Origin of the sequence: Streptomyces sp. NRRL S-87, from assembly GCF_000719335.1 — a bacterium.
Classification (GTDB): domain Bacteria; phylum Actinomycetota; class Actinomycetes; order Streptomycetales; family Streptomycetaceae; genus Streptomyces.
On record NZ_JOGB01000025.1, the window covers coordinates 1 to 97,549 of the forward strand.

71 protein-coding genes, 1 tRNA gene and 1 other RNA gene are annotated in these 97,549 nt (G+C 74.2%); 29 read left to right on the plus strand and 44 right to left on the minus strand.

All coding sequences use genetic code 11. The features are described from left to right. The first annotated feature begins 69 nt into the window (after positions 1 to 69). From IF43_RS0117675 to IF43_RS0117695, 5 genes are all read left to right on the plus strand, one after another. Positions 70 to 1,293, plus strand: coding sequence for an ATP-binding cassette domain-containing protein (locus tag IF43_RS0117675; protein ID WP_078910264.1), 1,224 nt, complete (start codon positions 70 to 72; stop codon positions 1,291 to 1,293). Then, positions 1,290 to 2,549, plus strand: a complete 1,260-nt coding sequence (locus IF43_RS38135) for an ABC transporter permease (protein ID WP_051795575.1) — start codon at positions 1,290 to 1,292, stop codon at positions 2,547 to 2,549. The genes IF43_RS0117675 and IF43_RS38135 overlap by 4 nt, the downstream gene beginning before the upstream one ends. Positions 2,550 to 2,599: 50 nt before the next feature. Next, positions 2,600 to 3,214, plus strand: coding sequence for a transcriptional regulator (locus tag IF43_RS0117685; RefSeq protein WP_030201149.1), 615 nt, complete (start codon positions 2,600 to 2,602; stop codon positions 3,212 to 3,214). A gap of 315 nt (positions 3,215 to 3,529) precedes the next feature. Next, a complete protein-coding gene (locus IF43_RS0117690) occupies positions 3,530 to 3,763 on the plus strand; it encodes a hypothetical protein (RefSeq protein WP_030201151.1) in 234 nt (77 codons plus the stop codon). Beyond that, on the plus strand, positions 3,760 to 5,199 hold the full coding sequence (locus IF43_RS0117695; protein WP_078910256.1) for an MFS transporter: 1,440 nt from the start codon (positions 3,760 to 3,762) through the stop codon (positions 5,197 to 5,199). Before IF43_RS0117690 ends, IF43_RS0117695 begins: the two co-directional genes overlap by 4 nt. Here IF43_RS0117695 and IF43_RS0117700 read toward each other — a convergent pair. From IF43_RS0117700 to IF43_RS0117725, 6 genes are all read right to left on the minus strand, one after another. Beyond that, positions 5,168 to 5,965 carry a PDZ domain-containing protein gene (locus tag IF43_RS0117700; RefSeq protein ID WP_051795577.1) on the minus strand — a complete coding sequence of 266 codons (798 nt, stop codon included), beginning with the start codon at positions 5,963 to 5,965 and terminating at the stop codon, positions 5,168 to 5,170. The two genes, IF43_RS0117695 and IF43_RS0117700, sit on opposite strands and share 32 nt — an antisense overlap. Positions 5,966 to 6,022: 57 nt before the next feature. Beyond that, positions 6,023 to 6,664, minus strand: coding sequence for an IclR family transcriptional regulator (locus IF43_RS0117705; protein WP_030201159.1), 642 nt, complete (start codon positions 6,662 to 6,664; stop codon positions 6,023 to 6,025). Between the two features lie 277 nt (positions 6,665 to 6,941). Continuing rightward, positions 6,942 to 8,687 carry a DEAD/DEAH box helicase gene (locus IF43_RS0117710; RefSeq protein ID WP_324605116.1) on the minus strand — a complete coding sequence of 582 codons (1,746 nt, stop codon included), beginning with the start codon at positions 8,685 to 8,687 and terminating at the stop codon, positions 6,942 to 6,944. A gap of 314 nt (positions 8,688 to 9,001) precedes the next feature. Next, complete coding sequence (locus tag IF43_RS0117715) at positions 9,002 to 9,370, minus strand: type II toxin-antitoxin system death-on-curing family toxin (protein WP_030201165.1); 369 nt, start codon at positions 9,368 to 9,370, stop codon at positions 9,002 to 9,004. Beyond that, entirely contained in the window at positions 9,370 to 9,567 is a 198-nt protein-coding gene (locus IF43_RS0117720; RefSeq protein WP_030201167.1) for an Arc family DNA-binding protein, read from the minus strand. Before IF43_RS0117720 ends, IF43_RS0117715 begins: the two co-directional genes overlap by 1 nt. Before the next feature lie 41 nt (positions 9,568 to 9,608). Beyond that, on the minus strand, positions 9,609 to 11,204 hold the full coding sequence (locus IF43_RS0117725) for an MFS transporter (RefSeq protein WP_030201170.1): 1,596 nt from the start codon (positions 11,202 to 11,204) through the stop codon (positions 9,609 to 9,611). Between the two features lie 300 nt (positions 11,205 to 11,504). On the opposite strand from IF43_RS0117725, the gene IF43_RS0117730 reads away from it, so the two are divergent. After that, positions 11,505 to 11,576 (plus strand) — tRNA-Cys (locus IF43_RS0117730). A gap of 86 nt (positions 11,577 to 11,662) precedes the next feature. On the opposite strand, the gene IF43_RS0117735 is transcribed toward IF43_RS0117730, so the two are convergent. The 12 genes from IF43_RS0117735 to IF43_RS0117790 all read right to left on the minus strand — a co-directional run bounded on the left by IF43_RS0117735 (position 11,663) and on the right by IF43_RS0117790 (position 27,752). Continuing rightward, on the minus strand, positions 11,663 to 12,352 hold the full coding sequence (locus IF43_RS0117735) for a hypothetical protein (protein ID WP_030201173.1): 690 nt from the start codon (positions 12,350 to 12,352) through the stop codon (positions 11,663 to 11,665). Positions 12,353 to 12,373: 21 nt separating this feature from the next. Then, on the minus strand, positions 12,374 to 14,665 hold the full coding sequence (locus tag IF43_RS0117740) for a hypothetical protein (RefSeq protein ID WP_030201176.1): 2,292 nt from the start codon (positions 14,663 to 14,665) through the stop codon (positions 12,374 to 12,376). Between the two features lie 13 nt (positions 14,666 to 14,678). Then, entirely contained in the window at positions 14,679 to 15,080 is a 402-nt protein-coding gene (locus IF43_RS0117745; RefSeq protein WP_030201178.1) for a hypothetical protein, read from the minus strand. Between the two features lie 82 nt (positions 15,081 to 15,162). Next, entirely contained in the window at positions 15,163 to 16,245 is a 1,083-nt protein-coding gene (gene mycP / locus IF43_RS0117750; protein ID WP_324605117.1) for a type VII secretion-associated serine protease mycosin, read from the minus strand. 109 nt (positions 16,246 to 16,354) lie between these two features. Beyond that, positions 16,355 to 17,797, minus strand: coding sequence for a hypothetical protein (locus tag IF43_RS41680; RefSeq protein ID WP_158939388.1), 1,443 nt, complete (start codon positions 17,795 to 17,797; stop codon positions 16,355 to 16,357). Next, positions 17,797 to 18,396, minus strand: coding sequence for a hypothetical protein (locus IF43_RS38140; protein WP_051795578.1), 600 nt, complete (start codon positions 18,394 to 18,396; stop codon positions 17,797 to 17,799). The genes IF43_RS41680 and IF43_RS38140 overlap by 1 nt, the downstream gene beginning before the upstream one ends. 199 nt (positions 18,397 to 18,595) lie before the next feature. Beyond that, complete coding sequence (locus tag IF43_RS0117765) at positions 18,596 to 20,935, minus strand: xanthine dehydrogenase family protein molybdopterin-binding subunit (RefSeq protein WP_030201189.1); 2,340 nt, start codon at positions 20,933 to 20,935, stop codon at positions 18,596 to 18,598. Beyond that, complete coding sequence (locus tag IF43_RS42765; protein WP_234332285.1) at positions 20,932 to 22,986, minus strand: 2Fe-2S iron-sulfur cluster-binding protein; 2,055 nt, start codon at positions 22,984 to 22,986, stop codon at positions 20,932 to 20,934. Before IF43_RS42765 ends, IF43_RS0117765 begins: the two co-directional genes overlap by 4 nt. A 710-nt stretch (positions 22,987 to 23,696) precedes the next feature. Then, positions 23,697 to 24,575, minus strand: a complete 879-nt coding sequence (locus tag IF43_RS0117775; protein ID WP_030201194.1) for a xanthine dehydrogenase family protein subunit M — start codon at positions 24,573 to 24,575, stop codon at positions 23,697 to 23,699. 280 nt (positions 24,576 to 24,855) lie between these two features. Continuing rightward, positions 24,856 to 26,559 carry a beta-N-acetylhexosaminidase gene (locus IF43_RS0117780; protein ID WP_030201196.1) on the minus strand — a complete coding sequence of 568 codons (1,704 nt, stop codon included), beginning with the start codon at positions 26,557 to 26,559 and terminating at the stop codon, positions 24,856 to 24,858. A gap of 255 nt (positions 26,560 to 26,814) precedes the next feature. After that, entirely contained in the window at positions 26,815 to 27,102 is a 288-nt protein-coding gene (locus IF43_RS0117785; RefSeq protein ID WP_030201199.1) for a DUF3039 domain-containing protein, read from the minus strand. 89 nt (positions 27,103 to 27,191) lie between these two features. Continuing rightward, positions 27,192 to 27,752 carry a YqgE/AlgH family protein gene (locus IF43_RS0117790; RefSeq protein WP_030201201.1) on the minus strand — a complete coding sequence of 187 codons (561 nt, stop codon included), beginning with the start codon at positions 27,750 to 27,752 and terminating at the stop codon, positions 27,192 to 27,194. 264 nt (positions 27,753 to 28,016) lie between these two features. Here IF43_RS0117790 and murA point away from each other — a divergent pair, with 264 nt between their 5' ends. Continuing rightward, positions 28,017 to 29,357, plus strand: a complete 1,341-nt coding sequence (gene murA / locus IF43_RS0117795; protein ID WP_030201204.1) for a UDP-N-acetylglucosamine 1-carboxyvinyltransferase — start codon at positions 28,017 to 28,019, stop codon at positions 29,355 to 29,357. A gap of 278 nt (positions 29,358 to 29,635) precedes the next feature. Here the strand turns inward: murA and IF43_RS0117800 are convergent, their stop codons facing one another. From IF43_RS0117800 to IF43_RS0117830, 7 genes are all read right to left on the minus strand, one after another. Continuing rightward, a complete protein-coding gene (locus tag IF43_RS0117800) occupies positions 29,636 to 29,917 on the minus strand; it encodes an HU family DNA-binding protein (RefSeq protein WP_007382399.1) in 282 nt (93 codons plus the stop codon). A gap of 497 nt (positions 29,918 to 30,414) precedes the next feature. After that, complete coding sequence (locus IF43_RS0117805; protein WP_030201208.1) at positions 30,415 to 31,848, minus strand: NAD-dependent malic enzyme; 1,434 nt, start codon at positions 31,846 to 31,848, stop codon at positions 30,415 to 30,417. Positions 31,849 to 32,312: 464 nt separating this feature from the next. After that, a complete protein-coding gene (locus tag IF43_RS0117810; RefSeq protein ID WP_030201210.1) occupies positions 32,313 to 34,739 on the minus strand; it encodes a UvrD-helicase domain-containing protein in 2,427 nt (808 codons plus the stop codon). A 180-nt stretch (positions 34,740 to 34,919) separates the two neighbouring features. Continuing rightward, positions 34,920 to 35,510: an ABATE domain-containing protein gene (locus tag IF43_RS0117815; protein WP_030201213.1), complete on the minus strand. Its 591-nt coding sequence runs from the start codon at positions 35,508 to 35,510 to the stop codon at positions 34,920 to 34,922. A 251-nt stretch (positions 35,511 to 35,761) separates the two neighbouring features. Next, a complete protein-coding gene (locus tag IF43_RS0117820; protein WP_078910259.1) occupies positions 35,762 to 37,042 on the minus strand; it encodes a uroporphyrinogen-III synthase in 1,281 nt (426 codons plus the stop codon). Positions 37,043 to 37,181: 139 nt separating this feature from the next. Continuing rightward, positions 37,182 to 38,543, minus strand: coding sequence for a nitrate/nitrite transporter (locus IF43_RS0117825; RefSeq protein WP_030201219.1), 1,362 nt, complete (start codon positions 38,541 to 38,543; stop codon positions 37,182 to 37,184). Positions 38,544 to 38,708: 165 nt separating this feature from the next. After that, a complete protein-coding gene (locus tag IF43_RS0117830) occupies positions 38,709 to 39,680 on the minus strand; it encodes a LysR family transcriptional regulator (protein ID WP_030201221.1) in 972 nt (323 codons plus the stop codon). A 93-nt stretch (positions 39,681 to 39,773) separates the two neighbouring features. Here IF43_RS0117830 and IF43_RS0117835 point away from each other — a divergent pair, with 93 nt between their 5' ends. The 3 genes from IF43_RS0117835 to IF43_RS0117845 all read left to right on the plus strand — a co-directional run bounded on the left by IF43_RS0117835 (position 39,774) and on the right by IF43_RS0117845 (position 41,757). Continuing rightward, positions 39,774 to 41,195 carry an MFS transporter gene (locus tag IF43_RS0117835; RefSeq protein WP_234332269.1) on the plus strand — a complete coding sequence of 474 codons (1,422 nt, stop codon included), beginning with the start codon at positions 39,774 to 39,776 and terminating at the stop codon, positions 41,193 to 41,195. 28 nt (positions 41,196 to 41,223) lie between these two features. Continuing rightward, complete coding sequence (locus tag IF43_RS41685) at positions 41,224 to 41,391, plus strand: hypothetical protein (RefSeq protein ID WP_158939390.1); 168 nt, start codon at positions 41,224 to 41,226, stop codon at positions 41,389 to 41,391. Positions 41,392 to 41,484: 93 nt separating this feature from the next. Continuing rightward, positions 41,485 to 41,757: a type II toxin-antitoxin system Phd/YefM family antitoxin gene (locus IF43_RS0117845; protein ID WP_030201228.1), complete on the plus strand. Its 273-nt coding sequence runs from the start codon at positions 41,485 to 41,487 to the stop codon at positions 41,755 to 41,757. A gap of 138 nt (positions 41,758 to 41,895) precedes the next feature. Here the strand turns inward: IF43_RS0117845 and ssrA are convergent. The 5 genes from ssrA to ftsE form a co-directional block, all read right to left on the minus strand. Beyond that, positions 41,896 to 42,287: a transfer-messenger RNA gene (gene ssrA, locus IF43_RS38715) on the minus strand. A 154-nt stretch (positions 42,288 to 42,441) separates the two neighbouring features. Next, a complete protein-coding gene (gene smpB / locus IF43_RS0117850; RefSeq protein ID WP_030201231.1) occupies positions 42,442 to 42,927 on the minus strand; it encodes an SsrA-binding protein SmpB in 486 nt (161 codons plus the stop codon). Between the two features lie 18 nt (positions 42,928 to 42,945). Next, positions 42,946 to 44,160 (minus strand): S41 family peptidase, encoded by a 1,215-nt coding sequence (locus IF43_RS0117855; protein ID WP_030201235.1) that lies wholly within the window; start codon positions 44,158 to 44,160, stop codon positions 42,946 to 42,948. Between the two features lie 67 nt (positions 44,161 to 44,227). Then, positions 44,228 to 45,151, minus strand: coding sequence for a permease-like cell division protein FtsX (gene ftsX, locus IF43_RS0117860; RefSeq protein WP_030201237.1), 924 nt, complete (start codon positions 45,149 to 45,151; stop codon positions 44,228 to 44,230). Between the two features lie 36 nt (positions 45,152 to 45,187). Further along, positions 45,188 to 45,877 carry a cell division ATP-binding protein FtsE gene (ftsE, locus tag IF43_RS0117865; RefSeq protein ID WP_030201247.1) on the minus strand — a complete coding sequence of 230 codons (690 nt, stop codon included), beginning with the start codon at positions 45,875 to 45,877 and terminating at the stop codon, positions 45,188 to 45,190. A gap of 247 nt (positions 45,878 to 46,124) precedes the next feature. Here ftsE and IF43_RS0117870 point away from each other — a divergent pair, with 247 nt between their 5' ends. After that, positions 46,125 to 46,307, plus strand: coding sequence for a hypothetical protein (locus IF43_RS0117870; RefSeq protein WP_030201249.1), 183 nt, complete (start codon positions 46,125 to 46,127; stop codon positions 46,305 to 46,307). Positions 46,308 to 46,490: 183 nt separating this feature from the next. Here the strand turns inward: IF43_RS0117870 and prfB are convergent, their stop codons facing one another. Then, the gene (prfB, locus tag IF43_RS0117875) at positions 46,491 to 47,603 is read right to left on the minus strand and encodes a peptide chain release factor 2 (protein WP_030201252.1); all 1,113 of its coding nucleotides are present in this window, start codon (positions 47,601 to 47,603) and stop codon (positions 46,491 to 46,493) included. A gap of 564 nt (positions 47,604 to 48,167) precedes the next feature. On the opposite strand from prfB, the gene IF43_RS0117880 reads away from it, so the two are divergent. Then, positions 48,168 to 49,187, plus strand: a complete 1,020-nt coding sequence (locus IF43_RS0117880; RefSeq protein ID WP_030201255.1) for an isopenicillin N synthase family oxygenase — start codon at positions 48,168 to 48,170, stop codon at positions 49,185 to 49,187. A gap of 141 nt (positions 49,188 to 49,328) precedes the next feature. On the opposite strand, the gene IF43_RS0117885 is transcribed toward IF43_RS0117880, so the two are convergent. Further along, positions 49,329 to 50,603 carry a serine/threonine-protein kinase gene (locus IF43_RS0117885; RefSeq protein ID WP_030201257.1) on the minus strand — a complete coding sequence of 425 codons (1,275 nt, stop codon included), beginning with the start codon at positions 50,601 to 50,603 and terminating at the stop codon, positions 49,329 to 49,331. Between the two features lie 302 nt (positions 50,604 to 50,905). Further along, a complete protein-coding gene (locus IF43_RS0117890; RefSeq protein WP_030201258.1) occupies positions 50,906 to 52,741 on the minus strand; it encodes a serine/threonine-protein kinase in 1,836 nt (611 codons plus the stop codon). A 481-nt stretch (positions 52,742 to 53,222) separates the two neighbouring features. Here IF43_RS0117890 and IF43_RS0117895 point away from each other — a divergent pair, with 481 nt between their 5' ends. The 6 genes from IF43_RS0117895 (at position 53,223) to IF43_RS0117920 (ending at position 67,119) form a co-directional block, all read left to right on the plus strand. Further along, entirely contained in the window at positions 53,223 to 56,912 is a 3,690-nt protein-coding gene (locus IF43_RS0117895) for an FHA domain-containing protein (RefSeq protein ID WP_030201260.1), read from the plus strand. Positions 56,913 to 57,204: 292 nt separating this feature from the next. After that, positions 57,205 to 58,551 (plus strand): ABC transporter substrate-binding protein, encoded by a 1,347-nt coding sequence (locus IF43_RS0117900; protein WP_234332271.1) that lies wholly within the window; start codon positions 57,205 to 57,207, stop codon positions 58,549 to 58,551. A gap of 86 nt (positions 58,552 to 58,637) precedes the next feature. Continuing rightward, positions 58,638 to 59,906, plus strand: a complete 1,269-nt coding sequence (locus IF43_RS0117905) for an ABC transporter permease subunit (protein ID WP_234332289.1) — start codon at positions 58,638 to 58,640, stop codon at positions 59,904 to 59,906. Then, entirely contained in the window at positions 59,903 to 60,820 is a 918-nt protein-coding gene (locus IF43_RS0117910) for a carbohydrate ABC transporter permease (RefSeq protein ID WP_030201269.1), read from the plus strand. Before IF43_RS0117905 ends, IF43_RS0117910 begins: the two co-directional genes overlap by 4 nt. Positions 60,821 to 60,913: 93 nt before the next feature. Continuing rightward, on the plus strand, positions 60,914 to 63,220 hold the full coding sequence (locus IF43_RS0117915) for a bifunctional glycosyltransferase family 2 protein/CDP-glycerol:glycerophosphate glycerophosphotransferase (protein ID WP_051795584.1): 2,307 nt from the start codon (positions 60,914 to 60,916) through the stop codon (positions 63,218 to 63,220). 293 nt (positions 63,221 to 63,513) lie between these two features. Then, positions 63,514 to 67,119, plus strand: a complete 3,606-nt coding sequence (locus IF43_RS0117920; RefSeq protein WP_030201275.1) for a CDP-glycerol glycerophosphotransferase family protein — start codon at positions 63,514 to 63,516, stop codon at positions 67,117 to 67,119. 141 nt (positions 67,120 to 67,260) lie between these two features. On the opposite strand, the gene IF43_RS0117925 is transcribed toward IF43_RS0117920, so the two are convergent. Beyond that, complete coding sequence (locus IF43_RS0117925; protein ID WP_234332276.1) at positions 67,261 to 67,890, minus strand: TetR/AcrR family transcriptional regulator; 630 nt, start codon at positions 67,888 to 67,890, stop codon at positions 67,261 to 67,263. A 286-nt stretch (positions 67,891 to 68,176) separates the two neighbouring features. On the opposite strand from IF43_RS0117925, the gene IF43_RS0117930 reads away from it, so the two are divergent. After that, positions 68,177 to 69,070, plus strand: coding sequence for an ABC transporter permease (locus IF43_RS0117930; RefSeq protein ID WP_051795586.1), 894 nt, complete (start codon positions 68,177 to 68,179; stop codon positions 69,068 to 69,070). Further along, complete coding sequence (locus IF43_RS0117935) at positions 69,063 to 69,833, plus strand: ABC transporter ATP-binding protein (RefSeq protein WP_030201284.1); 771 nt, start codon at positions 69,063 to 69,065, stop codon at positions 69,831 to 69,833. The genes IF43_RS0117930 and IF43_RS0117935 overlap by 8 nt, the downstream gene beginning before the upstream one ends. A gap of 107 nt (positions 69,834 to 69,940) precedes the next feature. On the opposite strand, the gene IF43_RS0117940 is transcribed toward IF43_RS0117935, so the two are convergent. The 3 genes from IF43_RS0117940 to IF43_RS0117950 form a co-directional block, all read right to left on the minus strand. Further along, positions 69,941 to 74,884 carry an NAD-glutamate dehydrogenase gene (locus IF43_RS0117940; protein WP_030201289.1) on the minus strand — a complete coding sequence of 1,648 codons (4,944 nt, stop codon included), beginning with the start codon at positions 74,882 to 74,884 and terminating at the stop codon, positions 69,941 to 69,943. 358 nt (positions 74,885 to 75,242) lie between these two features. Then, positions 75,243 to 75,905 (minus strand): HAD family hydrolase, encoded by a 663-nt coding sequence (locus IF43_RS0117945; protein ID WP_030201291.1) that lies wholly within the window; start codon positions 75,903 to 75,905, stop codon positions 75,243 to 75,245. A gap of 68 nt (positions 75,906 to 75,973) precedes the next feature. Continuing rightward, entirely contained in the window at positions 75,974 to 76,474 is a 501-nt protein-coding gene (locus IF43_RS0117950; RefSeq protein ID WP_030201294.1) for a hypothetical protein, read from the minus strand. 445 nt (positions 76,475 to 76,919) lie between these two features. On the opposite strand from IF43_RS0117950, the gene IF43_RS0117955 reads away from it, so the two are divergent. Further along, positions 76,920 to 77,336: an Rv3235 family protein gene (locus tag IF43_RS0117955; protein WP_234332279.1), complete on the plus strand. Its 417-nt coding sequence runs from the start codon at positions 76,920 to 76,922 to the stop codon at positions 77,334 to 77,336. Positions 77,337 to 77,631: 295 nt separating this feature from the next. On the opposite strand, the gene secA is transcribed toward IF43_RS0117955, so the two are convergent. Continuing rightward, complete coding sequence (secA, locus tag IF43_RS0117960) at positions 77,632 to 80,433, minus strand: preprotein translocase subunit SecA (RefSeq protein WP_030201299.1); 2,802 nt, start codon at positions 80,431 to 80,433, stop codon at positions 77,632 to 77,634. A gap of 239 nt (positions 80,434 to 80,672) precedes the next feature. Between secA and IF43_RS0117965 the strand changes: the two genes are divergently transcribed. Next, positions 80,673 to 81,368 carry a GNAT family N-acetyltransferase gene (locus IF43_RS0117965; RefSeq protein ID WP_030201303.1) on the plus strand — a complete coding sequence of 232 codons (696 nt, stop codon included), beginning with the start codon at positions 80,673 to 80,675 and terminating at the stop codon, positions 81,366 to 81,368. A gap of 58 nt (positions 81,369 to 81,426) precedes the next feature. Next, positions 81,427 to 82,605, plus strand: coding sequence for a winged helix-turn-helix domain-containing protein (locus tag IF43_RS0117970; protein ID WP_030201306.1), 1,179 nt, complete (start codon positions 81,427 to 81,429; stop codon positions 82,603 to 82,605). Positions 82,606 to 82,659: 54 nt separating this feature from the next. On the opposite strand, the gene IF43_RS0117975 is transcribed toward IF43_RS0117970, so the two are convergent. From IF43_RS0117975 to IF43_RS42770, 3 genes are all read right to left on the minus strand, one after another. Further along, on the minus strand, positions 82,660 to 83,397 hold the full coding sequence (locus tag IF43_RS0117975; RefSeq protein WP_030201307.1) for a response regulator transcription factor: 738 nt from the start codon (positions 83,395 to 83,397) through the stop codon (positions 82,660 to 82,662). 238 nt (positions 83,398 to 83,635) lie between these two features. Further along, positions 83,636 to 84,385, minus strand: coding sequence for a ribosome-associated translation inhibitor RaiA (gene raiA / locus IF43_RS0117980; protein ID WP_078910262.1), 750 nt, complete (start codon positions 84,383 to 84,385; stop codon positions 83,636 to 83,638). Positions 84,386 to 84,655: 270 nt separating this feature from the next. Next, a complete protein-coding gene (locus IF43_RS42770) occupies positions 84,656 to 85,633 on the minus strand; it encodes a ComF family protein (RefSeq protein ID WP_063753358.1) in 978 nt (325 codons plus the stop codon). Positions 85,634 to 85,714: 81 nt separating this feature from the next. Here IF43_RS42770 and IF43_RS0117990 point away from each other — a divergent pair, with 81 nt between their 5' ends. Next, positions 85,715 to 86,293: a MarR family winged helix-turn-helix transcriptional regulator gene (locus tag IF43_RS0117990; protein ID WP_030201314.1), complete on the plus strand. Its 579-nt coding sequence runs from the start codon at positions 85,715 to 85,717 to the stop codon at positions 86,291 to 86,293. 168 nt (positions 86,294 to 86,461) lie between these two features. Here the strand turns inward: IF43_RS0117990 and IF43_RS0117995 are convergent, their stop codons facing one another. The 3 genes from IF43_RS0117995 to mtrA are packed head-to-tail and all read right to left on the minus strand — an operon-like array spanning position 86,462 to position 91,239. Continuing rightward, complete coding sequence (locus IF43_RS0117995; RefSeq protein WP_037889024.1) at positions 86,462 to 88,333, minus strand: LpqB family beta-propeller domain-containing protein; 1,872 nt, start codon at positions 88,331 to 88,333, stop codon at positions 86,462 to 86,464. After that, the gene (gene mtrB, locus IF43_RS0118000; protein WP_078910263.1) at positions 88,323 to 90,548 is read right to left on the minus strand and encodes an MtrAB system histidine kinase MtrB; all 2,226 of its coding nucleotides are present in this window, start codon (positions 90,546 to 90,548) and stop codon (positions 88,323 to 88,325) included. The genes IF43_RS0117995 and mtrB overlap by 11 nt, the downstream gene beginning before the upstream one ends. Position 90,549: 1 nt before the next feature. Continuing rightward, positions 90,550 to 91,239, minus strand: coding sequence for a two-component system response regulator MtrA (gene mtrA / locus IF43_RS0118005; protein ID WP_199922743.1), 690 nt, complete (start codon positions 91,237 to 91,239; stop codon positions 90,550 to 90,552). 339 nt (positions 91,240 to 91,578) lie between these two features. Between mtrA and IF43_RS0118015 the strand changes: the two genes are divergently transcribed. Genes IF43_RS0118015 through IF43_RS0118035 form a run of 5 tightly spaced genes read left to right on the plus strand, consistent with a single transcriptional unit; the run spans position 91,579 to position 97,363 of the window. Further along, complete coding sequence (locus IF43_RS0118015; RefSeq protein ID WP_030201323.1) at positions 91,579 to 93,018, plus strand: glycerophosphoryl diester phosphodiesterase membrane domain-containing protein; 1,440 nt, start codon at positions 91,579 to 91,581, stop codon at positions 93,016 to 93,018. A 4-nt stretch (positions 93,019 to 93,022) separates the two neighbouring features. Further along, complete coding sequence (locus tag IF43_RS0118020; RefSeq protein ID WP_030201324.1) at positions 93,023 to 93,739, plus strand: DUF4129 domain-containing protein; 717 nt, start codon at positions 93,023 to 93,025, stop codon at positions 93,737 to 93,739. Next, positions 93,736 to 95,082: a DUF4350 domain-containing protein gene (locus IF43_RS0118025; RefSeq protein ID WP_030201326.1), complete on the plus strand. Its 1,347-nt coding sequence runs from the start codon at positions 93,736 to 93,738 to the stop codon at positions 95,080 to 95,082. The genes IF43_RS0118020 and IF43_RS0118025 overlap by 4 nt, the downstream gene beginning before the upstream one ends. Continuing rightward, complete coding sequence (locus IF43_RS0118030) at positions 95,079 to 96,053, plus strand: MoxR family ATPase (protein ID WP_030201329.1); 975 nt, start codon at positions 95,079 to 95,081, stop codon at positions 96,051 to 96,053. The genes IF43_RS0118025 and IF43_RS0118030 overlap by 4 nt, the downstream gene beginning before the upstream one ends. Next, complete coding sequence (locus tag IF43_RS0118035; protein WP_030201331.1) at positions 96,053 to 97,363, plus strand: DUF58 domain-containing protein; 1,311 nt, start codon at positions 96,053 to 96,055, stop codon at positions 97,361 to 97,363. The genes IF43_RS0118030 and IF43_RS0118035 overlap by 1 nt, the downstream gene beginning before the upstream one ends. Positions 97,364 to 97,549: the final 186 nt, after the last annotated feature.

Sequence of the window (97,549 nt, forward strand, 5' to 3'; positions counted from 1 at the left end):
CCCCTCACCCCCGCCCTCCCCTCCACCCCCACTCCCGCCACCACCCCCGCCTCCGGGAGCCGGCCGGGCCTGCCGATCCGGCTGGAAGGGCTGACCAAACGGTTCCCCGGCGCCGACGCGCCCGCCGTCGAGGACGTCACCCTGGACATCCGGCCCGGCGAGACCGTGGTGCTGGTGGGACCGTCCGGCTGCGGGAAGTCGACCACCCTCCGGATGATCAACCGCCTGGTGGAGCCCAGCGCCGGCCGCATCCGGATCGGCGAACGGGACGTCCTCGGCATGTCGCCGGTCAAGCTGCGCCGCCGCATCGGGTACGTGGACGCCTCCGTGGGCCTGTTCCCGCACATGACGGTCGGCGAGAACGCCGCCCTGGTGCCGCGCATGTCGGGCTGGTCCGGCGCGCGGGTGCGCGACCGGGTCGAGGAGGTGCTCGACCTGGTCGGCCTGGACCCGCACGAGTTCCACGACCGCCGGCCCGACCGGCTCACGGCCGGACAGCGGCACCGGGCCGGCCTGGCCCGGGCGCTCGCCGCCGATCCCCCGGTCCTGCTGCTGGACGAACCGTTCCGCGGGGTGGACCCGATCACCCGGGACCACCTCCAGGACGAGCTGATCCGCATCCAGCGGGAGCTGCGCAAGACGATCGTCCTGGTCACCCACGACTTCGACGAGGCGGTCAAGCTGGGCGACCGGATCGCGGTACTGCGGGAGCGGTCGCAGATCGCCCAGTTCGACACCCCCGAGGCACTGCTGACCGATCCGGCCGACGACTTCGTGTCCGGGTTCGCGGGTGCGGGTGCGGCACTGAAACGGCTGGGCCTGACGCGCGTACGGGACGTGGAGGTGGCCGCCTTTCCGACGGCGACCGTGGACGACCCGCTGCAGGACATCTTCAACAAGCTGCGGCTGGGCCCGCACAACGAGCTGCTCATGCTCGACGGGCAGGGCCGTCCGTACAAGTGGCTCCGGCGCGCGGACCTGATGCGGGCCAAGGGCTCGCTGGCCCGGGCCGGGCAGCTGGTGCACGACACCGTGACGCGCGACGCGACCCTGCACGACGCGTTGGAGGCCGCGCTGACCGACAGCGGCGGCCGGGTGGCGGTGACCGGGCGGCGCGGCGAGTACGTCGGCGTCGTCGACCTGGAGACGCTGCTGGACTCGGTGCGGGAGCTGCTCGCCGCCGACCGGGCGGCCGCGCGCCGGCAGGCCGCGGACGAGCGGGCCGCGGGCGGGCAGGCGGCCGCCGAGACGGCCGCGGCCCTGGCGGCCGCCGAGGGGGCGGGTGCCGCATGACCGCGCCCGCGCACGGGGCCGGCCCCCGGCCGCCCGAACGGCCACCCGGCGAGCACGAGGTGAAGGGCCTGGCGTTCCTCGACGCGGACCGGCCCGAGCTGACCGCGCCGGCCGCAGCCGGCGCCCCCGCCGCCGTCGAGCCGGAGGTCCCGCCCGCGTCCCCGCCCCCGGCCGCGGCCGGGGGCGGGCCGGTGCGGCGGACCGTACTGCCGTCGCTGCTGCTGGCGGGCGCGGTCGTGGCGGCGTACCTGTGGAGCACGTGGACCGGACCGGACCCGGTCGCCGGGCCCGCGCTGGCCGACCCGGCCCTCGTCGGGCCGGCCCTGACCGATCCGGCGCTGACCGATCCGGGCCTGACCGATCCGGCGCTGACCGGTCCGGGCCTGGCCGTTCCAGGTCCGACCGACACCGGCCCGGCCGATCCGGGCTCCGCCGACCCCGCGGCGACCGGTCCGGCCGGCGCGGCCGGCGCCGCGCTGAGCGATCCCGCGCTGACCGGCGGGGCCGTGCGGCTGCTGCTGTGGGACCACCTGCGGCTGACCGCGGCCGCCGCCTGCTGGGCGCTGCTGTTCGGCCTCCCCCTCGGCATCGCGCTCTCCCGCCGGGCGCTGCGGCCGGCCGTGCCGGTGCTGGCGCGGCTGGCCGTGATCGGGCGGGCCGTTCCGGCCATCGGGCTGCTGGCGCTGCTGGTGGTCGTGGCCGGGCCCGGTCCGGCGACCGCGGTCGCGGCGATGGCCGCGTACGGGGCGCTGCCGGTGGTCGCGCGGACCGCGCGCGGGCTGCGCGCGGTGGATCCCGGCCTGGTACGGGCCGCCCGCGCGCTCGGGATGTCGGGACCCGCGACGCTGCGGCGGGTGGAACTGCCCCTGGCTGCCCCCGCCGTGCTCGCGGGGGTGCGCCAGACCCTGGTGATGTGCGCGGGGGCGGCGGCGCTCGCGGTCTTCGCCGGGGGCGGCGGGCTCGGCACGCTGATCGTCGCGGGGCTGCGGACCGGGCGGGCTCCGGTGCTGGTGCTCGGGGCCGTGCTGGCGGTGGCGGTGGCGCTGCTGGCGGACTGGCTGGGCGCGCTGGTGGCCGCGCTGCTCACGCCGCGGAGTGCCGCGGGCCGGGCCGCCGCGGGTCGCCCGGGTCCGGGCCGCGGGGTCCCGGACCGCGCGACGGAGGCCCGTAAGAAGGCTCTGAACAGGGAGAACACCGCGGTCCCGGCCCTGGCCGGCGGACTCGCGGCAACCGGAGGAGGCGATGCAAAGAAGTAGTTGCAAAGAAACCCTTGCATAGGAGTCTTTGCAACACCTAGGGTGAGGCCATGCCCGAGAACACCGAAGGCCCGCAGCCCGAGGCCGAAGAGACCGCACAGCCCGAGCGGAGCATCCAGGACCTCGACGCCCGGACCCTTCGCGGGCTGGCCCACCCGCTGCGCATGCACCTGCTGAAGGAGCTGCGCCTGACCGGCCCCGCCACGGCCTCCCAACTGGCCGACCGGCTCGGCGAGTCCAGCGGCGCCACCAGCTACCACCTGCGGCAGCTCGCCACGTACGGGTTCGTCGAGGACGCCCCCGGCCACGGCAAGGGGCGCGAGCGCTGGTGGCGCCCGAGCCACGACGGGATCCGGCTGCCCGACGACGTGGCCACCGACCCCAACCCCGAAGTGCGCGGCGCGGTGGACCTGTTCCGACACGAGGTCGCCACCAACCACGCCCAGGAGACCAGCACCTGGATCGGCAACCTGCACCGCGAGCCGGCCGAATGGCAACTCGCCTCGGACCTCAGCGACTTCAAGCTGAACCTGACGGCCGAGAAGACCGCGCGGCTGGTGCGCGAACTGCACGACCTGATCGAGTCCTACCACGCACACGAGGGCGGGGACGGCAGCCGCAAGGTGCGCTTCCACATCCACGCCCTCCCGCGCACCGGCGACTGACGCCGACAGGGGGCGGGGGCCGCCACCCGCTGAGCGACCCGCGGCCCGACCGCCCCCGCCCCACCTCCCCTTCCTCCTCGGCACCCCGCGCCCCGGCCACCGGCACGCACGGCGCCGCCGCCACGCGCGGCGCCCCACACGCACTCCGCCGCCCCCACGCACGGCGCCCCCACGCGCGCGCCGCCCCCACGCGCGCCGCCCCCACGCGCGGCACCACCTCGCGCCCCCGCGCCCCGCGGCCCCGCGCCACCCCGACACCCCTGCGCGCCCTGACACGCCAACACCTCCGCGCGCCCCCACAGAAGGAGTCTTGTCATGCACACCTTCATCGAGGCCCACCTCCCCACCCACCTGACCCGTTCCGCCGAGCTCCGCACCGCCGCCCGCGACTGGCGCCTGGCCCGCGAGGCCCGCACCGCGCGCGCCGGCCTCGCCCGCGCCGAGGACGCGGCTGCCGCCGCCTCCCCCGCGCACCGCCTGCGCCACCGCCTCGGCATGGCGCTGGTCCACGCCGGCACCCGCCTCGCCCACCCGGCGTCCGCCGCATGAGCGCCCGGCTGCCGGGCACCCGCCGCACGAGTGCCCGCGACTCCCCCGCCGCGGCCCGCTCCCGGGCCGCCCGCCGTCCCCTCACCGCCGTCCTGGTCGCCAACACCATCTCCATCGCGGGAAGTTCGCTCACCCTCATCGGCGTGCCCTGGTTCGTGCTGCAGACCACCGGAAGCGCCGGCCGGGCCGGGCTCGTCGCCTTCTGCGCGACCCTGCCCGTGGTCGTCGCCGCCCTCGTCGGCGGCCCGGTCATCGACCGGATCGGCCGCCGCCGCGTCTCCGTCGCCTCCGACCTGGTCTGCGGCCTGGCCGTCGGCGCGATCCCGCTGCTGCACTACGCGGGCGCGCTGGAGTTCTGGATGCTGTGCGCCCTCATGGCGCTCGGCGGACTGGTCCACACCCCGGGCCTGACCGCCCGCGGCGTCCTCCTGCCCAGCCTCGCGCAGCACGCCGGCACCACCGTCACCCGGGCCGCGAGCCTGTACGACGGGGTCTCGCGGGGCGCCCGGATGCTCGGCGCGGCCCTGGCGGGCGTCCTGATCGCGCTGGTCGGGGCGGAGTCCGTGCTGCTGCTCGACGGCGCCTCCTTCCTCGCCTCCGCGGCCCTCGTCCGGGCCGGGGTCCGCGGAGTGGCGGCGGCCGAGCCGGTCCGCGACGGCACCCCCGTCTCCCTGGCCTCGTACCGCGCGGACCTGCGCGAGGGGTACGCCTTCCTGCTGCGCACCCGGCTGCTGCTGGCCGTCACCGTCATGGTGATGACCACCAACGGGCTGGACCAGGCGTGGAGTTCGGTGCTGCTGCCCGTGCACGCCCGCGACGAGCTGGGCGGATCCGCTCAGCTGGGCCTGCTGGTCTCGCTGTTCGGCGGCTTCGCGCTGCTCGGTGCGCTGCTGTACGGCGCGTACGGCGAGCGGCTGCCGCGCCGGGCGGTGTTCGCGACCGCGTTCCTGGTCAGCGGCCCGACCCGGTGGCTGGTCGCGGCGACCACCGGTACGACGCTGCCGCTGGCCGTGACGATGGCCCTCGGCGGACTCGGCGCCGGGGTGCTCAACCCGGTGCTGACCACGGTGCTCTTCGAGCGGGTGCCGGAGGAGCTGCGCAGCCGCGTCACGGGAGTCACCACCGCGGGCTGCGAGCTGACCATGCCGCTGGGCGGACTCGCGGCGGGCCTGCTGGTCGACCGGATCGGCGTCACGGGGGCGCTGCTCGCCCTCGGCTCCGTCTACCTGCTGGCGACGCTGTCGCCGCTGGTCTTCCCGGCCTGGCGGACGATGGGCCCGGAGCACGCGACGGTGCCGGCGGCGGCCCGTACGGGCGGCCCGGGGACCGGCCCGCAGGCCGGCGCGGCGACCGACCCGGAGACCGGTGCGGCGACCGGCCCGGCGACCGACCCGGAGGCCGGCGTCAGCACGCCGGTACCTGCCCGCCCTTCTTGAGCTGCCGCAGCGAGTCCACGGCGTCCGAGAGGGTCGTGACGGGGACCAGCCGGAGCCCGGCCGGCAGGTCGGACTTCGCGTCGGAGCACTCGGCCTTCGGTACGAGGAACACCGTGGCCCCGTCGCGGCGCGCGGCCTGGGTCTTCAGCGCCACCCCGCCCACCGCGCCGACCGTGCCGGTGTCGGAGATGGTCCCGGTGCCCGCGATCTTCCGGCCGCCCGTGAGGTCGCCGCCGGCGCCGTCGCCGTCGAGCTTGTCGACGATGCCGAGCGAGAACAGCAGGCCTGCGCTCGGGCCGCCGACGTCGGCGAGCTCGAGGTCGACCTTCACCTTCTCGGGGTCCTCGTGCAGGTAGCCGAGGGCGGCGGTGGTCGCGCTGGACTGGGACTGCTCCATCTGCTCCAGGTTGTGCTGCTCGATCTGCTCGTCGTTCTTGCCCGACGGGTAGACCGCCTCCTTGGGCAGTACGGCCCGGTCCGTGCGGAACCAGCTGTCGACGACGTCGCCGAGGCCCACCTCCGCCGACGGCCCGGTGGCCACGATGGTGGTCATCCGCAGCTGCCCGGAGGTGTCGCGGGTGGGGGCGCCGCTGATCGTGATGACCGGCTTGCCCTTCTGGGAGCCCAGCACGTCCGCCGTCATGCCGGGGCGCGCGAGCGCGAAGGGCAGCGGGGCGAGGGCCACGACGGCGAACAGCGCGACCACGGGGGCGGCGCAGATCGCGAGCGCGGCGGGACGGGGCAGACGTGTGAGGCGAGAGAGCACCCGGCCAATCTACTGGCCGGGTGCCCGGAGCGCGGCAGTCGCCTCGTACGGTCGGGCTCAGCGCAGGGCGTCGGCGACCTCGCGGGCCGCGTCGACCACGCGGGGCCCCACCCGCTCGGGGATGGTGTCGGCGAGCATCACCACGCCGACGCTGCCCTCCAGGCCGGTGATGCCGACCAGCGGCGCCGCGGCCCCGGACGCCCCGGCTTCGAGCTCGCCGTGGGTGAGGGTGTACCCGGGGTCGGACAGGCCGCTCTGGCGGGCGGAGAGGATGGCCCGGCCGGCGGCCCCGCGGTCGAGCGGGTGGCGGAAGCCGGCCCGGTAGGCCACGTGGTAGTCGGTCCAGGTCGGTTCGACGACGGCGACCGCCAGGGCCTCCGTCCCGTCGACGAGGGTCAGGTGCGCGGTGGCGCCTATGTCCTCGGCGAGCGAGCGCAGGGCGGGCAGGGCCGCCTCGCGGACGAGCGGGTGGACCTGCCGGCCCAGCCGCAGGACCCCCAGGCCGACGCGGGCCCGGCCGCCGATGTCCCGGCGGACGAGGGCGTGCTGTTCCAGCGTGGCGAGGAGTCGGTAGACGACCGTGCGGTTGACACCGAGCCGGTTGGAGAGCTCGGTGACGGTCAGACCGTGGTCGGTGTCGGCTAGCAGCTTGAGGACGCGCAGCCCTCGGTCGAGCGTCTGGGAGGTTTCCGCGGTCACGACGCCTCTCCCTCTGTGGTGAGCGGCGGTGATCTCTCATCGGGCGGTAGCGCTGCCGGTCCCATCGGCGACGCACGGAGAGGCCGCCGGTAAAGGCTTTGAGCACCGGCTGCGCTCCGCGGCGGCGCTGCCACGGGGCGTTTCGTTGCGGGGAATGTAGCGACCGGGTCCCGCTGAGCGGAAGCCCTCGTCCAGAATCCGGGCGGTAGCAAGCAATTTGCGCCGTTTCAGGACCAAGGTCGGCAACACCGAGGACTTTATACGGCGCCGATCGGGCTTATGGATTAATTACCGTTAAGTACGACACCGGCCACGTCCGGGAAAAGGGGCGGGGCCCGTGCGTTCCTCCGCACCCGTGCGGCTTGCCGCTCTGGTGGACGTACGCGCCGACCATGGTGTTGAGGGACTTGCGCAGCTCCAGCAGCTCCTTGTGCGAGACGACGGGGCGGCGCTCGGCCGGCAGCTCGAGCAGGTCGGCCTCGGTGTCGGGCTTGCGGCGGCTGTGCGCGATCTGCCGGGCCTGCCGCTTCTGCAGCAGCAGCTGCACCTGGTCGGGCTCGAGCAGGCCGGGGATGCCGAGGTAGTCCTGCTCCTCCTCGCTGCCCGGGTGGGCCTGCATGCCGAACTCGGCGCCGTCGTAGAGCACGCGGTCGAAGACGGCGTCGGACTCCAGCGCCTCGAAGGGCAGCATGTCCTGCTCGCCGGTGTCCTCGTCCTGCTGCTTGTTCGCCTCGTCCATCTCCTTCTCGGACTCGGCGTACGGGTCCTCGTCCTCGCCCTGCTTCTTGGGCTTGTCGAGGACGTGGTCGCGCTCGACCTCCATCTCGTTGGCGAATCCGAGGAGGTAGGGAATCGTCGGAAGGAACACGGACGCGGTCTCGCCGCGGCGCCTCGAACGTACGAAACGCCCGACCGCCTGCGCGAAGAACAGCGGGGTGGAGATGGTGGTCGCGTACACCCCGACCGCGAGGCGGGGGACGTCGACGCCCTCGGACACCATGCGGACGGCGACCATCCACCGGTCGTCGCTTCCGCTGAATTCGTCGATCTTCTTCGAGGCGCCGGCGTCGTCGGACAGTACGAGCGTGGCCTTGCTGCCGGTGATCTCGCGGATGAGCTTGGCGTACGCGCGGGCCGAGTCCTGGTCGGAGGCGATGACCAGGGCGCCGGCGTCCGGAATGCCCTTGCGGACCTCGGTGAGCCGCTGGTCGGCGGCGCGCAGCACGTTCGGCATCCAGTCGCCGCGCGGGTCGAGCGCGGTGCGCCATGCCTGCGAGATCGCGTCCTTGGTCATCGGCTCGCCGAGTTTCGCGGCGATCTCGTCGCCTGCCTTCGTGCGCCAGCGCATATTTCCGCTGTACGACAGAAAGATGACCGGACGAACCACCCCGTCGCCGAGAGCATTTCCGTAGCCGTAGGTGTAATCGGCGGAGGACCGCCGGATTCCGTCGTTCCCTTCCTCGTACGTCACGAAGGGAATGGGATTCGTGTCGGACCGGAAGGGCGTGCCGGTGAGCGCGAGGCGGCGGGTCGCGGGGTCGAAGGCCTCCAGGCATGCCTCGCCCCAGGACTTCGAGTCACCGGCGTGGTGGATCTCGTCGAGGATGACGAGGGTCTTGCGCTGCTCGCAGCGGTTGCGGTGGAGCATCGGGCGCACGCCGACGCCGGCGTAGGTGACGGCGACGCCGTGGTACTCCTTGCTCAGCGGGCCGGCGGAGTACTCCGGGTCGAGCCGGATGCCTATCCGGGCGGCGGCCTCGGCCCACTGCTTCTTGAGGTGCTCGGTCGGGGCGACGACGGTCACCTGCTGCACGACGTGGTGGTGCAGCAGCCACGACGCGAGGGTCAGGGCGAAGGTGGTCTTGCCGGCGCCGGGCGTGGCGACCGCGAGGAAGTCGCGGGGCTGCGTCTGGACGTACTTGTCCAGCGCCCCCTGCTGCCAGGCGCGCAGCTTGCTGGCCGTGCCCCAGGGGGCACGGCCGGGGAAGGCGGGTGAGAGGTGGTGGGAGGCGGTAGTAGTCACGGTCTCCGGTTCGGGCTCTCGCGGGTACGGGCCGCGCCGGCGGGCGCGGCGGTACGGGGCGGTCGGGCGGTACGGGTGGTCGCGCCTTCGGACCTGCGGTCCGGGCGGTCGTACGTAGGACAACCGGGCCACCTTACCGGGGCCCTCCGCCTCGCCGGAGGCAGACGAGGCCGTGACCTCGCGCGGTGCGGCGAGCCTCACATTCCGACGGGGGCGACGCTTTCCGGTACCCGGCGTGCGGCTGGGGCGGGCATGGCGGTGCCCCGCACCCGGGGGGACCCTGTTGGGGTCCCGGGGGTGCGGGGCACGGGGGGTCAGGCAGCGAAGCGCGGGAGCTGCGCGGCGGTCTTCGGGACGTCGAGCGCGCCCTGGCACACGTCCAGCACGAACTGCTCGGCCTCGTCGACGTCGAACGGTCCGTCCAGGGGGTGGCCGTTCATATGAAGGAAGACCCAGGTCGCATACCAGGCGATCCGCTTGTTGCCGTCCACCAGTGCACGGTTCCGGGCCAGTGACTCCATCAGTGCGGCAGCCTTCTGCCACACGTCCGGGTAGGCGTCCTGGCCGAACACACTGGACTGCGGACGTGCCAGAGCGGAGTCCAGCAGCCCGTAGTCACGGACGTCGCCCGCTCCGAGCCTCTCCGCGAGGTTCAGCAGCTCCGGCAGAGTCAGGTAGTGCATCAGGCGAGCCTCCGGTTCAGCTCCTCACTCGCCTTCAGGACATGCTCGGCCGCTTCGTTGAAGAGCCGGCTGTGTTCGTTTACTGCTCTGATGACGGCATCGTGCGCGAAGGACTGCATGCTGCGCCCTTCCGCCTCGGCACGTTCGCGCAAGGCGTCGAGCTCTGCTTCGGTGAACCTGACGTTGAGACCAGCCATGATTGACGGCACCGCGCGGTACCGCGCGGTACCGCGCGGTGTCACCCGATTTCGGCACCCCGCACGGGTGACTCGGCCGGCGGGGTGATGCGGGCCGACACCCACACCCCCACGGCCGCGACCACCGCGATCGGGAGGAAGACCGCCGCGAAGGCGGCCGGGTGCGAGGCGCCTCCCGCGGTGGCCGCGTGGGCCGCGCCGACGGCCCCGCCGCCCAGGGCGGCGAAGGCCACGCCGCCACCGGCGAGCAGCACCACGTTCGAGAGGGCGTCGGAGATCTGCAGGGCGGCCGAGTTCGTGCCCGCCTCCTCCGGCGCCGACAGCTTCAACAGCAGCACGCTGCTCGCCGCGATCGCCAGCCCCATGCCGAAACAGCCCACGCCCCAGTAGACGGGCAGCAGCCACACCGGCACCGACTCGATCAGCACGGTCGGCACGGCCGCGATCGACAGCGCCACCAGCACCATGCCGCCGACCACGAGCCGCTCCCGGTACGGCTCGGCCCACGGCCGGGCCTGCACCCAGGAGCCCACCGCCCAGGTGAGGCCGGCGGGCGCGAGCGCGAAGCCGGCCATCGTGGGGCTCAGTCCGCGCTGCGTGACGAGCATGAGCGGGATGAAGCTCTCCGCGGCGATGAACGCCCCGCCCGCGACCCCGCGCAGCAGCACGACGGCGGGCAGGCCGCGGGCCGCCCGGTACGTACCGCGCGGCAGCAGCCCGAGCGAGGACGGCACGAGCAGCGCCAGGCCCGCCAGGGCGGGCGCCAGCGACAGCCAGCGCAGGTCCTGGGCGGCGTACTGGAGCAGCCCGGCCCCCACCGAGATCCCGCACGCGAGCCGGATCCGCCGCCCGTCGAAGACGGCGGGCGGGGCGTCGGGGTCGGCGGGCTCGGCGGGGCCGGAGGCGGTGCGGCGTATCGCGGGGAGCGCGATCAGCAGCGGGAACACCACGAGCACGGGGATGCCGACGAACACCCACCGCCAGCCGAGGTGCTCGGTGACCGTGCCGGCGGCCAGCGGGCCGATGATCGACGGCACCACCCAGCTCGCGGCGAAGGCGGCCATCATCGCCGGGCGCAGCCGTTCGTCGTAGGCGCGGCTGACGACCACGTACAGCGCGACGATCACCAACCCGCCGCCCAGGCCTTGCACCGCCCGACCCAACACGAACAACCACATCGCCCCGGCGGTGCCGGAGATCGCCAGGCCGGCGGCGAAGCCGGCGATGCCGGCGGTCAGGGGGCGCAGCGGGCCCTGGCGGTCGCACCACTGGCCGGCCCAGACCATGCCGAAGAGGCTCGTGGTGAAGTAGGAGGAGAAGGCGAAGGCGTACAGCCCGACGCCGTCGAGGTCGCGGGCGGCCACCGGCATGGCGGTGCCGACGGCGGTGGCCTCGAAGGCGATGAGCAGGACGACGGTGACCATGCCGAGGGTGAGCAGCCGGTGGTCGGGCCCGAGCACCCCGCCCGTGCCCGTGCCCGTGCCGGCGCCCGTGCCCGTGTCCGTGTCCGCGCCGCCACTGCCGTGCCGCTCGCCACGGGTGCCGACGGGGACCGTCCCCTCGGCGGGGGCGGGGGCAGGCGCGGTGTGCGGTGGTGCGGCGGTGTCGGACACGGCCTTCGGCTCCAGGGCGGTCATCGCCCCAGAGTAAGGGGCGTGGACGATTTTCGCCCCTGTCATTTCCCCCCGGCTTTCGGCGGATCCGCACTGGTCCCCGCGCCCTAGGCCGAAGGTCGGCGCGCGCGCCGGGACGGGTCGTCCGTGAACGCAGGATGGCAGTCGGATTGCAGGCCGCCCGATCCCCTTCCGACCCTTTCCCCGGCCCCCGTACGGTCTTCCCATCGAGGAACCCCGAGGCCCGCACCGGACTCCCGGAGGGGCGAGGACCGACGCGAACCGTGGCGCCGGGCGCAGGCCGAGGGGGACCCCGATGCACCCCGCCGTGTGCCCGAGTGGTTGAGGGAACCGCCTGCAAAGCGGTTTACACCGGTTCGATTCCGGTCACGGCGTCTGCGCCGCTGGGGTCTGTCTGATCGGCGTGCGAGTGGGACGGCGTCCGGAACCCCGAGGATCCGGACGCCGTCCGCGTGCCCGCCTCACTCCCCCGGCACCGGCAACCCCGCCGCGGTCCCCGGCAGCCCCCCGTTCCCCGCACACCCGAGCTCCTTGGCCACGGCCACGGCGGCGGAGTGGGCGAGGGTGAGGTTGTCGTGGCGCGTGGCGGCCGGCTCGCCTCGCTCCCGCACCGAGTTCTGCACCTCGGAGCGCAGCCTCAGCGGATGCTCCTCTGTCGTTCCCAGGCGACGGCTCTCGCAGTCGAAGTAGATCTTCGCGCCGTCTTCGGAGGCGCGGGCGAGCACGCCGGGCGTGGACATCTCGTTGGGTTCGTCGGTGGGTGTCCCGGCAGGCGCCTTCCCGAGCGCGATGAAGGCGACCACGATGGTCGGAAACGCGGAGGAGGAATCGACCGGGCTGATCTCGCACCCGTCCTCCGGAGCGTTCAGCACGCCGTCCCCGGACCGGAATGCGGCCTCCATGACGCGGGCGATCTCAGGCGCACCGTGGTCCTTCTTCACCGCCTCCGGGTCGAAGGCGGTGCTGTGTGTGAGGCGCTCCAAGGCCGAGACCGCAGCCGTGTCGAGCAGGGTGCCGCCGCACACCCGAGACGCCGGGACCTCCTCGACGCGGCGTGTCGGGAGGGTGTTCTCGGGTGTACCCGGCGAGGTACACCCGGCGGTCAGGACGCCGAGGGCCAGCAACCCGGCAGTGATCGTCCGTATGCGCACCCTCGTTCCCTCCATGGCGTCTCAGCTGGGCTCGGCCACCGGCGCGTGCCCCTGTTGCGCGGCACGGTCGTTGCCGACCCCGTAGCCGCCGCTCACAGCTTGCCGCAGCTCCACGCCCTGCGCGCTGTCCCACCCGATGCGGTGGCGTTTGATGAAGTGCTTCATGGGCGCTTCGGCGCTGTGCTCGCCAGCCCTGTAGACGGCACGGTTCTCGTCCTTGATCTGCGCCTCGATCTTCTCTTCGCTCTCGTCGACCGCGTGGTCCGACCAATCCCCCACCACGTCGCCGAAGACCTGCTCCAGCGCCCCGCTCCCGGTCTCGACCGCCAGGGGTACCAGAACCGCGCCGGCCGCCGCCTCGGGGAGAAGGGCCGCGCCGCCCGCTACCACTGCGGCGCCCCCGAACTCGACCCAGGCCGCGCGCTGCTCGTGCGCCCGCTCGAACTCCTTCTGCTTCTCGGCTCCGTCCTTCGCGACCTGGTCGGCACGCGACTGGTCGAGCACGCCCTGCACCTCCGAGCTGGTCAGGAGGGCGGACCGGGCCCGCCCGTGGTCGATGTGGCCGTCCGGGGCCACCTGCGCCTCCAGGACGCTGGCCGCGTACACACGCTCGGCCGTGGAGACGGTGGCATAGGCGTCCGGGTGCTGGCCCAGCGCGCTCAGCAGGGCCCGCGTCTGCTCGCGGCTGAGCTCGATGTGGCCCGACATGCCCCGGGGCGCGTAAAGGCTGTCCGCCCGGTGGTTGTTGAGGCCCCAGTTGACGTCGTCGATGTAACCGGCCGTCATGTTGCCGAGGCTGTCGGCGAGAGCCTCGTGGTGCTTGAGGAGCTCGGCGTCGGCGCCGTACTTCAGGACCACCTGCTTCATCACCGCCGCCGAGTCGGCGTCGCGGACGAGCTTCGGGTGGGGGTCGTCCCAGGCGTGGCCGAGGGTGGCGGCCTCCAGCGCGTGGCCCAGGGCGTCGGTCGGGTAGCCGGCCGCCTTCTTGGCCTCGCCGACGAACTCCGTGTCGGGGAATGCCTCGTACTTGGCGTTCCCGAAGAAGTCGAGGTAGTTCGTCACGCCCTTGCCGAGGTCGGCCCTGCCCGGCATCGGCGTGCCGTCGTGCGCGTAGGCGTGCGGCACGTCGGCGAAGAAGTGCTTGGCCGCGTCGGGGCTGTGGCCCAGGGCCTCCAGGAAGGAGGTCATCGGGTCGAAGCCGGAGCCGTTGACCCCGGAGGGGTTGAAGGGGTTGCGGGGGACGGTCCCGAGGGGCTTGGTCTCGGCGAAGAGGTACGGGTTCTTCGCGTGCAGCTGCGCCGCGTGTTCCGCGATCGGGGTGAGGAAGCGCGCGTCGTAGTTCCCGTACCGCATGATCCCGCCCAGCAGCTGGTAGCCGAACGCCCCGGTCCGGTCGTACGGCCCGAGCATGATCCGCTCGGTGCCGAGCCGCCGCAGCTCCGTGCCGAAGCGGTCGGGCAGGTGGGGCCGGTGGTCCGGGTCGGTGGCGGTGGCGAGGTTCAGACCCAGGTTGCGCTGGAGCTCCCGTACGTCGCCCAGCCGTTCCTCGTCCAGGTCGGTGTAGTCGTACGTGTCCGTCGCCAGCTGCCCGAAGAACTCCAGCGCCCGCCGCGGCCCGAGCGACTCGTAGAAGCGGGTGGCGAAGACAGCGGAGCCGCTGTTGTCGGCGAGCAGCTCGTTGAGCTGCTCGAGCTCTTCGTGGCTGAGCTCCCGTCCCTTCAGTGCGAGGGCTGTGGCACGGGCCGCCTCCTCGGCGTCCAGGCTGTCGTACACGGGCCGGTGGAAGTCGTGCGCGTCGTCCCCGACGTTCGCGCGCAGGGCGCGGGCCATGGAACGGTCCGCGTCGTCGCAGGCGTCCAGGACCGCCGCGATGCGCGTGCCGAGGGCGGTGGCCGCCTTGTCACGGGCCCTGACCAGCTCCCCGTCGTCGGGCCGCGTCCCCAGGGGGTCGGCGGTCCGGACGGCGCCGGTGGTGGTGTCGACGGTGAGGTGGTCGGCCGGCGCGTCCGTGCTGACGATGCGCCTCAGCTCGTCCTGGGCGTGCTTGAAGGCCTCGTAGCCGTCGGCCAGGACCGCCCCGATGCCCTTCGCCTCGGCCGCCGCGTCCTCTAACTCCTTCGCCGTCTTGGCGATGAAGGGCTTGGTCACGTCGGCGTTCACGCCGCGCCAGTCGGCCCGGTCCGCCTTCGCCAGCATGCCCGTCGCGGCCGCGTGGGCCAGCTCGTCGAGCCGGGCGGCCATGGTGCGCCAGTCGGTGACGGCGTCGTGGAGCGGGCCGAGACGGAGCGTGTAGACGTCCGCGAAGGTCACCATGTCTCGTCCCCGGTCACGTCAGACACTCGTTGATCTTGGAGGTGGAGAAGCTGGCGGCGATGTCCGCCTCCTCCCGGGCATGGGTGGCGGCCGAGTAGTCCAGGTGGTTGGAGATCTGCGCGCACGCGTCGAGGAGGGTGTGCAGCTGCGTGTTCCACCGGTCGTGGACGGTGAGCAGGGCCGCTCCGCTGGAGAAGTCCGCGCCGGTGAGGGCGACGGCCGCGTCGAAGGTGGCGGGGCGGGCGTGGTCTCCGTCCCGGGAGAGCCGCTGGTGGAGCCCGTACGCCTCGCTGCCGACCGCCCCGAGTTCGTCGCCGTCGACCTTCAGGTCGGGGCGGGTGGCTACACGTGCGCCGCCTCTTCCGGTCGCTGCCGCCGTAGTGCGCGCGGAGGACCACTCCTCTTCGAAGGACACCGTGCCGCTTCTCCTTCCCATGACGGTCGGTTCTTCGGTTCTTCGGTTGTTCGGTTGTTCAGAAGGTCGGATCAGCGGGGCGTCAGCGGCGACGGCGTGCTCGGACGGTGAGTACGGTCACGCCCCCGGCGATCAGCACCGCCGCGCCGACGCCGAGCGCCAGGTACGGCTCGTTGCCGCCCGACCCGTCGTCGATGACCCCCGGCCCGGCGACCGCCGGCGGCGTCCCGGAGGGGGCCGGGTCCGGCGAGCCGGAGGCGGGCTTCTGCGCCGCTGCGAGGTCGGGGAGCGGGTACACGTCGGCCGGCCCGGGGTCCCCCGGGTCGGTCAGCGCCACCCGGGGCCGTACGACGCCGTAGCCGATGTAGTCGTTGCGCTTCACCCCGTCGCGGGGCTTCCCGGCGGTGTTGAGCATGACGCGCAGGACCTGGTTGTTGGTCCAGGTGGGGTGCGCGGCCCAGATCAACGCGGCGGAGGCGGATGCGAGGGCCGTCGCGTCGCTCGTTCCGTGGCTCTTGCAGAGCCCTGTGGCCTTGATGCAGGCGTGCACGATGTCCTCACCGGGCGCGGCCAGATCTACCTGCGGGCCGTGCTGGGACTCGTCCGTGGCCTTGGCATCCCGCCCGATGGCTGCCACGCCCACGACGCCGGGGGTGGCGCCGGGGTACTCGGGGAGGTTGCGCCCGAAGCCGGTGTTCCCGACCGAGGCGAAGATCAACTTGTTCTTCGAGACGGCGTACTTCACGGCTTCAGCGATGGCTGGATCGGCGTAGGCCAAGCCTAGTGAGATGTTGATGACACGGGCATCGGAGTCAGCCGCAAACCGAATCGCTTCGCTATGGGATGGGTACGTCTTGTCATCCCGCATTTCGTGGGGCACGCGGATGGGAAGGATCTTGACGCCAGGGGCGAGACCGAAGGCACCATCAGCACCCGCACTTCGGCCCGTGCCCGCGATCACGGATGCAATACCCGAACCGTGGCCGCCATAGTCGGTCCGCTCGTCGCCCTTCACCCCGACTGCGAGGTCTTTGCCCCTCAGTACTTGGCCGTCAAGTTCGGGCACATGACCCACGCCACTGTCGATGACCGCAACCGTGATGCCCTTGCCAGTAGACGTTTGCCACATCTCCTCGGCCTGCATCACATCGAGATGCCATTGCATGGAGCGAATGGTCTCCGCGTGGGCTGGAGTCGCAGCGACTGCAGCCAGTAGCAGGCCTACCACGGCAGAGGTACCTCTCCACATGCGCATCTCGTGCAGTCCGTTCCGCTCAGTCGATCACCGGCGGGACAACGCGGCGGTTGCCCGGCAGCCAGGTCTCCTCGTCCTCGGCAAGGTAGTCGGGTCGGTTGCCGGGCCGCTCCCGCTCCGTCCCAGACTGAGACTGCGGAGAGGTCGACCTCATGCCCTGCAGGCCACTCGGGGCACCGCTGCTCTGACCGCGCACTAGGCCCGACCCGCCTTGTGTGAACGGGCGGCCCGTGGCTGAAGATCGACCCTGTTGGCCAGCTCCGACAGGAGAGTTGGGCACGCCAGCTCGTGCGGCCCCACCCGCTCGGGCGTAACCCTCCTGCGCGCGACCCGCCTGACCCGGTTCGCCACCGATGACGGTGCCGCGCGGAATGCCCGCGGCCGGCCCCTTGCCTGCCGGGACCTGACGTCCGCCGACAATCCCGGAGTCTCGGCCCACAGGGGACGGCCCACTTCCGATGCGCCCGGGTGCACCAGTGACAGGCGGAGCAGGCGGCCGTACGCCGTTGGCTGGCGGAAAATGGCCACCCCCAGGGCCCGGTCGGGTGTTCGGGGGCACGAAAACGGGCGGGGCAGCAGGTGCAGGGGGGATCCCTGCACCGCCCGGCCCGGTTCCACCCGGAGGAGTGGCGTGCAGCGAGGGCGGGTCGGCCCTCCCCGGGAGGGTGGCGGCCCGGTCAATGCCGACATCAACACGGTCGTCCGGGACGGTGCTGCCAGGGTGCGCGGGTGCCGGGGCGGGGTGGGACGGGCCGGGACCAGCGGGCAACCCCGGTGCGTGGGCGCCAGGGCCACCAGGGCTCCCGGGAGTGACCCCCGGTGCGCGGTTGGGGCCGTCTGTCCCACTACCTCGCCCACTGGGGGCGCCGCTGCTACCGGCATAGTCGCTGTCTGGTCGGCTGATCGCTTCCTCACCATAGCGATCCACGGGCAGGAAGGTGGCTGGCGGCGGCGGAAACGTAGGTGCCTCCGCTCGGTTCATCGCCTGGGACGAGGCCTCGTACGACTGCGCCAGCTTGTTCATCTGCTGGACCGCCTGCGCGTGGTCGCCGTCGAGCTTCGCGCGCGCGTCGCGGGCGATCTGGGCCGAGTCCGGGTCGTGCGGGGCGGCGTGGGCGGCGTCGAGGTTGGCCTTCGCTGCGGCGTCGCGGGCGGGCATGTTGGCCTTGACCTCGACGATGGTCTGCGCGGCGTTGGTCATCCACGTGCCGCCGGTCGCGCTGTACTCGCCGAGGCGGAGCGTCGCGTTGCCCGTGGCGTTGACCCACTCGCGGAACGCGTCGCCGCCCTCGCCCTCCCAGACCACCTTGGGGGCGTGGGCCTTGAGGTCCTCGCCGATCTCCTTGATGGTCCTGGCCGCCTCGGTGAGCTGCGTGCCCAGGTCCTTCGCGGTCGCAGCGTTCGCCGACTCCAGCATGTCCAGCAGGGCCTGGTGGGAGTAGCCCTCGAAGTTGGTCGCCATCAGAACGAGCCTCCCGCAGTGCTGCCGTTGCCGCCCGAACCGCCGTCGCCGGAACCGCCGTTGCCGGTGCCGCCGCCGACACCGGTGCCACCGTTTCCGGTACCGCCGCCGCCACCGGCGCCGCCCCGGGGCATCGTCGGGTGGTCGACCGCCGGGTCGCGGGTGGGGTCGTAGTGCTTCTCGGCGTCCGCGTGCAGCCGCCGCATGCGCTGCTTGACGTCGTCGTCGACGTTCTCGTACCCGACCCGCGACGACTCGACGGCGATGCTCAGTGCCTCGATCTGGCCCGCGAGTCCCTTGGAGAGCATGGCCAGTTGGGCGTGCACCGTGTGGTACGCCGCGTACAGCCCGTCCGCCTCGCCGAAGCCGGTGCCCAGGTGACCGCTGGGCAGGCTGCCGTCGGCCATGCGCTTCGGCGCGGCCTGCGAGCCCTCCAGCTTGGTCAGCAACTCGTCGACGCGCGACGTGAACTTCTGCATCGACTCGACTTCGACCGTCAGCGCCTTGGCCTGCCCGGCCACCGCGCCCGCGATGCCGGCGGTGCCCGCGGCCAGCCCCGCGAACAGGCCGAAACCGCCCGCCCCGTCGTCCAGTGCCACCCCTCGGCCCTCCCCGTGGTCCCCGTACCCGCCGTCCGGACGGGGCCCTCACGGGTCCGGTCCGGCCCGTTCCGGATTCGCATCCGTACGAGATCGAAGCGGGATCAAAGCGGGGCCACTCTATCGAGCGCCTATGACAGGGCACACTCCGGGTTGCACGTGCAACGGCCCGCGCGCCCGTCCAACCCTCCCCGTCCGCTCAGGAGTTGGGGGCCGCGACCGCCGCCTGGGGCCGGATCGGCAGCCGGTTCACCGGCCGCCCGGTCGCCGAGCGCACCGCCGCCGCCACCGCCGCCGGGGAGGTCACGACCGGCACCGCGCTGGCCGCCTTGGCGCCGAAGGGGGCGACCACGTCGCGCTCCTCCACCAGCTTGACGATCCGGATGTCCGGCGCGTCCAGGGACGTCGGCAGCGCGTACCCCGTCAGGTCGGGGTGGCGCAGCAGCCCGCCGGCCGTGCGGAGGTTCTCGGTGAGGGCCGCGCCCAGGCCCTGCGTGACGCCGGCCTCGATACGGGCCGCGAGCTGGCGCGGGTTGAGGACCCGGCCGACGTCCTGCGCGACGGCGAGCTCGACCACCCGCACCGCGCCCAGTTCGATGTCGACGTCCACCACCGCGCGGATCGCGCAGAAGGCGAGCCCCACGAACGCGTCGCCCTGCCCGGCCTCGTCCAGCGGTTCGGTCGGGTGCGGCCGGCACTGGGCGGTGGCCCACAGCTCCTTGCCCGCCATGGCCTCGGCGACGGTGGTCGAGAACGCCCCGTCGTACGAGGTGATCTTCCCGTCGGCGACCTGCAGGAGCTCCGTCGACATGCCCAGCTTGTGGGCCATGGGCTGGAGCAGCTGCGTCCGGACCATCTTCGCGGCCCGCTCGACGGCCCCCGCGGACACCCAGGTGTGCCGGCCGTGCGTGGTCGGCCCGGCCGGCGGCTGGTCGGTGTCGACCGGCGCCACCCGGACGTCCTCGATGCCCAGGACCTCCTGCACGACCTGGCGGGCGAGGGTGGTGAAGCCCTGGCCGGTCTCGACGGCCGCGCAGATCACGGTCGCGGCGCCGTCGTGGACCTTCACGGTGGCGGTGGAGACCTCGTCGGTGCCCTCCGCGCCGAGCATGTGCACCATGCCGAGGGCGTAGCCGACCCCGCGCCGGATGGCGCCGGGCTCGCCCGCGCCCTCCAGGCCGCCGGGCAGCAGCCATTCGTCCTCGGGCGTGTCCTTGGGCAGCGCGGGCAGCTCGAAGTCGCGGACCGCGCGCAGCAGTTCGGCCACCGGTGCCGGGCAGGTCACGGTCTGGCCGGTGGGCAGCAGGTCGCCGGTGGCCAGGACGTTGCGCATGCGCAGCTCGGCCGGGTCCAGGCCCAGCTTGGCGGCGAGCTTGTCCATCTGGCCCTCGTACGCCGCGCACACCTGCATCGCGCCTTCGCCGCGCACGTGGCCGGAGGGCGGGTTGTTGGTGCGGACGGCCCAGCCCTCGACGAAGGCGTGCGGCACGACGTACGGGCCGCAGGCGAAGGCGACGGCCGCGGCCAGCGACTCGGACGAGGCGTCCGCGTACGCGCCCGTGTCCATCAGGATCTGCGCCTCGACCTTGACCAGCCGGCCCTCGGCGTCCGCGTGGTGGCGGTAGCGCAGCAGGGTGGGGTGGCGGTGGGAGTGGCCGAGGAAGGACTCCTCGCGGGTGGCGGCGAGTTTGACGGGGCAGCCGGTCCGCAGGGCCAGCAGGCCGAGCGGCAGGTGGAAGCCCGCGTCCTCGCGGTCGCCGGTGGCCCCGGGCACGCCGGTGACGACGATCCGGACGCGCTCGGGCTCCAGGCCGAAGCAGGCGGCGGCCTGGTCGCGGTCGGAGTGCGGGTCGGTGGAGGCGGTGTAGATCTCGACGCCGCCGTCGGGGCGGGGCACGGCGAGGCCGGCCTCGGCTCCGATGGGGGCGGGGTCCTGGCGGCCGATCCGGTAGAGCCCCTCGACGACGACCTCACCGGTCGCGTCGGGGTCGCCGTACCGCAGCGGGATGTGGCGGACGAGGTTGCCGTCGGGGTGCAGCGGGGCGGCGCCGAACGCCTTCTCGGGGTCGGTGACGGGCTCCAGCAGCTCGTACTCGACGGCGATCGCGGCGGCGGCCAGGCGCGCGGTGTCGGGGTGGTCGGCCGCGATGGCGGCGATGGGCTCGCCGTGGTGGCGCACGACGTCGTGGGCGAAGACGGGCCGGTCGGTGATGCGGCGGCCGTGCGTGGAGCAGCCGGGCACGTCGGCGTGGGTGATGACCGCGCGGACGCCGGGCATCTCGACCGCGGCGGAGGTGTCGATCGACCGGATGCGGGCGTGCGCGTGCGGGGAGCGCAGGACGGCGGCCCACAGCAGGCCCTCGGCCCACAGGTCGGCGGCGTACGGGTAGGTGCCCTCGGTCTTCGCGCGGGTGTCGGCGGGCGCGAGGCTGGCGCCGATCCCGTACGCGGGCTCCGGCTCGGCGGGGCCGTCCGGACCGGCGGGGTGGGCACCGGGGGCGGTGCCCAGGGCGGTGGCGGTGGCCGCGTCGTTGCTCACGCCGTGCCTCCCGTGGACGTGCCGGTGCCCATGCCGGTGCCTCCGTTGCCGCCGTCGTGGTCGTACTGGCTCTCGTGCCCGTACTGGCCCTCATGCCCGTACTGGCCCTCGTGCCCGTACTGGCCCTCGTGCCCGTAGTTGCCCTCGTGCCCGTACTGGGTGTCCTGCCCGAAGTGGCCGTCGTGGCCGTCGTGGCCGTCGTGGCCGTACGGGCCGCCGTCGTGGCCGAGGTGGTGGTGGTCGGGATGGACTCCGCCCGCACCCGGGGGGGCCTGGTGCGGGACCCTGCTCTCGGGAGCGGGGTCGAAGACGCTCTCGGCGTGCGGCGCCTCGTCGCCGTCGACGGACTCCGCCCGCTCGGCGACGACCTCGCGGACCGCCTGGAGCACGCCCTGGTAGCCGGAGCAGCGGCAGAGGTTGCCGCACAGCGCCTGGCGGGTTTCGAGCTCGGTGGGGGCGTGGTTGCCCTCCAGCAGGTCATGGATGGTCATGGCCATGCCGGGGATGCAGAATCCGCACTGGACGCCCCCGGACCGGCACAGCGCCTGCTGCACGTCGGACTGCTGCCCGTCGCGGGCCAGGCCCTCGACGGTACGGACCTCACTGCCGGCGGCGGTCGCGGCGGGCACGAGGCAGCTGGCGACGAGCCGGCCGTCGACCTGGACGGCGCAGGCGCCGCACTCGCCCTGCGAGCAGCCGTCCTTGGCACCGGCCAGGCCGAGCCGCTCACGCAGCACGTAGAGCAGGGACTCGCCGATCCAGGCGCCGGTCACGGGGCGGTCGGCGCCGTTCACGCGCAGCACGTACGAGGTGTGGGGACGCTCCTCGGCGAGCGCGGCCGGAACGGGCCCGGCAACCGGCTCGGAACCGTGCTCACCGGACGCCCCGGTCGCCTCCGAGCCCCGCGGGGGCTCCGCGGACCGGTCGCCGGCCGACTCCTCGGCCGGCGCGTCGGGCGCGTGCCCGGCAACGGCCTCCCCGGGCCCGTCGGCGGGCACGGCCGGCTCGGCGGTGTCGTGCCGTACGTCCTCGTGCGGGGCGGGTACGGGCCCCTCGGCGACGGGGTCGGGATCCGCGGCAGCCGGACCGGTGCCCGGGCCGCGGCGCGCGGGTCGCCCGGCGGGGGGAACGTCCGCACCGTCGGGGCCCGCGGCGGCGAATCCTCCGGGACCGGGGTGGACGTCGGCGGCGGCGTGCTCGTGGCCGGGAAGGCCCTCGGCAGCTTCGACGCCCTCACCGGGGCCGTGCGCGTGCGGCGCCGCGCCCCCGGGGCCGTCGGCGGCGCCCGCGGCGGCGCGAAGGCCCCCGAGGGCCGCACCCGCGAGTGCGGCACCCTCACCGGGCGCGTGCTCGGCGACCGCGTCCGCGAGCGGCACGCCCTGGCCGAGCGAGTGGTCCGCGGCCGGAGCCGCGAGCGGCAGCCCGTGGCCCAGCGAGTGGTCGGGTGCGTGGGCGTCGGCGGGGCCCTCGCCCGCACCGGCACCGGCACCGGCCGCAAGCGGCGTGCCCCGGCTCAGCGAAGGGTCCGCGGCCGGAGCCGCGAGCGGCAGGCCCTGGCCCAGCGAGTGGTCGACGGGCGCGCCCTGGCCCGCGCCCAAGCCGGAGGTGTCGAAGCCGGGCGAGGTGTCACCCGGGGAGAGGGCCCACGACGGGACGGGGATCCCGGCCCCGTCGGTGTGTCCGGGGCCCTCGGGGGGGACGCCGTGTCCGTACGCGTGCGCGTCGGCTCCGCCTTCGCCCGTGAGACCGGAGCCCGGCAGATGCCCGTGGCCCGCGTCCGCACCGGGACCGGCCACGTACCCGTGCCCGTGCCCCAGTCCGTCACCCGCACCCGCACCCGCACCCGCACCCGCAGCCGATCCGGTCCCGTCACCGGGGGCGCCCGCAAGGTCTCCCGCCGCGGCCTGCGGGACCGTGCCCGGCTCCGCCGCGTCCGGGTAGGACAGCCGCACCGACGTGCCCGTGTAGTCCGCGGGCGGGGCGACGTACCCGCGCACGCCGTCGAAGGCCTGGCCCGCGCCCTCGGTCGGCTCCACGGCCGCCTCCGCCATCGCCTCCTGCGACGGGGTGGGCCACTGCTGGAGCTGCTCCGCCCACGGAGCGGCGGCGCCGCCCGGCAGGGTGGCCGGGGCCTGCTGGGCCCACTCGGGGGCCAGCGTGGAGCGGGCGTACTCCCCCGACTCCTCGGGCAGGTCACCCTGCGCGACCGGGATCGACCACTCGCCGGTCAGCGCGTGGGCCTGGGCACCCGCGTCCGGGCCCGCGTGCCCGCCGGGGCCCGTGCCCGCGCCCGCAGCGACGTCCGCGTGCGCAGCGACGTCCGCGTGCGCAGCGACGTCCGCGTGCGCACCCGCGTCGGCGGCCGGCACCTCGGGGAAGTGCCACTGCGCCGTGCCGCCGTGCGTACCGGGAGCCGCCTCCGGCCAGCCTCCGGAAAGGGCGGCGGCCGGGTCGACGGCCGAGGGGTGCGCGGCCGGGTCGGCGGCCGCCGGGGCGTCCGCAGCCCCCTGCCAGTCCACCGGCACCGACCAGGTGCCCGTCGCCGTCGGGTCGGTGCTCACGCCGCCCGAGCCCACCACCACGGGCGGGATCACCGGCGGCACGTACCCGTGGCCGGGTGCCTCCAGGGGCTCCCCGAACATCTCGTCGGGCAGCTTCACGAAGGCCGTCGCGTCCGCGTCGTAGTCGCCGCCCTGCGGCACGGGCTGCCAGCCCCACGCCCCGGCGCCCTCGGACGTCGTCGTCACGTTGTCGTTCTCGCTCATGAGGTCAGCGCCCTCCCCAGTGCCCTCCGGGCCAGCACGGCCACCGTCCGCCGCAGGTGCAGCACCGCCGGTGAAGCGGGTTCCGGCGCGGGGTCCGGCACGCAGGCCATGGCGACGTACTCACCGAAGGCCTCCAGCGCCTCGGGAGCGAGCCCCCGGTCCCCGTCCCAGTCGATCAGGCCCGCGACCCACCGCTCGGCCTCCAGCGGTCGCAGCGGCATCGGCGCCACCGCGCCGATCGCGCACCGCACCCCGCGTCGCGCCGGGTCCAGCACCAGCCCCACGGAGGCCACGGCGCGGCCCGGGCCGGTCCGGCCGGTGGCCTTCAGGAACACCTGGGGGGCGTGCAGCAGCGGCACCCGCACGAAGCCGATCAGCTCGCCGGCGCCGAGCATCTCGCGCCCCGCGAGCAGGTGGGAGACCGGGATCTCGCGCCGCGCGCCACCGGGCCCGGCGATGACCAGTACGGCCTCCAGCGCGGCCAGCACCGGCAGCGCGTCGCCCGTCGGGGCGGCGCTGGCGATGTTGCCGCCGAGGGTGCCGGCGTTGCGGATCTGCGGCGGGCCGGCGGCCCGGGCCGCGGCGGCCAGCGCCGGGATGAGTGCGGCGAAGTCGGGACGGCCCATGCGGGCGTGCGTGAGGCCGGCGCCGAGCAGCGCGTGGCCGTCCTGGTACTGCCAGCCGCGGATCTCGCTGATGCGGCCGAGGCCGACCAGCCCGGCGGGACGCAGCAGCCCGGAGTTGACGGCGGCCATCAGGTCGGTGCCGCCGGCGACCGGCACGGCGGCGGGCATGGCGGCGAGCGCCGCCACGGCCTCGTCGAGCGAGGTCGGCAGCGTCACGGACTGCGCGGCCTGCGGTGCGTGAGTGGTCAACCCAGCTGCCCCTTCCCGATGTCCCGGCGCTCACAGCTGTCCGCCGTACGGTACGTCTTCACAGCCGGGACGTGGCAACTCTGGCACATCTTCCGGAGCGCGCGACGCGAGGGTGCGGCCGGGGGCCTTCGGCCGCGACCAGGCCTGACGTCCGGTTTGACCAGTCTTGGGCACAAGCTTCCGACAGTGTCACGCAACGGGCAGTTCATGAACTCTCATATGACTTGTCGGTCCCGGGCCGGAGAGCTCCGGAAAGGCGGCCGCGGACCGCCTCGAGGGCTCACGCCCCCGGCGGCGACCCCTCGATCGGCCGCCCCCGCACGCCCGGCCGCCGCTGCCAGGGCAGCGGCCCCGACGGCGGCCGGTAGCCGACGCCCAGTGCGTCCAGCCGCCCGTAGTGCCCCGTCAACCGCGCCTCGAACCCGGCCAGATCGCGCTCGGCCGGCTCCGGCAGCCGCGACCACACCACCTCCGCGAACGCGGCCAGCCGCGGGAACACCTGGTAGTCGACCCGGTCCTGGCTCTCCATCACCTCGGTCCAGACGTTGGCCTGGGCGCCCAGGACGTGCGCGGCGGCGGCCGGGTCCAACTCCGGCGGCACGGGCTCGAAGCGGTACAGGTCGGCGAGCGTGCGCACGTACCCGATGGGCACCGGCTCGTCGGGGCCGCCGTCCTGACGGTGGTCCAGGTACACCTGCTGCTCCGGGCACATCACCACGTCGTGCCCGGCCTCGGCGGCCGCGACCCCGCCCGCGTACCCGCGCCAGGAGGAGACCGCGGCGCCCGGGGCCAGTCCGCCCTCCAGGATCTCGTCCCAGCCGATCAGCCGCCGCCCGCGGGCGGCCAGCCAGCGGTCGAAGTGCCGGACGAACCAGGACTGCAGCTCGTCCTCGTCCGCCAGCCCGAGTTCGCGGATCCGGGACTGGGCGGTCGGCGAGCGGCGCCACTGGTCCTTGGGGCACTCGTCGCCGCCGATGTGCACGAACGGCGAGACCTCGGCCGGGAAGAGCTCCAGCACCTCCTCCAGGACGCCCTCGTAGAAGCGCAGCACCTCGTCCGTGGGGGCCAGGACGTTCCGGCTCACGCCCCAGTCGTCCCAGACCTCCAGCGCCCCGGTGTCGACGACGTCGGTGTTGCCGAGGTGCGGGTAGGCGGCGATGGCCGCCTGCGAGTGGCCGGGCACGTCGATCTCGGGGACGACGCGCACGTGCCGGGCGGCCGCGTAGGCGACGATCTCGCGGATGTCGTCCCGGGTGTAGAAGCCGCCGTGCGGGGTCTCGTTCCACAGCGGCGAGGCCCGGTGGCCCCAGCGGGTGCGCGGGCGCCAGGAGCCGACCTCGGTGAGCCTCGGGTGGCGGCGGATCTCGATGCGCCAGCCCTGGTCGTCGGTCAGGTGGAGGTGCAGGACGTTCAGCTTGTGTGCCGCGAGGAGGTCGACGTACCGCAGGACGGTGTCCTTGGGCATGAAGTGGCGAGCCGTGTCGAGCAGCATGCCGCGCCAGCCGAACCGCGGCCGGTCCGCGATCCGCACCGCCGGCACCTGCCAGGTGCGGCCGGGCAGCGGGGCGCGCCGGTACGCGTCCGGGCCGAGCAGCTGGCGCAGGGTCTGGGCGCCCCAGAACACGCCGGCGGGCCCGCCGCCGAGGATCTCGACCCCGTCGGGGCCGGTGGTGAGGCGGTAGCCCTCGGGACCGAGCTCGGCCCCGACCGACCGGTCCACCGAGAGGCGCAGTCCGGTGCACGCACCGGCTCCACCGGAGCGGCCTGCGCCGCGCCCCCCGTCGTGCGCGCCCGGCGCGGGGGCGGGCAGCGGGAGGCCGGTGGCCGCGCCGAGCTCGCGGCGCAGCCAGGCGGCGGCGCCCTCGGCGCCGGGGCCGGCGGCGAGGGAGGTGGCGCGGGTGAGCTCGTACGGCGGGACGTCCGCGGGCGCCTCGACGCTCAGCGGCGCCGGGATGAGGGACAGGTCGTCTCGCACATCGCTCATGGCGCCGCACCCTACTGGCGGGGCCCGACCCGGCACAGGCCTCCGACCCGGCACAGGCCGCCGGCCGGGCACAGACCTCCGGGCGCAGCAAGGGGCGCGGCCCGGCGCCCGGGCCGGCACAGGTCCGCACAGGCCCCGCCACCGGACCAAGCCCCGGGCGGCGGACCGGGCCCCGGACGCGACGCAGGCCCCCGGCGCGCGCGGGTGCGCGCGCCCGGAGGCCTGCGTCAGCGGCGGTGGGCCACCCCTGCGGGGTTACTTGCCCTTGCCGCCCTTGTCGTCGTCCCCGCCGCCGGGGCCCATGGAGTCGTAGATCTCCTTGCACATGGGGCAGACCGGGTACTTCTTCGGGTCGCGGCCCGGGACCCAGACCTTGCCGCAGAGCGCGACGACGGGGGTCCCGTCGAGGGCGCTCGCCATGATCTTGTCCTTCTGGACGTAGTGGGCGAAGCGCTCGTGGTCGCCGTCGCCGTGGGACACCTGCGGCGTCGGCTCTACGAGGGTCCCCGTGCCAGTGCCGCGCTCGGGCTCAAGAGTGCTCATGCCGCAAGGGTACTGGGCCGCGCCCGGCTCGGGCTCGCGGCGGGGCGGGTCCCGCGCCGTGCGCCGTGCACCGTCCGCCGTGCACCGTCTCAGTTGAGGGTGGGGTCGTCCGGATAGGTGGCCACCATGGCCAGCTCGCTGCGCTGGCGCCGCAGCACCGAGCGCCACAGCCGCTCCGGGTCGGGGGCGGAGACGTCCCCGGGCTCGGACTCCACGACGTACCAGGCGCCGTCGCTCAGCTCCTCCTCCAGCTGCCCGGGCCCCCAACCGGAGTACCCGGCGAAGATCCGCAGCGAGCCGAGGGCGCTGGCGAGCAGCTCCGGCGGGGTCTCCAGGTCCACCAGGCCGATCGCACCGTGCACCCGGCGCCAGCCCAGCGGGCCCTCGTCGCCGGGGATGACCGCGACGCCGAGGGCGGAGTCGAGGGAGACCGGGCCGCCCTGGAACACGACGCCGGGCTCGCCGGCGAGGTCGGCCCAGGGCAGCAGGATGTCGCCGACGCCGACCGGGGTGGGCCGGTTCAGGACCACGCCGAGCGAGCCCTCCTCGTCGTGGTCGAGGAGCAGCACCACCGCGCGGTCGAAGTTCGGGTCCGCCAGGGCGGGGGTGGCGACGAGCAGTCGCCCTGTGAGCGAGGACACCTCGGTCATGGGCACATGATCCCGCATATTCGCCCCGGAGGGGGAGCGGGCGGCACAACTCGTCCTTACGCACGGGACGGGCGCACGGCAGCAACGGGAGCGCGCACCCGACCCCTGACCGGAAGTCCACCCTCCGCTACGCATCGGATACGGAGGGTGTTGTGGCGAAATGATGACATTCTCATGGGCCCCGCTGGGGCATACAAGGCAAGGCCTCCAGCCGCTTACAGTTTTCCCTGGCCCCCTGCCCACCCACTCCGGAACGCGAGATTCATGACCGGCACAGACGATGTCCTGCTTGTCCACGGCGGCACCCCGCTGGAGGGCGAGATCCGGGTCCGCGGCGCGAAGAACCTCGTGCCGAAGGCCATGGTCGCCGCGCTGCTCGGCAGCGAACCCAGCCGGCTGCGCAACGTGCCCGACATCCGCGACGTGCGGGTGGTCCGCGGGCTGCTGCAGCTGCACGGTGTGACGGTCCGCCCCGGCGACGAGCCCGGCGAACTGGTCATGGACCCCACCCACGTCGAGAGCGCGAACGTCGCGGACATCGACGCGCACGCGGGCTCCTCGCGCATCCCGATCCTCTTCTGCGGCCCGCTGCTGCACCGCCTCGGCCACGCCTTCATCCCGGGCCTGGGCGGCTGCGACATCGGCGGCCGGCCCATCGACTTCCACTTCGACGTGCTGCGCCAGTTCGGCGCCACGATCGAGAAGCGCGAGGACGGCCAGTACCTGGAGGCCCCGCAGCGGCTGCGCGGCTGCAAGATCCGCCTGCCCTACCCCTCGGTCGGCTCGACCGAGCAGGTGCTTCTGACGGCCGTGCTGGCCGAGGGCGTCACCGAGCTCACCAACGCGGCGGTGGAGCCGGAGATCGAGGACCTCATCTGCGTCCTGCAGAAGATGGGCGCCATCATCTCCATGGACACCGACCGGACCATCCGGATCACCGGTGTGGACCGGCTCGGCGGCTACAACCACAAGGCGCTCCCGGACCGCCTGGAGGCCGCCTCCTGGGCCTCCGCGGCCCTGGCGACCGGCGGCAACATCTACGTGCGCGGCGCCCAGCAGCGCTCGATGATGACCTTCCTCAACACGTACCGGAAGGTCGGCGGCGCCTTCGAGATCGACGACGACGGCATCCGCTTCTGGCACCCGGGCGGCCCGCTCAACGCGATCGCGCTGGAGACGGACGTGCACCCCGGCTTCCAGACCGACTGGCAGCAGCCGCTGGTCGTGGCGCTCACGCAGGCCGCGGGCCTGTCCATCGTCCACGAGACCGTGTACGAGTCCCGGCTGGGCTTCACCTCGGCGCTGAACCAGATGGGCGCGCACATCCAGCTGTACCGCGAGTGCCTGGGCGGCTCGGCCTGCCGCTTCGGCCAGCGCAACTTCCTGCACTCGGCGGTCGTCTCCGGCCCGACGAAGCTGCAGGGCGCCGACCTCGTCATCCCCGACCTGCGCGGCGGGTTCTCGTACCTGATCGCGGCGCTGGCGGCCGAGGGCACCTCCCGGGTGCACGGCATCGACCTCATCAACCGCGGCTACGAGAACTTCATGGAGAAGCTCGTGGAGCTGGGCGCGAAGGTCGAGCTGCCCGGCGGCTCGCTGGTCTGACGGCAGGACGGTCCGACGACAGGACCGTCCCGGCATCCGGGGCCGCCCAGGCGGCCCCGGAGTGCCTGGAGGGCCCGGAGGGCCCGGAGGCCCCGGAACGTCAAAGGGCGGCCACCCCGTACGGGTGGCCGCCCTTCGTCGTCGTGGGGACGCCCAGCGGCGTCCGCGGGCCGGGCCGTGGCGGCTGCGCGCCGTCGGGCCTGGCTCCGGGGCTCACGCGCCCAGGGGGCCTGAGCCCCCCTCAAGGTGTGCGGCTCCTGGGGCTACGCCCCGGGGGCTCACTTGCCCTTGGCGGCTTCCTTGAGCTTGGAGCCCGCGGAGACCTTCACGCTGTAGCCGGCCGGGATCTGGATGGGGTCGCCGGTCTGCGGGTTGCGCGCGGTGCGAGCGGCACGGTGGGTGCGCTCGAAGGTCAGGAAGCCGGGGATGGTGACCTTCTCGTCGCCCTTGGCGACGATCTCGCCGACGGTCTCGGCGAAGGCGGCGAGGACGGCGTCGGCGTCCTTGCGCGTCACCTCGGCGCGGTCGGCCAGCGCGGCCACCAGCTCACTGCGGTTCATGTTGTACTCCCGTGTTCAACTTGCCTATGGGGCGTGAGATCGAAGCCGATGCTGCCAGGGCCGTAGGACAGTCCCCGGACCCGGGTCTGACGTCAGACCCTCTCGCCCGGTTACGCATCCTGCCCCCACCAGCGGCGGGAAAGCCAATCCGGCACCCGCCAGGGTCACACGAAAAGCGCCACGGTCACGCCGCCGTGACGCTCCGTCCGCCGCTGGATGCGGACCGCCTCGAACGGACCGCCGAACCGCTGCGGGCATCCACGCAACCCTAGAGGGGCCGCAGGGATGCCGCATCCCGCGACGCGCCGGGGGCGGGCCGGACGTGGGGCCCGTCACAACGGCCGGGCGCGGCCCGGCCCGGCGGCGCGCCCCTCACAACGGCCGGGCGCGGCCCCGGCCCGGCGGCGCACCCCCCGGTTCCGACGGGGCGTCACGCCCGCGGGCGGACCCGGCGGGCGTGACGCGGCGTCAGGTCGAACGGGGTCGGCGACCGCGGCTCAGATCGAGGACGGCTCCACGACGTCCCCGCCGGCGGCCTTGGCGGCGTTGCGGACCGCGCCCGCGACGGCGCCGGCGACCTTGTCGTTGAAGACCGACGGGATGATGTAGTTCGGGTTCAGCTCGCCCTCGGTGACGACGTCCGCCAGAGCCGCTGCGGCGGCCAGCATCATGTCGGTGTTCACGGTGCGGGACTGCGCGTCGAGCAGGCCGCGGAAGACGCCCGGGAAGACCAGCACGTTGTTGATCTGGTTCGGGAAGTCGGACCGGCCGGTGGCCACGACCGCCGCCGTCTCCCGGGCGATCGAGGGGTCGACCTCCGGGTCCGGGTTCGCGAGCGCGAAGACGATCGCACCCTCCGCCATGGCCGCGACGTCGTCGCCGTTCAGCACGTTGGGGGCCGAGACGCCGATGAACACGTCGGCGCCGACGACCGCCTCCTTGAGCGTGCCGGTGACGCCCTCGGGGTTGGTGTTGTCGGCGATCCAGCGCAGCGGCGAGTCGGCCGCGGCGTCGACCAGGTCGGCCCGGTCGGCGTGCACGACGCCGTGGATGTCGGCGACCACGGCGTGCTTCACACCGGCCGCGATCAGCAGCTTCAGGATGGCGGTACCGGCCGCGCCGGCGCCGGACATGACGACCTTGACGTCGCCGACGGCCTTGCCGACCACGCGCAGGGCGTTGGTCAGCGAGGCCAGCACCACGATCGCCGTGCCGTGCTGGTCGTCGTGGAAGACCGGGATGTCGAGGGCCTCGCGCAGCCGCGCCTCGATCTCGAAGCAGCGCGGCGCGGAGATGTCCTCGAGGTTGATGCCGGCGAAGCCGGGGGCGATGGCCTTGACGATCGCGACGATCTCGTCGGTGTCCTGGGTGTCCAGGCAGATCGGCCAGGCGTCGATGCCGGCGAACCGCTTGAAGAGGGCCGCCTTGCCCTCCATGACGGGCAGTGCGGCCTTGGGGCCGATGTTGCCGAGGCCGAGCACGGCGGAGCCGTCCGTCACCACCGCGACGGAGTTGCGCTTGATGGTGAGGCGCCGGGCGTCCTCGGGGTTCTCGGCGATCGCCATGCACACGCGGGCCACGCCCGGGGTGTAGATCATGGACAGGTCGTCACGGTTGCGGATGGGGTGCTTCGACGCCATCTCGATCTTGCCGCCGAGGTGCATCAGGAAGGTGCGGTCGGAGACCTTGCCGAGGGTGACGCCCTCGATCCCGCGCAGCTTCTGGACGATCTCGTCGGCGTGGGCGGTGGACGTCGCGGCGATGGTGACGTCGATCCGGAGCTTCTCGTGGCCTGAGGCCGTGACGTCCAGACCGGTGACCGACCCTCCGGAGGACTCCACGGCGGTGGTGAGCTGGGAGACCGCGGTTCCGCTCGCGGGCACCTCCAGGCGGACCGTCATCGAGTACGAGACGCTGGGCGCCGTTGCCATGGCCGTGTTCCTCTGCTTTCCCTTGCTTCACTTGCGCACGCCCCCCTGACCCCGCGCACGAACGCGGTAGGACGTGTTGTCCGATCGTCCCACCTACCAGCCGGTATTCGGTAACCAGCTACAAGTTTCGGAAAGACTCTTCCACCATACGAGAGAGTTGGGAGTCGGGGAAGTGTGCGCGGACACCAAAAAAGGTCCGCGCCCTCCCCGAAGGAAGGGCGCGGACCTGTATGAACGTCTATGACACCGACCCGCCATGCTCGCCTCGCGGCAAGTGGTCGCTCTAAGCGACGAAGGTTGGGCCCGGGGGCTTGGATCGAGCCGGTGCCTCACCAAGGCTAACAAACGATCCCCGGGACGGGACCTCCCTGCACCGACTTGCTCACCAGGTGGAACCGATCGGCCCAGCCGCCACCGTCCCAGCCGCCACCGGCCCGGCCTCATCGGCCGGCCGCGCCCCGGCGTCAGTCGCGCAGGAGCTCCGGGACGCCGGCCGCGTCCGGCCGGTCACCCGGTCCGGAGACCACGGTCAGCTGCTGCGTGGCCCGCGTCAGGGCGACGTACAGCACCCGCAGCCCGGCCGGCGACTCCTCGGCGATCTCCGCGGGCGAGACCACGACCGTCGCGTCGTACTCCAGGCCCTTCGCCTCCAGGCTGCCCAGGGCCACCGCCCGCTCGCCGAGGCCGGCGAGCCAGCCCGCGGCCTCCTCGCGGCGGTCCATGGCGACCACGACGCCCACGGTGCCGTCCACCTGAGCCAGCAGCCGGACCGTTTCCTCCCGCACGGCCTCCCCGAGGCCCGCCACGGGCACCGGGCCGCCGCCGGAGCGGGCCCGCGAGCCGGCCCGCGCCGCGCCGCCGGCCCCGGACTCCGCCGCGCCGCCCGGCGCGGTGCCGGATCCGGCGTCCCCGCCGGCCGCCGCGGCCACCGCCGTGAACCGCGGCTGCAGCCCGGTCGACCGGACCGCCGACGGCGACTCCATCCCCGGCATCGCCCGCTGCAGCACCTTCTTCGCCAGCTCCGCGATCTCCGCGGGGTTGCGGTAGTTCACGGTCAGGGTGAAGCGCCGGCGCGGCCGTGAGCCCAGCGCCTCGTCACGGGCCTCGGCGGCCTCGTCGGGGACCGTCCACGAGGACTGCGCCGGGTCGCCCACGACCGTCCACGTCGCGGTGCGGCCGCGCCGGCCGACCATCCGCCACTGCATGGGCGTCAGGTCCTGCGCCTCGTCGACGATGACGTGGGCGTACTCCGTGCGCTCCGCCGCCAGCCGCTCGGCCCGCTCGCGCTGCGTCTCCTCGCGGCGGGGCATGAGCTCCTCGAGCCCGGTGAGCTGGTCCAGCGGGTCGAGCTCCCGCTTCTTCCTGGGCCGGGCGGGCGCGCCCAGCAGGCCGTGGAGCTCGTCCAGCAGGGCCACGTCGTGCACGGACAGCGGCCCGGTGCCGTCCGGGCCGACCCGGCGCAGGGAGCGGGCGAGCTGCCGGGTCTCGCGCGGGTTCAGCACCCGGCGCGACCAGCGGCCCAGCCGCTTCTCGTCGGCCATGGCGGCCAGCACCCGGCGCGGGGTGAGCTCGGGCCACCAGGCGTCCAGGAACTCGATGAACGGGTCCTCGGTGGAGACGTCCTCGTCGAAGCTGGCCCGCAGCTCGGCGGCCAGCTCCGGATCGGAGTGCCGGTTGGCGCCGCCGCTCTTGGACCACAGGGCGTCCAGCAGCAGCTTGCGGGCGCGCGGGCGCAGCAGGTTCACCGGCGCGGTGCCGCCGAGCACGGCCTGCCGGATCCGGTCGAGCTCGTCGGCCTCCAGCTCCTGGCGCCGGTTGAAGGCGACCACCCGCAGCCGCTCGGGCGCGGGCCCGGCCGGGCCGCCGAGCTCCAGGGCGCCGCGGACGGCCTTCCGCAGGACCTTGAGCATCCGCGAGGAGCCCTTGATGCGGGAGACCGACGGCTCGTCGTACGTCGTCGCCTCGGCGCCGTCGACCAGCGAGCCGAGCGCGCGGATGGCGACCTGGCCCTCCTCGCCGAGCGAGGGCAGCACACCCTCGGTGTAGGCCACCAGCAGGGGCGTCGGGGAGACGATCAGGATGCCGCCCGCGTACCGGCGCCGGTCCTGGTAGAGCAGGTAGGCGGCGCGGTGCAGGGCGACGGCGGTCTTGCCCGTGCCGGGGCCGCCGGAGACCTCCGCGACGGAGGCGGCGGGGGCGCGGATGACGAGGTCCTGCTCGGCCTGGATCGACGAGACGATGTCGCGCATGGTGTGCGTACGGGCCCGGCCGAGCGAGGCCATCAGGGCGCCGTCGCCGATCGCCGGCAGCTCCTCGCCGTCCAGCCGGGCGGTGACCTCGGGGCGCATGAGGTCGTCCTCGACGCCGAGCACCTTGCGGCCCTTGGAGCGGATCACGCGGCGGCGCACCACGCGGCCGGGGTCCTTGGGCGTGGAGCGGTAGAAGGGCGCGGCGGCGGGGGCGCGCCAGTCGATGACCAGCGGCGAGTAGTCCGCGTCGAGGACGCCGATCCGCCCGATGTGGAGGGTCTCGGCGATGTCGGCGGTCAGGTCGTCCCGGATGGCGTCGTCGGCCGGCTCCACCGAGGTGTACGCGCCGTCGGGGCCGCGCTTGCCGTCCTTGCCGAGCACGAGGTCGATGCGTCCGAAGAGGAAGTCCTCGAACTCGTTGTTCAGCCGGTTGAGGTGGACCCCCGCGCGGAACACCTGCGCGTCGCGCTCGGCGAGCGCGCCGGGCGTGCCGACCTGGCCGCGCTTGGCCGCGTCGTTCATCAGGAACTCCGCCTCGTGGATCTTCTCCTCGAGACGGCGGTACACCTGGTCCAGGTGAGTCTGCTCAAGCGCGATCTCCCGATCACGGAGAGTCTCTTCCGTGGCTTCCTGCGCGGCCACCGAGGGCCCCCTTCTGGTCGTTCTGGGCGACCGTCCAGGGTACCCCCCGCGGGTGCGGGCGGTCGTTCCGCTGCACCCGGGTCCCGGCACGCCCACCCGGCGGGCCGCGTCCGGCCGCGGACGGGGCTCCGCGCCCGGGGTGCCGGGCCCGTCGGCCCGCACGGGAGCGGTGGGCGCGCCCTACGCCGAGGGCCCCGCCGCCAGCGCCCGGCGCCGGTGCCGGGCCACCCGCTCCCGGTTGCCGCACAGCTCCGACGAGCACCACCGCCGCCGGTGCCCGCGCGAGGTGTCGAGGTAGACCCGGGTGCAGCCGTCCCCGTCGCACGCCCGCAGCAGCGCCATCGCCTCCGGGTCGGTCAGGAGCACGAGCCCGTCGCGGGCCACCGCCGCCAGCAGCGCCGCGCAGTCGGCCCCGCGCAGCTGCCGGACGAGCCCGCCGCCGTCCCCCCGTACGGCGTACAGGCCCGGCGGCGTACCGAGCGCGAGCGTGTTGACCCGCTCCAGGGCCTCGCCGGCCGGCAGCCCGCGCAGGGCCGCGGCCACCAGCTCCGCGAGGTCGGCGCGCAGCGCGCGGAAGGGCGGCAGCCAGTCGTACGCGACCCGGTCGAGCGGGGTCCCCCGGGGGACCAGCCCGGCCCCCAGCAGCCACTGCCGCAGCCGGGGTGCCTCCGCCAGCCGCTCCTCGGGCGCGGCCGTGTTGACCAGGTCCAGGCAGACCCGCCCGGAGTCGAACCACAGCTCGTGGGAGCCCGAGCCCGTGCCCGCAGCCATGCGCCTGCCACCGCCTCGAAGGTCACACCGGTGAACGTGCCGTCACGCTCCTCCAGAGTGCCCCGCCCGCCCCCGGACCGAAACCCCGCGGACGCACCCGTTCCCCGGTCTTTGTGTTGCGGCCTCCGCCACCGTCGTACGGCACGTATGCCGCAGCGGAGGTGTGCCATGTCCGCCCGGACTTCACAGCGGCGGCCGGGCTCCGCACGGACGTCGAGGAGCACAACGTCCACGATGTCCGCCGCATCGCCCTAGCCCTCGGCGTACTTGGCGTCCGCCGCCGGGTCGAGGGCGAGGCGGTAGCCGCGCTTGACGACGGTCTGGATCAGCTTGGCGGAGCCGAGGGCCGCGCGCAGCCGGGCCATGGCGGTCTCGACGGCGTGCTCGTCGCGGCCCGCGCCCGGCAGGGCGCGCAGCAGCTCCGCGCGGGCGACCACCCAGCCCGGCCGGCGGGCCAGGGCCCGCAGCAGCGCCATGCCGGCCGGCGGCACCGGGCGCAGCTCGGCGTCGACGAGCACCGCGTGCCCCCGGATCTCGACGCGGTGGCCGGCGACGGGCAGGGTCCGGGCCCGGGCGGGCAGTTCGCGGCACAGGAGCTGCACGAGCGGCCCGAGCCGGAAGCGTTCGGGCGCGGCGGTGGAGACGCCGTGGGCCTGCAGCGGCAGGGCGGTCACCGGCCCCACGCAGGCGGCCAGGACGTCCCCGCCGAAGGCGGCGAGGACGTCCGGCAGCAGGCCCCGCTCCTCGGCCCGGCTCAGCAGCGAGGCGGCGGCGGGCGCGGAGGTGAAGCTGACGGCGTCGAGGGAGCGGGCCACGACCGCGTCGAGCAGCCGGTCGAGCGGGGTCGGGTCCTCCGGCGGCAGCCACCTGTAGACGGGGACGACGACCACGTCGGCGCCGCCGTCGCGCAGCGCCTCGACGAACCCGGGCAGCGGTTCGCCGTGCAGCTGGAGGGCGATGCGCCGGCCGGCCACGCCCTCGCCGAGGAGCCGGTCGAGCACCTCGGCGAGGGACTCGGAGTCGGGCGACCACTCCTCGGTGAGTCCGGCGGCGCGGATCGCGCCCTTGACCTTGGGCCCGCGGGCCAGCAACCGGGCGTCGCGCAGCCGGGCCAGCAGGTCCTCGCCCACGCCCCAGCCGTCGGCGGCCTCGATCCAGCCGCGGAAGCCGATGGCGGTGGTGGCGACGACGGTGTCGGGGGCCGTGCCGATGAGGTCCTTGGTGGCGGCCAGCAGCTCCGCGTCGTCGGCCAGCGGGACGATGCGCAGCGCGGGGGCGTGCAGGACGGCGGCCCCGCGGCGGCGCAGCAGGGCGGCGAGCTCGTCGGCGCGCCGGGCGGCGGTGACGCCGACGGTGAACCCGGCCAGCGGCCCGGGGGCGCGCTCCCCCACGGCGGCGGGGGCCTGCGGGGCGGGGGCCGCACCCGGCGCGGGGGCGCCCTCGCAGGCGGGGGGTGCCGCCGCGGCGGCGGCCGGCCGCGGAGCCGGGGCGCTCCGGGACGGTTCGTGGTGGGGGCGGATGGTGGTGTCCATGCGGGTCCCTGCCTAGCGCAAAGGGGGGCGGTGCGACGCGTCCGAGCCTGCCAACGCGGCGTGACGGGTTCGGTTCACCGGTATTTCACCCGGGTAACACGGGCGTCGGGCCGGGTGCCTTGCGTCACCCGGCCCGCGCTCAGACGGACGTCAGCTGCGGGGCCGTCTCCGCGCTGGAGGCGATCACGCGGCTGCCGGCGGGCCGGCGAAGGTATACCGCCCAGGTGACCGCGCAGCACAGGGCGTAGAAGCCGAGGAAGGCGGTGTACGCGGCGGTGCCGGTGCCGGAGGTCAGGAAAGCCTCCCGGAAGGCGAGGTTGACGCCCAGTCCGCCGACCGCGCCGACCGCGCCGATCAGGCCCATGGCGGCGCCCGACAGCCGCCGCCCGTAGGCGGCCGCGTCGTCCCCGGCCAGGCCGCGGGCCAGGGCCTGGTTCATGAAGATGCCCGGGATCATCTTGTACGTGGAGCCGTTGCCGAGCCCGCTGAGGACGAACAGGGCGGTGAAGCCGACGAGGAAGACCGGCAGCGACTCCCGGACCGAGGCGAGGACCACGACCCCGGTCGCGGCGGCCATGGCGAGGAACGTGCCGAGCGTGATGCGGGCGCCGCCGAACCGGTCGGCGAGCCGTCCGCCGACGGGCCTGACCAGCGAGCCGAGCAGCGGGCCGACGAAGGTCAGCGAGGCGGCCTGGAGCGGCGTACGGCCGAACTGGGTCTGGAGCACCAGCCCGAAGGCGAAGCTGTAGCCGATGAAGGAGCCGAAGGTCCCGATGTACAGGAAGGCCATGATCCAGGTGTGGCCCTGGCGCAGGGCCTCGCGCACCGCGCCGGTGTCGTTGCTGACCGCCGCGAGGTTGTCCATGCGCGCCCAGGCCAGGCCCGCGGCGATCAGCACCAGCGGGATGTAGGCGGCCAGCAGCAGCCGGGGCCGGCCGGCGCCGGCGGTGCCGATGACGAGCAGGCCGGCGAGCTGGAGGACGGGGACGCCGATGTTGCCGCCGCCTGCGTTGAGGCCGAGCGCCCAGCCCTTCTTCCGGAGGGGGAAGAAGGCGTTGATGTTGGTCATGGAGGAGGCGAAGTTGCCGCCGCCGACGCCGGTGAGGGCGGCCACCAGCACGAAGGTGCCGTACGAGGTGCCGGGTTCCATCACGGCGTACGCCGCCCCGAGCGGCGCGAGCAGCATGAGGGCGCTGACGACCGTCCAGTTGCGGCCGCCGAACAGGGCGACGGCGAAGGTGTACGGGATCCGGGCGAACGCGCCGACGAGCGTGGCGGTGCCGATGAGGAAGAACTTGCCGGCCGGATCGATGCCGTACTCCGGCCCCATGAAGAGCACCATCACGGACCACAGGGTCCAGACGGAGAAGCCGATGTGTTCGGAGAGGACGGAGTAGACCAGGTTGCGGCGGGCCACCCGTTCGCCCGTCTCCTGCCAGAACTGCTCGTCCTCGGGGTCCCACCGCTCGATCCAGCGGCCCCCAGTGCGCCCTGCACCCATCACACGCCTCCACAACGCTGCCGGTCCTGTCCGTGGCAAGGACCGTAGGAGGGGCGGGTTTCGGCCCCCGTGCCCGTGCGGTGACCGCTGCGGAACGTTGCTCTCACCCGGCCGCGCGGGCCGCTGTGAGCGGCCCGTGCAGCGGGCGGGGCGGGTGCCGGGCGGCTACCGGGTGCGCATCACGGCCGCGTCGCCTTCCGGCAGCCAGCTGTCGGCCGGCCGCCGCAGCCAGCCGCGGTCGGCGCCCAGGGCGGCCGCGGCCGTGCGCAGGGCGTCGAGCCCGGGGTGGTGGAGGCCCTTGCGCCAGACCATCGACAGCGGGGACAGCGGTACGGGCGCCACGAGCGGCCGTTTGACCGAGCCGGGCATGTCGAGGAAGTCGACGGTGACCAGCACGGGGTTGCGGGTCTTGGCCATGACGCGGCGGAACTCCTCCTTGCCGACGGCCACCGGGGCCGGCGGGGCGAGGGCCGTGCCCCGCCCGGCGAAGAGCTGCCGGGCCAGGTCGGTCCACTCCAGCGTGCGGGGGTTGCCGGCGCCGGCGTAGACGGTCTCGCCGGCGAGCGCGTCGAGCGGTACGGCGTCCGCGCCGGCGAGCGGGTGGCCGTCCGGCAGCAGCACCGCGAGGGGTTCGAAGCGTACGGGCTGGTGGTCGAGGCGGGCGCGCAGGGCGGGGTCGAGCCCGGCGACGCGGCCGAAGGAGACGTCGAGGCGGCCGGCGGCGATCTCGGCGGCGGCGTGGGTGAGTCCGCTCTCGAAGCGGGCCATCAGCTCGCAGCCGGGGGCGAGTTCGCGGGCCCGTTCCAGGACCAGGCGGCCGGTGCTGGGGCCGTCGGTGTTGAGGTCGACCAGGAGGGGGCGGGCCTCCTCGCCGGCGCCGAAGGCCGCGGCGAGGTCGTCGTACGCCTCCAGCACGCGGCGCGCGTGCGGCAGCAGCCGCTCGCCCTCGGGGGTGAGGGTGACGTGGCGGGTGGTGCGGACGAACAGGTCGGCGCCCAGGACCCGTTCGAGGCGGCGGACATCGCGGCTGAGGGCCTGCTGGGCGACGAAGAGCCGGGCGGCGGCGCGGGTGAAGTGCAGCTCCTCGGCGACGGCCGTGAAGCCGCGCAGCAGGCGGGGGTCGACGTCGGGTGTCACGCGGCGACCCTAGCCGACTGACAACACGGGTGCGTGAATGGGGGCTGATCAGGTGTTGGACCGGGGCCCGGGGCCCGGGCCAGCATGATCGGCATGGCCCTTCTGACCGTCACGGGAACCACCCTCGTCGCCGCCCCCGTCCCCGCCGCCCCCGTCCGCGCCGCCTCCTCCATCGCCTCCTCCACCGCCTCCTCCGGCGTCGCCTCGGGCTGCGCCGCTTCGGCCGCCACCTCTTCGGCCGCCGCCCCGCGGCGGCCGCGCGGGGCCGTGGGCCGGGCCGCGGCCGGGGCCGCGCGCCGGTTCGCGGCCCGGGCCCTGCGCCCCGTGGCCCCGTACCGGCGCCTGCTGGCGGTCCCCGGCGCCCGGGCCTTCACCGCCGGGAACCTGATCGCCCGCCTCCCCATGGGCATGTTCGGCGTCAGCGCCGTCATGATGATCGCCGGGCAGCGCGGCTCGTACGCCCTGGCCGGCGCGGTCACCGCCACCGGCCTGGCCGCCACCGCGGTGGTCGGCCCGGGGACGGCCCGGCTGGTGGACCGGTACGGGCAGGCCCGGATCGCCGTCCCGGCCACGGTCGTGGCGGTGCTCGGCTCGCTCGCCCTGGTGGTGTGCGTCCGTACGCACGCCCCGGACTGGACGCTGTTCGCCGCGTACGCCGCCACCGCGACCACGCCGAACATCGGCGGCATGTCGCGGGCCCGCTGGGCGCACCTGCTGCGGGCGGACGCGGCGGCCCGGCACACCGCGAACTCCTTCGAACAGGCCGCCGACGAACTGTGCTTCATGCTCGGCCCCGTCCTGGCCGCCTTCCTCTGCGGGACCCTGTTCCCCGAGGCCGGCACGCTGGTGGGCGCCGCGCTGCTGCTGACCGGCATGGCCGTCTTCTGCGCCCAGCGCTCCACCGAGCCGCCGGTGGGCGGTGCGGCGGCGCGCGGCGCGGCCCCGCTCCGGGCGCCGGGGATGCCGGCGCTGCTGGCGATGTTCCTGGCGATGGGGGCGGTGTTCGGGTCGATGGAGGTGGTCTCGATCGCCTTCCTCGACGGGCACGGCCTGACCTCCGGCGCGGGCCCGGTCCTCGCCCTGCAGGCACTGGGCTCCTGCCTGGCCGGGCTGCTGTACGGCACCCTGCGCCCGGCGGCGGCACCGCGGCGCCGGCTCGTGGCGTGCGTCGCGGCGATGGCGGTGCTGATGGCGCTGCCGCTGGGCGCCGCCGCCACCGGGGCGGTGCCGCTGCTGGCCGTGGCCCTGCTCACGGCGGGCATGGCGACCGCCCCGACGATGGTGACGGGCATGTCGCTGGTCCAGCGGCTGAGCCCGGCCGGCCGCCTCAACGAGGCCATGACCCTGTCCGTGACCGCCCTGCTGGCGGGCATCTCCGCGGGCGCGGCCACCGCCGGCACCGCGGTCGACCACCTGGGCCCGGTCCCCGCCTACGCCCTCCCCCCGGCCGCCGCGCTCACGGCACTGCTCCTCGCCCTCCCCCAACTCCGCGACCGGGCCCCCCGCTCGGTGTGACCCGCGCCCGCCCTCGTACGCTCCGGTCATGAGCGACGACGACACGACCACCGAGCAGGACGACGTCCCTCGCTGGATGCTGGTGACCTCGGCGGTCGCGGGCTTCCTCCTGGAGCTCCTCACGTCCGGCAAGAGCTCCTCGACCTGGGGCTCGTCCTCGGACTCGTGCGGCTCCTCCGACGGCGGCAGCGACTGACCCGCCCCGGGCCGTGAACGACACAGGACGACCGGACACCTCCGAACGGTGCCGGAATGCGGTACCTGTGGTACCAGGCGAGCGGAGTCGGCCATGCCCATAAGCGCGAGCGAGGCCCGCAAGACCCTGTTCCCCCTCATCGAGCGGGTGAACAACGACCACACCCCGGTCCGCATCAGCTCCAAGGCCGGGGACGCGGTCCTGATGTCGGCCGACGACTACGACTCGTGGCAGGAGACCGTCCACCTCCTGCGCTCCCCCGCCAACGCCCGCCGCCTGATGGAGGCCGTCGCCCGCGACCGCGCCTCCGCCGGCGACGTCACCAAGAGCATGGAAGAGCTGCACGGCCTGGCCGGCGAGCAGTGAGGAGCGTCCCTTTCGACCCCGACGCCTGGGAGGACTTCCAGTCTCGGACTGAGACGCCCCCGCCCGCCCCGGCCGGGGCCGGACATGACGAAGGCCCCGCCGCCCCGGAGGGCTGCGGGGCCTTCGCCCACATGGGATGAGTGGAGATGGCGGGAATCGAACCCGCGTCCAACGGTGCAAAAGGAGGGCTTCTCCGAGCGCAGTCCGCTTCGATTTTCTCGGCCCCGGAGATCACGCGGACAAGTCTCCGACGGGCTCAGTCACTGTTTGGTTTCCCTCCGACCCCCGTGACCGGGGTTAGAGGTTTAGATCCCTAATTGACGCCAGGATCCGGGTCGGGATCGAGCCCGGGCTGACGCTCCTCACAGAGGCTTCTGCTCGTTACCTGAATCAGGCAGCGAGGGCGAAGCGGGAGTTATCGCTCTTGGTGTTGGCGATTATTTTTTGCGACACAGGGTTAACGAGATCATTGCCGCTTCCTCGGCTCGCTTCCCCTACTTCGACATCCGCTGTCGAAACCGATCATCCCCATGTTGATTTATCAAGCTGCGCCCCCACGCGTGAGGCACAGGGCACATCGTACAGAAACAACGCACGACCGTGCCAGCCTATTCCGGGTCGGCCGCCGGGCCGGGCACCGGCACACCACCGGAACACCGCCGGCACGACCACCGCGCCCGGCGGTCAGAGCGTGCCGCGCTCCTTGCGCTTGACGGCCGAGATGGCGCGGGCCGTCTCGCGGCGGTCCTGCTTCTCGCGCAGCGTCTGGCGCTTGTCGTACTCCTTCTTGCCCTTCGCCAGCGCGATCTCGCACTTGGCCCGGCCGTCCTTGAAGTACAGCGAGAGGGGCACGATCGTGTGACCCGTCTCCTGCGCCTTCGACTCCAGCTTGTCGATCTCGACCCGGTGGAGCAGCAGCTTCCGCTTGCGGCGGGCGCTGTGGTTGGTCCAGGTGCCCTGGCTGTACTCCGGCACGTGCACGTTGTGCAGCCACGCCTCGTGGCCGTCGATCTGCACGAAGCCGTCCACCAGCGAGGCCCGGCCCTGGCGCAGCGACTTGACCTCGGTGCCGGTCAGGACGAGACCGCACTCGTAGGTGTCGATGATCGCGTAGTCGTGCCGCGCCTTCTTGTTCTGGGCGATCAGCTTCCGCCCTTTTTCCTTAGCCATAGTGCGGTCATTTTCGCACTACGGGGCGGCCCCGAGGCCACCCAATACTCCTCGCGCCCGCTCCTCCGCGCCGTCCGCCGCCACCAGGTCGGGACTGATCCCCCTGCCGTCCAGGCTGCGGCCCGACGGAGTGCGGTAGTGGCCCACGGTCAGCTCGGCCACCGAGCCGTCCGGCAGCTCGGTCGGCATCTGCACCGAGCCCTTGCCGAAGGTCCGGGTGCCGACCGTCACCGCCCGTCCGCGGTCCTGCAGGGCGCCGGTGACGAGCTCGGCCGCGCTCATCGTCCCGCCGTCGATCAGGGCCACCAGCGGCCGCCGGGTGTCGCCGCCCCGGTCCGCGTAGAGGGCCCGCTGGGCTCCGCGGACGTCGTACGTGGCCACCAGGCCGCCGTCGAGGAAGGCGGAGGCGGCGGCGACGGCCTCGGTGACCAGGCCGCCGCGGTTGCCGCGCAGGTCGAGCAGCACCCCGGCGCCCGCCGGAGCCGTGCGCACGGCCTCGCGGACCCGCGCGCCGGAGCCCTTGGTGAAGGACCCGACCTTGATCATCACGACCCCGCCCGACAGCCGCGTCACGGTCACCGGTTCGCTGCTGAGCCGTTCCCGGACCAGGGTCTCGGTCCACGTGCGCGCGCCGCGCCGCAGGACGAGGACCACGGGCGTACCGGCTCCGGCGCGCTGCGCGTCGCCGCGCAGGAGCGCGACCACCTGGCCGGGCCGCAGGCCCGTGGCGCGGTGCCCGTCGACGCTCTCCAGCAGGTCCCCGGCCCGTACGCCGGCCCGTGCGGCGGGTCCGCCGGCCTGCACCCGGGCCACCCGGACGACGCCGTCCCGGCCGCGCTCGACGAAGATCCCGACGCCGGTGTAGTGGCCGTCGAGGGCCTGCTCGAACTCGGCGTACTCGGCATGGTCGTAGACCGCGCCCCAGCGGTCGCCGCTGCGGCTGACCACGTCCTCGGCGGCCTGCTTGCCGGACTTGCCGTCGGCCACGGCCGCGGCGGCGGCCCGCTCGACCGCGTCGCGGTAGGCGGCGGGGTCGACGTCCGACGGCACCGCCGGCGTACGCCCCTGGGCGCCCGTACGCCCCCCGGCCTCGGCGGAGGGCGCCGGCGGGAGTTCGCGGTCCCACCAGCCGCCGGCGGCCGCGGTCCCGAGCACGCCGAGTAAGACCCACGTCAAAGCGGCCCCGCGACGCAGGTCGCGGGGCCGGACACAGAAGGCTGAGCCACCCGGCATGGGGCCGAGTCTAGGACAACCCCCGGCGCGGAACCGGCGGTTCACGGTTCCGCTCCCGGGGCGCTCGTCACACCTTCAGGTACTTGCGCAGGGCGACGAAGGCCGCCATGGCTGGCATCAGCAGGCCGATGGCGAGCACCAGCGGCAGCTTGGTGACGACGTGGTCCCAGCCGATGAAGTTGATCAGCTCGAGCTTCTTCGACAGCGAGACGCCGTGGTCGATCACGAAGTACTGGCCGCAGACCAGCATCCCGCAGGCCACGAAGGCGCCGATGAGCCCGGCGAACGCGGCCTCGGCGATGAACGGCATCTGGATGTAGAAGCTGGAGGCGCCGACCAGCCGCATGATCCCGGTCTCCCGCCGACGGCTGAACGCCGAGACGCGCACCGTGTTGACGATCAGCAGCAGGGCGACGACGAGCATCACGAGCATGACGCCGAGCGCGGCCTTGTTGAGGATGTCGAGCAGCGAGAAGAGGTTGTCGAGGACACCGCGCTGGTCCTGCACCGACTGGACGCCGTCCCGGCCGGCGAAGGCGGTGGTGATGACCTTGTACTTCTCGGGGTCCTTGAGCTTGACCCGGAACGACTCCTGCATCTGGTCCGGGGTGACCGAGGTGACCAGCGGGGAGTCGCCGAACTGCTCCTTGTAGTGCTTGTAGGCCTGGTCGGCGGACTCGTACTGGACCGTCTCGACCAGGTCCATCTTCTTGAGGTCGGCCTCGATCTGCTTCTTCTGGTCGGGGGTCACCGCACCCTTGGTGCAGGTGGGGCTCCCGCCGGTCTCCGCCTCGTTCTTGTTGCAGAGGAAGATCGAGACGTTGACCTTGTCGTACCAGTAGCCCTTCATGGTGCTGACCTGGTCCCGCATCAGCAGGGAACCGCCGAACAGGGCCAGCGACAGGGCGACGGAGATGACGACCGCGAAGGTCATCGTGAGATTGCGGCGGAGACCGACGCCGATCTCCGACAGGACGAACTGGGCGCGCATGGCGTCCTTTCAGTGCTGGGGTTCAGACGCCGCGCGTCAGTGCTGGTAGCCGTAGACGCCGCGGGACTGGTCGCGGACGAGTCGGCCCTGTTCGAGTTCGATGACGCGCTTGCGCATCTGGTCGACGATCTGCTGGTCGTGCGTCGCCATGATCACGGTGGTGCCGGTCCGGTTGATCCGGTCCAGCAGCTTCATGATGCCGACGGAGGTCTGGGGGTCGAGGTTGCCGGTGGGCTCGTCCGCGATCAGCAGCTTCGGACGGTTCACGAAGGCGCGGGCGATCGCCACGCGCTGCTGCTCACCACCGGAGAGCTCGCCGGGCATGCGGTCCTCCTTGCCGCCCAGGCCGACCAGGTCGAGGACCTGCGGCACGGCCTTGCGGATCTCGCCGCGCGGCTTGCCGATGACCTCCTGGGCGAAGGCGACGTTCTGCGCCACCGTCTTGTTGGGCAGGAGGCGGAAGTCCTGGAAGACGGTCCCCAGTTGGCGCCGCATGTGCGGCACCTTCCAGTTGGAGAGTCTGGCGAGGTCCTTGCCGAGCACGTGCACCTGGCCGTGGCTGGCCCGCTCCTCGCGGAGGATCAGCCGCAGGAAGGTGGACTTGCCCGAGCCGGAGGAGCCGACGAGGAAGACGAACTCGCCCTTCTCGATCTCGAGGGACACGTCCCGCAGGGCGGGGCGGTTCTGCTTCGGGTAGGACTTGGAGACGCTGTCGAATCGGATCACGGGTGCACCACGGTCGGCCGGGAGTAGGTGTGCGTGACCATACGCGACCCGGCGCGAGGGTGGCAGCCTGCGACCGGAGATGCCTGATATGTCCCCGTTATCTGTGCGGATACGTCCGGTGCGCGGGCGGCCGGGGTGGCGATTGCCCCGACGGGCCGCGCCGAATGTCGCGGGAGCTGGCACAGTGGTAGTGGGAACCGTCCCGTTCCCGACAGCGTTCTGTGGAGGGACGAGAGGAGGATGGCGCATGACATATGACCGGCTCGTGTGCGCGAACTGCGCGGCACCCGTGAGCGAGGGTCGCTGCCCGGTGTGCCGGGCGAACCGGGAGCGCCTCCAGCAGGAGAGCCCCTTCGCCGGTCTCAACCCGATGGCGCTCGTCGCGCTCCTCGCGGTCCTGGCGGCCGCCGTGGCCCTGCTCGCGCGCTGACCAGCGCGTTCCGCGCGTCAGCGACGGCTTCGCGGGGATGCGGGCGCAGCTCGCCCATCACGCCGATCGTATGCAGGTAGCGGAAAGGGCCCGGAAGCATCGCTTCCGGGCCCTTTCCCCTACCTGCCTGCCGCCTGCTCGCGCGGGTCCGCGCCAGGCTCGTCCGCGTCAGGCTCGTCCGCGTCAGCTCTGGACGGTCTCCTGCTGCTTGCGCCAGCGGATGCCCGCCTCCAGGAAGCCGTCGATCTCGCCGTCGAGCACGGCCTGCGGGTTGCCGACCTCGAACTCGGTGCGCAGGTCCTTGACCATCTGGTACGGGTGCAGGACGTAGGAGCGCATCTGGTTGCCCCAGGAGCTGCCGCCGTCCTTGAGCGCGTCCATCTTGGCCTGCTCCTCCTGGCGGCGCCGCTCGAGCAGCTTGGCCTGGAGGACGTTCATGGCGCTGGCCTTGTTCTGGATCTGCGAGCGCTCGTTCTGGCAGGAGACCACGATGCCGGTCGGGAGGTGCGTGATGCGCACGGCCGAGTCGGTCGTGTTGACGCCCTGGCCGCCGGGGCCGGAGGCGCGGTAGACGTCCACGCGCAGCTCGGACTCGTCGATCTCGACGTGGTCGCTGGTCTCGACGACCGGGAGCACCTCGACGCCCGCGAAGGAGGTCTGGCGGCGGCCCTGGTTGTCGAAGGGCGAGATGCGCACCAGGCGGTGGGTGCCCTGCTCGACGGAGAGCGTGCCGTAGGCGTACGGGGCCTTGACCACGAAGGTGGTCGACTTGATGCCGGCCTCTTCCGCGTACGAGGTCTCGTACACCTCGGTCGCGTAGCCGTGCCGCTCGGCCCAGCGCAGGTACATGCGCTGGAGGCGCTCGGCGAAGTCGGAGGCGTCCACGCCACCGGCCTCGGCGCGGATGTTGACCAGCGCCTCGCGCTCGGCGTACTCGCCGGAGAGCAGGGTGCGGACCTCCATCTCGTCCAGCGCCTTGCGCACGGCGACGAGCTCGGCCTCGGCCTCGGCGCGGGTGTCCGCGTCGTCCATCTCCTCCGCGAGGTCGAAGAGGACCGCGAGGTCGTCGATGCGGCCGCGCAGGGTCTCGGTCTTGCGGACCTCGGCCTGGAGGTGCGAAAGCTTGCTCGTGATCTTCTGGGCGGCCTCCGGGTCGTCCCACAGGGACGGGGCGGCGGCCTGCTCCTCGAGCACGGCAATGTCTGCCCTCATCTTGTCGAGGTCCAGGACGGCCTCGATCGACCCCATGGTCGAGGAGAGGGACTTCAGCTCTTCGGAAACATCGACGACTGCCACGGGTCCAGCGTAACGGCTGCCGGGCCCGACGTTCCCCGGAGTACCACGACGGGGGCGCACCGGGGGCGCACGGGAGCGGCGCGCAGGCCGCCCCGGGGGTGCCGGGGAGGTGCGGCGGCGCCCGTCCGGGGGCCGTACGGAGCCCTCTCGGACCCCGGCCCCGCTGCCGCCCCGAGGCCCCCCACCTGCCGTCGGACGGCCGTACGGAAGGTCACGAACCCGCATCTCGGGAGGCGCGCGGGAGCCCGGACCCCGGGTGCGACAAGGGGCGCGTCCGGTATACGGACGTACCTGTCCGCACCCGGGGCACCGGCGGGGGACCCGGCGTACCCTTCGCTTATGACTCTTCTGCTCGTGATGCGACGCCACGTGGACTACATGCGCGTCACCACCATGAGCTGTCAGCCGCCGGACTGAACCTCAGCTTTCCTTTCCGTCTGCTTCGGTCCTGTTCCGCGGTCACGCAGCCCACGGCCCCTACCCCTTCACGCCGTGGGTCCCTCCTCGCCGCGCCCCGCCACCCTTGGGGGAACAGGGCCCCGTGACATCCGAAACGGAGCCGTCATGTCGTCCGCGCACCCCTCCTCCTCCCTCACCTCCTCCCTCCCGGTCCTCGACCTCTCCCTGGCCGACGATCCCGCCACCCGCGAGGACTTCCGCCGGCAGCTGCACGCGGCGGCCCGCGACACCGGGTTCCTGCACCTGACCGGCCACGGCGTGAGCGAGGCCGAGATGGCCCGCATCCTTGATGTGACCAGGGCGTTCTTCGCCCTGCCGGAGGCAGACCGGCTGGCTGTCAGCAACCTGAACTCCCCGCACTTCCGCGGCTACACCCGCATCGGCCACGAGCTCACCGGCGGCGCCTCCGACTGGCGCGACCAGCTCGACGTGGGCGCCGAGCGGGCCGCCCCGGCCGTCGGGCCGGCCGACCCGGCGTACCTGTGGCTGGAGGGGCCGAACCAGTGGCCCGAGGCGCTGCCGGAGCTGCGGACGGTGGTGCTGGACTGGCAGCGGCGGCTGGCGGCGGTCGCGCACCGGCTGCTGCAGGAGCTGCTCGCCTCGATCGGGGCGCCCGCGGACTTCTTCGACGCCGCCTTCGACCGGCCCCACCTGCACACCAAGCTGATCCGCTACCCCGGGTCCGCGCCGTCGGGCGCCGACCAGGGTGTGGGCGCGCACAAGGACTACGGGTTCCTGACTCTGCTGCTGCAGGACTCGGTGGGCGGCCTCCAGGTCGTCAAGGACGGCGGATTCGTGGACGTGCCGCCGCTGCCGGGGGCGTTCGTGGTGAACCTGGGTGAGCTGCTGGAGATCGCGACGGAGGGGTACCTGACCGCCACGGACCACCGGGTGGTGAGCCCTCCTGGTGCGACGGAACGTTTCTCTGTGCCGTTCTTCTACAACCCGCGGCTCGACGCCGTGATCGACACCGTCCCGGGCGACTACCTGGCGCACGCGCCGGGCGTCGCGCACGACGCGTCGAACCCGCTGCACGCGGAGTACGGCCGCAACGAGCTCAAGGGCTGGGTACGGGCCCACCCCGCGGTAGCCCGCAAGTGGCACCCGGAGCTCCTCGCGGCGTAACCCCGACGCCGCCGCCCCCGGGACTCCGCCCCGCCGCCGCGCCTCGAACGCCGGCGGGGCCGGAACTGCCACCGGCACATCCGGCCCGCGCGGCGTTTGAGCGCACCCGGCGCGCAGCGCCAGGGCCCGGAGTCGGGAGGGTCAGGGGGTCGAGGGGGCCGAGCGCTCCGTGCCGGAAGAGGGCGGCGCGGACGAGTCGTCCGCGGAGGCGGCCAGCCACCCGACCCCGACCGCCGCGGCGAGCAGCAGCGACACCGTCGTCAGGACGAGCCGCCGCTTGCGGACCGCGTCCGCCCGGTGCCGCGCGGACCCCGGCCTCGGCGCCCCCGCCGCCCGCGGCACCCGGGCCGTCCCGAGCGCCCCGCCCGCGAGCTCGTCGGGCCCGGGCACCCGCATCGAGGTGTGCGTGTCGCGGTTGGAGTCCGCCGAGGAGCCCCGCACCAGCGGCACCGCCCCGCGCCGCCGCACCGGCTCGCCGTCCCCGGCGGCCTGCGGCGCCTCGTCGTGCGCCGGCTCCCGCTCCTCCTCCACGTCGTCCGGCTCGTCCACGTCCAGCGGCGGCATCCCCGCCAGCATCGGCAGCAGGTCCCGCAGCCGCACGGACAGCTCGGAGGCCCGCAGCCGGGACGCGGGGGCCTTGGCCAGGCACTGGACCATCAGCTGCCACAGCTCGTCGGGGATGCCGGGCAGCGGGACGACGGTCTCCGTGACGTGCCGGCGCAGCACCGCCCCGGGGTGCCCGCCGCCGAACGGCGTGAATCCGGCGAGCAGCTCGTAGAGCACCGTCGCGAGGGCGTAGATGTCCACCGCCGCCCGCGGCGGCAGGCCCTCGACGATCTCGGGCGCGAGGTAGTCGGGCGTACCGATGATCCGCGTCCGGGAGGAGGTCGGCCCGGACGTGCCGGCCCCCGCCCGCGCGGGCGTGTCGATCAGCTTGGCCACGCCGAAGTCGGTGAGCAGCGCCGGGTGCGCCCCGCCGGGGCCGAGCGGCCCCTGCATGTCGAGGAGGACGTTCTCCGGTTTGACGTCGCGGTGCACCACGCCGGCCCGGTGCGCGAAGGCGAGCGCGTCGGCCACGTCGGCCACGATCGCGACCGCGGCCTCGGGGGCCAGCCGGCGCTCGCGGTCGAGCCGGGTGCGCAGGTCCGTACCGCGGACGAGGTCCATGACGAGCGCGAGGTCGTCGCCGTCCACGACGAGGTCGCGCACGCCCACGACGTTCGGGTGGTCGAGGCCGAGCAGCGCGCTGCGCTCCTGGACGAAACGGCCGACCAGCTCCTGGTCGGACGCGAGGTCTTCGCGGAGCAGCTTGACGGCGACGGGCCCGTCCGGCCCCTCGCCCAGCCACACCGTGCCGGCACTGCCGCGCCCCAGGATCTGGTGGGCGGTGTACCGGCTGCCGATCTTCCGTGCCACGACTGCTCCCTCAGCGGCTGGCGTACGGACCAAAGCTACGCGGCCGGGAGGGGGTTGGAGGCCCCGGATCGCGGCGACCTTCACTTCTGCGGGCGAAATCACGTCCCAGAAGTCGACAAATCTACGAACTCGGTCCCCGAACCCGGCGTGCCGCGGGCCCGAAGGGGGACCGGAGGACCCGGCCGGCGCCCCCGCCCGGGACCCCGGGGAACGCCGAAGGCCGCACCGGCGGGATGCCGGGTGCGGCCTTCGGGTGCGGCGTGCACGGGGTCCCCGGTCCGGGCCGGACCGGGGCGGGCGCGTCAGGAGCCGGCGGAGCTCCCGCCGCCACCGCCGCTGACGCTGCTCCCGAGGTCGCCGACGAAGTCGACGATGTCGGAGCCCCAGCTCCACAGCTGGTCCCACCAGCCCTTGCCGGTGCCGATCCACTCCTGCAGCGGCGTCAGCTCCCAGATGAGCCAGCCCGCGACGAAGAAGAGCAGGATCGTGAACAGGCAGCCCTTGAGGCAGCCCAGGCCAGGGATCCGCATCGGGTTCGCACTGCGGCGGCGCGGCTCGCGCGGCTCGGGCGCGGGCCGTGCCGGGGCCTGCGGCCGCTGCGGGGCGGCCGGGGGAGCCTGGTACGGCTGGGGCTGGGGCGCCTGCTGGTACGCGGGCGGCGGGGCCTGCCGGTACGGCTGGGCCGGCTGCTGCGGGGCCTGGTAGTGCGGGGGCTGCGGCGGGTACGGCCGCTGCGGGTGCTGCTGCTGCTGCGGCGGCTGGTAGGGCTGCTGGTACCCCTGCTGCGGGGCCTGGTTGTACGGCTGGGGTCGCCGCGGCGCCTGCTGCGGTCGGGCCGGCGGCGGCGGCGCCTGGCGCTGCGGGCGACGGCGCAGCGGGTCCTCGCTGGGGTCGAGGTACTGGATCTGCGTCTGCTCGTTGCGCTCGCGGGCCGCCTGCAGCTGCGACTGCCACGGGTGCGGGTTGTCCGGCCGCTCGACGGGCGGCATGACGGCCGTGGGGTCGGCCTGCGGGGCGCCCGCGCCGGCACCCACCGGCGGCAGGACGGAGGTCGCGTCCTCGGAGCCGCCGGGGCCGCCCGGGGCGCCGATCGGCGGCAGCACGGAGGTCGCGGCGTTCGGGTCGTACGCGCCCTGGGCGCCGTACGAGGAGCCCGGCGCGGCGGAGCCGCTGGGCAGCACCTGCGTCGCGTCGGCCGCTCCCGGGGTCTCGGGGACCGGCGCCGGCGCCGGGTCCGGCGCGAGCAGCGCGCCCACGCCGAGGGCGGCCTCGACCTCGGACGGGGAGGAGTGCACGCCGATGCCCGCCGCGACCACGCGCAGGCCGCGGGCCAGGCTCTGGGCGCTGGGCCGCTCGTCCGGCTCCTTGCGCAGGCAGCGCTCGATGACGGTCCACAGCGGTTCGGGCAGCGTGGAGGGGCGCTGCGGCTCCTCGCTGAGGTGGCGGTGCAGGACCTCCAGCGCGGTGCCGCCCGCGAACGGGGGCCGGCCCGTGACCAGCTCGTAGAGCAGGATGCCGGCGCCGTAGATGTCGACGGCGGAGGTCTGCGGGCGGCCCTCGGCGGACTCGGGGGCGACGTAGGCGGGGGTGCCGACGAACTCGTGGGTGCGGGTCAGGCCCGGGGAGTCCGCCAGGCGGGCGATGCCGAAGTCGGTCAGCATCGGCCGCATCCGGCCGTCCCGCTCGTCGACCAGGACGTTCGCGGGCTTGAGGTCGCGGTGGACGACGCCGTCGGCGTGGCTGGCGGCGAGCGCGTCGGCGATCTGGGCGGTGAGCAGGCTGGCGGCGACCGGTGTGAACGGGCCGTTCTCGCGCAGGTACTTGTGCAGGTCCGGACCGTCGATCAGGTCCATGACCAGGGCCAGCAGGTCGCCCTCCACGACGAGGTCGCGGGTGCGCACGATGTTGGGGTGGGTCAGGCGGAGCAGGACCGAGCGCTCGCGCAGGAAGCGCATCACGACGTCGGCGTCGTTGGCGAGCTCCTCCTTGAGCACCTTGATGGCGACGGTCTCCCCGGGCTGACCGGGCACGGCCGCCTCGGCGCCCGCGGTCTCCCGCTGGCGGGCACGCCAGACGGTCCCGGTGGCACCGCGACCCAGCGGCTCCTCCAGGAGGTACTTGCTGCCGACTGGCCGCACGTCACGCGCTCCCTGCTGTCAGTTTTCGTTCCGTGCCACTTTAGGGGGTGGCACCCCGGAAGACGCGGGGCTCGGAGTGTTGGTTGCCGTACATATGTGCGGCGGGTGATCACCACCGGGACCCGCGCCCCGCGATCGCGGCAGGTCGGCGGCACCACCAGGGGCGCATCGGCGCGAGGACGCCCCGGGGCGCGCGCCGGGGCGCCCATGACGACGGATGTGTGACGGTTCACGTCCGGATTTGCACGGCGGGACGATCGATCAAGATCATTTGTTGGCGGGTGCCGGGCGTGTTGTCGGCGGCAAGTGCGAGGATGCATCCCGTACGGAACCGCGGAGTCGGGAGCTCCCCGGTCCGGCAGACCTGACCGGGCGTCGCACGCCCGTGCCGGGCGGGGGGATCCAGGGACAGCGGGCCCGTTCCCTGCCGGGGCACGGCGGTGCACCCGGGCGCACCGCGCAGAAGGGACCGCTGAGGGCCATGCAGATCCGGCTCACCGTCCTGGGGCCGCGCAGCGGCCACCAGACCGCGACCTGTGACGTGCTCGTGACCGCGCCGGCCGGCACTCCGCTGGCCGCGGTGGCCTCGGGCCTGGCCGCGACCGTCGGCGGCCCCGACACGGGCGGCACCGTGATCCTCTACGCCGGTCAGGACCGGCTCGACCCGCAGCGCCGGATACTCGGCGAACCGCCCCTGGTCGACGGGGCGGTGCTGTCCCTGCACGTGCCGGCCTGCGAGGACGACCCGGCCGACGACGCCGCGGCGCGGCTGCACGTGGTGGCCGGCCCGGACGCGGGCGGCGTGCACCTGCTGCACGGCGGCCGGATCAGCGTCGGCCGCTCCGCCGACGCCGACGTGCCGCTGGACGACCCCGACGTCTCGCGCGTGCACTGCGCGGTGACCGTGGCCGAGGACGGCCGGGTCGCGGTGGCCGACCTGGACTCCACCAACGGCACCGTCCTCGACGGCCGCCCGCTCGGGCGCACGCCCGTCGCGCTGCCGCCGGGCGCGCTGCTGCGCGTGGGCGAGTCCACCCTGCGCCTGGCGCCCCCGACCGCGGTCGCGGCCCTCGCGACGACCCCGGACGCCGAGGGCCACCTGCGCGTCCACGTCCCCGGCGACCCGGAGGGGGCGGGCGCCGCTCCCGGCGGCAGCGGACCGGGGGCCGGCGGCGCCGGCACGGCAGGCTCCGGCGGCGGCCGCCCCGCGTCCCCCGTCCCGTCGGGCGACCACACGCACGGCCACCGGGTCCCGGGGGCCGTCGACACCGGCCCGGCCGGCGCCCCCGGTCACGCGACCGCGGCGGCCGCGCCGACACCGCACGCCCGCCAGCACCCCGTGGCCGAGGACGCGGAGGCCGACGAGCCCCCGGTCCGCCGGCGGTACGGGACGATCAGCTCCGCCACGCACCTCGTCGACCCGTACGCCGACCGGGGCACCACCGGGCACGGTCCCGCGGACCCCGACCACCAGGCCACGCAGGGGCGCGGCCGGACGTACGCCGACGCCGCCCGGGGCCCGGCCGGCGGGCACGGACAGCCCGCCGGCGCCGGCCACGGACCCGCACGGGACGCCGGCATCCCCGCCGAGGGCCCGCCCGCCGCGCAGCCCGCCGGCCCCGGCCGTGCCGGGCACCGCCCCGACCACCCGACGGCCGGCCCGCACCCGGCGGCCGGCCCGCACCCGGCCGCCCCGGTCTCCACCGCGGCGCCGCAGCACTACGGGCACATCCCCCAGCAGCCCTCCCCCGGCCACCGCTCGGTCCCGGGCGCGCAGGCGTCCGCCCCGCAGCACCCCGGGCACGCCCCGCAGCACCCCGCCGCCGGACCCGGCCACCCCTCCACGGCCCCCCGGGCGCAGACCCCGGGCACCGCGACCGGCGCCCAGCACCCCCGCTCCGCCCCCGGCCCCGCAGGCGGAGGTCCGCGGGTGCCCGGAGGCGTGGCACCGGGCCTCCCCGACGGCGGGCCGGCCGCCGGTACCCCCGCCGGCCGCGCGGACGAGGCCGCGGAGGCACCGCGGCGGAAGCGCGGGCTCGGGGCCTGGGCACGGCGGTGGGCGGGACGGGACGGGCAGGAGACCGCCGCCGGACCCGAGCAGGCCCCCGCCGCCCCCGACACCCGTACCGACGACCACCGCCCCGACGCGGCGGAGCTGCTGCTGACCGCCCTCGGCCCCGGCCCCCGGCTGTGGGAGCGCGGCCGCCGGCACCCCGAAGCGCTGGAGGTGCGCCTCGGCTTCGGCGTCGCCGCGCCGCTGCGCTCCTGCGGGGGACTGGGCCTGGCCGGCCCCCGGGCCCGGCTCGCCGGGCTGGCCCGCTCCGTACTGGCGCAGCTCGCCGCCCTGCACGCCCCGCGGGACCTGGAGATCGTGCTGATCAGCACCGACCGGGCGCGGCCGCTCCCGGACCGCCGCGCGGAGTGGGCCTGGCTCGGCTGGCTGCCGCACGTGCGCCCCGGACACGGCCAGGACTGCCGGCTGCTGCTCGCGTACGACAAGGACCAGGCCGCCGCCCGGACCGCGGAGCTCACCCGGCGGCTGGACGAGGGTGCCCTCGGCCCCCAGTGGGCCTCGCAGCCCCGGGAGGCGGTCGCCGCGGCCGCCGCCGCGTACACGGGCCCGTACACCGTGCTCGTGCTCGACGGGGACCCCGGCCCGGGCCCGCTGCGCGACACCGTCGCGCGGCTCGCGGGGCACGGTCCGGCGGCGGGCGTCCACGTCCTGTGCCTCGCCGAGGCGCCCTCGGCCTCGCCCGCCTCGCCGCTGGACGAGACGTACGAGACCGCCTGCGCCGCCTCCCCCGCCTTCCGCGAATGCGGTGCGGCCGCCCTGCTCAGCGGCGACGTCGCCACGGCCGTACGGTTCCTGCCCGTCCGGGGCGGCCGGCCCGCCGGGCACGGGCAGCTGGTCACGGCCGACGCGGTCTCGGCCGCGTGGGCCGAGCGGTTCGCCCGCGCCCTGGCCCCGCTGCGCGCGGACTGCGCGGGCCCGGAACCGCAGCGGCCGGCCGCCGCGGCGCTGCCCGCCGCGGCCCGGCTGCTGGACGAGCTGGGCCTGGCCCGGGCCACGCCCGCGTCCCTGATGGCCCGTTGGGCCGCGGCCACCGAACAGGGCCAGGAGGTCGGCGGGCTCGCCGAGCTGGTGCTGGGCGGCGGCCGCCGGGGGCCGGTGGGCGCCGAACTCGTCGCCGAGGGCCCGCACCTGCTCATCGAGGGTCCGCCCGGCAGTGGCCGCACCGAGCTGCTGCGCTCCGTCGCGGCCTCGCTGGCCGCGGGCGCCCGCCCGGACCGGCTGGGTCTCGTGCTGCTCGACGGGGCGGGCGGCGAGCGCGGCGGGGGCCTCCAGCCGTGCACGGAGCTGCCGCACGTGTCGGCGCACCTGGTGGCCGCGGACCCGGTGCGGATGCGCGAGTTCGCCCAGGCCCTGGGCGCGGAGCTCAAGCGGCGGGCGGAGCTGCTGGACGGGGTGCCGTTCGCCGACTGGCACGCGGCCCGGGCGCTGCCCGAGGGCCGCGAGGGGGCGGCCCGGGTGGTGGCCCCGCGCCGGCCCGGCCCGGCGGAGTCGACCGGCGACCTCGATCCGGCGCGCACGGGCACCCTGCGGCTGCGCGCCGCGGCCGTCCGGACGGAAGTGGGCCCGACGCCGCTGCCGCGGCTGGTGGTGCTGGTGGACGACTACGACGCGCTGGTCGCCCCCGCCCTGGGCAGTACGGGCCGGCCGGCCGCGGGGTCGGTCGTGCGCGCGCTGGAGGCGGTGGCCCGGGACGGGGCGCGGCTCGGCGTGCACCTGGTGGCCACCACGTCGAGACCGGACCGTACGGCGGACACGGAGCTGGGCCGGGCCGCGGGGCTGCGGGTCGAGCTGGCGTCCGTACCGGCGACCGGGGGCGGGGCGGACCGGCCCGCGCCGGGGCGGGGGGTGCTGCGGTACCCGGACGGGCGGACCACGTCGTTCCAGGGCGGGCGGGTGACGGGGCGGATACCCCGTACGGCGACGCAGCGGCCGACGGTGGTGCCGGTGGAGTGGGAGCGGATGGGGGACCCGCCGGCCCGGAGGCCGGTGCGGGAGCTGGGGAACGGGCCCACGGATCTGGCGCTGCTCGCCAGTGCGCTGGACCGGGCGTCGCATCTGGTGTCGGCCGTACCGGTGCTCTTTCCTGCGGCGCCTTAGGAGGGTCCGGCCCCGGCCGGGTCGGGTCCCGGCCGGGTCGGGTCCCGGCCGGGTCGGGTGCCGTGCCGGCCTGGTGGGCGCTCCTTTGCGGTGGGCCCGGTTGAGGCGTGGGGACTGGCCGGGTGCGGCCCCGAGGGGGAGCACGCCGCGGCAGACGCCCCCCGGACGCGGTATTGCGTCGTCGTGGGGGCGGGCGTAGACCTGGGGGATCGGAATTCCGGGAGACGGGGGCAGTCACGTGCGAAGCCGAGACCGAAACCGAAACCGAAACGGCGTCCGCGGGAACACGGGCGTGCGTGCCTGGGTGGTGCTGGCCGCCGCCGGGGCGCTCGTGCTCACCGCCTGCGACAGCGACGGCGGCAGCAGCGGGCCGAGCGGGAGCGGGTCACCGAGTGCGACCGGCGCCGGGACGACGGTCCGGTTACCGGACCTGACCGGCCAGCAGGTGTCGGTGGCCGCGGTGTGGACGGGACCGGAACAGGCCAACTTCACCAAGGTGCTGAAGGAGTTCGAGAAGCGCACGGGGGCGAAGACCGCCTTCGTCCCGGCCCAGGACCCCATCGTCACCTTCCTCGGCACCAAGATCGCCGGTGGCCAGCCGCCGGACGTGGCCCTGCTCCCGCAGGTGGGCGCCCTGGCCCAGGCGGTGGAGAAGAAGTGGGCCCAGCCCGTGGGCAAGGAGGCCCAGGCCCAGCTGGACGACAACTACGCCGACGGCTGGAAGAAGCTGGGCCAGGTCGGCGGCACCCAGTACGGCGTGTACTTCAAGGCCGCCAACAAGTCGCTGGTCTGGTACAACACCCGGGCCTTCGACAACGCGGGCATCTCCGGGACCCCGCGCACCTGGCAGGAGTTCCTCAAGGCCGCCGACGAGCTGTCCGCCTCCGGCACGCCCCCGGTGTCGGTGGGCGGCGCGGACGGCTGGACCCTGACGGACTGGTTCGAGAACGTCTACCTCTCCCAGGCCGGCCCGGAGAAGTACGACAAGCTGGCCCGCCACGAGCTGAAGTGGACCGACCCGAGCGTCACGCAGGCCCTGACCACCCTGGCCCAGCTCTTCGGCCGCAAGGACTTCCTGGCGGGCGGTCAGAGCGGCGCACTGGCCACGGAGTTCCCGAAGTCGGTGACGCAGACCTTCACGGGCGGCGACCGGCCGGGCGCGGCGATGGTGTTCGAGGGCGACTTCGTGGCCGTGAACATCGCCCAGACCCAGGCGAAGATCGGCACGGACGCGAAGGTGTTCCCGTTCCCGGCGGTCGGCAAGGACGCGCCGGTGGTCTCCGGCGGTGACATGGCGGTGGCGCTGAAGCCCTCCCGGGGGGCGCAGGCGCTGCTGACGTTCCTGGCCTCCCCGGACGCGGCAGCCGTGTGGGCCAAGGAGGGCGGGTTCATCTCGCCGAACCGGAACCTGGACCCGGCGGCCTACCCCGACGACATCCAGCGGGGCATCGCCAAGGCGCTGGTATCGGCCGGCGACGACTTCCGCTTCGACATGTCGGACCAGGCCCCGGCGTCCTTCGGCGGCACCCCGGGGGCCGGTGAGTGGAAGGCCCTGCAGGACTTCCTGAAGAACCCGAAGGACATCGCCGGGACCCAGGCGCGGCTGGAGTCCGACGCGGCCAAGGCCTACGGGCACTGATCCCCGTGTCCGGCACTCCGGAACGGACCGCGCCCGTCCCCGGGACGGCCCCCCGCGACCCGCGGCGGGCCGCCCGGAACCGGCGGCTGACGGTGGCCGCCCTGTTCCTGCTGCCCGCGCTGGTGCTGCTCGGGGCGCTGGTCGTGCACCCCATCGGCTACTCCGTCTACCGCAGCCTGTTCGACCGTACGGGCGACCGGTTCGCGGGGCTGGACAACTACCGGAGGCTGTTCACCGACGAGGCCACCCGCACGGCACTGGGCAACACCGCGGTGTGGGTGGTCGTCGCCCCGGTCGTGGCCACCGCGCTGGGCCTGGTCTTCGCGGTGCTGACCGAACGGGTGCGCTGGGGCACGGCGTTCAAGCTGCTGGTGTTCATGCCCATGGCGATCTCGATGCTGGCGGTGGGGATCATCTTCCGGCTGGTCTACGAGCAGGACCCGGACCGGGGCGTGGCCAACGCGGTGTGGGTCGGGGTGCACGACACGTTCGCCCCGTCCTCGGCGTTCCCGCGGGCCCGGCCGCGCCCGGACGCCTCCCTGGTCCCGGCCCCGGGCGGCGGGTACGTGACGCGGGCGCCGGTACGGGCCGGGGTGCCGGTGCTGCTCCCGCTGGTCGGCGTACCGCCCGAGGCGCTGCCGGACGGCACCCGGCCGGCCCGGCCGGCGGCCGCGGAGTCCGGGAAGGTGACCGGCACGACGTGGCAGGACTTCACCCGGGGCGGCGGGGGCCGGCGCGACGCGGTGGACCCGCGCGAGTCCGGGTACGCGGGCATGCGCGTCGAGGCCGTCCGGGACGGCCGCGTGGTGGCGGCCACGAAGGCCCGCGCGGACGGCACGTTCACGCTCCCCGCGGCCGCCGACGGGGCGGTGCTGCGGCTGCCCGCGGCGAACTTCCGCGAGCCGTACGCGGGCGTGGAGTGGCTCGGCCCGGCGCTGGTGACGCCCGCGGTGATCGGCGCGTACGTGTGGATGTGGGCCGGGTTCGCGATGGTGCTGATCGCGGCCGGGCTGGCGGCGGTGCCGCGGGAACTGCTGGAGGCGGCCCGGGTGGACGGCGCCAACGAGTGGCAGGTGTTCCGGCGGGTCACGGTGCCGCTGCTGGCGCCGGTGCTCGCGGTGGTGCTGGTCACCCTCGTGATCAACGTGATGAAGATCTTCGACCTGGTGTTCGTGATCGCTCCGGGCTCGGTGCAGGACGACGCGAACGTACTGGCCCTGCAGTTGTACCGGACCTCCTTCGGCACCGACGCCGACCAGGGCGTGGGCTCGGCGATCGCGGTGCTGCTGCTGGTGCTGGTGGTGCCGGTGATGTGGTTCAACATCCGCCGCATGCGACGGGAGGCCCGCCGATGAGTGCCGTACCGCAGGCGACCGGAGGCCGGCCGGCCCGGGCCGCGGCGCCCGCCGCCCCGTCCCGGGGCGGCGTCGTCACCCGGCTGGCGGCGCGCGCCGCGAGCGGCGGGACGCGGGTCTTCCTCGTGCTCGCGGCCGCGTTCTGGCTGCTCCCCACGATCGGCCTGCTGGCCTCCTCGTTCCTGGCCCCCGACGACCTCAGCTCCGGCGGCTGGTGGCAGGTGCTGACCGCACCCGCACGGCTGACCACCGAGAACTACGCCCACCTGCTGTCCGACGACCGGATCACCCGCTCCCTGGTGAGCACCGTCCTCATCACCGTGCCGGCCACGCTGCTGGTGCTCGCCCTCGGGGCGTTCGCCGGGTACGCCTTCGCGTGGCTGGAGTTCCCGGGCCGCGACGCCCTGTTCCTCGTGGTGGTGGCGCTGCTGGTGGTGCCGGTGCAGGTGGCGCTGATCCCGGTGTCGGAACTCTTCGGCGCCATCGGGCTGTTCGAGACCACGGCCGGTGTGGTGGTGTTCCACACCGCGTTCGGGCTGCCCTTCGCGGTGTTCCTGCTGCGCAACTTCTTCGCCGAGATCCCGCGCGAGCTGCTGGAGGCGGCCCGCCTGGACGGGGCCGGCGAACTGCGCCTGTTCGCACGGGTGGTGCTGCCGCTGGGCGGGCCGGCGATCGCCTCACTGGGCATCTTCCAGTTCCTGTGGGTGTGGAACGACATGCTGGTCGCGCTGGTCTTCGCCGACTCCACCCGGCCGCCGATCACGGTCGCGCTGCAGCAGCAGGTCCGGCAGTTCGGCAACAACATCGACGTGCTGGCGCCCGGGGCGTTCATCTCGATGGTGGTGCCGCTCGTGGTGTTCTTCGCGTTCCAGCGGCAGTTCGTGACCGGGGTGCTGGCCGGCGCCGTCAAGTAGGGGAACGGGGCGGGGCGATCTTGTAATCGGACGGGTAACCCGGTTGCCACGCCCCGCGTAACCCGATCACCCGACCAGCGGTTCCTGGGCAATATGCCCGCGCCGACCCCTGGATGTGCCGTGCCCCGGTTCAGCGTCATCGTGCCCGCGTACAAGGTCCAGGCCTACCTCCAGGAGAGCTTGGAATCCGTCCTGACCCAGTCGTACACCGACCTCGAAGTGATCGCCGTGGACGACTGCTCCCCGGACGCCTGCGGCGAGATCATCGACCGGTACGCGGCCCGCGACCCCCGCGTCACGGCCGTCCACCTCCCGCACAACCTCGGCCCCGGCGCGGCCCGCAACGCCGGCCTGGCCCGGGCCACCGGCGACTACCTGCTCCTCCTCGACGCCGACGACACCCTGGTGCCCGGCGCGCTCCAGGCCGTCGCCGACCGCCTGAAGGCCACCGGCTCCCCCGACGTGCTCGTCTACGACCACGCGCGCACCCACTGGACCGGCGAGACCGTCCGCGAGGGGCCCGCCGGCCGGCTCCGCGAGGACGGCCCCGCCAGCTTCCGGCTCACCGACCGGCCCGACCTGCTCGGCCCGGTGATGCCCCTCGGGGACAAGGCCTACCGGCGCGAGTTCATCGAGCGCGCCGGACTGTCCTTCCCGCCCGGCCTGTACGAGGACCTCCCCTGGACGTACCCGGCGCTCATGACCGCCGCCTCCCTCGCGGTCCTGGACCGGGTGTGCGTCCACCAGCGGCAGCGGCGCACCGGCTCGATCCTGTCCACCGGCACCCGCCGCCACTTCGACGTCTTCGCCCAGTACGACCGGGTGTTCGCCTTCCTCGCCGGCCGCCCCGAGCTGGAGCGCTGGCGCCCCCTCCTCTACCGGCGCATGGCCGACCACCTCACCGGGCTGTACTCCGCCCCCGACCGCCTCCCGCGCGGCTCCCGGCGCGAGTTCTTCCGCCGCGCCCGGGCCCAGCTGCGCCGCTACCGCGTCCCCGGCGCCGTACCCGTCCCCGGCGCCGTACCCGCCCGCGGCGCCCGGGTCCGGCACGCCCTCGTGCGGCTGGGCAACCACGACACGTACCGCGCCCTGACCACAGCGCGCGCCGCGTTCCTGCGCGCCCGCACGCGCGTCCGGGCGCTGGGCGGGCCGCTGCGCGACCGCCTGCTGCTGCTGCACTACCGGCTCCAGCGCCTGCTCCCGCTGCGCTCCGACCTCGCGGTGTTCTCCGCGTACGGGCACGGCGGCTACGCCTGCAACCCGGCCGCCGTCGAGGAGAAGCTGCGCGAGCTCGCGCCCCGGTTCCGCACCGCCTGGATCTGCGGCCCCGAGCACGACGCCACCGTGCCCGCCGCCACCGCCCGGCTGCGGCCCGGCTCGGCCGGCCACTGGAGCGCGCTGGCCCGGGCCGGGTACCTGGTCACCAACACCGACGTCGATCCCCGGTTCCTCCGCCGGCCCGGCCAGGTGCTGCTCCAGACCCAGCACGGCACCCCGCTCAAGCGCGTGGGCCTGGACCTGGTCGACCGCCCGGCCGCCGCCCCGGCCGCCGGCTTCGCCGGGCTGCTGCGCGGCGCCGACCAGTGGGACTACCTGCTGTCGGGCAACCGCCACTCCACCCTGGTGTGGGAGAAGGCCCTGCCCGCGGCGTACACCACCCTGGAGTACGGCTCCCCGCGCAACGACGTCTTCCACCGGGCGGGCCCCGCCGAGGTGCTGGCGGTCCGCGAACGGCTCGGCATCCCGCCCGGCACCACCGCGGTCCTGTACGCGCCCACCCACCGCGACTACCGGCGCAGCCGCCCCGACCACCTGGACTTCGAGCGGGTGCTGCGGGACCTGGGCCCGCGCTTCACGATCCTGGCCCGCGCCCACCGCGCGTACGGCGGCCCGCTCGGCCGCGACCCGCACCCGCGGCTGGTCGACGTCTCGGACCACCCCTCGGTGGAGGAGCTGTGCCTGGCCTCCGACGCGCTGGTCACGGACTACTCCTCCCTGATGTTCGACTACGCCTGCCTGGACCGGCCGATCGTGGTCCACGCCGATGACTGGGAGGCGTACGAGGCGGCCCGCGGCACGTACTTCGACCTGCGCTCCTTCCCGCCGGGCGCGATCGCCCGCACCGAGGACGAGCTGGTCGACATCTTCGCCACCGGCCACTGGAAGGGCTCCCGCTCGGCGCAGCTGCGGGCCGCGTTCCGCACCCGGTTCTGCCCGTACGACGACGGCCACGCGGCCGAGCGCGTGGTCCGCCGGGTCTTCCTCGGCCAGACCACCGGCCTGCCCCCGTTCGTCCCCCTCGAGGAGCGCCGTCCCGCCCCGGCCGCACCCGGCACCGGCCCCACCACCCCCGGCCAGCGCCGCGCCACCCCCGCCTACGACCGCCTGACGCTGGACTGACCGGCCGGACCGCGTCACCCGCGTCACCCGCGTCGAAGGACGTGCGGCGCGGTCGGCACGGGCCGTCGTCGTACGGGCAGCACCGGGCACGGAAGGCGGGGCGGGGAGGACGGCGGGCTCGGGACGGCACCCCTCGGGCGGCCCATCGGGGAGCGCCGGCGGGGTGTTCCCGCTGCCCCGTTCGGCCCAGTTCGGGTGACGCGCGGCCTCCGGACGGGTTGAGGTTGCGCGAGAACCGTAACCTTCGCCCCCTTCAACGCATTTCTGACCCTTCGTCCCGGAAGGCAGCACCTTTGAAGCCCCGCCTGAGCGTTGTCATCCCCGTCCACGACGTGGCCCCGTACCTGCTCGCGTGCCTGCGGTCGGTGGCGGGGCAGACGGAGCCCTCGCTGGAGGCGGTGCTGGTCGACGACGGGTCGACGGACGAGAGCGGGCAGATCGCGCGCCGGTTCGCCAACCGCGACAGCCGCTTCCGGTACGTCCGCCAGCCCCACGCCGGCCCGGCCGCGGCCCGCAACACCGGCGTCCGGCACACCACGCCCGGGGTCCCGTACCTGACCTTCGTCGACAGCGACGACCTGGTCGCGCCGGACGCGTACGAGCGGATGCTGGCGAGCCTGGACCGGACCGGCTCGGACTTCGCGACGGGCAACGTGTGGCGGATGCGCGGCCGCGAGTGCGAGCAGTCCTGGCAGTACCGGTGGCTGCGCGACGACCTGGAGGCCACCCACATCACCCGGCAGTGGGAGCTGCTGACGGACCGCTGGGCCTGGAACAAGGTGTTCCGCAGATCGTTCTGGGACCGGCACGACCTCGCCTTCCCCGAGGGCCGGCTCTACGAGGACGCCCCGGTCACGATCCCGGCCCACTTCCTGGCGGACTCCGTCGACGTGCTCCAGGGCCACGTGTACTACTGGCGGGTCCGGGAGGGCTCGCTCGCGCACCGGGGCGCGGACGTGGCGGGGGTGCGGGACCGGATCACGGCCTGCGAGGAGATCAGCGAGTTCCTGGCCCGGTCCGAGGCCGCCACCGCCGCGGGCACCGACCGCCCCCGGCCCGGGTCGGTACCGCGCTCGCCGCAGGCGGGCCCGTTCGGACGCACGTACGTACGACCGTACGGGCGGTCCTCCATGGAGGCCCTCGCCCGCCCCCGCACCGCGCCCACCGGCTCCACCGGCCACCAGCGCACGTACGACGCCTCCTGCCTGCGCGACGACTTCATGCGGTTCCTGCGCCGGCTCCCCGAGGGCAGCCCCGAGTACCGCGACACCCTGCTGGCCGGCACGGCCGCCTTCCTGGACCGGGCGGGCCCGGACATCACCGACGGGCTGCCGGTGGACCTGCGCGCCCAGTACCAGCTGGTGCGCGAGGGCCGGGTGCCCGAACTGCTCGACCTCATCGCCGAGGGCCCGGTCTTCGACGTCCGCCGCCACCACGCCGTCTTCCCCGGCGTGCCGCTGCCCACCGCCACGACCCGGCTGCGCGGCGCCACCGACCTGCCCGTGGTGGCCCGGCTGCTGTCCGCCACGTGGCTGCCCGAGGGCCGGCTGCGGCTCACCGGCTACGCGTACATCCGCAACCTCGGCGCGGCCGCCCCGCGGCTCCCGCTGCGCACCGGCGTGCTGCGCTCGGGCCGGCGGCTGCGCCTGGTGCCCACCCGCAGCACCGTGGCGGCGGAGGCCACCGAGCAGTCCGGGCAGAGCCGCCACAACTACGACGGCTCCGGCTTCTCCATGATCGTCGACCCGCACGCGCTGCGCGCCGGCGACTGGCACATCGGCGTGGTCAGCGGGCTGCGCCGGGCGGCCGTCCGGGCCCTGGACCCCGGCCAGGCCCAGCCGCTGGTCTTCGACCGGGGTCTGGGCACCCGGGTCACCCTGGACTTCACCGACGGCCGGGCGGTGCTGCGGGTACGCCCGTACGCGGGCCTGGTCACCGGCCACGAACTGCGCCCGGACGGCCGGCTGGCCCTGTCCGGCACGCTCTTCGCGCCCGCCAGCGGCCCGCAGGCCCCGGCCCAGCTGCGCGTCGGCCGGCCGGGCGGGGAGGCCGTGGTGGTGCCCGTGGCGGTGGACGGCCCGTCCTTCACGGCGCTGCTCGACCCCGCCCTGCTGTACGACGCCCCGCCCGCACCCGCCCGCCGGCCGGAGTCGCTGCCGGCCCCGGACGGCGAGGTGTGGACGGCCGAGCTGGTGCGCGAGGACGGCACCCCGGCCGAACTGGCCGCCTCGCCCGCGCTGACGCCGGGACGCTACCCGCTGTGCGTGCTCACGGACCCGTACGGGCGGCTCACCCTGGAGGTCACGGAGCGGCCCCTGCTGGACTCCGCCGCCTGGGACCCGGACACGGGCACCCTGACCCTGGCCGGCACCTGCCCGCCCGCGGTGACGGCCGCCGAGCTGGTGCTGCGGCACACGGCACTCCACGAGGAACTGCTCGTGCCGCTGGCCCCGGTGCGCGGCAGGTTCACGGCGTCCCTCGCGCCGGGGGGCGGGCCCACGGGCCGGAGGGCGGGGGCACGGAGGGCCACGAGCGCCGGAACCCCCGCCCGCAGCCTGCGCGAGGGCGAGTGGGCGGCGTACCTGCGCGAGCCCAGCGGCACCGAGCACCGGCTGCGCATGCTCGCCACCACCGCCCAGGAACTGCCGCTGCACTTCACCGTCGGCGTCCGGGAGTTCACGGTCGGCCGACGGCACGGCGACCGGCTCCACCTCACCGCCGGCTCGCTGCTGCCGCGCGCCGAGCGGGGCCCGTACCGCCAGCGCATCCTGCAGACCGCCCACTACCCCGCGCACCGCTCCCGGCCCCTGCACGACGCGGTGCTGTACGCCGAGTCGCCGGCGGCCCGCGCCGTACACGCCGAACTGCTGCGCCGCGGCACCGAGGTGGAGCACCTCTGGGTCACCCACGACCAGCGCCTGGACCCGCCGCCGTCGGCCACGCCCGTCGAACTGCACAGCGGTGCCTGGTACGAGGCACTGGCCCGGTCCCGCCGGATCGTGACGGCCGCCGACCTGCCCGACTGGTTCGAGAAGCGGGCGGAGCAGACCGTCGTACGGCTCTGGCAGGGCACCCCGGTCAAGCGGGTGGGCGCCGACCTGACGGGCGGGCTCTACGCCGACCACCGCAGACTGGAGGCGCTGCCCCGGCTGGCCCGCCAGTGGTCGGTGCTGGTCTCGCCGAGCCGGTTCGCCACCGGCGTGCTGCGCCGGGCACTCGGCCACGCCGGCGAGGTGCTGGAGGCCGGCTCCCCGCACAACGACCTGCTGCTGGCCCCCGACCGGGAGAAGGCCGCGGACGAACTGCGCCGGACGCTGGACCTCCCGGCCGGGGCCACGGTCGTGCTGTACGCCCCCACGTTCCGCGACCACCTCGCGCACGGCGAGGCCGGCACACCCACCGCGGCCGAGGGCCCGTTCGGCTTCGACCCGAGCCGCCACCTGGACCTACCGGAGCTCGAACGGTCCCTGGGCTCCGACCACGTCGTCCTGGTGCGCCGGCACCCCCTGGCCACCGGACCGGCACTCCCGCGCACCCCGTTCCTGCGGGACGTCTCCTGGCTCCCCGACCCGGCGGCCCTGCTGCTGGTGGCCGACGTGCTGGTCACCGACTACTCCTCCCTGATGTGCGACTTCACGCTCACGGGACGACCCGTACTGCTGCACACCCCGGACCTGGAGGACTACCGCGACCGGGTGCGCGGCCTGAGCCTCGACCTGGAACGGCAGGCCCCGGGCCCGCTGCTGCGCACCACCCCCGAACTGTGCGCGGCCCTGCGCGAGGCACCCGCGGTCCGCGCCCGCCACGCGGACGCCTACGCTTCGTTCCGGTCCGCGTACTGCGACCTGGACGACGGCCGGGCGGCCGCCCGCGTGGCGGACCGGCTGATGGCTCCGTGAACCCGGTGAACCCCCGGACCCGGAACCCCTTGGGCCCCGGACCTACCTGAGCCCGGACCGCCCATGCCCGCCCACCGGTGAACAGTGCGCGCCCAGCCACACACCCGCACGCCCGCCACAGCCGCACGCCCGTCCCGCCCGTCACACCCGCGGGACGGCCCCCAGCCCGGCCACCACCGCGCACGCCAGTTCGTCGAGGTACCCCGGGGGCAGGTCCTCCCGGATCACCACCAGACGCCAGTACAGCGGTCCGATCACCAGGTCCAGCGCCCGCGCCGGCTCGGTCCCCGCGGGGAGTTCGCCACGCGCGACGGCGGCCCGTACGACGTCCGCCGCGATGCCCTCCTGGCCCTGCGTCAGCACCCCTCGCACCGCCTCGGCGATCTCCGGGTTGCGGGCGGACTCCACCAGCAGGTCCGGGATCACCTGGGAGGCCACCGGGTGGCGCAGCAGCTGGGCCATGACCTCGAGCAGCGCCCGTACGTCGCCCTGGAGCGAGCCCGTGTCCGGCGCGGGCAGCCCCTGGGCGGCGAACGCCGAGACGAGGTCGAGGACGAGGTGGAGCTTGGAGCGCCAGCGGCGGTAGACGGCGGTCTTGCCGACGCCGGCGCGCCGGGCGATCGCCTCGATGGACATCTTGGAGAACCCGACCGAGGCCAGTTCCTCGAAGACGGCGGCCCGGATCGCCTCGGTGACGTCCTCGCGCAGGACGGCCGCTCCGGCGGGCGCACGGCGGGCGGACTGCGGGGCGGCGGCGGGCTCGGTGGTCATGCGCACGAGCATAGCGGGGGCTCTCGTCACGACGATACGGTTGCGTCCCGACGTGAGAGCGCCCTACCCTCCACGTAGCGACGATACGGACCCGTCCCGTCGTCACCATCGCGCGACCACCGCCGCACCACACCGCGGCACCCACCACCCCAGCCGCGCCACACATCCGCACCACCCCAGCCGCACCACCCCAGCCGCGCCACCCCAGCCGACCGTCGAAAGCGACCTCCTCGTGAGCCTGACGACCGCGCCACCACCCCCTTCCGCCCCGCCCGGCCCCACCCGGGTGCGACTGCCGAGGAAGCCCCCGTCCCCCGGAGCCGCACGGCTGGCCGCCGCACACGGGCTGCGCGTCAGCGGCGAGCGCCCGGGCCTGTCCGCGTACGCCCGCCAGCTGTGGGGGCGCCGCCAGTTCGTCGCCGCCTTCGCCACGGCCCGGATGAACGCCACGTACAGCACGGCCCGGCTCGGCCAGGTCTGGCACCTGATGACGCCGCTCCTCAACGCCGCCGTCTACTACCTGATCTTCGGCGTCGTCCTGGACACCAGGCAGGACACCCCCCAGTTCATCCCGTACCTGGTCACCGGCGTGTTCGTGTGGGACTTCCTCTCCGGTGCCCTCAACTCCGGTACCCGCGCGGTCTCCGGCAACCTGGGCCTCGTACGGGCCCTGCAGTTCCCCCGCGCCGCGCTGCCCCTCTCGACCGTCGTGCAGCTGTTCCAGCAGCTGCTGGTCACCATGGGCGCCCTGGTCCTCGTCCTGCTCGCCTTCGGCCAGCCGCCCCGGCCGTCCTGGCTCCTCGCCCTTCCCGCGCTGCTGCTGCTCGCGGTCTTCTGCGCGGGCTGCGCCCTGGTCATGGCCCGGATCGGCAGCCGGACCCCGGACGTGTCGCAGCTGATGCCGTTCGTGCTGCGCACGTGGATGTACGCCTCCGGCGTGATGTGGAACATCAGCCACACCCTCCAGGAGCACCACGCGCCGCAGGCGGTCCTGCTCGCCTTCCAGTGGAACCCCGCGGCCCTCTTCATCGACCTCATGCGCTTCGCCCTGCTGGACAGCTTCCACGCCGGCCGGCTGCCCCACCACGCCTGGGCCCTCGCCGTCGGCTGGGCCCTGCTTGCGGGCGTCGGCGGCTTCGTCTACTTCTGGAAGGCCGAGGAGGAGTACGGCCGTGGCTGACACCCGCATCCCCACCGTGATCGCCGACGACGTGCACGTCGTCTACAAGGTGCAGGGGGCCGGCGGCGGCCGCGGCAGTGCCACCTCCGCCCTCAGCCGGATCGTCAGCCGCCGCGAGCGCCCGGGCGTGCGCGAGGTGCACGCCGTCAGGGGCGTCAGCTTCGTCGCCTACAAGGGCGAGGCGATCGGCCTGATCGGTTCGAACGGCTCCGGGAAGTCCACCCTCCTCAAGGCCATCGCGGGCCTGCTGCCGACCGCCGCCGGCCGGATCTACACCGACGGCCAGCCCTCCCTCCTCGGTGTGAACGCGGCCCTGATGAACGACCTGACCGGCGAGCGCAACGTCATGCTCGGCGGCCTGGCCATGGGGATGACCAAGCAGCAGATCCAGGAGCGCTACCAGGAGATCGTCGACTTCTCCGGCATCAACGAGAAGGGCGACTTCATCTCCCTCCCGATGCGCACGTACTCCTCGGGCATGGCGGCCCGGCTGCGCTTCTCCATCGCCGCCGCCAAGAGCCACGAGGTCCTGATGATCGACGAGGCGCTGGCCACCGGCGACGCCCGCTTCCAGCGGCGCAGCCAGCAGCGGATCGAGGAGCTGCGCAAGGAGGCCGGCACGGTGTTCCTGGTCAGCCACGGCATCGGCACCATCCGCGAGACCTGCGACCGGGCGATCTGGCTGGAGTCGGGGGTCCTGCGCATGGACGGCCCCACCAAGGAGGTCTGCGACGCGTACGAGGCCTTCACGCGCAAGAAGTAGGGCCCGGGCGGGGTGAGGCCGTACGCCGGCGACCCCCCGGGACGCCGAGGGCCCCCGGACCGCGGCAGCATCCGCGGTGGTCCGGGGGCCCTCGGGGCGTTCAGCGACTAGCTGTGCGTCCGCAGCAGCGTCCGCATCGTCCGCATCGCCACCGACAGGTTCGCCAGGTCGAAGTCGTCCGAGCCCTGGATCTCCTCCAGCGTGGTGCGCGCCCGGCCGATGATCGCCGCGTTCTGCTCCTCCCAGGCCTTGAACCGGTCCTCGGGGGTCGCGCTGCCGTTGCCCACCGACAGCACGTCGGCCGTGAGCCCGGCGTGCGCGGCGAACAGGTCCTCGCGGATGGAGGCGCGGGCCATGGACTGCCAGCGGTCGGCCCGCGGGAGCTCGATGATCCGGTCCATCAGCTGGGTGATGTCCAGCCGGTCGGCGAGGTCGTAGTACACCTCGGCCACCGACAGCACGTCCTTGCCCACGCGGTCGGCGATCGCGACGATGTCGAGCGTCGGGAAGGCCGAGGAGAAGCCCGCGACCTTGACCGCCAGCTCGTCCGGCACGCCCGCCTCGGTCAGCTCGTCGAGGACGAGCTGGTACCACTCCAGGTCCGCGCCGCGCACCAGTTTGGGCAGGTCCGCCCAGACGGTGGAGACCCGCTCGCGGAAGAACTCGATGGTCTCGGTCACCTGGAGCGGCTGCGGGCGGTTGTTCAGCAGCCAGCGGGTGCCGCGCTCGACCAGGCGGCGCGAGTGCAGCCGGATCCGGGTCAGGACGTCGGCCGCGACCTGGTTGTCCAGGGCCTCGACGGCGTCCCACACCTCGGCCATGTCGAAGATCTCGCGGGCCGCGAGCTGCGCCCGGACGATCTCCTCCAGGGAGGCGCCGCTCTCCTCGCGCAGGCGGTGCAGGAAGGTCGAGCCACCGGTGTTGATGGTGTCGTTGACCAGCACCGTGGTGATGATCTCCCGGCGCAGCGCGTGGCCCTCGATCTGCTCGGGGAACCGCTCGCGCAGGGCCTGCGGGAAGTACGCGAACAGCAGGCGGCGCAGGTACGGGTCGTCCGGCAGGTCGGTGTGGATCAGCTCGTCCGCCGCCGTGATCTTCGTGTAGGCGAGGAGGACGGCCAGCTCGGGCTGGGTCAGCCCCTTGCCGCTGTTCAGCAGCTCGCGGATCTGCCGGTCCGCGGGCAGGAACTCCAGCGCCCGGTCCAGCCTGCCCTCGCGCGACAGCCGGCGCATGAAGCGCTGCTGGGCGTGGAGCAGGCTGGGGGCCTGGGCGCTGCCGTTGGCCAGGGCCGTGTTCTGCGCGTAGTTGTTGCGCAGCACCAGGCGGCCGACCTCGTCGGTCATCTCCGCGAGCAGCTTGTTGCGCTGCTTGAGGGTCATGTCGCCGTCCGCGACCACCGCGTTCAGCAGGATCTTGATGTTCACCTCGTGGTCCGAGGTGTCCACGCCGGCACTGTTGTCGATGGCGTCGGTGTTGACCTTGCCGCCGGTGCGGGCGAACTCGATGCGGCCGAGCTGGGTCAGGCCCAGGTTGCCGCCCTCGCCGACGACCTTGACGCGCAGGTCGCCGCCGTTGACGCGGATGGCGTCGTTGGCCTTGTCGCCGACGTCCGCGTGGGACTCGGTGCTGGCCTTGACGTACGTACCGATGCCGCCGTTCCACAGCAGGTCCACGGGGGACCCCAGGATCGCCTGCATCAGCTCGGCCGGGGTCATCTTGGTGACGCCGGCATCGATCCCGAGGGCCTCGCGCACGTGCGCGTTGATCGGGATGGACTTCGCGGAGCGCGGGTGGATGCCGCCGCCCGCTGACAGCAGCTCCGTGTCGTAGTCCGCCCACGAGGAGCGCGGCAGCTCGAAGAGGCGGCGGCGCTCGGCGTACGAGACGGCCGCGTCCGGGGTCGGGTCGAGGAAGATGTGCCGGTGGTCGAAGGCGGCGACCAGGCGGATGTGCTCGGAGAGCAGCATGCCGTTGCCGAACACGTCACCGGACATGTCGCCGACGCCGACGACGGTGAAGTCCTGCGTCTGGGTGTCGTGGCCCAGCTCGCGGAAGTGCCGCTTGACCGACTCCCAGGCGCCGCGGGCGGTGATGCCCATGCCCTTGTGGTCGTAGCCGGCGGAGCCGCCGGAGGCGAACGCGTCGCCCAGCCAGAAGCCGTACGCCTCGGCCACGCCGTTGGCGATGTCGGAGAAGGTCGCGGTGCCCTTGTCGGCGGCGACGACGAGGTACGTGTCGTCCTCGTCGTGGCGGACGACGTCCTTCGGGGGCACGACCTCGCCGGCGATCATGTTGTCGGTGATGTCGAGCAGCGCCGAGATGAAGATCTTGTACGAGGCGATGCCCTCGGCCAGCCACGCGTCGCGGTCCACCGACGGGTCCGGCAGGTTCTTCGCGACGAAGCCGCCCTTGGCGCCGACCGGCACGATGACGGTGTTCTTGACCATCTGCGCCTTGACCAGGCCGAGGATCTCCGTACGGAAGTCCTCGCGGCGGTCGGACCAGCGCAGGCCACCGCGGGCGACCTTGCCGAAGCGCAGGTGGACGCCCTCGACGCGCGGCGAGTACACCCAGATCTCGAACGCCGGGCGCGGGGCCGGCAGGTCCGGGATGGCCTGCGGGTCGAACTTCATCGAGACGTAGGAGTGCGGCTGGCCCGCCGAGTCCGTCTGGAAGAAGTTGGTGCGCAGGGTCGCCTTGATGAGCGTGAGGAAGGAGCGCAGGATGCGGTCCTCGTCGAGCGAGGCGACCTGGTCCAGGGCCCCGTCCAGCTCCTCCAGCATGGCGTCGATCAGCTCGGTGCCCGCGGCCTGGCGGCCGGGGGACATCCGGGCCTCGAAGAGCGAGACCAGCAGCCGGGTGGTGTGGACGTTGTTGCGGAGGGTGTCCTCCATGTAGTCCTGGCTGAAGGTGGAGCCGGCCTGGCGCAGGTACTTGGCGTACGCGCGCAGGACGACGGCCTGCCGCCAGGTCAGCCCGGCGCTCAGCACGAGGCTGTTGAAGCCGTCGTTCTCCGCCTCGCCCATCCAGACCGCGGCGAAGGCCTCCTGGAAGCGCTCGCGGGCGTCCTCGCCGAGGTCGCCGTTGCCGCCCACGGCCGGCATCCGCAGACCGAAGTCGTAGATCCACGCCTGGGTGCGGTCGGCGCAGCGCAGCTCGTACGGGCGCTCGTCGGTGACCTCGACGCCGAGGCGCTGGAGGACCGGCAGGACCGCGGACAGGGAGACCTGCTCGCCCCGGCGGTAGATCTTGAAGCGGCGCTCGCCGGCCCCGGCGTGCACCGGCTCGTACAGGGAGAGGGCGAAGCCGCTGTCGGTGGCCTTGAGCCGCTCCAGGTGGACCAGGTCGGCGACGGCGGCGCGCGGCGAGTGGTCGCCCTTGTAGCCCTGGGAGAAGGCGTCGCCGTAGCTGCGCATCAGCTCGGCGGCGCGCTCCTCGCCCAGCTCGTTGACCAGCGCCTCCTGGAAGCCGTCGGCCCAGGAGCGGGCCGCCTCGACCAGGCGGGCCTCGATGCGCTCGGCGTCGGCGTCGGTGAGGTCGGGCAGCACCGTGCCCTGCGGGACGCGGACGACGAAGTGGATCCGGGAGAGGACCGACTCGGTGTTCCAGGCCGTGAAGTCGACGCTGGATCCGTTCAGCTCCTCCTTGAGGATGTCCATCAGGCGCAGCCGGACGCCGGTGGTGAACCGGTCGCGCGGCAGGTACACGAGGGCCGAGTAGTAGCGGCCGTACTCGTCCTGGCGCAGGTACAGCCGCAGCCGGCGGCGCTCCTGCAGGTACAGGACGGAGGTGACGATCTCGCGGAGCTTCTCGACCGGGGTCTGGAACAGCTCGTCGCGCGGGTAGGTCTCCAGGATCTGCAGCAGGTCCCGGCCGTCGTGGCTGGACGGCGCGAAGCCGGCCAGCTCCAGGACCTCGGCGACCTTGCGGCGGATGACGGGCACGCGGCGCACCGACTCGGTGTACGCGGCCGAGGAGAACAGGCCCAGGAAGCGGCGCTCGCCGACGACGTTGCCCGCGGCGTCGAACTTCTTGACGCCGACGTAGTCCAGGTAGCTCGGGCGGTGCACGGTGGCGCGGCTGTTGGCCTTGGTCAGCACCAGCAGGCGGTGCTCGCGGGCCTTGGCGCGGGCGTCGGCGGGCAGCCGGTTGAAGGACGGCGAGACCGGGTGGCCGTCCTCCTTGCCGTGGTGCGGGTCGGCCCGCAGGATGCCGAGACCGGTGCCGGGGACGGCGGCCAGCGAGTCGCCGTCGACCAGGTTGTACTCGCGGTAGCCGAGGAAGGTGAAGTGGTCGTCGGCGAGCCAGCGCAGCAGCTCCCGGGCCTCCTCGACCTCGTACTCGTGCAGGTCGGTGGCGACGTGCTCCTCGGGCAGGCCGTCGGCGATGCGCAGCGCGGCGTCGCGCATCTTCTCCCAGTCCTCGACGGCCTCGCGGACGTCCGACAGGACGCGCAGCAGGTCGGCGGTGATCTGCTTGAGGTCGGCCTTGTCGGTCTCGCGGTCGGTCTCGACGTGGATCCACGACTCGACGAGCGCGTCGTGCGGGCGGGCGGTCTTCGGGCCGTGCGCGTCGCAGTCGGGGCCGAGGATCTCGATGAGCTTGCCGGTGACGTCGCGGCGGACGACGACCTGCGGGTGGATCACGACGTGGATGCCGCGGCCCTGGCGGGAGAGCTCGTTGGTGACGGAGTCCACGAGGAAGGGCATGTCGTCCGTGACGACCTCGACGACCGAGTGGCTGGAGGTCCAGCCGTTCTCCTCGACCGTGGGGGTCTGCACGCGGACGTTCGCGGTGCCCTGGGGGCGGTTCTCGGCGAGCCGGAAGTGAGAAAGGGCGGCACCGAAGACGTCGACCGGGTCCCGGTCCAGGAGGTCCTCGGGTGCGGTGTGCAGGTAGTAACGCTGGAGGTACGAGAGCAAGGTGCCCTCGTCGGGCCGCTCCCTCTGCTCGGACCCAGTCGGAAGTGTCCCCCCGACCGGGCTGTTCTCAGCGACCCGGGCGGCCCGTGCGAGCAGCTCGGCCTTTGCTTCGTCCAGCTTGGTCTGCATGTCCTCTGGCTCCTGTCGCGCGCCGTTGCGTGACGTAAGGGAAGAAGGGTGTGGCGCAGCGCCGCGACACGGGATGTCCGGCCCCGTTCGACGCTATGCCGTGGGAAAGGGCGGCCGGAAAGGAATCAGCCAAGATCGGCGAGGGCTTCCGGCAGCGGGAATCAGCGACTGCCCGGACGCGTAGGCGTGCCGGGCGCAGGCCGGGGGCTGCGCTGCCCCCGAGGGATATCGCGCTGATCACGGGTCCTAGGCTATCTCGCCTTCCCCCCACCGCGTCATGAGCTGCATGTGTACAAAACCCTGGCGGTAACTTTGACACTCTGGACAGCGACGGCGGGCCCAGTGCCCCTCGAGCTCGCTATTGAGCCAGTTCAGCGGCGGTGGCCACGGCCTCCGCGAGGGTGTCGACCACGGGGACGCCCGCCCTTTCCAGACTGGCTCGACTGTGCGAGCCGCCGGTGTAGAGCACCGCGCGGGCACCCACGTGCGCCGCGGCCGCGGCGTCGTCGGCCGCGTCGCCGATGACGACCGTACGGGCCGCCTCGACGCCGTCGAGGGCGGCGAGGTGGCGCACGAGGTGGCCGGCCTTGCTGGTGTGCGAGGGGCCGGTGCGGCCGTCCACGCGCAGGAAGTACCGGTCGATGCCGTGGGTGCGGACCAGGGGTACGAGCCGCTCGTGCGGGGCGAGGGACAGCAGGGACTGCGTCAGCCCCTGCTCCTGCCAGCCGGCCAGCAGCTCACGGGCGCCGTCGGTGAGGCCCACGTGTTCGGCGAAGGTCCAGTAGTGCCGGTGGAAGACGTCGTCCATGACGAGCCACTCGGCCTCGGTGGGCATGCGGCCCATGAGGCGCTCGTAGAACTTCGGCACGGGCACGCAGTACAGCTCGCGGTAGCGCTCCAGCGTGATCGACTCCAGGCCGAGCTCGGCGAACGAGGCGTTCGTCGCGTCGATGACTGCGTGGATGTCGTGCAGCAGCGTGCCGTTCCAGTCCCACACGATGTGCGGTGCGTGCGTCCCCATGCCCCTGACGGTACCCGTCGCGTGCGGACGCGATGGTCAGGGGGGGCGGGGCCGGGACCCGGGCCCGGTCACTGCACGAGGTTGGGGATCTCCTGCACGCCGAACCACAGCAGCTCGTGGTCCTCGGCGCCGTCCACGGTGAACTGGGCGTCGTCGTCGCCGTGATCGGCGGCGCCGAGGGCGTCCGCGGCGGCCGCGATGTCCGCCACCGCGTCGTCGGCGTCGACGTGCACGGCAGCGGCCCGCTTGAGCGCGACGGAGCCCGCGATCCGCACCTCGCCCAGGGTGGCCTCGTCCATGCCCTGCACGGGGCTGGCGGCCTTGTCCTCCACGTCCACGGCCACCACCACCCGGCGGCGGGCGGCCGCCGGGTTGCCGGCGAGCATCCGCAGCGAGGCGGCCGCGGCACGGCTGAGGGCCGCGTACTCCAGCTCCTCGATGTCGTCCGAGACGTACCACTCGCGCAGGGACGGGGTCACGGCGTACGCGAGCAGCGGCGCAGGGCCCAGCTCGCCCGCCGCGTGCACCTCGGCGAGACCGGGAAGGGTCAGGGGGACGTACACGCGCATGGCCGCCGCTTTCGGTAGTCGTCTCGGTAGTCGTCGTCGCCGTTCGGGCGCCCTCAGGATACGTGCGGCCGTCCCCCTTCGTGGTGCGGACCCCGGCCTTGCGGCCGTCCACTTCCGTCCCCTCCGGAACGGGTCTGACCAGCCGCGACACGGCCGCGGTCACGCGGATAGGTGAACCCGGCAGGCGACCGCCGGGCCGCCCCGACCGCGTTGCGGGGGACGTCTGCGGCCCGTAGAAGATCCCCGACCAAGTTACTGCCCGGTACTCGCGGCCGGGCCCGGCGGACGGGGACAGCGCATGGCGACGGACGGGACCAGGCCGGGTGGACGGGGACGGCAGACGGGGGCGGACCCGAGCCGGCCCGGCGGACGGGGGACCCGGGCGGGGACGGACCCGACCCGCCCGGGCGGGCGCCACGACCAGCGGCGGCCCCGCGACCCGCGGGTGCCGCGCCAGGGGACGCCGCCGCCGGCGCCCGTGGCCGTGGGCGGCCCCGCCCGGCCGGCGGCCCTGCCCTCCACGGGGGCCGCGGTGCGGGGAATCCGGCCGCACGACTGGTTCGCGGAGCGGCTGCTGGCGGTACTGAGCGGGCAGCGACCGGTGCACTGGATGCTCGGACACACCGTCGCCCCGGCCTACGACCAGCTGATCGACCTCGCTCCGGGGGCGCCCCTGCGACCGGCGTCCCGGGTCCGGCCGCGGGTCAGCCGGTGCGACTGGCGGGCGCCGGTGCCCGGGGTCCTCGAGGCCTTCGCCCGTATCGCGGCCGGTGACCGCGTCACCGCCATGGCCTTCCGCCTGGAGCGCGGCCCCGACCACCGGTGGCGCTGCGCCGCGGTGGAAATCGGCCCCCGACCCTGACTGACCGACTCCCCGGCCGACGTTCGAAGGCGGCGGGGGCCGGGCGAAGGCCCGGGAAGCGGTGGAAGGGCGGGCAGGGGACCGGCCCGGCAGGGCAACGGCCGGCAGCCGACACACGACGGCAACCAGCCCACGAAGCCCCCTGGGGATCCCCCGGGAGCCTCCGGGAGCCCCCGGACCCCCCGGACCCCCCGGACCCCCCGGACCCCCCGGACCCCCCGGAGCCCCCGAACGCGGCCGGGGCCGGTACCCGAGCGGTACCGGCCCCGACCCCCACCCACGCAGCGTGCGTGAGCTACTTCTTGCGGCGACGCCCGCCCGCGGCCTTCGCCGCCTTGCGCCGCTCCGCCCGCGTCAGCCCGTCACCGTCGCCCAGGCCCGCGCCGCCGTCCTCGAAGTCGCCCTCGACGACGCCGCCCTCGCCGTCCACGGTCGGGGCGGAGAAGTGCAGCCGGTCCGGCCGCTGGGGCGCGTCCAGGCCCTTGGCGCGGATCTCCGGGCGCGAGTCCTGCGCCGGCACGGCGTCGGCCATGGCCGCGTCCGACACCGGCACCTCCTCGACCTGCTGCTCGACCTGGACCTCCAGGTTGAACAGGTAGCCGACGGACTCCTCCTTGATGCCGTCCATCATGGCGTTGAACATGTCGAAGCCCTCGCGCTGGTACTCGACCAGCGGGTCCTTCTGCGCCATGGCGCGGAGGCCGATGCCCTCCTGCAGGTAGTCCATCTCGTACAGGTGCTCGCGCCACTTGCGGTCCAGCACCGACAGGACGACCCGGCGCTCCAGCTCGCGCATGATGTCGGAGCCGAGCTGCTTCTCGCGGGCCGCGTACTGCTCGTAGATGTCGTCCTTGACGGACTCGGCGATGAACTCGGCGGTGATGCCGTCCCGGCCGCCCGCGGCCTCCTCCAGCTCCTCCACCGTCACCTTGATCGGGTAGAGCTGCTTGAAGGCGCCCCACAGGCGCTCCAGGTCCCACTCCTCCGCGAAGCCCTCGACCGTCTCGGCCGCGATGTACGCGTCGATGGTGTCGTCCATGAAGAAGCGCACCTGCTCGTGCAGGTCCTCGCCCTCCAGGACGCGGCGGCGCTCGCCGTAGATGACCTCGCGCTGGCTGTTGAGCACCTCGTCGTACTTCAGGACGTTCTTGCGCGTCTCGAAGTTCTGGGTCTCGACCTGCGACTGGGCCGACGCGATCGCGCGCGTCACCATCTTGTTCTCGATCGGCACGTCGTCCGGCACGTTGGCCATGGCCATGACCCGCTCGACCATCTGCGCCTTGAACAGGCGCATCAGGTCGTCGCCCAGCGACAGGTAGAAGCGGGACTCGCCCGGGTCGCCCTGACGGCCGGAGCGGCCGCGCAGCTGGTTGTCGATACGGCGCGACTCGTGGCGCTCGGTGCCGAGGACGTACAGGCCGCCGAGCGACTTGACCTCCTCGAACTCGGCCTTCACGGCCTCCTCGGCCTTCTGGAGCGCCGAGGGCAGGGCGTGCGCCCACTCCTCGATGTGCTCCTCCGGGTCGAGGCCGCGCTGGCGCAGCTCGGCCTCGGCGAGGTCGTCCGGGTTGCCGCCGAGCTTGATGTCGGTACCGCGGCCGGCCATGTTCGTGGCGACCGTGACCGCGCCGCGGCGACCGGCCTGGGCGACGATCGAGGCCTCGCGCTCGTGCTGCTTCGCGTTCAGGACCTCGTGCGGGATGCCGCGCTTGGCGAGCTGCTGCGAGAGGTACTCGGACTTCTCGACCGAGGTGGTGCCGACCAGGATCGGCTGACCCTTCTCGTGCTTCTCCGCGATGTCGTCGACGACGGCCGCGAACTTGGCCACCTCGGTGCGGTAGATCAGGTCCGGCTGGTCCTTGCGCTGCATCGGCCGGTTCGTCGGGATCGGCACGACGCCCAGCTTGTAGATCTGGTGGAACTCGGCGGCCTCGGTCATGGCCGTACCGGTCATGCCGGACAGCTTGGTGTAGAGGCGGAAGAAGTTCTGCAGGGTGATCGTGGCGAGGGTCTGGTTCTCGTCCTTGATGTCCACCCCTTCCTTCGCCTCGATCGCCTGGTGCATGCCCTCGTTGTAGCGGCGGCCGGCGAGGATACGACCGGTGTGCTCGTCGACGATCATGACCTCGCCGTCGATGACGACGTAGTCCTTGTCCTTCTTGAACAGTTCCTTCGCCTTGATGGCGTTGTTCAGGTAACCGACGAGCGGCGTGTTGACCGACTCGTACAGGTTGTCGATGCCCAGCCAGTCCTCGACCTTGGCGACACCGGACTCGTGGATGCCGACGGTGCGCTTCTTCTCGTCGACCTCGTAGTCGCCGGTCTCCTCGATGCCCTTGAGCGGGTTGCCCGGCTCGCCCTTGGTCAGGCGGGTCACGAGCTTGGCGAAGTCGCCGTACCACTTCGTGGCCTGGTCGGCCGGACCCGAGATGATCAGCGGCGTACGGGCCTCGTCGACCAGGATGGAGTCGACCTCGTCGACCACGGCGAAGTTGTGGCCGCGCTGCACCAGCTCGTCGCGCGACCACGCCATGTTGTCGCGCAGGTAGTCGAAGCCGAACTCGTTGTTGGTGCCGTAGGTGATGTCGCAGCTGTACTGCTCGCGGCGCTCGGCCGGCGACATGTTCGCCAGGATGCAGCCGACGCTCAGGCCCAGGAACTTGTGGACGCGGCCCATCATCTCGGAGTCGCGCTCGGCCAGGTAGTCGTTCACCGTGATCAGGTGGACGCCCTTGCCGGACAGCGCGTTCAGGTACGCCGGGAGCGTGCCGACGAGCGTCTTGCCCTCACCGGTCTTCATCTCGGCCACGTAGCCGAGGTGCAGCGCGGCACCACCCATGATCTGCACGTCGTAGTGGCGCTGGCCGAGGACGCGCTTGGCCGCCTCGCGGACGGTCGCGAACGCCTCGGGGAGCAGGTCGTCAAGGCTCTCGCCGTTCGCGTACCGCTCCTTGTACTCCTCCGTGAGGGCCTTCAACTCGGCGTCGGAGAGGTTGACGAAGTCCTCTTCGATGGAGTTGACCTGGTCCGCGATGCGGTGCAGTTTGCGCAGGATCTTGCCTTCGCCTGCACGCATGAGCTTGGTGAGGACGGACACTGAGGCTGGTCTCCTTGCCGGTCGGGCCTGGGCACTGGTTCGTACACGGGCACGGCAGGTGGGCCCCACCGCAACGGCCATCGTAAGCGAGGACGTGGTCGCGCCGGGAGGTCCGCCGTCGCCGCAGAGCAGCGGGCGCCCGGAATGAGAACGTACGGGGGACCCGGAAGGTGCCGGTCTCCCCCCATCTCCCCCGAAAACTGTTCGTCGACCTCCCCCGACGACCGGATAATCCGTTCATGGAACCGACCGTCCTGACCACCGAGCGCCTCGTCCTGCGCCCGCACGTGCCCGCCGACGTCGCCGAGACCCACGCGGCCTGCCAGGACCCGGAGATCCAGCGATGGATCCCGGTGCCCGTCCCCTACGAGGAGAAGGACGCCGTGGAATACGTCACCCAGAACGCGCCCGACCGGTGGCGGGAGGGCTCCGAGTACAACTTCGCGGTGCGGCTGCGCCGCGGGGCCAGCGACGGCACCGGTGCGGCCGGCGACGACGGCACCGGTGCGGCCGGCGCCTCCGAGGGCCCGCTGGTCGCCACCCTCGGCATCCACCCCCGCGGGGAGTTCTCGTACGAGATCGGCTTCTGGGCCGTCGCCGGCCACCGCGGCCGGGGCTACACCACCGAGGCCGTGCTGGCCCTGGCCCGCTGGGCCTTCACCGAGCTCGGCTGCGACCGCCTGATCTGGCGCGCCGGCATCGGCAACACCGCCTCCCGCGCCGTGGCCGAGAAGGCCGGCTTCACGATCGAGGGCGTCCAGCGCTCCGGCATGGAGCACCGCGGCACCCTGCGCGACTGCTGGCTCGCCTCGCTGCTCCCCTCCGACATGGGGCTGCCGTCCCGGATGCCGTACCTGCCGACGCCCGAGCGGGCCGCCGCACCCGCCGCGCCCACCACCCCGGCCGCGCCCGCGATGCCGGTCGCGACCGCCTAGACCCCCGCGTAGTCCCAGGTCAGCGCCGTTGTCAGTGGCTGGCCGTAGGGTGCGGCCCATGACGACCCTGCCGCCGCCCACCGTGACCCTGTCCGCCGACGACGCGCGCCGCATCGCCCTGCGCGCCCAGGGCTTCCTCGGCGCGCCGGACCGGCGGGCGGGGGTGCGCGGGATGCTCCGCCACCTGGGCGCCGTACAGCTGGACACGATCTCGGTGCTGGCGCGCTCGCACGAGCTCGTCCCGTACGCCCGCCTGGGAGCCGTCGGCCGCGACGCGGTGGAGCGGGCGTACTGGACCGAGCAGCACGCGTTCGAGTACTGGTCCCACGCGGCCTGCATCCTGCCCATCGAGGAATGGCCGCACTTCGCGTTCCGCCGCCGGGTCAAGCGGGCGCACGGCTACCGCTGGCACAAGATGAAGGACAAGGACGCCTCGTGCCGACTGGTCCTGGACCGGCTGCGCGCGGACGGTCCCCTCACCTCCACCGAGCTGGGCGGGGCGAAGAACGGCGGCCCGTGGTGGGACTGGTCCGAGACCAAGATCGCGGTGGAGTGGCTGCTGGACGCGGGCGACGTGGTCGTGACGGAGCGGCGCGGCTGGAAGCGCGTGTACGACCTGGCCGAGCGCGCCGTACCGGACGCACTGCTGCACGACGACCTCGACGACGCCGAGTGCCTGCGCCGCCTGGTGGCCCTGGCCGGGCGGTCGCTGGGCGTCGGCACCCGCGCCGACCTGGCCGACTACCACCGCCTCAAGGGCGAGCAGGTCGACGCCGTGGTCGCCGAATCCGGCCTGGTGCCGGTCGAGGTCGAGGGCTGGGGCAAGCCCGCCTGGGCCGACCCGGCCGCACTGGCCGCGCCCCCGCGCGGCCGGCACCGCACCACGCTGCTCTCGCCGTTCGACTCCCTGGTCTGGGACCGGGCCCGCACCGAGCGGGTCTTCGGCCTGACACACCGGCTGGAGGCCTACGTGCCCAAGCCCCAGCGGGTGTACGGGTACTTCGCGATGCCCGTGCTCTCGGGCGGCCACCTGGTCGCCCGCGTCGACCCGGCCCGCGAGGGGAAGACCCTGGTGGCCCGACAGGTGACGCTGGAGTCCCCGAAGGCGGCCCCCGCCACGGCCCGCGCGCTGCGCGAGGCGGCGGAGTGGGTGGGCTGCTCCGACGTCCGCGTCGAGCGCGCCGCGACCCCGGCCGAGGCGGCGGCGGTCACGGCGGAGCTGGCCGCGCTGGACTGACGCCGCGCCACCGGCCGACGGGGCCTGCCGAGGGGACCTGCCGACGGGAGCCGGCTAGCGGATCTCGAGGATCTTCTCCCGCATCGCGTACACCACGGCCTCCATGCGGGAGTGCAGCTGCAGCTTCTCCAGGATGTTGCGGACGTGGTTCTTGACCGTGTTCTCGGAGATGAACAACTCCTTGGCGATGTCCCGGTTGTTCATCCCGGTGGCGACCAGCTTGAGCACCTCCAGCTCCCGGTCGGTGAGCCGGGGCGCCGGCACCAGCCGGCGCTCGTCGGTGCGCTGGATCATCGACTTGAACTCGGTCAGCAGCTTCGAGGCCATCGAGGGGCTGATCTGCGACTGGCCGTCGGCGACCGCGCGGATGGCGGTGGCCACCTCGTCGGTGGAGATCTCCTTCAGCAGGTACCCGGTGGCCCCGGCCTTGATCGCGTCGTAGAGGTCCGCCTCCTCGTCGCTGATCGTCAGCATGATGATCTTCGCGCTGGGGGCCACCTCCTTGATGGAGGTGCACGCCTCGATGCCGCCGCGCCGGGGCATCCGTACGTCCATCAGGATGATGTCGGGCAGCAGGTCGGCGGCCTTGTCCACGGCCTCGGCGCCGTCCCCGGCCTCACCGACGACCTGGATGTCCTCCTCCTGGGCCAGCACGATCTCCAGCCCCCGGCGGAAGAGGGCGTGATCGTCGACGACCAGGACCCGGATCGGTTCTGCGCCCCGGCCCCTGCCCGGTGTCCCGGAGCAGCCGGCCTCGTCCTCGTCGTGAACCGGTCCGAAGCTGTCCGCCATCGTTCCTCCCCCTGAAGGCCGTGGCCCGAAGTACGTGTGCCGCGCCGCACCGGGCGCCCAGGGCCCCGGTCGGCTGCGGGCCATGATTCCATGCCCGGACGCCCAAGTGGGGGGCCAACGGCGGCAAATGGACGCCCCCGGTGGCGCAAAGAGCACCAGCCGGGGGCATCACGCGAATTCCTATTCCCGCTCTGCGGCGGGGGTTTCCCGCCCTGTCGCGGGGGTGGGGCCCGGGTCGTCAGCCGCCGAGCGCCCCGCCCGCGCCCTGGGGCGGCTCCTCCGAGGTGGAGTGACTGTCGGCGTTGAGGTGGATGACGCCGTAGTCGTACGCATGGCGCCGGTACACGACGCTGGGCTGCTTGGTGTCGGAGTCGACGAACAGGTAGAAGTCGTGCCCGACCAGTTCCATCTCGTAGAGCGCCTGGTCGAGGGTCATGGGTGCGGCCGAGTGGGTCTTCTCGCGGACCACCAGCGGCCCTTCGCCCTGAATTTCCAGTGAGCCGATCCGCTTCGTCGGAATCGACTCCTCCTCCTCGGTCACGAGGTGTCCACTGCCGTCGAGGGTCGCGGCCCCGGCGGCGTCAGCCACTTCCGCGGCCGACAGGCGGCCGGCTCCGCGGCGACTGAAGCGCTTGTCGTGCTCCCTGCGCAGTCGTGCTTCGAGCTTCTCGTGTGCGAGGTCGAGGGCCGCGTACGCGTCGGTCGCGGCTGCCTCGGCCCGGATCACCGGGCCGCGTGAACGGAGCGTGATCTCCACCCGGTCGGAACGGTCGGCCTGGCGGGGGTTGGACTCCTTGGTCACCTCGACGTCCAGGCTGATCACCTTGGCGTCAAGCTTCTGGATCTTCTCCAGGTTCAGCTTCTCGGCCACGTGCTTGCGGAACCGCTCGGGCACCTCGGTCTTGCGTCCCTTGACGACGATGTCCACGCAGAACTCCGTTCCCGGAACACTCCGCCTCGTCGGGGCGAAGCGTCTCCCTTTTTGCACCAGACTCCGGTGAGCACCGGAGCCTCGGACTTGGCGACTTTCACCTCCTCCTCCCCCATCGGCAAGATCTACACCCCACCGACGTCGGGAGTCGAGAGAAACCTGCGCAGAACTCCGAAGCGCGCGATCCGACGGTGGGGCCGTAGGCTCGCCATTACCGCTTACCCCCGAACATATCTCGCTCGGACGGTTGTCGGCACCCGCTACCGGGACGTACCTCCGCTCAGGTGTGTTTTCCCTCTTACCACCTGCAACGTTGCCCCAATCCCGTTAGTTCCAATTGCTTTCGAAAGCGCGCACGGGTCCCGCCACCACCACCGCACACACCCCGGGAAACCCCAGCTCCGGCCCACCGGGCCGGCCGTCGCGGGGGCCGGCAGGAAGGCCGAGAACACCCCTTCCGCCCCACCCGTCCCAGGCCCCTGACGGGCCGGGAGCCCCACGGACGGGACCCCGCCGCGACGCCCCGGACCCCGGCCGGGGCACTCCGCCCCGCCCCGGCACCCCGCCGGGGACGCCCCCACGCGCTCCTCCGGACGGCGGCCCGGCGCCCAGCGCCCGGGCCGCCTCCGCGAGCGAGGCTCCGGTGGTCATCAGGTCGTCGACGAGCACGATCCGACCGTCCGCCGGCAGGCGCGCCCCAACGGGCCGCAGCTCCAGGGCCCCGGCCAGGTTCGCGAACCGCTCCCGGGCCCCCAGCGCGGCCTGGTCCGCCACCGCGCGCCGCTGCCGCAGTACGGGCGCCACGCGCGCCGCCACCCCCACCCGGCGCAGCTCCCGCGCGGCCGCCAGCGCCATCCCGCGCACGGGATCGTGGCCGCGCGCCCGCACCGCCCGCCGGGAGGACGGCACGGGTACCAGTACGAGGGGGCCTGGCGGGGTCGGACGCCCGCCGCCCGCCCGGGGCCCCTCCCCCTCCCCTCCCCCGCCATCTCCTTCCCCTTCCCCGCCCTGCGCCGCGAGTGCCGCCAGCACCGCCCGCGCCACGGCGCCTCCCAGCACTCCGCCGAGCACGAGGGCGCCCCTCTCCTTGTGTGCGAGCAGCACCGCCCGCACGGCGTCCCGGTACGGCGCCGCCGCGTACACGGCCGGCAGGCCCCCGGGCTCCGGGTCCGGCCGCACCCGCCGCACCCGGCACTCCTCGAACTCCCGCCGACACTCCTCGCACAACACCACCCGCGGCGCCCCGCACCCGCCGCAGTCCACGGGCAGGACGAGACCGGCCAACTCCCGCCACCACCCGCGCATGGGGCAACTGTCCCGGGTCGCGCCGGATCCGCCCACCCCTGTGGAAAACTCGAGCGGCAGCGGATAGTGTCGTGCCTCATCATGAAGGACGTAACCAATTACTCGGAGAACCTCGCCCGGGGCGACGACGGACTGCTCTACCGACCCGGCGTCCGGGCCTCGATGGAGGCCTTCACCACCGGCGGCGGCACCGCGGCCCTGGAGGCGGCCGCCGCGGTGCGCGCCGCCGCCCAGGCCGTCGAGCGGCTGCGCTCGCACGGGGCCGGCGGGCGCGGCCTGAGCGCCGGCGCCCTCGACGTACTCACGCGACTGGGCGTGGCCGGCGAGGAGGGACTGCCCCTGGGCGAACTGGCCCGCGCCGCCGGGATGAGCCCGCGCAACGCCACGGGCCTGGTCGACACCCTCGAGCGCGACGGCCTGGTCCGGCGGGTCCAGGACCGCCGCGACCGCCGGTCCGTCCGGGCCGAGATCACCCCGGCCGGACGCGACTGGCTCGAGTCGTTCCGCGCCCCCACCCAGCGCGCGATGTCCGCCGTCTTCCAGGGGCTCACGGACGACGACCTGGCGCGGCTCCGGCACCTGTGCCTGTGCCTGGTCGAGAACCAGCAGCGCATCGAGGCGTACCTGAACCCGTCCCCACCGGATCCGCGGACCGCCTGACCGCTGCTCCGGGCAGGCCTCGGCGGCCCACGGCGTGCTCGCCCCAGCTGCCCAAGGCGAGCACGCCCCAGCTGCCCGTGGCGGGCCCGCCACGGCTGCCCGGGGCGGGCAGGCCACGGCGGGCTCCGTGACCGACCACGGAGCCCGCCCCCACGGACGGGCCGGTGCCTACCCCGGGTAGACCGGCGCCGCTCCCCCGTCGACCACGGTCCGCCACTGCGCGCCGTGCGGCAGCCAGACGATGCCGTCCGACCGCGAGTACGCCACCACCGGCAGCTGCTCGTCCTCCGACGCCGCGACCGCACTCACGCCGGTGGCGCCGGGCAGGCTCCCCGAGACCACCTCGGACCCGTCCGCCTGCATGTACCGGGCCTGAACCAGGCCGCCGGCCTCCCGGCCCACCACCAGCAGCCGGCCCCGCGAGGCCCACGACATGGCGGTCACATCGACCATCTGCGGTGCCGCGGGACGCAGTTCGCGCACCAGCACCAGCGGTTCCTCGCTCCCGCCCCGGCTGTCGGGCCGCTCGACCCGGCCCACCTTGAGCGTCTGCCGGCCGTCCTTCTCGATGAGCAGCGCGATGCGCACCCCGTCCGAGGACACCCGCAGCGATTCGATGCGGCCGCCGTTCAGACCGGCGACGTCGACCTTGCGGGGCGTCCCGGTGCCGTTCTCCAGCACCCACACCGCAGGATTGGCCGGATTTCGATCGGCCACCCACAGGTCGCCGCGCGCGTCCCAACTCGGTGCCGACAGCCGGTGCTCCGGCCCGGCTGCGGCGCCCGCGGCACTGGTGAGCACGGGCTGGCCGAGCGGACCGCCGGTGGTCAGCGACACCACGTACAGCTCGCGGCCGTTCTCGCTCACCACCGCTGCCCGCTTCTCGTCGTGCGCAACGGCCGCGGTGCCCACCTTCAACTGCGAGGTGGCCAGCGGTCCCGGCACCGCTTCCGCCGGTGCGGGGGCCGACTCGCTGTCCGCGCGCAGGTGCATGCGGCGCAGCCGGTGCTCGGTGTCGACGTAGTACTGGCTCTGCGGCGAGGCGCCGGAGAAGCGGTTCGCCACGATCACGGCCTCCGGCTGGTCCAGCTGGCACAGCGAGGACCCGTCCGACCGCACCAGCTCCACGCTCGTCACCCGCGAGGCCGTCAGGTCCTGCGCGGTGAAGAGGAGTTGGGCGGCCATCCGCTTGCACTGGGCGTTGGCGACGTTCTCGGCCTTCTTGTTCAGCGGGACGCGCAGCGCGTTCTGGCCGTCGTACGCCAGCGTGCGCGTGCCCTCCTTCAGGGCCGTGCCGGAGGGGAAGCTGGAACTGACCACCGGTCCGAGCCACTTCGACGGCCCGGCCAGCAGCGACTGCACGGTCTGCGTCATGGCGTCCATGCGGGACTCGGGGTCCTGGCGCTGCCGTACGAACACGGGGTCGGCGACCAGCATCCCGGACGCGAAGTAGTACTTGTTCGCGGAGCGGAAGATGCGTTCGAAGTCGGACTCGCCGAGCACCAGTCCGTCGGGCAGGTCGGCGATCCGCCACTGCCCGTCCTCCTTGACCAGCTGGAGGAACTCCTTGTACGGGGCGCTGCCCGACTCCGGCTGGTAGGAGCCGCGCTCGTCCACCCGCGCCATGCGGGTGCCGGAGAGCTCGAAGCGCTGGCCGACGGCGTCCTGGTCGTTGGCGCCGGCCATGCGCAGCCGGGTCAGCTCGCTGGACAGCACGGTGATGCCCCGCCCCGGGTTCCACTTCGCCGCGGCGTCCTTGGTCAGGTACTCGCGGGCGGTGGCCAGCCGGGGGTCGTCGCTGGTCATCGCGTCGACGAAGCCGTCGACGATCTCCAGCGGGGAGGCCTTGTCCGGCGGCGGCACGCCGAAGACGCGGACCTGGGAGTCCACTCCCTGCGAGGCCTGGACCTGCTTGATCTCTCCGCTGCTGGGCATGGAGGCGCAGCCGGTGAGCACCAGCACGCCGGCGCCGAGCGCGGCGGCGGCCGCGTAGGAGCGGCCCCGGCGCCCGGACGTCCGAACGTCGATGTCAGCGTCCACCTGCGCCCTCCTCCCGGTCCGCACCCGTCACTCCGCTCCCGTCATCGCCACCCGTGCCCGGACCGGCGTCAGAACCCGCGCCCGGGCCCCTGCCGGCGCCCGAACCAGAACCCGAACCGGTTCCCGACCCCGACCCTGACCCAGCCCCGGCCCCGGCCCCGGCCCCGGCCCCGGCCCCGGCCCCGGCCCCGGCCGATCCTCCCGGCCTGGCCACGACCCGGGCGCCGCCACCGCTCCCCGGCATCGCCGTGGGATCCGACGGCACGGCCGTCGCCACGAGCGTCCGCGGCGGTATCGGGTCGCGCTCGCCGGGCCCGCGTACGCCCTGCACGCCCTGTACGCCCTGCGCGCTGACGCCCTGGACGCGCGGCGTGCCCGCCCCGGTGCCCGACGCACTGTTCTGCTGCCCCGGCACCGCGCCGCCGCCCGCGCGCTCGGCGCGCTCGGCCTCGGCCCGCGCCCGCGCCGCGCGCGAGTCCTCGGGCTCCAGCGGGATCGGCGATCCGCGCAGCGGCTCGTCCGCCGTGCGCGGCAGCGTCAGCCGGAACTGGGAACCGCCGCCCGGCTCGCCCCACGCCTGCAGCCAGCCGCCGTGCAGCCGGGCGTCCTCGACGGCGATGGACAGGCCCAGGCCGGTGCCGCCCGTGGTGCGCGCCCGGGCCGGGTCGGCCCGCCAGAAGCGGTTGAAGACGCGGGTGGCCTCGCCGGGCTTGAGCCCGACGCCGTAGTCCCGTACGGCCACCGCGACCGCGCCGCCCGCGGAGGCCAGCCGGACGATCACGTCCCTGCCCTCCCCGTGCTCGACGGCGTTGACGACCAGGTTCCTGAGGACGCGCTCCACGCGCCGCGGGTCGGCCTCGGCCACCACCGGCTGGGCGTCGCCGAGGACCCGGATCCGGCTGCCCTTGCGCTCCGCGAGCGGCTCGGCGCCGTCGATGACCCGGCGTACGACGTCGCGCAGGTCGATCGGCTCGGCATCGAGGGCCGCCGCGCCCGCGTCGAACCGGCTGATCTCCAGCAGGTCCGCCAGCAGCGACTCGAACCGGTCCAGCTGGCCCGCCAGCAGTTCCGCCGACCGTGCTGTGACCGGGTCGAAGTCGGCCCGGGCCTCGTGGATGACGTCGGCGGCCATCCGTACGGTCGTCAGCGGCGTCCGCAGCTCGTGCGAGACGTCGGAGACGAACCGGCGCTGCATGCGGGACAGGTCCTCCAGCTGCTGGATCTTGAGGTGGAGGTTCTGCGCCATCTTGTTGAAGGCCTCACCCAGACGGGCGATGTCGTCCTCGCCGGTGACCTTCATCCGCTCCTGCAGGCGCCCGGCCGACAGCCGCTCGGCGATCCCGGCGGCCATCCGGACGGGCGTGACGACCTGCCGCACGAGCAGCCAGGCGATCGCGCACAGCAGGGCCACGACGAACACGCCCGCGGTTGCGATGGTGCCCTTGACCAGGGTCAGCGACTCCTCCTCCTGCGTGAGCGGGAAGAGGTAGTAGAGGTGGTACGGCTCCCCGTTGATGTCCGTGAGCCGCTTGCCGATGACGAGCGCGGGCTCCGAGGCCTTGCCCGGGACGGTGTACTCGATCTTCGAGAAGGTCTGGTAGGGGCCCGTCCCGCTGTCCACCGCCCGGCGCAGCGACACCGGGACGCTCGCGGTCGGGTTGACCCCGCCGGAGGCGCGCGGACCGCGGACGCCGGTGCCGAGGTCGCCGGAGACGGCGTCGGCCGGGCCGGCGCCGAGGGCGACGACGGAATATGCCTTCTGGCCGCTGCTCGCGAGCTGCTCGACGAGGTCCGACATCCAGGCGCTGACGTTGCGGCCGAGCTTGTTGTCCCCGGTCGCGGTGTCCTGGGTGTCGGTGGCGGGCGGGGTGTTGGCCTTCTCCTGCGCGACGGCGAAACCGCCGGAGGCCTGGCTCTGCGCGGCCTCCTCCTTGGCGTCGAGGAGGCCGTTGCTGACCTGGCCGATGACGACGAAGCCGAGGAGCAGGACCACGGCCAGCGACATCAGCATGGTGGCGGCGACCACCCGCAGCTGGAGGTTGCGCCGCCACAGCCGGATCGCCGGCAGCAGCGGCCGGCGGACCCAGCGGGCGAACAGGCGCAGCACGCGTCGGCCCAGCACGCGCCGGCGGCCGGGGAGGCGCAGACCGCCCCGCCGCGCGGAAGCCGGAGCCGACGGCCGTGCCGTCGGGTCCGGGGCCGTGCTGGAGGGCATGTCAGCTCGGTCCGGCCTTGTAGCCGACGCCACGGACGGTCACCACGATCTCCGGGCGCTCGGGGTCCTTCTCGACCTTCGAGCGCAGCCGCTGGACGTGCACGTTGACCAGGCGGGTGTCGGCGGCGTGCCGGTAGCCCCACACCTGCTCGAGCAGCACTTCGCGCGTGAACACCTGCCACGGCTTGCGGGCCAGTGCGACGAGCAGGTCGAACTCCAGCGGCGTCAGGGCGATGGACTGCCCGTCCCGCTTCACGGAGTGCCCGGCCACGTCGATGACGAGGTCGCCGATGGCCAGCTGCTCCGGCGCCGGCTCCTCCGACCGCCGCAGGCGGGCGCGGATACGGGCGACCAGCTCCTTCGGCTTGAACGGCTTGACGATGTAGTCGTCGGCCCCGGACTCGAGCCCGACGACCACGTCGACGGTGTCGCTCTTGGCCGTGAGCATGACGATCGGCACGCCGGACTCGGCGCGGATGAGCCGGCAGACCTCTATGCCGTCCCTTCCGGGCAGCATGAGGTCCAGGAGCACCAGGTCAGGCTTTGCCTCGCGGAAAGCAGCCAGTGCCTTGTCGCCGTCCGCGACGAACGACGGCTCGAAACCCTCTCCACGCAGCACAATGCCGAGCATCTCGGCCAGCGCGGTGTCGTCGTCGACGACAAGGACGCGTCCCTTCATGGTTGACATCATCCCATTAGCTAATCGTTACCTGGCGGTGAGCTGGCCCACAGCCGGGCGACCGCCGGCTCCGCACCGGTCACCCCACGTGATCCCAGGCCCCAGTCTGCCCCGTCCACGCGCCACATTCGAAGGGGGCCCCCGCACCCTCTCCTCCGCCGGGCCCCGTATTCCCACCCGCCGGGCCCACGAAGCGGCCCCCGGGCCCCGGCCCCACGCGAAGCCCCCTGCCCGGCCGGAGCCGCACGGGCCGGACCGGAGGTGGCCGGGCCGGTCCGTTCGGCGATCACGCATGGCACGATGGCAGCCGACCAGCGCCACCGCCCCCCGTACGGGCACGAAGGAGCGACGATGAACGACTCTCCGGGCTCGGCATCGCCCGGATCCACCCCGGCGGACGGCGAACGGCCCGACGCGGCGGCACCGGAGCGCGACCCGTCCAGCGCCCCGCCCCCGGCCGCCGGCCCGAGGTGGTCCAAGGAGCAGCCCCCGCCGGGCCAGTGGGTCGCCCCCGGCACCCCGGAGGCTCAGGAGGCCCCCACCGGCGGGCCCGGGACCACCGGAGGAGCCCCCGGCACCGGCGGGCCCGGCACCAGCGGAGCGACCGGCACCGGCGGCCCCACCTGGACCGCCCCCTCCGGCACCACACCCCCCGGCACCGCGGACGGCACCCCCGGAGGAGCCCCCGGAGGAGCCCCCGGAGGGACCCCTGGCGGGACTCCCGGCTGGGGAGGCCCCCAGCAGTCCGGCTGGGGCGGGCAGCAGCCCGGGCAGCAGTCCTGGAGCACCCCGGGTGGCCCCTGGGCCGGCCCGGCCAAGCCCTACGCCCCCAAGCCGGGCGTCATCCCCCTGCGTCCGCTCAGCGTCGGCGAGATCCTCGACGGCGCCGTGACGACCATGCGCGCCCACTGGCGCAGCGTCCTGTCGGTCACCCTCGCCGTGGCGGTCGTGACCCAGCTCGCCATCACGCTCGTCCAGGGCTTCGCCCTCGACGGCCTCGACGCCGCGCCCGCGGACGCCAACGCCTCCCCCGAGGAGGTCCTCGACTCCCTGGGCGCCAGCATCGCGCAGAGCGCCGTGGCGCAGGTGATCACCCTCCTCGGCACCGTCCTGGCCACCGCCATGCTGACGATGATCTTCAGCCGGGCGGTCCTCGGGAAGACGTCCAGCGTCTCGGAGGCCTGGCGCGAGGCGCGCCCCCGGCTGCTGCCCCTGACCGGCCTGGTCCTGCTGATGCTCCTCATGGTCGCCGGCATCCTCGTCGTCGGCGTCCTGCCCGGCATCCTCGTGGACAGCGCCCCGCTGTCCGTCGCGGGCCTGCTGGTCGCCCTCCCGGTGGCGGTCTGGCTCTACGTCCGCTTCACCCTGGCCTCGCCCGCCCTGATGCTGGAGCGCCAGGGCATCGGCGCCGCGCTCGGCCGCTCGGCCCGCCTGGTGCGCGGCTCGTGGTGGCGGATCTTCCTGATCATCCTGCTCACGTCCGTGATCACCGGCATCGTGTCGATGATCATCGTGTTCCCGTTCACCATCCTCGGAATGCTGTTCGGCGGGGGTGGCATGGACGCCCTCATGGACGGCAGCTTCGCGTACAGCTGGGGCTTCCTCGTCGTCGCCGCCGTCGGCTCGGTGGTCGCGCTGACCATCACCCTGCCGATCAGCGCCGGCGTCGTGGTCCTGCTCTACATCGACCAGCGCATCCGCCGCGAGGCACTGGACCTGGAGCTCGCCCGGGCGGCCGGCGCGCCGGGCCCCACCGGCGCCCCGCCCGGCCCCACCGGCACGGGGAGCTGATGCGGTGAGCGGTACGGGGGGTGCCCCCACGCGGGCGGCGAACACGGCACGGGCGGCCCTCACCGGCCGCCTCCCCGCCTCCGACGGGCCGCCGGTCACCGTGCCGCGCGGCCCGGCCCGCGAGGAGGCCGAGCGCGAGCTGTCCAGGCCGATGTACCACGAACACGACCCGAACCTCCTCCAGCGCGCCATGAACCGCTTCTGGACCTGGGTCGGCGACCTGTTCGACGCGGCCTCCGGGGCCACCCCCGGAGGCACGCCGGGCGTCATCGCGATCGTCGTCTTCGCGCTCCTCCTCCTGGCCTTCCTCTGGTGGCGCCTGGGCACCCCCCGCCGCCTCCCCGCGCCCACCGGCGGCGCCCTGTTCGACGACCGCCCCCGCACCGCCGCGGAGCACCGCACCGCCGCCGAGGCCCACGCGGCCGCCGGCCGCTGGACCGAGGCCGTCCAGGAACGCATGCGCGCCCTCGTCCGCTCCCTCGAAGAGCGCACCCTCCTCGACCCGCGCCCCGGCCGCACCGCCGACGAGGCCGCCGCCGAGGCCGCCCGCGCCCTCCCCGACCACGCCCCACGCCTGCACGCGGCGGCCCGCGCCTTCGACGACGTCACGTACGGCGGCCGCACCGCGGACGCCCAGGGGTACGCCGACCTGCGCGACCTCGACCTCGTCCTCGAACGCACCCGCCCGCACCCCGCCGCGCACCCGGGAACCCCTGTATGAGCGCTCCCCCGCCCGCCGCGCCCGCCACCCGCACCCACGACGGCGCACCCCCGGCCACCGACGCCCCCGCCCCGGGCCCGGCCGCGACCAGCGCCTCCCCCACCCCCACCGCCCTCTGGCGCCGCTTCCGCGGCCCCCTGCTCGCGGCGGCCGTCCTCCTCGCCGCCGGCCTCGTACTCGCCGCCCTGACCTCCGGTGGCGACCACGGCCGGCTCGACCCCCGTTCGCCCGACCCGCAGGGCACCCGCGCGCTCGCCGAGCTCCTCGCCGACCACGGCGTCACCACCCGGACCGTGGCCACCACCGACGAGGCCGTCGCCGCGGCCGCCCCCGGCACCACGCTCGTCGTCGCGAACCCCGGGCTGCTGACCGGGGGTCAGCAGGCCGCGCTCAAAACCGCCATGGACCTCTCCGGCGGCCGTACGGTCCTCCTCGCCCCCGGCCCGGCAGCCGTCGCCGCCCTCACCCCGGGCGTCCGGGCCGCTCCCGCGACCACGACCGACACCGACCCCGCCCCCGACTGCCCGCTGCCCGCCGCCGTTTCGGCCGGCCGCGCCCGCACCGGCGGCGGCTGGACGTACCGCACCCCCCTCCCGACCGCCACCGGCTGCTACCCGCAGGACGGCCGCCCGACCCTGCTGACCCTCCCGGGCCGGGCCGTCCCCGGCACCCCGACGGACCACACCCCCCACCCCGACACGGTCCTCCTCGGCTCCCCCGCCGCGCTCCTCAACGAACACCTCGACGAGCAGGGCAACGCCTCCCTGGCCCTCCAACTCCTGGGCACGCGCCCCCATGTGACGTGGTACCTGCCCACGCTCGCCGACCCCTCGGCCGCCGCCGCCGACGAGCGCCGCGGCTTCGGCGACCTCATCCCCGCCGGGTGGTCCTGGGCCCTGCTGCAGCTCTTCGTGGCCGCCGCCCTCGCCGCCGCCTGGCGCGCCCACCGCCTCGGCCCCCTCGTCACCGAACGCCTCCCCGTCGCCGTCCGCGCCTCCGAGGCGACCGAGGGCCGCGCCCGCCTCTACCGCAAAACCAACGCCCGCGACCGCGCCGCCGCCGTCCTGCGCGCCGCGTCCCGCGAGCGCCTGGCCGCCCTGCTCGGCGTCCCGCCCGCCGCGGCCCACGACCCGGCGAGCCTCCTCCCGGCCCTCGCCACCCGCCTGAACCGCACCCCCGGCGCCCCCGGCCCGGCCGGCCCGGCCCAAGGGTCGCCCGCCGCCGACGACCTGACGGCGCATCCGCCGACGCTCCTCTTCGGCCCGCCGCCCACCACCGACGCCGCCCTCGTCGCCCTCACCGACCACCTCGACGCCCTCGAAAGAGAGGTCCGCTCCTCATGACGTCCCCGACCACCGCCCACCCGGGCGACGCACGCGCCTCCCTCGAAGCGCTCCGCACCGAGATCGGCAAGGCCGTGGTCGGCCAGGACCCCGCCGTCACCGGCCTCGTCGTGGCCCTCCTGTGCCGCGGCCACGTCCTCCTCGAAGGCGTCCCCGGCGTCGCCAAGACCCTCCTGGTCCGCGCCCTCGCCGCGTCCCTCGAACTCGACACCAAGCGCGTGCAGTTCACCCCGGACCTGATGCCCAGTGACGTGACGGGCTCCCTGGTGTACGACGCCCGCACCGCCGAGTTCTCCTTCCAGCCCGGCCCGGTGTTCACCCACCTCCTCCTGGCCGACGAGATCAACCGCACCCCGCCCAAGACCCAGGCCGCCCTCCTCGAAGCCATGGAGGAGCGCCAGGTCACCGTCGACGGCACCCCGCGCCCGCTGCCGGACCCCTTCCTGGTCGCCGCCACCCAGAACCCGGTGGAGTACGAGGGCACCTACCCGCTCCCCGAGGCCCAGCTGGACCGCTTCCTGCTGAAGCTCACCGTCCCGCTGCCCTCCCGCGAGCACGAGATCGACGTCCTCACCCGGCACGCCGCCGGCTTCGACCCCCGCGACCTCGGCTCCGCGGGCGTACGCCCGGTCGCCGGCGCCGCGGACCTGCAGGCCGCCCGCGCCGCCGTCGCCAAGACGACCGTCTCCCCGGAGATCACCGCGTACGTCGTCGACCTCTGCCGCGCCACCCGCGAGTCGCCCTCCCTCAGCCTCGGGGTCTCCCCCCGCGGCGCGACCGCCCTCCTGGCCACCTCCCGCGCCTGGGCCTGGCTGACCGGCCGCGACTACGTCATCCCCGACGACGTGAAGGCCCTCGCCCTGCCGACGCTGCGCCACCGCGTACAGCTGCGCCCGGAGGCCGAGATGGAGGGCGTCACCGCCGACTCCGTCATCAACGCGATCCTGGCCCACGTCCCCGTACCGCGCTGATGGCCCTCACCGGACGCACCGCGCTCCTCGCGGCCCTCGGTTCGATCCCCGTCGGGCTGCTGGAGCCCAGCTGGACGGGCCTGCTCGCCGTGAACGCACCGCTGGCACTGGCCTGCGCCTGCGACTACGCCCTGGCGACCCCCGTACGGAGCCTGCGCCTGACCCGCTCCGGCGACACGACCGTCCGCCTCGGCGAGACCGCGGAGGTGCGCCTCACCGTCGCCAACCCCGGCCGCCGCCCCCTCCGGGCCCGCATCCGCGACGCCTGGCCGCCCAGCAGCTGGCCCGCCGGCACCGGCCCCGAGACCTCCCGGCACACCCTGAGCGTGCCGCCGGGCGAACGCCGCCGGCTCACCACCCGGCTGCAGCCCACCCGCCGCGGTGACCGCACGGCCGACCGCGTCACCGTCCGCTCGTACGGGCCGCTCGGGCTCCTCTCGCGGCAGGGCACCCACGTCCTGCCCTGGACGGTCCGCGTCCTGCCGCCGTTCACCAGCCGCAAGCACCTGCCGTCCCGGCTGTCCCGGCTCCGTGAACTCGACGGCCGCACGTCCGTCCTCACCCGCGGCGAAGGCACCGAGTTCGACAGCCTGCGCGACTACGTGCCCGGGGACGACACGCGCTCCATCGACTGGCGGGCCACCGCCCGCCAGCACAGGGTCGCCGTCCGCACGTGGCGCCCGGAACGCGACCGGCACATCCTGATCTGCCTGGACACCGGCCGCACCGCGGCCGGCCGGGTGGGCGACGCCCCCCGTCTGGACTCCGCCATGGACGCGGCCCTGCTCCTGGCCGCCCTGGCGTCCAGGGCGGGCGACCGGGTGGACCTGCTGGCCCACGACCGCCGGACCCGCGCCCTGGTCCAGGGCCGCGCCGCGGGCGAGCTCCTGCCGGCCCTGGTGAACGCCATGGCCCCGCTGGAACCCGAGCTCGTCGAGACCGACACCCGCATGCTCGTCTCCACGATCCTGCGCAGTGCCCCGCGCCGCTCCCTGGTGGTCCTCCTCACGAGCCTGGAGGCGGCCCCCATCGAGGAGGGCCTGCTCCCCGTCCTCCCGCAGCTCACCCAGCGGCACACCGTCCTGGTGGCCTCCGTCGCCGACCCCGAGGTGGCCCGCATGACCTGGGCCCGGGGCTCCGTCGAGGCCGTGTACGAGGCGGCCGCCGGCACCCAGGCCCAGGCCCAGCGACGCCGCACCGCCGCCCAGCTGTCCCGCCACGGCGTCACCGTCGTCGACGCCACCCCCGACACGCTCGCGCCGGCCCTCGCCGACGCGTACCTGGCCCTCAAGGCCGCCGGCCGCCTCTGAAACGGAAGAAGGCCCCGCCGGACCGGCGGGGCCTCCACGTCCTGCATGTGCTGCATGGGCTGCATATCCTGCACATCCGGCGCCTGTCGGCCGGTAAACGCAGAAAAGCCCCGCACCAGAAGGTGCGGGGCTTTCCCACAATGATTGTTCGGCGGCGTCCTACTCTCCCACAGGGTCCCCCCTGCA

Coding starts and splice junctions, on each gene's coding strand:
- IF43_RS0117835 (WP_234332269.1), top strand. CDS start 39,774: ATGGCCCTTCTGACCGTCACGGGAACCACCCTCGTCGCCGCCCCCGTC.
- IF43_RS0117950 (WP_030201294.1), bottom strand. CDS start 76,474: ATGCGCGTGTACGTCCCCCTGACCCTTCCCGGTCTCGCCGAGGTGCAC.
- IF43_RS0118035 (WP_030201331.1), top strand. CDS start 96,053: ATGGCCCTCACCGGACGCACCGCGCTCCTCGCGGCCCTCGGTTCGATC.
- IF43_RS0117895 (WP_030201260.1), top strand. CDS start 53,223: ATGCAGATCCGGCTCACCGTCCTGGGGCCGCGCAGCGGCCACCAGACC.
- IF43_RS0117870 (WP_030201249.1), top strand. CDS start 46,125: ATGACATATGACCGGCTCGTGTGCGCGAACTGCGCGGCACCCGTGAGC.
- IF43_RS38135 (WP_051795575.1), top strand. CDS start 1,290: ATGACCGCGCCCGCGCACGGGGCCGGCCCCCGGCCGCCCGAACGGCCA.
- IF43_RS0117975 (WP_030201307.1), bottom strand. CDS start 83,397: ATGGCGGACAGCTTCGGACCGGTTCACGACGAGGACGAGGCCGGCTGC.
- IF43_RS42770 (WP_063753358.1), bottom strand. CDS start 85,633: ATGCGCGGGTGGTGGCGGGAGTTGGCCGGTCTCGTCCTGCCCGTGGAC.
- IF43_RS0117685 (WP_030201149.1), top strand. CDS start 2,600: ATGCCCGAGAACACCGAAGGCCCGCAGCCCGAGGCCGAAGAGACCGCA.
- IF43_RS0117855 (WP_030201235.1), bottom strand. CDS start 44,160: ATGCCGGGTGGCTCAGCCTTCTGTGTCCGGCCCCGCGACCTGCGTCGC.
- IF43_RS41685 (WP_158939390.1), top strand. CDS start 41,224: ATGAGCGACGACGACACGACCACCGAGCAGGACGACGTCCCTCGCTGG.
- IF43_RS0117970 (WP_030201306.1), top strand. CDS start 81,427: ATGACGACCCTGCCGCCGCCCACCGTGACCCTGTCCGCCGACGACGCG.
- IF43_RS0117815 (WP_030201213.1), bottom strand. CDS start 35,510: ATGGCTGCGGGCACGGGCTCGGGCTCCCACGAGCTGTGGTTCGACTCC.
- murA (WP_030201204.1), top strand. CDS start 28,017: ATGACCGGCACAGACGATGTCCTGCTTGTCCACGGCGGCACCCCGCTG.
- IF43_RS0117690 (WP_030201151.1), top strand. CDS start 3,530: ATGCACACCTTCATCGAGGCCCACCTCCCCACCCACCTGACCCGTTCC.
- IF43_RS0118030 (WP_030201329.1), top strand. CDS start 95,079: ATGACGTCCCCGACCACCGCCCACCCGGGCGACGCACGCGCCTCCCTC.
- IF43_RS0117695 (WP_078910256.1), top strand. CDS start 3,760: ATGAGCGCCCGGCTGCCGGGCACCCGCCGCACGAGTGCCCGCGACTCC.
- IF43_RS0117800 (WP_007382399.1), bottom strand. CDS start 29,917: ATGAACCGCAGTGAGCTGGTGGCCGCGCTGGCCGACCGCGCCGAGGTG.
- IF43_RS0117715 (WP_030201165.1), bottom strand. CDS start 9,370: ATGCACTACCTGACTCTGCCGGAGCTGCTGAACCTCGCGGAGAGGCTC.
- IF43_RS0117825 (WP_030201219.1), bottom strand. CDS start 38,543: ATGGGTGCAGGGCGCACTGGGGGCCGCTGGATCGAGCGGTGGGACCCC.
- IF43_RS0117990 (WP_030201314.1), top strand. CDS start 85,715: ATGAAGGACGTAACCAATTACTCGGAGAACCTCGCCCGGGGCGACGAC.
- IF43_RS41680 (WP_158939388.1), bottom strand. CDS start 17,797: ATGGCGACCAACTTCGAGGGCTACTCCCACCAGGCCCTGCTGGACATG.
- IF43_RS0117785 (WP_030201199.1), bottom strand. CDS start 27,102: ATGAGCACTCTTGAGCCCGAGCGCGGCACTGGCACGGGGACCCTCGTA.
- IF43_RS0118025 (WP_030201326.1), top strand. CDS start 93,736: ATGAGCGCTCCCCCGCCCGCCGCGCCCGCCACCCGCACCCACGACGGC.
- IF43_RS0117910 (WP_030201269.1), top strand. CDS start 59,903: ATGAGTGCCGTACCGCAGGCGACCGGAGGCCGGCCGGCCCGGGCCGCG.
- IF43_RS0117845 (WP_030201228.1), top strand. CDS start 41,485: ATGCCCATAAGCGCGAGCGAGGCCCGCAAGACCCTGTTCCCCCTCATC.
- IF43_RS0117805 (WP_030201208.1), bottom strand. CDS start 31,848: ATGGCAACGGCGCCCAGCGTCTCGTACTCGATGACGGTCCGCCTGGAG.
- IF43_RS0117780 (WP_030201196.1), bottom strand. CDS start 26,559: ATGAGCGATGTGCGAGACGACCTGTCCCTCATCCCGGCGCCGCTGAGC.
- IF43_RS0117725 (WP_030201170.1), bottom strand. CDS start 11,204: ATGACCGCCCTGGAGCCGAAGGCCGTGTCCGACACCGCCGCACCACCG.
- IF43_RS42765 (WP_234332285.1), bottom strand. CDS start 22,986: ATGGCGGAGGCGGCCGTGGAGCCGACCGAGGGCGCGGGCCAGGCCTTC.
- IF43_RS0117965 (WP_030201303.1), top strand. CDS start 80,673: ATGGAACCGACCGTCCTGACCACCGAGCGCCTCGTCCTGCGCCCGCAC.
- IF43_RS0117740 (WP_030201176.1), bottom strand. CDS start 14,665: ATGGTGACCTTCGCGGACGTCTACACGCTCCGTCTCGGCCCGCTCCAC.
- ftsX (WP_030201237.1), bottom strand. CDS start 45,151: ATGCGCGCCCAGTTCGTCCTGTCGGAGATCGGCGTCGGTCTCCGCCGC.
- mtrA (WP_199922743.1), bottom strand. CDS start 91,239: ATGATGTCAACCATGAAGGGACGCGTCCTTGTCGTCGACGACGACACC.
- IF43_RS0117790 (WP_030201201.1), bottom strand. CDS start 27,752: ATGACCGAGGTGTCCTCGCTCACAGGGCGACTGCTCGTCGCCACCCCC.
- IF43_RS0117720 (WP_030201167.1), bottom strand. CDS start 9,567: ATGGCTGGTCTCAACGTCAGGTTCACCGAAGCAGAGCTCGACGCCTTG.
- IF43_RS0117880 (WP_030201255.1), top strand. CDS start 48,168: ATGTCGTCCGCGCACCCCTCCTCCTCCCTCACCTCCTCCCTCCCGGTC.
- mtrB (WP_078910263.1), bottom strand. CDS start 90,548: ATGCCCTCCAGCACGGCCCCGGACCCGACGGCACGGCCGTCGGCTCCG.
- IF43_RS0117940 (WP_030201289.1), bottom strand. CDS start 74,884: ATGCAGACCAAGCTGGACGAAGCAAAGGCCGAGCTGCTCGCACGGGCC.
- smpB (WP_030201231.1), bottom strand. CDS start 42,927: ATGGCTAAGGAAAAAGGGCGGAAGCTGATCGCCCAGAACAAGAAGGCG.
- IF43_RS0118015 (WP_030201323.1), top strand. CDS start 91,579: ATGAACGACTCTCCGGGCTCGGCATCGCCCGGATCCACCCCGGCGGAC.
- IF43_RS0117945 (WP_030201291.1), bottom strand. CDS start 75,905: ATGGGGACGCACGCACCGCACATCGTGTGGGACTGGAACGGCACGCTG.
- mycP (WP_324605117.1), bottom strand. CDS start 16,245: ATGCAATGGCATCTCGATGTGATGCAGGCCGAGGAGATGTGGCAAACG.
- IF43_RS0117925 (WP_234332276.1), bottom strand. CDS start 67,890: ATGACCACCGAGCCCGCCGCCGCCCCGCAGTCCGCCCGCCGTGCGCCC.
- IF43_RS0117820 (WP_078910259.1), bottom strand. CDS start 37,042: ATGGACACCACCATCCGCCCCCACCACGAACCGTCCCGGAGCGCCCCG.
- IF43_RS0117915 (WP_051795584.1), top strand. CDS start 60,914: ATGCCCGCGCCGACCCCTGGATGTGCCGTGCCCCGGTTCAGCGTCATC.